The sequence below is a fragment of the Microbacterium sp. GCM10027623 genome (genome assembly GCF_042666935.1).
GTDB lineage: Bacteria > Actinomycetota > Actinomycetes > Actinomycetales > Microbacteriaceae > Microbacterium.
This window is the reverse complement of sequence record NZ_JBHTHE010000001.1, coordinates 340,814-456,156: the sequence shown is the minus strand read 5'-3', so window position 1 is coordinate 456,156 and position 115,343 is coordinate 340,814. Positions and strand designations below refer to the sequence as shown.

Genomic DNA, 115,343 nt, shown 5'->3' with positions numbered 1-115,343 from the left:
CGCCCCAGCACCGGCCGGGTCAGTGTGAACGGCAAGGAGTACCGCCAGCTGACCGCACCGCTCACCGAAGTGGGCGTGCTGCTGGACGCCAAGGCCGTGCACACCGGGCGCTCGGCGCGCAATCACCTGCGCGCCATGGCTGCCACCCACGGCATCCCGGCATCCCGCGTCGACGAGGTCATCGACATCACCGGCATCGGCTCGGTCGCGCGAAAGCGCGCCGGCGGCTTCTCCCTCGGCATGGGGCAGCGCCTCGGCATCGCCGCGGCCCTGCTCGGCGACCCGCACACGCTCATCCTCGACGAGCCCGTGAACGGACTCGACCCCGAGGGCGTCCGCTGGGTTCGCCAGTTCGTGCGACACGCGGCATCCGAGGGGCGCACGATCCTGCTCTCCAGCCACCTCATGAGCGAGATGGCGCAGACCGCCGACCACGTCATCGTGCTCGGCCGCGGCAAGGTGCTCGCCGATGCCGCACTGCCCGACCTCGTCCGCGCCTGGACCACCGAGCGCGTGCACGTGCGCAGCCCGCGCGCCGCAGAACTGGCATCCGCCGTCTCCGGCCGCGACGTCGAGGTCGTCACCTCCAGCCCCGACACCCTTGACATCTCGGGCCTGCCGGCGTCGCGCATCGGCGACCTCGCCTTCGAGCGCGGCATCCCGATCCACGAGCTCACCCCCACCAGCGGGTCGCTCGAAGACGCCTACCTCGCCCTCACAGGCGAGTCCGTCGAGTACCGCACCCGCGCCGTCCCGCAGGAGGGCGCACAGTTCGAGGAGGCACACGCATGACCGCCATCCAGGCCAGGGCCACCCACATCCCGACGACCACCTCGCGCCCGACCTTCGTCCGCCAGCTGCGCAGCGAACTCATCAAGCTGATGACCGTCCGCGGCACCTGGTGGTCGGTCGGCATCGTCGCCGCGCTCACGATCGGCATCGCGTTCATCGCCACCTCGGCGATCTCGCCACCGATCGACAACGTGATCATGGTCGTCGTCTCGCCGGTGCAGCTGACGATGATGCTGGCGGGTGTGCTCGGCGTGATCTCGGTCACCGGCGAGTACTCGACCGGCATGGTCCGCTCGACCTTCACCGCCAACCCGGTACGCGGCGCAGTCGTCGCGGCCAAGGCGGTCGTGCTGGCGGCGTTCATGTTCGTCGTCTCGCTGGCGCTCTTCCTCATCGCCGCGCTCGCCGTCTCACCGCTCGCCGCTTCGAAGGACATGGCGCTGGAATGGGCCGACCCGGCGGCGGTGATCCTGCCGATCCTGGCCGCTTCCGCCGCGATGGCGCTGTTCGCCCTGCTGGGGGTCGGCCTCGGCTTCGTGCTCCGATCGGGGGCGGGCGCGATCGCCGTCACCGTCGGCATCCTGTTCGTGCTGCCGGTGATCATCAGCCTCCTGGGCGTGCTCGCGCAGGACGTGCAGTGGATCGGCGAGCTCGGCAACTACCTGCCCTCCTCGGCGGCACCGCTCGCCATCCTGCCGCAGGACGGCGGCGCCATCAGCACCCCGGTCGCCTGGGTCACCCTCGTCGCATGGCCCGCCGCCGCCCTCCTGGGCGCCTGGGCCGTGGTGCGCGGGCGGGACGTCTGACCCCTCGACGGGCTCAGCGACCCACGCCGTAGAGTCATCAGCGTGTCCAGATCGCGCAGCCGCAGCTCTGTCGTCCTCCCCGACGACGAGCTGCGGCTGCCGCGTCCACCCGGCATCATCCGGCAGTTCTGGGCACGGCATCCGCGCTTCGCCGACATCCTGATCGCCCTGATCTGCCTGCTGCTGTCCGCGGGCGCGAGTGCCTCACCCGGCACCGACGCGGGCCCGGTCCCGCCATGGGGCGCGGTCGTCATCGGCGTCGCGCTGGTCGCCACCGCCGTGCTGATGGTCTGGCGTCGGCGCTGGCCCGTCGCTGTGCTGGCCGCCGCCGTGCTCGTCGACGTGTTGCTGCTGATCTTCACGCGCTCGTCGGGCGGACCCCCCTTCGCGGTCGCCGTGTACACGCTCGCCGTCCACCGCTCCACCCGGTCCACCTGGATCGGTTTCGGGGTGGGCGCGGCGATCACCGGAGGCCTGGCCTTCGCCTGGTGGGGCTTCGGAGGGCTGAGCCTGCAGGCAGCGATCAACTCGCTGCTCTCCGTCGGCATCCCGGGGCTCATCGGTGCGCTGATCGGCATCAACATCGGCAACCGGAAACGCTACATCGAGGCCGTCATCGACCGCTCCAGGCAGTTGCTGGTCGAGCGCGATCAGCAGGCCCAGCTCGCGGCCGCCGCCGAGCGCGACCGCATCGCACGGGAGATGCACGACATCGTCTCGCACTCCCTGACGGTCGTCGTGGCCCTCTCGGAGGGTGCCGCGGCGACCTCGGATCGGGACCGGGCGCGCGATGCGTCGATGGCCGCCGCTCAGACCGCCCGTGACGCGCTCGCCGAGATGCGGTCCATGCTGGGCGTGCTGCGAGACGGCGATGCGGATGCTCCGCTCGCTCCACTGGATGCGGTGAGTCCCGCAGACACGGTCGCGACGGCTCAGCGCGCCGGCTTCCCCGTCTCCCTCTCCACGCGTGGCGAGGCGGATGCCGCCCCGGCACTACGCTTCGCGATCGGACGCATCGTGCAGGAGGGCGTCACCAATGCCATCCGGCACGCGCCCACGGCCAGCACGATCGACGTGCGCATCGATCACGATGCGGAGCCGGTCGTCATCGAGATCGTGAACGACGGCGCATCGGGGTCGGTGTCCGACGCCGGCTTCGGTCTGCGCGGCCTCGCCGAGCGCGCTGCGCTGCTCGGGGGTGTCGTCGTCTCGGCCCCGACGGGGGAGGGGTGGTGGATGCTGCGCGCCGAGCTGCCGGATCCGACCGGCACTTCCGCGCATGCCGACGCCGACTCCATCCCGGCAACGGATGCAGAGACCCAGGAGAGCGACCGATGACCGACGCCCCCATCCGCGTGCTGCTGGTCGATAACCAGTCACTCATCCGCATCGGGTTCCGGCTGGTGCTCGAGGCCGAGACGGACATCGAGATCGTCGGCGAGGCCGGAGACGGTGCCGATGCGATCGCGCAGACGGCGGCGCTGGCCCCCGACGTGGTGCTCATGGACGTGCGGATGCCGGGCATCGACGGCATCGCCGCCACTGAGCGGATCGTGCGTCAGCATCCGCACGTCCGGGTGCTGGTGCTGACGACGTTCGACCTGGACGAGTACGCGTTCGGTGCGATCCGGGCCGGGGCGAGCGGATTCCTGCTGAAGGACGCACAGCGCTACGAACTGGTCGCCGCCGTGCGCGCGGTGCACCGCGGCGACGGGGCGCTCGCGCCGCGAGCCACGCGTGCCCTGCTCGACCATCTCGCGGCGCAGCCGGCAACGGACCCGCCGCAGTCCGCATCGCCGGCATCCGATCCTCTCGCCGAGCTGACGGACCGCGAGCGCGATGTGTTCCGGGCGATCGCGCGAGGCCTGAGCAACAGCGAGATCGCGGGAAGCTTCTTCCTCAGCGAGTCGACGGTGAAGACGCACGTGGGACGCGTGCTCGCCAAGCTCGGCGCGCGCGACCGTGTGCACCTCGTGATCCTCGCGTACCAGTGGGGGCTCGCCGACGCGGACTGAGCCGGGTCCTTCCCGGGGGGTGTGTCCCCTCCCCGGGCCGTGTCTCCTCCCCGGGCCGTGCCTCCTCCCCGCACCGTGTCTCCTCCCCGGGCCGTGTCTCACAAATGGCGGGTGCAGCCGGTCCGGACCCGCCACTACTGGAACACGGCCCGTACCCAGGTGCAGAAGTGGAGGGTGCGGATGCCGGGGACCCGCCATTTGTGGGACATGCCGCGGCGGGGAACACGCGGGGAAGAGGCGGGGAAGAGGCGGGGAAGGGGCGGGAGGTACGGGACCGGAAGGGAAACGTGCGGGAAAGCGGGTCTCGGCCCTGCCGATCAGTCCCGCGCGGGCAGGATCAGCGAGAACGTGGTGGTCTCGTCACCCTCGAGCAGCAGGTGCCCGCCGAGGGATTCGGCCAGCTCGGCCGACAGCGCCAGCCCGATGCCCTCGCCCGTTCCCGACCCTCCGCCCGATCCCGATCCCGATCCCGAGTCGGCCCCGGACGCCGAGACCGTTCCCGCTCCCGTGGCGCCGGACACCGAGTCACCGGCCGCGCGGGGGCGGCGCTGGAACACCGCATTCCCCTGCGGGCGGGGTCCCTCGTCGGAGACGTGCACGGTGACGTAGTCCCGGCGCCGTGCGCCGCTGATGGTCACGGTGCCCTGCCCGTGAGTGAGCGCGTTGTGGATCAGCACGTCCATGATCTGGGAGGCCGCCGTCGCCGCCGACCCCAGATCCGCGTCGACGTTCTCCACCCGGATGGCCCTGCCCGCCGACGCGGCCTGGGCGCCCCAGCGCTCGGCGGCGGAGTGGATCGCGGCATCGAGCGGTTCGGATGCTCCGCCGCCGGGCGCCTCCCCGCGAGCCAGCTGCAGCAGTTGGGTGATGGCATCAGCCAGCCGGTCGATCTCGGTCAGCGCGTGTCCGAGCTGCTCCCCGACCTTCGGCGGCGTCTCGGGCCAGAGCGACAGGTCCTCCAGCTCCAGACGCAGCGCCGTGATCGGCGTGCGCAGCTGGTGTGATGCATTGGCCGCGAACTCGTGCTCACGACGGATGCGGCGCTCGAGGGTGTCCGCGCTCTCGCGCAGCGCCTCGTCGATGGCGCGGGCCTCCGGGATCCTCATCCGGTCGCGCTCCGGTCGCAGGCTGCCGCGCCCCAGCTCACGGGCGATCTCGACCAGGCGCACGAACGGCCGGGACAGGGCGCGCGCCAGCAGGATCGCGGCGATCACCGAAGCCACCAGCAGGGCGGCGCCGATGAGGATCACCGGCATGATCGCCGTGGCGATGCGCTCTGAGAGCGCCGTGCCGGACTTGGTGATGGTGACGCTGCCCCCGCCGGCGACCTGCGCGGTGGCGCTCACCCCGTCCTCGTCGGGCACGCCGATGGACAGCTCCTGCCCGTCGGCGGTGACGTAGGTCGCGCTCTCGCCGTGGCCGAGCAGCGGCTCGAGGTACTCCTCGGTGACCGGTCCCGATTGCCCCCGTTCGGCGACGACGGCGGCGAGCAGATCCGCGAGCCGGTCGGCCTGCTGGGTCTGCGAGGTCTGCACCATCTCCGCCACCATGAACGCCCGCGGGATGCCATACAGCGCGATGATGGTCACGGCGAGGGCGACGAAGGCGAGGATCAGTCGCTCACGCATCCGGGGTCGTCTCGTCGAGTCGGAATCCCACGCCCCGCAGCGTGGTGATCCGCACCTCCGTACCGGATTCCTCGAGCTTCTGGCGCAGTCGGGCGATCGTGACATCCAATGTCTTGGTGGAGCCGAACCAGTTCTCGTCCCAGACCTCGTCCATCAACCGCTCCCGGGTGACGACCGCGCCGCGGCGCAGATCCAGCTGGGCGAGCAGGTCGAACTCCTTGGTGCTCAGGGGCAGCTCACGCCCACCGACGAGCGCACGCCGCGCGTCCACGTCGACCACGAGGGCACGCTCTGCCGTCGACGTCGGGGAGGACGCGGACGGGTCCTCGACCGGCGAGGCCGGGGCCGCACTCGCGCTTCGGCGCAGCAGCGCCCGGAGCCGGGCGAGCAGCTCGGCCAGGGCGAACGGTTTGGCGATGTAGTCGTCTGCGCCGACGTCGAGCCCGACCACGCGGTCCAGCTCGCCGTCACGGGCGGTGAGGATGATGATGCCCCCGGCGAAGTCCTGCTCGCGCAGGCGGCGGCACACGTCCAGGCCGTCCATGTCGGGCAGGCCGAGATCGAGGACGACGAGATCGATGTCTTCACCGGCGCGATCGAGCGCGGCCGCGCCCTCCGCGACTCGTTCCACGACGTACCCCTCGCGGTCGAGGGTGCGCAGCAGCGGCACCGCGATGCCGTCGTCGTCCTCCACGACCAGGATTCGTCGTCCCACGTGGTCGAGGCTATCAACGTCCGACTCATTCGATATATCGGGCCGTGTCATCAGAACTCCCTGTCCAGTGCACCCGATTCGGAGACGGGGGCGGTCGAGCATGGGGCGCCCGAGAGGTCGGTGGCCGATCCGGACGGCGACCAGACCATGGTGCCGGTCGCCGTCACCGTGCGCAGGGTGCCGCTGTTGGTCGGCGCTCCGACCGTGACGGTGACCACCGTCACGGCTGTGCCGTTGACCATCGCCGTCGTCGCGACCATCGTCACGGTGGCGGTCGACGTCTTGCCGGACTTGATGTAATCGCCGCGCAGGTTCACCGATCCGAGGGGCACCGCCGTGCTGCCCACCAGCAGGTCGAGTGTGTCGCCGGCGCTGCCGGTGCCCAGCAGAGCGCCGTCGCGCAGCCGCAGCGTGGCGGCGGTGGCGGCGCCATTCCACCCGGGCAGGATGCTGGCGGGCGACATCGCCTTGCTGTAGGTGAAGGTGATGCGGTCCCCGGTGTCGAGCCGACCGGCGATGCCGGTGGTGTTCGCCGTCTGCACGTCGAGCCCGCGCACCGGCGTGTTGTCGACGCGGCGTCCGCCCAAGACGGTCGAGACGGTCTGCTTGCCTGTGCCGTCGATGAGCAGCGCTCGCAGGTCGTAGAGTCCGTCGGCGACGGCCTGGGTGTTCCAGGCGCAGGTGTAGGGAGTGCCTGTCAGCACGCAGATCGGCGCCCAGCCCGTGGTGCCCGCCGGTGCGTACTGGACCGTCACCGAGGTCACTCCCGCGGTGGAGTTCGCGTTCACCGAAAGCGAGGTGGTCCCGGCGAGGTGGGCGCCGGGATCCTCGAGTGATATGGAGGAGATCGTGTTGTCGATCATCCGGTTGGCCACGATCGCCGAGGTGGTGACGTTGCCGGCGAAGTCTGTCGCGACCGCACGGAACGAGTACGCCCCGCGGGGGGCGACCATGGTGTTGAAGCGGCAGGAGTACGGCGCCTGAGTGGGCGTGCAGATCGTCGTCCAGGTCGACGTGCCGTTGGGCGCGTACTGGATCGCCACGGCGGAGATGCCGGAACCGCCGTCGGACGCCGTGGCCGCCAGGGTCACCGTTCCGCTGAGCGGCGTGCTCGGGTCGAGCATGGTCACGGCCGGGGCGGTGTTGTCGACGAGGACGTCGGTGAGCACAGGAGAGTAAGTCGTCGTGAGCAGCCGGGTCGCCGCGACGCGCAGATCGTACGATCCGTCGGCGACGCCGGTCGTGAGCCAGGAGCAGGAGAAGGGGGCGAGAATGTTCAGGCAGAGCGGCACGCTCTTCCAGTTGTCGCTGCCGGCCACCGCGTACTCGAAGCGGACGCTGTACAGGCCCAGCGGGCTGGCGTTCAGGAGGGTCGCCGTGAGTGCGACGCTGCCACGCAGGATCTCGCCCGGATCGCCGAGGGTCACACCGAAGGCGTTGCTCACCGTGGTGCGCACCTTCGCGGAGGTCGTGGCGTAGCCTGCGCGGTCGGTCGCGATGGCGCGCAGGTCGTAGGGGCCGTCGGCGATGGCCGCGGTGTTCCACGTGCAGCGGTAGGGGGCGCTGGTGCTGGTGCACAGCGTCGTCCACGTCGACGCGCCGGGTGTCTGCACCTGGAGCACGACGTTCGCGACGCCGGTCTCGCCGTCGGCCGCGTTCGCCGTGATCGTCACGGAGTCCTTCAGACCCGTGCCCGGATCGACCACGTCGACCGTCGGAGGCGTCCAGTCCACGGCGGCGGATGCCGAGCTCGGGGCGTTCGAGGACTGGGCCGTGTACATGGCGGAGGAGAAGCGCGCTCCGCCGAGGACGGGGACCGCGATGAGGATGCACGCCAGAACGACCAGCGCCGTGCTGCGCAGTGCCGTGCTGATCATCGCTATTCCTCTCTTCGGGGGGTGTACTCATGACGCTACGAGGAGGCGGGCTACAGCCGGATTACAGCAGCACATCAACAGGGCCACAGTTCCTGCCCCTCGCAGGAACTGTGGCCCGGCCGCAGGTCCTGCCCCTCGCAGAAGCTGCGGCAGCCGGCCCGATGCACGTGCCGGTGGTCAGAGGGTGATGGTGGTGGTCGAGACGGCGACCGGTGAGCCGGTGGCGACCCGGGCAGCAGGCGCTTGCGCGGGACGCAGGGCTCGGACGAGGTCGCGCAGATACATCAGCGCGATCAGCGCCGCCGGGATGCCGATCGCCGGCATCCGCACGATGGGCATCGACAGGCCGATGAAGATCCAGCCGAGCGTCGGGACCCATCCCTCCACGCGCGGCTGAGTAGCCGCGGCGAGGGTGAACGTCCACGGGTCGGCCGCGGCGTTCGCATCCCCCTTGGTCTGAAAGACGAGCCCGCTCGGCGCGGAGGCATCCTCGGTGACCGACAGGATGCGGTGCGTGACCAGCTCGGTGACGCCGGAATCGGCGGGAGGCAGATAGGTGATGACGTCACCCGCCTTCAAGTCGGTCACCGGGACTTCGCGTTCGAAGACGAGGGATCCGCGCTCGAACGTGCCCGACATCGATCCGCCCGTGATGACGTAGCGGTCGTAGCCGAGAAGCGCAGGGACGAGCATGAGCGCGACGATGAGCACTCCCACGATCGATGCGATCGTGAGGAGGCCGGTGCCGATTCGCCGGCTGGTGCGGGTGGCGCTCATGTTCGTCCTCGTCTGCGCTCGGGCCTTACTGGGCGATCGTGTCCGCAGCGGTCTGCGTGGAGTTCCAGGTGTACTTCGCCGTGGCGCTCTTGCCCTGCTCGACGTTGGTCGCCGACTGCGAGAGCGTGGTGCTGAACGCGTACTCGCGGGCCTCCCCGGCGGCGAAGGTGCCGAGGCTGAGTGGGCCGGCGGCGGTCAGGTCGCCGAAGGTACCCGACCAGACGGGGGTGGTGGCCTGCCCTGTGCGGGTGATCACGAGTGTGAGGTTCGACTTGGTGGCGAAGCCGTTCAGCGCCTCCTCGGTGAGGGTGAAGTCCGCGGGCAGGCTGCCGGAGTTCGTGATGGTCACCGTGCCGTTCAGCGTGTCGCCCGGCTTGAGGTTCGCAGCGGTGAAGATCGCGCTGCCTGACTTGGAGTTGCTCTGCGTGAGTGTGCCGGTGCTGAAGGCGTTTGCGGCGTTGACGGAGTTGGCGACGAAGTCCGCGCCCGAGCCGACGGTGATGGCGGCGGCGACCAGCAGGCCGGCGAGCGGCACGATGAGGCGCTTGCGCGAGCGGGTGGGGGTCTGGGCGGCGGTGTTCTCGTTCATGGTTCCTTCTCGGGATGAGGTCTGGTCGGGGAATGCCCCGTTGATAAGAAGCTATTCAGCCCCGGGTAACGGACGATCCACCGCCGGGCAACACGACGGCCATGCTTCGGCTACAGCTCTGCGGGCGGGCAACAGCACCGTTACGCTGAAGACGTGCTTCTCAGCGACCGCGACATCAAGGCAGAAATCGCATCGGGCCGGATCGGACTCAGCCCGTTCGACGGCGAGATGGTCCAGCCGTCCAGCGTCGACGTGCGCCTGGACCGGTACTTCCGGCTGTTCGACAACCACAAGTACCCCTTCATCGACCCGTCCGTGGAGCAGCCCGAGCTCACCCGGCTGATCGAGGTGGCGCCCGACGAGCCGTTCATCCTGCACCCTGGCGAGTTCGCCCTCGGGTCGACCTTCGAACAGGTGACCCTGCCCGACGACGTCGCTGCACGGCTGGAGGGCAAGTCGTCGCTGGGTCGGCTGGGCCTGATCACGCATTCGACCGCGGGGTTCGTCGACCCCGGTTTCAGCGGGCACGTCACCCTCGAGCTCGCGAACGTCGCCACCCTGCCCATCAAGCTGTGGCCGGGCATGAAGATCGGGCAGTTCTGCTTCTTCCGCCTGACCTCGCCGACCGAGAACGCCTACGGCACCGGCCCCTACGGCAACCGATACCAGGGACAGCGGGGACCCACGGCATCCCGCGCCTTCCAGAATTTCCACCGCACCGACGTGGGCACGACCGACGCAGGATCCATCGGAGGATGACATGGCCGACTCGAACCCGGAGCCCGGGAACCCGGATGAGGTGACGCCGGACGGCGTTCCGGATGCCGTGGGCCCGGATGCTGCTACCCCGGACGGCGTCCCGGATGCCGTGGGCCCGGATGCTGCTACCCCGGACGGCGTCCCGGATGCCGTGAGCCCGGATGCTGTGAACCGGGATGCCGTGGTGCCGCAGCTTCCCGGACTCGCCGATCTTCCGGCGATCCCCGAGCTGGCCGAACCGGACCTCACCATTCCCGCGCCGGAGATCCCCGACGCGGTGATCCCGCCCTCCCTGCTGGCGGAACCGGTCATCCCTCCCGCTCCGGGGGACACCTCGGCGAGACACGGGGACTCGCGTTCGACGTGGACTTCGGAGAGCGACGCTCCCGCCAGCATCCGCCCTCGGGCACGAGCTCGTGCTCGCCTGGCCGCAGCGCAGGCGGCTGCCACGCCCGTGGTGCCGGAACCTTCGCTCGCCCCCGAGGATGTCGTGCCGCCGGAGTCGGGTGCGTCATCGGGGAGCTATCGAGGTCTGACGATGGTGATCTTCGGCGTCCTGCTCGCTCTGCTGGTGGGCGCCATCGTGCTGATCGTGGTGCTGCTCAACGGCGGGTTCGCGCCGTCCGCGGATGCCGCGTCCATCGCAGGATTCGTCGGCGCGCACCCGCTGCCCGTCTAGCGCCGGACGAACGGTCGGATGCCGCGGACGTTGGGTCGGGTGCGGCATCCGTCTTCCGACCAGTCTGGAACCATGACCGCAACCGCACCTGTGCCGACCTCGACCGCGTCACCCCGCCGCATGCCCTATGCGGCGCTGCTGACGATGATGGCGATGAGCTTCCTTCTCGTCAGCGCCGAGTTCCTGCCCAACGGCGTGCTCACCGAGATCTCCGCGCAGCTGGGCGTCACCCCCGGTCAGGCCGGCCAGCTCGTCACGGTGACCGCGCTCGCCGGTCTCGTCGTCGCGCCGACGGTCGGACTCGCACTGCCTCGACTGGATCGACGGACACTGCTGGTGTGGATGGCGGTGCTCGCCGCGGTGTCGAACCTCGTGGTGGCGATCGCGCCGAGTCTGGTGCTCATGCTGCTGGCGCGCGTGCTGCTCGGCGCCGCCCTGTCGGGCTTCTGGACCATGTCGATCACGGTGGCCGCGCGCATCGCCGGACCGGAGCGGCTGGGCCGCGCGGTGATGTTCACCTCGGCGGGCACCTCGCTCGCGACCGTCGCGGGGGTCCCGGCTGGGGTGATGCTCAGCCAGCTGCTCGACTGGCGGGGGGTGTTCGGCATCGCCGCCGCGGTGACGGCCCTGCTCGCGGTGGCACTGTTCCTGCTGCTGCCGTCGGTGCCGGCCGAGAACGTCGCGCGCATCGGCGTCCTGGTCGAGACGCTGCGGCGGCCCGGCATCGGCCTGGGCTTCATCGGGCACATCCTGGTCATCTTCGGTCACGCACTCGCGTACACGTACATCCGTCTGGCTCTCGAGCGCGTGCAGGTGGCGGACGCTCTCATCGATGAGGGAACGGTCGTCGTGCTGCTGGCGGTGTTCGGCATCGGCGGCTTCATCGGCAACATCGTGATCGGCGCCGCCATCGACCGCACGTACCGGCTGCTGGCGGTGATCACGCCGCTGGTGATCGCCGTCGCGCTGATGGCCGTCATCCTGGGCGCGGGCTCGCTGTGGACGGTGGGAGCCGTCGCGTTCGTGTGGGGCTTCTTCTTCGCCTCGTGGCTGCTGATCGTCAACACCTGGGTCGGCCACCGGATGCCCGACCGCCTGGAGGCCGGCGGCAGCCTGGTCGTCGTCGGATTCCAGGCGGCGATCATGCTGGCGGCAGGAGTCGGCGGGATGCTCGTCGACGGGCTCGGCATCGAACTGGCCTACACGGCGGGGGCGGGCACGCTCGCTGTGGGTGCCGTCCTGTTCGGCCTGTCGGACCGCCGCGGGCGCTGACGCGGGCCGGCGGGGGAGGGGCGTTCTCGATCCCCGTCGTCGCGCGCGGATGGAGAACGTCGGTGGGAGGGCTCTGGAACCCGCCCTTTCCATCCGCAAGGCTGACGCACGGATGCAGAACGTCGGTGGGAGGGGCCGGGAACCCGCCGGTTCCATCTCATGGCCGCGCCCGGCAGGCCGCGTCCGGGCGTCAGACGGATGCCAGGGAACCCCGACTGCGCCAGGCCGACGGTGTCATGCCGGTGTGACGGCGGAAGGCGCGACTGAAGCCCTCGTCGGAGCCGTAGCCCAGCTCTCGGGACACGTCGCTGACGGCGCGGCCTTCGATGAGCAGGGCGCGGGCAGCGCGCATCCGGACCTCGGCGACGTGCTGTGCGGGAGAGCGACCGTATGCGGCACGGAACCGCTCGGCGAACACCGAGCGCGACAGGGCGCTCAGCGCGGCCATGCTCTCGACGGTCCAATCCCGGCCGGGGTCGCGGCGCACGGCCTCGATGACCCGCTCGAGGAAAGGATCGTCGGTGGCGGAGGGCCACCCCTGCGGGGCGCACCCGAGCTTCGCCCAGGCGCGGATCACCGACTGCAGCAGCATCGTGGCCATCATTCGGCAGATCACGAGATCGCCACTGCTCGTGCGTCCCGGCTCGTCACCCCCGATGTGCTGTGCGAGGGCGGCTGCCGCGGGCTCGAGCTCGTCGAAGCGGCGCAGCCAGGCGGTGTCGGGCAGCAGGTCGGAGAGGTGGGCCGCGCTGTCGGTCCAGTCCAGGTGCGACACCAGCGCGCTCGCGCCCGTCGGCACCCGGATGGTCAGTGGACGGTGACCGGCGACGAGCAGCGCATCGCCGGCATCGAGGCGATCGGGCATGTTCGCGCCTGACGGGAGCTGCACCTCGCCGTCGAGGACGTAGAGGATCGACAGCCCGTCGGCGCCGAGCACCGTCGCCTGATCGGCGACGGGGCGGATGCGGTGCTGCGAGCGGATGCCGATCGCGACGTCTCCGAGCAGGCGCTCCAGTGCGTCGCTCTGCGGGATGGGCGCGACGAGGCTCATGTCTCAGCAGAACCTTCCGTCGCGTCCCGCTATTCCGAAACGGCCCGGCGGCTGATGCCGTCGGGCCGTGTCGGCTGCTGATGCTCAGCCGTGATGATGATGGAAGTGGATGTGCGCCGGGGCGCCTCGACGCGAGAAGCGGTGCCGGCCGAAGCCTTCGCCGCGCGGGGAGCGGTCGCCGGGACCGAAGCCCTCGCCGTGCGCGCAGTCCGCGCCGTGGCCGAAGCGATCGCCGGTGCGGAAGCCCTCATGGTGATCGAAACCCTCGCGGTTACCGAGGTGTCTGCCGTGTCTGCGGTGACCGCCGGGGTGCCGACCGCCGTGACGACGCCGGCTGCGAGGGAGACGGCGACCCTCGGCCCAGCCGAATTCCCGCGCGATCTTCTCGAGCGATGCCGTCATGGTCGCGTACTCCTCGGGAGAGACGGCACCGGCCACGCGTGCGCGGATCTCGTCCACGGCGACGCCGAGACGCTGTTTCGCCAGCGTGCCGGGCTCAGTCAGAGCCCAGCCCTCGTTTCTGTGCTCGACCCAGCCGAGCTCGAGGAGGCGGTGCAGCTTGTGCTCGCCGAGCGGACGGTCGGTTCGCGCCGACCCGGGAAAGGTGTCGTCGATGCGGTTCAGCATCCGCCAGTCGCGACGGGCGATGCCCTCGTCCTCGAAGACGGTGGCGAACTCGGCGCGCAGCAGGCGGTCGACCGCCGTGATCCAATAGCCGAAGGGGCGGTGATTCTTGTCGGTGTTGTCGTCATCGGTGTTCATGGTGATCCTTTACATGTCATAGTGCATATGCATGTAGTGTGACATGCGAGTATGGTGCATGTCAAACCACATGTAAAATCGGGGTATGACCGCAGAGCCCTTGGACGCCGCAGACATCATCGCGGCTGCGCTGTCGAGGCTGCGCGGCCGGCGTCCGCACCAGCATCCGCATGAACACGGACCGCACGAACACGGGCCGCATGGGATGCGTCCCCCCGGGCGTCGCGGGCCGTGGGGCGCCGACGGTGGCCTGCGCCACGGGGCGCCGGCACTCATCCGCATGATCGAGGCACTGTCTGCGGCATCCGACCCGCTCAGCGTCAGTGGACTGGCGGAGGCCATCGGTGTGGATCAGCCGCGTGCGTCTCGTCTCGTGCAGCAGGGCGTCGACCGCGGCTGGGTTCGGCGGGAGGCCGATCCCGACGATGCTCGACGCACACGGATCGCGCTGACGCCCGAAGGCGCGCGTCTGTTCCGCGGAGTGCGCGGGGAGCGGCGCGAGGCGCTCGCCCGGGCGCTCACCGCCTTCACGGACGAGGAGAGCGCGGAGCTCGCCCGCCTGCTCACCAAACTCGCCGACAACTGGAGCGCCTGAGCGCTCGGTCTGCGCGATCGCAGCGATGCTCTGCTGGGGTCTATCTGAACTGTGCCGCTAGAACAGCCAAGGGGTGGCTGCTTGAAGTTCCTTACGTAGTGCGGGCGCAAGGGTGCGGGCATAAGTTGCTGTCATGTGGTCGTCGTCGCGGTACACGAAGACGTTCCCTACAACGGCGTCACAGCGTGCTGGTGTACAGAATGCGTCAGACAGGTCGATGTGAGCCACTCCCGGTGGGGGATCTGCTGCGTAGAAGGGTGAGGTGTCAGCATAAGTATCATCTCGTGCTAGGCCGCAATCCGAGAGCTCTTCGGTTGGCGCACTCTCAGCGCACTCGGGGACACGGAACGGGAAGCGGGGGGTGTCCCGCACAGTGATTACGGGTATTCCCGCAGCGTCAAGTATCCGCCACGCACCCACTTGGCCCCCGGGGGTGTACTCGCGAGAAGCCTCGGGCGATGCCGTCTCGGTCCCGACTGTGAATATGGCGTCGGGTTTCAGATCGATCAGCTTCGGAAGGGCCTGCTCGTTCCAGGACTCACATGACTCCGATTGCTTCATACTCGCGTCGGGAACAGCCAGCCGACACCCATCCTTATCGATGACAACAACTGCCCAATTCTCCTGGTCGGCGATCGCGGCGACCGCCGGGTACCACTGTTGAACGTGAGAGCCTCCAGACATCACGATGGTCTTCTTCGGATGATTGATCTCGCTTTCACAAACAAGGACCTCATCCATCCCGGGATCGCTGCGATAGTTCTGGATGCAGCCCTTGCCGTAGATCGCCGGTAGATCCTCGAAAGCGATGGACGGATCCGGGAGAATTGGCGCCGCCGCATTTGGCTGGAGACCTTCTGTCAGGGCGCCGGCTCCGACGTGTTCAGTGGAAGGACTAGCGAGCATCGCCAATTGTTTGGCCCGCGCGGCCTCGGCATCGGCGACGGCCACCGTCGCCCCCACCGTGATCGTGAGCGTCGCCGCAAGTGAAACGAAAAACAGCTTGGGAACAGAGGCGTTCAAGCGAAGGCGAGCCACCGGATCCTCTACCAGGACTGTTGTCAGCCAAGCCAGCACCACCGAGATCACGAAGATGAAGCACGCGCCTACTAACCCCAGGCGGCTCCGATCTCGTAGCTGGAGATAGAAGACGAGAAGTGGCCAGTGCCAGAGATACAACGCGTACGAGATGCGCGCGAAGAACGCGAGCACCGCATTACCCAGCAGCCGAGCAGCGGGAGATGTCGGCCCCGTGCCGGATCCCAATATCACGAGCAGCGTTCCTGCTACCGGCCATAGCGTCCAGGGGCCAGGGAAGAGGCGGCCACCGTCGATGAAGAAGCCACATGACGAGACAAGCACGATGCCGGTCGAGATGAGGATCATCCTCACCCGGGCACCCAGCGTGATTCGATTAAGTGTCAGTCCTAGGATCGCCCCTAGGCCGAGCTCCCAGAAGCGGGCGAACGTGTGGAAATATGCGACCTCCTGATCGGTGGAGGTCAAGTACCAGGAGAAAATGGCAGATACGCCTGTGAGCACCATGGTTACGCAGAGCACAACCGGATAGGCGGACGCCCCGATTCTTCGTGCTATCCATACGAGAGCGACGACGAGGAACGGCCAAACGAGGAAGAACTGTCCTTGCATCGACAAGGACCAGAAGTGCTGCAGTGGGCTAGCATTCGGGCCCGCCGCACCATAGGAAAGTTGCGAACGAATCAGTTCCCAGTTCTCGAAGTAGAGGGCTGAAGCAAGGATCTCCTGCAGGTTCTGACGTTGCACAACAGGCGGCAGAAATAACAGCGTTGCGGCGCCGACCGCGGCCAATACGACCGCCGCGGACGGTACGAGACGTGCTCCTACGCCGCTGAAATGCTCTGCCAGCCGGGCGCCTTCCGGCCGCGATGCCTTTCGGAACATCGAGCGCGACAGCAGAAAGGCAGAGATGACGAGAAACACGTCCACACCGCCCGAAATGCGGCCGTTGCCGAACAGGTGGAACAACACCACGAGTGTCAGTGCGATGCCACGCAACCCCTCGATCTCGACGATTCTGGGAGAACGGGCAGCTGTGTGCGCTGACGGACCGCGCGAGAGGACGAGGGTCAAAGGCAGCCTTTGCGAGAACACGGCCCGAATGTCGCGGTCGTAGTGGAATATCGCCGCCAGATTACCATGACCAACCGTCCGTCAACGTTTCATCATGTATGAACTGAAAGCGGGGTCTTGTTGGCTAGTTACGTTGCGGTCCCACGCCTCAAGCCGCCGAGTCGCGCGGTTCGCGCGAGATCAGCCTTTCGTCAGGTACGCCTTCACTAGACCCGGCAGGATACTGGTATGAGGACTGATGACGCCGGACTTCGCCATGCCGACGCTGCAACGCGGCCCAAGAGGCGGCCGGACAAGGTGAAGGTCGCGTTCTTCATCGTGCTCGCCATCGTTCTCGGCGGCCTCGCGGCCGGCGGGGTCTACGCCTGGACGCTGTGGAACTCGTTCAACGAGAAGACCGTGCTCGACGAGGCGTTCCCCGATGACGTCGACCGTCCGGCCGCCGTCGAGGGAGCGCAGACGTTCCTCCTGCTGGGGTCGGACAGCCGCAGCGGCGCCGGCAGCGGAGATCTCGGGCGTGCCGACACCATCATGGTCGCGCATGTGCCCGCGGATCACGGGACGGTGCAGGTCATGTCGATCATGCGCGACAACTGGGTGCCGATCCCGGGTCACGGGGAGCGGAAGATCAACGCCGCGACGGCGTTGGGCGGCATCCCGCTGATGGTACAGACGGTCGAGAGCATTCTCGACACGCGCATCGACCACGTCGCGATCATCGACTTCGAGAGCTTCAAGGGTCTGACCTCTGCGGTGGGTGGAGTGACCGTTGACAACCCCAAGGCCTTCAAGACCGTCTCCGGGCAGCGGTTCGAGGCCGGCACGATCACCCTGGAGGGTGATGACGCGCTGGCCTTCGTCCGCGAGCGCAAGGCGTTCGCGAAGGGCGACTACCAGCGGGCAGCCAACCAGCAGCTGCTAGTGAAGGGTCTGATCTCCAAGGTGCTGAGCGCGGAGACTCTGACCAACCCCGGGCGACTCAGCGCGCTGGTGAGCGAGGTGTCACCGTTTCTGACCACGGATGCCGGACTCGATGCCGGTTACATCACCGGCTTCGCGGTGGCGCTGAAAGACATCCGCGCGAACGACGTGCGCTTCTTCACCTCGCCGACGCTCGGTACGGGAACCATCAAGGGTCAGTCGATCGTCAAGCCCGACTGGGATGGCCTCGCACAGATCAGCCAGGCCATCAAGGACGGCACACTCGGCGAGTACGAACCGAGCGGGAAGTAGTAATCCGGCCGTGACCGCGCGGGCCCTTCGTCAGGCCGGCTGCGGTGCGTTGGCGTGCTCGACGCGAACCGTGTAGCGGGCGGCCCTCTCAGAGAAATACTGTACCCACGCGCGTGCGGGAGAGGAGCCAACCCGCTGCGGCAGGCAAGATCAGTGCCATAAGGAACGACCATACCGACGGTTCAACCTGACAAAGGGCGAGGAGCCCCAGAACCAACGCATGGCCCAGGATGATGGGGAGGCCAAGTCGAGCGAGTTCTGTTGACACGGTGCGCAGTGCTCGAGGCCAATGAGGCTCGGTTGACCTCGCCACAAGGATTAATCCGCATGAGATGGCGCTGGCCGCGGCCATTGTCACAATAGGTTCGCCTAGGTCTGCCGCTTTCAGATTGAGCGAGGGCAGGATGTCGGCAACGGTCAGCACCAGAGGGACCGAGATGAAGATGAGACCGACGACAAGGGGACTCGCTATGTGCGCCTCCTGAGCCCTAAGAAAGCGACCAACGCACATGAAGAGGATCCCGACCGCGCCTTGGACGGCGGCGAGCGGTAGCGATCGGGCAGAGCTTGGTTCTGCGTAGCACCACGCGAGTGCCGCGGATCCGACGAACCAGGGCAAGATCGCCGAGTGACGATCAAGGAATCGCATTCCGATGCTGGCGACGAACAACGCACTGATAAACCAGAAGGCCGACCAGGGACGGGAGATGTGAGCGCCACCGATCAGGAGGTCGCTCCATGGCTCGGAGGACACGGATAGGCCCATCGCGGCTCGCACTGACAACCAGATCGCGGCCACGACAATGAACCAGGCCGCATAGGGAACAGCGAGCGTTCTGGCACGCTTCCGGAGTTCGGCCCCGATGGCACGATCAGGAGTCCACAGGTAGCCGCTGATGACGAAGAATACCGGTACGTGCCAGGAGAAGAACCAGTTGGAGACCCACGCGTCGTTGGGCCACGTGTGTCCCGCAACCACCGCCACGACACCGAGTGCTCGCACTCCGTCGATTGCCACCGATCGCTTTCGGATCGTGGCGACTGCCGTTGTCACCAGTGATCCTTAGCGGCGCGTCGGACACGTTCATCTATAGGGCGTTTCCTGGCTGCTTCCAGCATGGCAAGGAACACTCGCTCGCGGTTGCGTCCGTCACGAACAGGGAAAGTCGTCTCCATCCGCATCAGATACTCGCGGCCGAGTCGCGGCGAGAAGCTGTCAGAAATGCCCTTCACGGTCGAGTCCACCGTCTCCGTGACGGGTCCGAAGCCGTCGCGCGCGTAATCGAAGTACGCTGGCCGCTCCGTGTGATGCTGCAGGTATTCCTCCTTGTCGAATTGGAAGTACACCACTGGCACTCGCAGATATGCGGCGTTGAAGGCGATAGATGAATAGTCCGTTACAAGAGTCGACGCGTGAACGATCACGTCGCGTACGTCGGCTTCGTCATAGGAACGTACTTGCACGTGATCTGGGACGTCGAAATCGTGGAGGTACGGCTTCATATTGGGATGCGGCATGAAGAGGAGGCGCTTGCCGGCGGAACTCAGGATGCTGGCCAATGACTCGTCTCGCAGCAGTCGGCTCAACGTGCGTGCATACGTGGTGTCGCCGAAACCATCGATTCGCGGCCGGTCGTTCGAGGCGCCCTTCATGCGTCCCACCAGGTAGTCGCGCCACGTCGGCATCACGACTACGAGGTCACGTTCGGCTTCCGGAACCGCCGCGGCTCGCTCGAGGAGGCTATCAAAACGGGGCAGCCCGGTCAGGCGAACCTCCTTCGGGCCGAACTTGAAGGGCGAGTCACCGGACACGTAGTCGTACTCATCTTGGGTAGATGTGACGAAGACCTGAATCGACTTCGAGTTCAGCCATCCCGAGATGTCTCCCTTGATCACTCCGTGCTGCAGGAACGTGAACACATAGTCGGTCGGAACGTGCTTTCGTGGGACCGCGTCCGTGATGAAGCGGTCAGCGTGGCTGGAAGCCAGGTGCGATGCGTGATGCAGAAGAGCACCGAAATCGGGTGACCCATAGTCGACTAGGCGGGCTCCGCGGGAGGCCATCCGAGCCCAATCTCGCGTGCCCTTGCGCACCACGAACCAAGCATTGATCTCGGGGTGGTTCTCTCGCACCCACCAATACATGTCCTCGGCGCTGTCACCCGCATCGACATCGCGGTCGATGAACACCCATGCGTCGGCGAAGCGCGCGACCTTTCGGGGGTCCTTCATTGCGAGCTGACGGGCTATATTCATCGACCCAGTACGGGTGAAGCGCCGCTTCAACGCGGCCTGCACTCGCGACGGTGCGAATCCATGCGCGGTGGCTCGCTTCAGGGGAGGGAACGCTGGACGAACTACCGGAGCAAGGTCGAGGATCTGACGTGGCTCACCGTCGACCATGATGTTGATGTCAGATTCATCCGGCACCCAGAGGGTCAGTTGCCGGATGATCGGTCTTCCGACGTACTCGAGTCCCAGATCTTTGATGAAACGCGCTTCAGCCGGTGCGCCGTTGACGTGTAACTCATAGGACGGTAGCGAGCCTCGGTATCGCAGGTGGACGCTCCGTAGACCGCGCTTCTTGTCCCGCGCGCCCCAGTAGGCCGACACGCGACCGCTGCGCAATTTCACGACGAGCAGGGCCTCTCGCATCCAAGGGGCAACAGGCATGATGTCGAAGGAAAGAATCCGCTCAGCGTCTATAGAGTCAAGGAGTCGCGGGAGTAGTTCGTCCAATTCCTCGTACATCGACTCAGGAAACGTGTACTTGCGTATTGAGGCTCCTTGCGACGACCGAAGAATCCAGAACTGGTCGTACAGGAAGAGATTCTGGAGCCAGCGGGGTAGCCTCCGTCCCTCCGCGGCCAGAGAATCGATGATGGGCAGAAAACCGAGTCTGATGGTGTCGGTGTACTTACGTGGGTCGGCGCCGCTCGACTGTATCGTGGATGAACTGTCAGCCCGCTGGCGGTAGAAGTAGTCCATCCCGGCGCGGAAAGCGACCACAGGCCGGTCGAACTGGAGCAGGTAACGGACCGTGAAGCTGCCATCCTCGAACCGCAATCGCAACTCTGAGGGGAACCGCAGCCCGGTCTTGGCTACCACGTCGCGTTGCACGAATGCGCTCGTAATGTGCGGTTGGATCCACGATGGATGCTGATTCAGATCACGGTCGCTATCGCCCCCGCGGAACCGTCCGGTCAACGCATGGTTGTCTTCAACGCGTGCGTCCGCTTCGTACCACATCAGCAGTCGTGCGGAGATCATCGCCGGGGGTTCAGATGCAAACGCGGCTTCGTGCGCGATCCGGAAGTAGTCATCGCCCAGCATGTCGTCCGGATCCGGGAAGGTCAGCCAGGTTCCTGTGGCGTGGTCTATCCCGACATTGCGCGCTGATGCTTGGCCACCGTTCTCCTTCCTGATGACACGGACGTTGGGATGCCGGGCGGCGAACTCATCCGCGATTGCCGCGGTGTCGTCCGTGGAACCGTCGTCGACGAGGATCACCTCGATGCGGTCGAACCCGTACGTCTGCCTCTCCAACGATGCGAAGTACTCCGGCAGGTATCGCGAGACGTTGTACATCGGCGAGATGATCGTGAACTCAGGCTCCAATGTTCGAGCTTCCTTCCGAAGAAAATCGTGAATCCGTGTGGACGCGCGTGATCAGACTATGCGCAAGGAGTTCGGCGCCACTCCCTGCCACGATCACGTCCTCAGCCGGCATCCCGACCGCGGCCAGCCGGTCGATGGTCTCAGCTTCAGACGACAGCACCAAGTCGGGATTGAATCGTCGGACGGCGAGGGCTTCGGATGTGCTGATGCCACCGTCGGCTACCAGTACCCGCAAACCTCGCAACCGTGCGCGAGCCGAGGGCCGCGCGGTCGGTTCTACGGACACGAGCATTCGCGCACGTGCGCGAGCTACGCGATGCGCAAACGATCCGAAGCGAAGGGCCCCGGGGACGCGCGCCCCGTGCTTGGGGCTCGACTGCACCGAGGGTGCCAGACCCTGCAGTGCGGCGAAGAGCCGCGCTGACAGGTCTGCGCGCTCCGAGGAGTGCTCGACCAAAAATGCTCGGCCGGGCCTGAGCGCGCGGCCGATCATCGCGTCCTTCGACCAGACGCTGCGACGTCGGATCTCTTTGCGGATAGCGTGAGCATCGGTAGCCCATGGCCGGGTGCGCCGAACATACACGTCGCCCTCATCCGACGGGACCGACGGCCCGCGCTCGCCCGCCATCCACCGACGATGCCTGTCCTGGGTCTGGACAAACGACTCTCCGGGTCGCGGCCAGACGATGTCGTGTCCTGAGATCGTGCGAACTCGGGCGTCGGCACGCAGACGGTGCGCGACGAGAACGAGCTGACCGAAAATATCAGGTGACCAGGTGACAAGGTTCCGCATCGGAGCGTCCGCGGTGAACACGGTGTCCGGGTCGATGGAATAGGCGATGACGTCCACTGTGCGTCGCCACCTCCGCGGCGTAGTGCCGTAAGCCACCGCCCACTCCCAGAGCGGGCGGCCGGTGAGGGCCAGAGCGAGCAGTCGCGATTCGAGTGGCAGTGCACTCGCGTCATAGCGCAGCAGTCGGTCCTCGCTCACGTGCTGCAAGCAAGATCTCAATGCTTCGAGGGTCTCTGCCTTCTGCTCGTCGTTGAGATTCTCGGCGTATCGCTGCGGATCCATCTGCACGGGCAGCAGCCACTGCATCTCGTAGAGCAGGATCGACTGCAACCAGCTCGGAACGGGCCCCCGTTCGGCGGTGGCCTGGAGCAACGGCGCGTACCCGTCGCGGAATCGCACGATGTAGGTGCTCGGGTCGGACCGGTAGCGGTCGACGGCGGAGGTGCGTGCTGCGCGCTTTCGATAGCCGTACGTCGCCTCGGCGACGAAGCCGGCGCGAGGCGCGCGGCCGAGGCTCAGCAGGTACTCCACGACGAAGAGTGCATCCTCGGACGCATGTAGGGCCGTGCGGAACCGTGACCCGGACGCGCGGACTGCCTCGACGGGGAACACCACCGACGCCGCGTTCATCACGAAGACGTCGTCCTCGAGATTCGCCACCCGCGTGCCGCCGGCGAATCGAAAACGCAACGGGTGCTTGTCACGCATGATGCGGTCCGGGTCATGGAGACGCAACAGATTAGTAGCGACCAGATCGACGTCGGCGTGTGACGTGAGAAAGCTATCGAGTGCGGCGAAATAGCCGGGACCGAGCACATCATCGGGGTCGAGGAAAAGGACCCAGTCTCCGGTCACCGCATCCAGACCGGTGTTCCGCGCCGCGCTCACTCCGAGATTCGCCGTGCGGATCAGCCGGGCAGACGAATGACGCGAATCGATCCATCGCTGCACGAGTTCAGCGCTGGCATCCGTCGATCCGTCATCGATGAAGACGATGTCTGCTGGTAGTCGCTCACCCTGGGCATCGAGGCTCGACAAGAACGCCGGAAGGTACTCGCCCACATCGAACACGGGGATGATGACGCTGAGCGCGTCCGTCATGTGGGCCGTCACGAAATCACTGCGCTTTCGGAGCTTCCTCGACGCGAACCGCGACGATCTGCCCGGTCAGCCCGCTGTCGAGCACTTTCAGGCTCACCTCTGCGACCTGCACAGGGTCCAGCAGTGTGCCGACCGGCTCCTCGCCGAAGGCGTGTGCGCGCATCGGAGTGCGAGTGCGCTGCGGATTCACGCAGTTGATCCGCACACCGTCCGTAGCCCACTCCTCGGCTAGAGCCTGGGTCAGGTTGACGACAGCGGCCTTGCTGGCCGAGTAGATGCCGTAGTTCGCGCGTCCGCGGGTATGCGAGCTGGACGTGAAGAGCAGTACCTGACCGCCGGTCTCCTTCAGATACTTGTGCGCCGCGCGGGAGACGATCACCGGCGCAAGGAAGTTCGTTTCGATGCTCGCCTCGATGTGCTTGACCTTGGTTGCGGTCAACGGTCCCATCCGGAGCACTCCGGCTGACATGACGACCGCGTCAATGCGTCCGGATGCCTCGTGTGCCTGCTTGAGTGCCTTCTTCACTGCACCCCGGGACCGCACATCAGTGTCGGTGGTCGACCGGCTGAACTGGTGCACGGTGGCGCCCGCTTGCTCGGCGAGCGCGACGATACTCGCGCCGATGCCGTAACTGCCGCCGAACACGACGATCACCTTGCCTGTGAAGTCAGGAAGATCAGCATCCGCGGTCAGGCTCGCTGATTGCAACTGGAAGAGCTTGTCAGCGATGTGCACGTCGATAGGTTCGGTGACCTTCATATTCTCCGGCGTGCCATCGACGACGAAGATCGGCGTGTCAGGGAGGTACGTGAAGACGACGCCGCAGTCGTCCGTCGCGTGGAACATCTTGTCCCTGCTCGCGAGCTCGTACGCCGCGCGGATCGTGCCGAGACGGAACGCCTGCGGCGTCTGACCGCGTCGCAGCGTTGCACGATTGGGGATGCCGGTGATGTGCGACGCCGAGTCGACATGAATGATCGTGTCGGCAGACGGGATCGCCGTGTCGACCGCTTCGTAGTGATCCAGAGCCTCGACGCACTCCTCGAGGATCCGCTCGTTGACGAAAGGGCGGACAGCGTCGTGGAACAGCACCTTCGTGTTCGGGTCGTCGCCGAGGGCGGCGAGCGCGGCTTGAGTCGAATCGTTGCGGGTCTCTCCGCCGGGGATGATGCGCGTCAGCTTGGGAAAGCGCTCGTCATCCCAGAGCGATGCCAGCTGGTCGATGGCTCCCGCATTCATCACGATGAGAATCTCGTCGATCACCTTGCTGTTGCTCATCACTTCGAGCGTGTGCTCGACGATCGCTTTCCCCGCGATCTTGATCAGCTGCTTCGGAATCCCCAGCCCGACACGCACGCCGATACCACCCGCAAGGATGACGGCGACCGTGCGGGGCGTTGCAGGTGTGTCAATCACTGATGTCATTCCTCGTCGGATCCATGTTCCCACCGAGCACCACGCGTGCGAGGTGGCCAGACGCGGACACTTCCCCGATCTCCGTGATGAACTCTTCCTGCAACGCCGCCATCATCCCGGCGTCCGCTTCTCCGCGCCGCACCATCTCGGTCAGCTCCTCGATGCTGGAGGCCATGGGCAGACCCAGGTCGTCGGGATAGCGGATGTAGAAGTCGCGGCCCTGGGAGTACTCGTCCAGATCCGGCGCGAGCAGGTAGGAGGGCACTTCGGCGACGGCCGCCTCGAACACCGCCGACGAGTAGTCGGTGATAAAGATGTCGGCCACGAGCAGCAGGTCCTGCGTCGAGATGCCGGGGGCGGTTCGCAGGCCCCAATCGGTCGGCACCGGAACGAGGGGGTGCAGCTTCGTGATCAGCGTGTACCCGGCATCCGCCATGGCCTGGGTCAGCTCGAGCGGATCGATGGCCGCCCTGCGGCCCTCGGTGCGGAAGGTGGGCGCGAACAGCGCCACCTTCCTGCCCACCAGGTCGGGGTACAGGTACTCGAACCGTGCGCGCACCTTCGCCTTGTGCGCGGGATCGCGCAGCCTGTCCACCCGCGGCAGCGGCGCAACGACCACCTTCGACACGTCGACACCGAACGCCTCGGCGAAGGGCTGGCGGCAGCGCTCGGCGCTGGCGACCACGATGTCGTAGCCGGCGTGCATGCGCATGGCCTTCGCCAGCCGCGGGTCGCGGCCACCGCGCTGCCCGACGATGCTCAGGCCGAACTTCTTCAGGGATCCCAGTGCGTGCCACAGCTGCACGACGACCAGCCCGTCCGAGCGGGGAGTGGCCGACGCGATGATCGAGTAGCCGTCGACGACGAGCACACGAGACGTCGACGCGTGGTACATCTCCACGAGCAGGTGCAGCGCATAGCCGAACTTGCGGATGACCCCCGGAGGCACCATCTGGGCGATCAGCTGCACCTTCACCGTGGGATCGGCCTGGAGGATCGCATCGCGCAGCAGCAGGAAGTCCGACGGCGCCTTGTTGCTCTGCCTGGTCAGCAGCGTCACCTTGCGACGCCGCGGCAGCACCCGCATCACCAGGCTCACCAGCGTCAGTGCGAGACGAGCGGCGTACGCGGCGAGCACGTCCAGGCGCAGCCGCTGCGCCAGCACCATCACGAGGTCGGCTCCATGACGCGCATGCTCAGCAGCTCGTGCGCGATGCGCTCGCTGGAACCGCCGTCGAGAGCGTCCGCGAACTCGTCGAGGAACGCCTCGAGGCGCGCCTCGTCGACCTCCGCGGTGCGGATCGCAGCCGAGAGCTCGGACGCCTGCCGCACCACGGGTCCGATGGCATAGGCGTCGAAGGGCCGGTAGAACGAGCGCGCCGACTCGTACTCGTCCAGGTCGGGCACGAAGAAGACCACGGGCCGACGCAGGAGCGCGTACTCGAAGATCGACGACGAGTAGTCGGTGACGAGAACGTCCGTCGCCATCAGCAGCTCGTTCATGTCGAGGACGCCCGCGGCATCCACCACACCGTCGGGCAGCGGGCCGCGCTCGACGAAGGGATGCTGGCGGATGCCGATCCGCCACCCATCGCCGAGTGCCGCGGCGATACCGGCCCAGTCGGCCTCGGGAGCCGCGGTCGCGCTGCGTTGACCGTTGCCCCGGAACGTCGGCGCGTACACGACGAAGCGCTGGTCGTCTCCGATGCCCAGCTCACGCCGCACGCGCGCTCGGATGGCCGCAACGGCATCCTCATCGAAGAACACGTCGGAGCGGGGCATCCCCCACGGGTGCACGCGCTCGGCCGGGATGCCGAACGCCTCGGCGTAGTCGCCGACGATCCCCCCAGAGCTCACCACGGCATCAGTGTAGTTGCGATGGATCTCCGACCCGGGTGTCGGCCCGCCCGGCAGCCCGGCGCGGCTGTGCCCCACCTGCTTGAACGCTCCGGCCGCATGCCAGATCTGCACCAGACGCGCACCCCGGCGGATGCGGAACCGGTAGATCAGCGGGTAGAAGTCGTCCAGCACGATGACGGAGCTGGTGGCGATCAGATGCGACAGCCGCAGCGCGTCACGAAGCGCGCGGCGCGACGCGAGGCTCGGCTTGAAGACGCCGATGATCTCCACCGACGGGTCCGCCTGCAGCATCGCATCCCGCAGGAACCGCATGTTGCCCACGAAGCCGTCGTGAGAGTCGGACAGGAACAGCACCCGATTCGGCTTCACCCGTTTCAGGGTCGCCCAGGCCACGTAGGGGACGAGGTAGGGCAGGAAACGGATGCTGCGCAGCACCCGGCTCCCGCGAAGCAGTTGCCGCAAGAATCGTTCACCTGAAGTTCATGATCGAAATGGTCGATTCAGTATAAGAGCCGCACCTGCGCGCAAACCGGGTCAGGTGGCCTGTGCGTGCGGGGTCACGCCCCGACATCCTTCGGGAAGCGCACGAACAGCAGCATCACGAGGCCGATGAGCAGGATCAGGCCGATGCCCAGCACGCCGTAGACGATGCCGCCGAACCACAGGAGGAACAGCGACCAGGCCAACGGTGACAGGAACGAGGCGACGCGACCCGTCGTCGCGTACAGCCCGAAGATCTCGCCCTGCTGGCTCGGCGGGGTCAGACGCGTCAGCAGACTGCGGCTCGCTGCCTGGGTGGGACCGACGAATGCGCACAGCAGCAGTCCGCAGATCCAGAACACGATCGTGCCCAGGTCCTTGAGCGCGAACACCACGAACGCCATGGCGACGAGGCCGGTCAGGGTGATCAGGATGAGGCGGCGCGGTCCGATGAGGTCGTCGAGGCGCCCGGCGAGCAGTGTCGAGACGCCGGCGATGAGGTTTGCGGCGAGTCCGAAGACGATGACCTCGAGGAACGAGAATCCGAAGCCCTGAGCGGCGAGCACGGCGCCGAAGGCGAACACGCCGGCCAGTCCGTCGCGGTAGACGGCGGCGGCGAGCATGAACCAGAACGTCGGACGGTTCGTGCGGAACAGGTTCGCGACGTTCCTCGCGAGCACGACGTACGAGCGGAAGAACCCCACCCGCGCGGAGCCGTCGTACGCCGGCGACTCCGGCACGTTCCGGAACATCGGAATGGAGAACAGCAGCGTCCACACCGCGCAGATCACCGCCACGAGCTTGAACGACATCGGGTCGTCCTGCCCCACCAGGAACAGCACCGGGATGCAGACGATCAGCGCCACGACGCCGCCGATGTATCCGAGGCCCCACCCGAGCCCGGAGATGCGCCCCACGTTCTTCGGGGTCGAGACCTCGGACAGCATGGCGTAATAGCTGACGTTGCCGATCTCGCTGACCACGGCGGCCACGGCCACGGCGAACGCCCCGAACCAGAAGTAGACCGGGTCGGCGTTGACAAAGAACAGCGCGAACTGGAACAGGGCGACGCCGATCGTCGCCGCGATGACCCACTTCTTCTTGTTGCCGCGGGCGTCGGCCTGCTGGCCGAGCACTGGTGCGAGGACCAGGATCACGATGCCGGCGGCGAAGTTCGCCCAGCCCCACCACGCCGACAGATCGGTGAGCCCCTGACAGTACGCCGACCCGATGAACTCGTCCTTGTTGCAGTTCATGTAGCTGCCGTCGGCCAGCATCCCCGATTCGCGCACGGCCGGGTCGAGGAACAACCGCGATGTCAGGTACAGCGCGATCCAGACGAAGGTGAGGATGACGGTGTTGAACGGCTGCATCGCCCAGTCCCACATCGCCCACGAGACCACCTGCTTGCGTGTGACCGCGGTGGGCGGCGTGTGGTCGCGCCCGAAGGCGGTCATCGCGGCGGTGGTGATCGGCGTCTTCGCCGCGGAGCCCGGCTGGTCTTCGCTCATGCTCGCAGTCTGGCCGGGACCGGTGAACGGGCGGTGACGGCGCGCCGGTCCACCTGCCCTCACCCGGACGCGAGCCTCTCGTCCGCGCGTGGCCGACAGCGGTTTCCTGTCTTCGACCCGGCCTCGCGCGGGTCGTTACGCGTTCGTGACCTGACGGATGCCGTCTCGCGCTCGTACATACGTTCGAATGTCGGTGGCCCCTCGGATACTGGAACCATGAACGCAATGGCTGCCGCGACGGATGAGCAGGTGTCGATGCTCGACTCCCTCGTGTCGTCGTTGCAGAGTGTGGAACAGACCCTTGCCGGTGTGCTCGCCGCGCGAGACGGGCTGCTCGCGCTCGCCGGAAAGCTCGCCCTGTCCATGGCCGAGGACGGCGACGGCATCGACGCGTCCGATCTGACCATCAGAACCGTGGCCGCCGAGGTGGGGGCGGTGCTGAGACTCAGCGACCGCACCGTGCAGCGGCGGATGGGTGACGCGTCGATCACGGTCGAGGGCTTCCCGCTGGTCTGGGCGGCGCAGGGCACCGGACGCATCAGCGCCGGCCACGCCCGCGTGATCGTGGACGCGGGCCTCCACCTCGACGACGCCGAGGCTCGCAACGCCTACTCGGCCCGAGTGCTGGAATTCGCCGAAGAGGAGTCACCGAATCGACTGCGTCCGATCGCCGCGCGGATCGCGGAGCAGTACCAGCCGAGGTCGTTGGAAGAGCGCCACGCGGATGCCCGAGAGAAGCGCACCCTCTGGGTGAAGGACGCCGCGGACGGGATGGCCGAGCTCGGCATCCTCGGTCCGGCGGTGCTGGTGCACGCGGCGTTCGACAGGCTCACCAGCATGGCGAAGGCGGATTCCGGCTCCTCGGTGGAAGGGGAGGTCTCCGCCGGCGGTGCGGGTGCGGCCTTCGGACTCGCCCTCACGTCGGAAGCCGCAGATCTGCGCACGCTGTCGCACAAGCGCAGTGATCTCGCGTTCGATCTGCTGCTGACCGGTGCCCCCGCGGGCCACGACACCCCGGACGGCATGCTCGCCGCGATCACCCCGCACGTCGGCGTGACAGTGCCCGTCACCACCCTCATGAACGCCGACGGCGTCGACACTCCGCCGGCAGAGCTGAACGGGCGCATCCCGATCGACATCGACTCCGCAAGAGTGCTCGCCGGTGCCGCATCCGGATGGGATCGCATCCTCACCCACCCGATCAGCGGCGACCTGCTGGCGGTCGACCGTTACCGGCCGAGTGCGCATCTGCGTCGTCAGCTGCAGGCGCGCGACCAGCGCTGCCGGTTCGTCGGATGCGGCATGCCCGCCGGCGACAGTGACCTCGACCACACCCTCGACGCAGCCCTCGGCGGACCCACCGAAGAGGACAATCTCGCCGACCTGTGTCGCCGGCATCACGTTCTCAAACACCATTCGCCCTGGCACGTCACCCAGCTCGGCGGTGGACTGCTGGAATGGCTCAGTCCCACCGGTCGCGTCTACATCGACAAGCCTCCGCCGCAGAACGCCGTCACCTTCTCGGAATCGCCGCCGATTCCGGGCTTCTCGGAGTCCCCGCCGATTCCGGGCTTCTCGCAGTCGCCGCCGGTTCCAGGCGACAGGATCGACCCGGCTCCAGGCGAGAGCCCAGACGTGGATTCGACCCAGAGCGCAGGCGTGGATTCAACCGAGGGCGCCGACAGGGGCTCGACCGAGAGCGCCGACGCGTGGGCATCCGCGCCCGAAGAGCTCCTCGCCCCCTTCTGACCGGACCGCCGTCGGCACCCTCATGCCCGCCGCACGATCGCACCTCCCGACCGGATATCAGCGGATGCAAGGACCGGATATCAGCGGACGCAGGGACCGGATATCAGCGGATGCAAGGGTTCGTTCCCCTAGCTTGGTGGCAGGCCACCCGAGGAGACCCATGTTCCGCAGTCCTGCACGTCTGTTCCGTGTGCTCGCGATCGCCGAGGCGATCACCTGGACCCTTCTGATCAGCGCGCTGATCGCGCGGGCGGTCGGGCAGTCCGCCCTGCTCGTGACGATCGCCGGGGGCATCCACGGCTTCGTGTTCCTCTCCTACGGCGCCACAGCGGTGCTGCTCGCGTTCAACCAGCGCTGGCACGTCGGCGTCGCCATCACGACCATCGCCAGCGCCATCGTGCCGTTCGCCACCATCCCGATGGAGATCTGGCTGTACCGCACCGGCCGGCTCGAAGGCGAATGGCGTCTCACCGAGACCGATGATCCGCGCGACCGCACCTGGTACGACCGCACCATGCGCTGGTTCCTGCAGCGACCCTGGGTGCTGTTCGTGCTGATCGCGGTGCTCATCGTCGCGCTCTACGTCATCCTGCTGCTGATCGGACCTCCCGGCGGGCGCTGAATCTCGGCTCCTCACGGGCCCTATTGCACGCTGAGCGGCTGAACGCAAGGGGTGCGGGCGACACTAGCCAGCATCGGTGTCGTGTGACAGGTTGGGCACATGCTCGGACGCGCCCCGATCGTCGATGTGCGCCCGCTGGTTCTCGGGGGTCCTCGCCCTGCGAAAGCGACGGCGGACGGGCCGCTGTCCGCGCGCTTCGGCGATGTCGCCCCCCTCGTGAGCGTGAGGAGTCAGAATGACCGCTGAGCCCGCCCCCTACACCGCCTCGATCCCCGTCCTCACGCAGGAGCCCTTCCCGGACACGCCGGGCAGCGCCACCCCGGACTGGTTCAAGACGGCGGTGTTCTACGAGGTGCTCGTGCGCTCGTTCAACGACAGCGACGGCGACGGTGTCGGCGACTTCCGCGGGCTCATCGACAAGCTCGACTACCTGCAGTGGCTGGGCGTCGACTGCCTATGGGTGCCGCCGTTCTTCCCCTCGCCGCTGCGCGACGGCGGATACGACGTCTCCGACTACACCGGCGTGCAATCGGACCTGGGCACCACCGCCGACTTCCAGGAGTTCCTCGATGCCGCCCACGCGCGCGACATCAGGGTGATCATCGACTTCGTCATGAATCACACCAGCGACGAGCATCCGTGGTTCCAAGCCAGCCGCAACGACCCCGACGGACCGTACGGCGACTTCTACGTCTGGAGCGACACCGACGAGCTGTACGAGGACGCCCGGGTGATCTTCGTCGACACCGAACCCAGCAACTGGACGTGGGACCCGGTGCGCAAGCAGTACTTCTGGCATCGCTTCTTCTCGCACCAGCCGGACCTGAACTTCGACAACCCCCGCGTCCATGAGGCGATGCTCGACGCCATGCGGTTCTGGCTCGACATGGGCCTCGACGGCTTCCGCCTCGACGCGGTCCCCTACCTGTACGAGCGGCCCGGCACCAATGGCGAGAACCTGCCGGAGACCCACGAGTTCCTGCGCAAGGTGCGCCGCTTCGTCGACGAGAACTATCCCGGGCGGGTGCTGCTGGCCGAGGCCAACCAGTGGCCGGCCGACGTCGTCGACTACTTCGGCGACCCCGAGGTCGGCGGCGACGAATGCCACATGTGCTTCCACTTCCCGGTGATGCCGCGCATCTTCATGGCGGTCAGACGCGAGTCGCGCTATCCCATCAGCGAGATCCTCGCCGACACGCCGCCCATCCCCTCCGGATGCCAGTGGGGCATCTTCCTGCGCAACCACGACGAGCTCACGCTCGAGATGGTCACCGCCGAGGACCGCGACTACATGTGGGACGAGTACGCCCAGGACCCGCGGATGAAAGCGAACATCGGCATCCGTCGCCGACTCGCACCGCTGCTCGAGAACGACATCGACCGCATCGAGCTGTTCACCGCGCTGCTGCTGTCGCTCCCCGGCTCACCGGTGCTCTACTACGGCGACGAGATCGGCATGGGCGACAACATCTGGCTCGGCGACCGCGATGGCGTGCGCACGCCCATGCAGTGGACCTCCGACCGCAACGCGGGCTTCTCCAGCGCCAACCCCGGCAAGCTCAGCAAGCCCGTGGTGCAGGACCCCGTCTACGGCTACCTCGCGGTGAACGTCGAGGCGCAGCAGGAGGACCGCTCATCGCTCCTGCACTGGACGCGGCAGATGATCCAGGCCCGCAAGCGGCATCCGGCCTTCGGCCTCGGCAGCTTCAACGATCTCGGCGGCTCGAACCCGTCGGTGCTGTCGTACTCGCGCGAGCACACCAACGCCGACGGAACCGCCGACGTCATCATCTGCGTGAACAACCTGTCGCAGTTCCCCCAGCCGGTGGAACTGGACCTGCGGCGCTTCGAAGGGATGGTTCCCGTCGAGCTGGTCGGCGGGGTGCCGTTCCCGCGCATCGGTGAGCTGCCCTACCTGCTGACCCTCGGCGGTCACGGGTTCTTCTGGTTCCAGTTGCACGCGCCGGCGGAGGACGTGGAGGAGGTGGGGTTGCTGTGAACACGATCGATCACGCCCTTCTGGAGGGCTACATGGTGCGCACGCGCTGGTTCGGCGGCAAGGGACGCCCCTTCCACGTCGCGCAGGCGCGCGTGCTCGCCGAGCTGCACGGAGGAGAAGACGGCCCCGACGTCAGCGTCTGGCTCGTGAGCGTCGACTACGACGACGAGGAGAGCGGCACCGACCTGTACCAGGTGCCACTGGCCGGTTACGAGGAGATCGACGACCGCCACGGGTACGCGTATATCGGCCCCGTGGAGGTGGACGGACGCGAGCACCACCTGTACGACGCGGTGCACGACCGCGACGCGATGGCACTGTGGCTGCAGGCGTTCATCGCCGCCGAAGCCCACGGGACGGCCGAGGCCGGAGGCCTGCGCTTCCACCGCGTCTCGGGAGGACCGGCGCTGGACCCCGACTGGCGCTCCTCGCCCCTCACCGGCGAGCAGTCGAACTCGTCGCTGCGCTTCGATGACAGTGCCATCATGAAGCTGTTCCGCAAGGTGAGCCCTGGCATCAACCCCGACATCGAGATCCACGAGGAGCTGACCAGGGCAGGGTCCGAGCACATCGCTGAGCTCTACGGCTGGGTCGAGGCCGAACTCGACGGCGAGGTGATCCACCTGGCGATGCTGCAGGAGTTCCTGCGCACCGGTGCCGACGGGTTCGAGCTCGCCACCGGAAGCGTGCGCGCCGCGCTCGTCGATCCCGAGCTCAGCGTGCCCGAATCCGGCGGGGACTTCTCCGGCGAGGCCACGCGGCTCGGCGAGGCGCTCGCCGAGGTGCACGCCGCCCTCCGTGACCGCTTCCCCACCCAGAGGTGCGGTCCCGACACCACGGCCGAACTGGCGCGTGCCATGACCGAACGACTGGACAGGGCGCTGCGCGTCGTGCCCGAGATCGCACCCTGCGCCGAGCGGCTGCGCGCCATGTACCGCGACGTCGGGGCACTGGACGGTCTGGACGTGCAGCGCGTGCACGGCGATCTGCACCTCGGCCAGACCCTGCGCACCGCGCACGGCTGGCGCATCGTCGATTTCGAGGGCGAACCCGGCCGGCCATTCCGCGAGCGCGCGCTGCCGGACTCGCCGTGGCGCGACGTGGCGGGGATGCTGCGCTCCTTCGACTACGCGCCCGGCGTCGTGGAGATGTCCCTGGCGGGCTACGCCGGCGAGGACGAGGAGATGGCGCTGCGCGCCGCACGGGCACAGGAGTGGGCGCAGATCGCTCGCAGCCACTTCCTCGATGCCTATGTGGCCACCCTGAACGCCCCGGCCGCCGACGGAGCGGAATCGCCCGCTGACGCCGCCTCCCTGGACGGGCGGCTGCGCATACTGCTCGACTCCTATGAAGCCGACAAGGCCGTGTACGAGGCGGTCTACGAGAAGCGCAACCGGCCGCTGTGGATCTCGATCCCGCTGGCCGCGCTCGCCCGGATCGGCGGCGTGTGAGCGCGCCGCGGATCCTGCCCGTCGACGGCGCCGTGCTGGAGGCTCTGGCCTCCGGGCGCCATCCCGACCCGCACGCGGTGCTCGGCGCGCATGCTCACGACGGGGGCATCACCGTGCGCGTGCTGCGACCGCTCGCGGCATTCGTCACCGTGCACCTGCGCAGTGAGCCGTCGCGGCGATCTCCCGACGGCTGGCACCCGGTTCCGCTGAGGCATGAGCGCGACGGGATCTGGGTCGGCGCGCTGCCGAAGGGGGTGGTTACCGGCGACGCACCCGTATACCGCGTCGAGACCGGCTACGGGGAAGGCGAGGAGCGCAGCAATGATGTCGGCGAGGACCCGTACCGGTTCCTGCCGACGGTGGGTGAGCTGGACCTGCACCTGATCGGCGAGGGTCGACATGAGCAGCTGTGGAGAGTGCTCGGCGCGCACGTGCACCGGTACGAGGGCTGGGGCGACGCCCCCGACGTCACCGGGGTCGCGTTCGCCGTCTGGGCGCCACGCGCACAGGCCGTACGGGTGAAGGCGGACTTCAACGACTGGGACGGCCGCCGGCATCCGATGCGCAGACTCGGCTCCTCGGGCGTCTGGGAGCTGTTCATACCGGATGCCGCTGAAGGCAGCCGCTACAAGTACGAGATTCTGGGCGTCGACGGCGAGTGGCGCGAGAAGGCCGATCCGATGGCCGCGTACGCCGAGCAGCCGCCCCTGACCGCGTCGATCGTCCACGAGTCCTCGTACCAGTGGGGCGACGACCGGTGGATGCGGCAGCGGACCGCGCATGCCGCCCGCGGCCAGGTCGACCGCCCGATGTCGATCTACGAGATGCATCTCGCCTCCTGGCGGCGGGATCGCAGCTGGGAGCAGCTCGCCGACGAACTGGTGGATTACCTGCGCGACCTGGGCTTCACGCACGTCGAGTTCATGCCGGTGATGCAGCATCCGTTCGGCGGGTCCTGGGGATATCACGTCACCTCGTACTACGCGCCCGACAGCCGCTTCGGCGACCCGGACGGACTGCGGCTGCTCATCGACCGGCTGCATCGGGCCGACATCGGAGTGATCCTCGACTGGGTACCCGGCCACTTCGCCACCGACGAGTGGGCGCTGGCGCGCTTCGACGGCGCCCCCCTCTACGAAGACCCCAATCCCCAGCGCGGCTGGCACAAGGAATGGGGATCGCACATCTTCGACTTCGGTCACCGCGAGGTGCGCAACTTCCTCTACGCCAACGCCGTGTACTGGCTGGAGGAGTTCCACGCGGACGGCCTCCGCGTCGACGGCGTCGCCTCCATGCTTTACCTGGACTACGGACGCCAGCCGGGGGAGTGGACGCCGAACCGCAACGGCGGGCATGAGAATCTCGAGGCCGTGCAGTTCCTGCAGGAGATGAACGCCACCGTGTACCGCCGGGTGCCCGGCGTCGTCACGATCGCCGAGGAGTCCACCTCCTGGCCCGGTGTCACCCGTCCCACCTCGACCGGCGGGCTCGGTTTCGGATTCAAATGGAACATGGGCTGGATGCACGACACGCTCGACTACATCGGGCGCGACCCCGTGCACCGGGTGCACCACCACCACGACATGACCTTCGCACTGTCCTACGCGTGGAGCGAGAACTACGTGCTGCCGCTCTCGCACGACGAAGTCGTGCACGGCAAGGGCTCTCTGCTGCGCAAGGTTCCGGGCGACCGCTGGCGTCAGCGGGCGACTCTGCGCGCATACCTCGCGTTCATGTGGGCTCACCCCGGCAAGCAGCTGCTCTTCATGGGCGGCGAATTCGCTCAGGAGGCGGAGTGGGCCGAGTCCCGCGAACTGGAGTGGTGGCTGCTCGACCAGCCCGATCATCAGGGCGTGCAGCAGACGGTGCGCGACCTGAACGCGCGGTACCGGGAGACGCCGGCGCTGTGGAAGCTCGATGCCGAGCCCGCCGGATTCGACTGGCTCGTCGCCGACGACGCCGGCGGGAACGTGCTCGCCTTCACGCGTCGAGATGCCCCCTCCGATGCAGAAGCCGGCTCACTGCTCGTCTGCGTCAGCAACTTCTCGGCGACCCCGCACCACGGCTATGGCCTGCCGTTCCCTCATCCGGGGCGGTGGGACGAGATCCTCAACACCGACGCCGCGCACTACGGCGGTTCCGGAGTCGGCAACCTCGGCCGCATCGACGTGCCGGAGGACGGCCGCGCGGAAGTGACGCTGCCGCCGCTCGGCACGGTGTGGTTCCGGCACCACCCCTAGAAGTTGAGTCGCTTCGTATCAAGTTTCTTGACAGCATCCGCTCCGGCGCATACACTTGAGTCATCGCGACTCAGGTTTCTGGATCGCATCGGACTTCCTCACAGTCTTCGACAACTCAGCGCTCTGCACCAACACGGCGCTCTTAGAACAAGGAGAATCACATGGCACGTGCTGTCGGTATCGACCTCGGAACCACCAACTCCGTGGTCAGCGTCCTCGAGGGTGGCGAGCCCAAGGTCATCGCCAACGCCGAGGGCTTCCGCACCACCCCTTCGGTGGTGGCCTTCACCAAGGACGGCGAGGTGCTGGTCGGTGAGACCGCCAAGCGCCAGGCCGTCACCAACGTCGACCGCACCATCTCGTCGGTCAAGCGCCACATGGGCACCGACTGGTCCTTCGACGTCGACGGCAAGAAGTGGACGCCGCAGGAGATCTCCGCGCGCATCCTCATGAAGCTCAAGCGCGACGCCGAGTCGTACCTCGGTGACACGGTCACGGATGCCGTCATCACCGTCCCCGCGTACTTCAACGACGCCGAGCGCCAGGCCACCAAGGAGGCCGGTGAGGTCGCGGGCCTGAACGTGCTGCGCATCATCAACGAGCCGACCGCGGCCGCGCTCGCCTACGGCCTGGACAAGGGCAAGGAGGACGAGCTCATCCTCGTCTTCGACCTCGGTGGCGGAACCTTCGACGTCTCCCTCCTCGAGGTGGGCAAGGACGACGACTTCTCCACCATCCAGGTGCGCGCCACCTCCGGCGACAACCGCCTCGGCGGCGACGACTGGGACCAGCGCGTCGTGGACTACCTCATCAAGCAGTTCAAGGACACCTCCGGCGTCGACGTCTCGGGCGACAAGATCGCCCTGCAGCGTCTGAAGGAGGCAGCGGAGCAGGCCAAGAAGGAGCTGTCCTCCTCGACGAGCACCAGCATCAACCTGCCCTACCTCTCCCTGACGGACTCCGGTCCTGTCTCGCTGTCCGAGACGCTCACCCGCGCGAAGTTCGAGGACCTCACCAAGGACCTGCTCGACCGCACCAAGAAGCCGTTCGCCGACGTCATCCGTGAGGCGAGCGTCAAGGTCGGCGACATCGATCACATCGTGCTGGTCGGCGGATCGACCCGCATGCCGGCGGTCGCCGATCTCGTCAAGGCCGAGACGGGGAAGGAAGCCAACAAGGGCGTCAACCCGGACGAGGTCGTCGCCGTTGGCGCCGCGCTGCAGGCCGGTGTCCTTAAGGGTGAGCGCAAGGACGTGCTGCTCATCGACGTCACCCCGCTGAGCCTCGGCATCGAGACCAAGGGCGGCCGGATGACCAAGCTCATCGAGCGCAACACGGCCATCCCGACCAAGCGCAGTGAGACCTTCACCACCGCCGACGACAACCAGCCGTCGGTCGCGATCCAGGTGTTCCAGGGCGAGCGCGAGTTCACGCGCGACAACAAGCCGCTGGGCACCTTCGAGCTCACCGGAATCGCTCCGGCGCCGCGCGGCATCCCGCAGATCGAGGTCACCTTCGACATCGACGCCAACGGCATCGTGCACGTGTCGGCCAAGGACAAGGGCACCGGCAAGGAGCAGTCGATGACCATCACCGGCGGCTCGTCGCTGTCGAAGGAGGACATCGAGCGCATGGTGCGCGAGGCGGAGGAGAACGCCGCCGACGACAAGAAGCGCGCCGAAGCTCTGGAGCAGCGCAACCAGGCCGAGTCGCTCGCCTACTCGATCGACAAGCTCATCAAGGAGAACGAGGACAAGCTGCCGGAGGACGTCAAGTCCGCGGTGCAGGCCGACGTCGACGCTCTGAAGACGGCACTCGCCGGCGAGGACGACGACGCGGTGAAGACCGCGTTCGACAAGCTGAGCGAATCGCAGGGCAAGCTGGGAGAGGCCATCTACGCCCAGTCCCAGGCGGACACCGCGGCCGGCCCCGCCGATGAGGGCGCCTCGACCGACACCGCGTCCGACGAGGATGTGGTCGACGCCGAGGTCATCGACGACGAGGATGAGAGCAAGTAACCATGACGGACAAGAACTTCGACGAAGTTCCCGAGAACGAGGGGTCGGATGCTGCAGCATCCGGCCCCGCGCCGGATTCGGGAATCATTCCTGAGCAGGACTCCACCGAGGCGGCGGCTGCGGAGGGCTCCGACGAGACCCCGGCCGAGGCCGACGACGAACTGACGATCGACGACATCCTGAACGCCGTGCAGACCGAGGAGGCCTCCTCGGAGGACGGCTCGGATGCCGGGATCCAGGATGCCGAGCACGCCCTGCTCACCGATCTCAAGCGGCTGACCGCCGAGTACGCCAACTACCGTCGGCGCACCGAGGAGCAGCGGCACGTCGAGGTCGCGCGTGCCAAGGGCGAGGCGGCCAAGGGCCTGCTGCCCGTACTCGACGACCTGGACCGGGCCCAGCAGCACGGCGACCTCGTCGAGGGCTCGGCCTTCTTCGTCATCGCCGAGAAGGTGCGTGCCGTGGTCGAGCGCCTCGGCGTCGTCGCGTACGGCGCGGAGGGCGACGAGTTCGATCCCCAGCACCACGAGGCGATCTTCCAGCAGCCCGTCCCGGGCGCGACCTCCTCGACCATCCTCGAGGTGATCGAGGTCGGCTACCGGCTGGGTGATGTCGAACTGCGTCCGGCGAAGGTCGTCGTCGCCGTCCCCGCTGACCCTTCGGCAGGCTCAGGGCCCTCAACAGGCTCAGGGACCGACTAGGCAGGTGATCGGTGGCTAGTCAGGACTGGTTCGACAAGGACTTCTACAAGACGCTCGGCGTCTCGAAGGACATCTCCGACGCGGAGCTGAAGAAGGCGTACCGCAAGCTCGCCCGCAAGTATCACCCCGACTCCAATCAGGGCGATGCCAAGGCCGAGGCGAAGTTCAAGGAGATCAGCGAGGCGTACAGCGTGCTCAGCGACGCCGAGCAGCGCCGCGAGTACGACGAGATCCGCGCGATGGGCTCGGGAGCGCGCTTCACCGCGCCCGGCGGCAGCGCGGGCGGCTTCGAGGACGTGTTCAACCGGTTCGGGCAGGGCGGTCGCCAGGCTGACTTCGACGACATCTTCTCGATGTTCAACCAGGGCGGCGGCTCGTTCGGCTCCGGTCGGTTCGGGCAGACCTCAGGCGGCTACCGTGGCTTCGGCGGCCCTCAGAAGGGCGCCGATGTCACGGCCCGCACGACGATCGATTTCGTCACTGCCGCCCAGGGAGAGACGATCACCCTGCAGGCCGAGGACGGCAAGCCGTTCAAGGTCAAGCTGCCGGCCGGCGTCGCGGACGGTCAGAAGATTCGCCTGCGCGGACGCGGCCGCCCCTCCCCGGACGGCGGGGAGCCTGGCGACATCGTCGTGCAGGTGAAGGTGCGTCCGCATCCGGTGTTCAGCCGGGAAGGGCTGAACCTGCGTCTGACCGTGCCCGTCACCTTCACGGAGGCGACGCTCGGCGCGACGATCGAGGTGCCGACGCTGGGCGGCGACACTGTCAAGCTGCGGGTCGCACCGGGCACCCCGTCCGGCCGGGTGCTGCGGGTGAAGGGTCGCGGGATCAGCTCGTCCAAGGGCACAGGCGACCTGCTCGCCGAGCTGCAGGTGGTCGTGCCATCGCACCTGGATGACGCGGCACGCGAAGCGCTGCTCGCCTTCCAGGCGGTGGAGCCGAAGGAGAACCCGCGCGGCGAGATGATGGCGAAGGCCCGAGGATAGTCCGATGGACGCCGAATCCCCCGTCTTCTCGATCGCCGTCGCGGCAGAGCTGGCCGGCATGCACCCGCAGACGCTGCGGCAGTACGACCGCATCGGACTGGTCGTGCCCGGCCGCACGCGCGGCGGTTCGCGGCGCTACTCGATGCACGACATCGAGCAGCTCCGCGAGGTCGCACAGCTCTCCAGTGAGGGCGTCAGCCTGCCGGCCATCGCCCGGCTGCTGGACATGGAGGACGAGGTGCGGATGCTGCGCCATCGGGTCACCGAACTCGAGCGCGAACTGCGCCACGAGCGTGAGAACCGGCCGGGGGTGCGCGTGTTCGCGGCCGGCCCCACCGGCCAGGTCTTCACGGTCGGATCCGGCCGCCGCATCCGCCGCTCCACCGAAGTGGTGCTGTGGCACCCGCGCTCCGCGGGACCGGCCCCACCGGCCGAGGACGACGACTGAGCGACTCTTCGCAGGCGACGCTGCACCGGGTCAGCTCGCGACGGCCTCGACAGCCTCGACGGTCTGCGGCAGCGTTTCGGACTTCTCCCACGGACCGGGGACCGGGAACATGCGCTCCAGGGCGTCGTGCAGGGCCCGGGCACGCAGGTGCTCGGGCACGTCGGTCTCCGAGCCGTCATTGAAGCACAGCATGTCGACGTCGCCGCGGGCGGCCAGCCGGTCGATCCGCTGCAGAGCGCCCGCGGTGGTGGTGTGCACGTATCGCACCCGGGGTTCGGTGGTCGGCGCTGCGCGCCCGGTGAGCATGGCGTAGTAGTGGTACAGGCTGTTGGTGACCGAGATGTCCGTCATCGACCGGAACGTCGCCGCCGCGGTGCGGGCGAACTCCTCCGGGAACGTCTCCTCCAGCTCGAACAAGATGCTGCGACGCAGGGGTGTGGCGCAGTGTGCGAGGTCGCGCAGGATCGTGCGCCCGAAGTGCTCGCGCAGCAGAGCCCGGTTCACCCGCAGCCCGTTGTCGTGCCCGCTGCGGTGCGCCTCGGGTGCGCCGACGCCGATGCGCACCTCGCTCTCGACGAAGCGAGTGTGCCCGGCGGGGCTGAAGAACATCTCCGGATCGACGCTCCGACCGAAGAACATGTCATCGTTGGAGTACAGGAAATGCTCGGACAGGCCCGGGATGCGGTGCAGCTGCGACTCCACCGCGTGCGAGTTGTACGTGGGAAGCACGCTCGGGTCGGCGAAGAACTCCTCGCCGCGCACGACCGTCACCCTGGGATGCTGGCCCAGCCAGCTCGGCACGGGAGAGTCCGTCGCGATGAAGATGTGCCTGATCCAGGGGGCGTACATGTGCACGCTGCGCAACGCATAGCGCAGCTCATCCACGTGGCGGTAGCGGGCCGCGCTGTCGTCGCCCTCGCCGACGACATGGGTCCTGAGTCGAGCGGCCTGCTCCCTCTGGAACTGGGCCGATGAGCCGTCGACCCAGGAGAAGACGATGTCCACCGGCTCGAGGAACTCTTCCGGGTGCGGGTCGAACATGCCCTCGATCGTGCGCCAGCGACGGCCGTACTTCTCGACCTCGTCGAACGTCACATCCGCTGCCGGTGTCACGCGCCGCATGAGGAGGTTGTCATCGGGCGCCTCGACGAATTCCGTGCCGAAGCGCCAGAACTCCACGCGGGGCGCGTGTCGGCCGTCGTGGGGGAGCGCGCGCGTCGGTGTGATGCGGGGCCGGAAGATGCGCACCGCCCTGGGCGCGCCGCCGGCGAGCGCGGCGTCCTCGAGCGGGACGACAGCGGTGCCCTTCGTCTTGACGTAGAACGGGTCTGCCGGGAGGTGCTCGCGCAGGGTCCGGAAGATCTCCTCCCGCTGGTCGATGTCCACCACGAGGGCCGGTGTGGACCGGTCACGGCGGATGAGAAGCAGCGGGATGCCGCCGGCTTCCAGTGCCTCCGCGATGGCGAGCAGATCGTCCAGGCGTGCGTCGGCGGGCGTGACGTCGTGGTGCTCCATGTGCAGCAGCCCGCGTTCGAGCACGAGGTCGTGCCTCCACGAGATGGCGCGGCGCGGGGTTCCCGGCAAGGCGGAAAGTGCCGTCATGTATTCGGTTCTCCTTCACGTACGACTGAGTCGCCGGCGTCGGGTTCTTCAGCGGGTCGCTGAAGAGCCTGTGGCGGTCGTCGACTGCCGGCCGACTCAGAGAGCGGTGTCGAGGGCGCCGGCCCGCTTCGGCCGGATGCGATGGGTCGATCCGGCGGAGATGCGGAATGCGGCTGCGCGCTGTAGCAGAAGCGCGTCGATACAGGATACCGCGCACAGATGTGGGAACGCCGTGCGTCAGACCTCTCACAGATGCTGCCCCTGACCGGTCTTAACCGATGAGGGTGGGTGCCGGCCTGCGGCCGGGCCCACCGCAGGCCGACCGATCAGGAGGCGACATGAAGGCTCTCACGACATCCGCAGGGGTTCAGGACCACGGCGGGCGGGCGACGCCGCTGTGGGAGGCCGTCTGGGAATGGGTGGCCCGACCGAGCCACTACGCAGGAGTCCGCCGGCTGCGAACGCTTGCCCAGGCGCAGGATCAGGCCGCGCTCGTGGCCGCGCTGCATCCAGACGTGACCGTGGCTGTGACCACGACGCAGGACGGGCAGGAGAGCACCGTCGTGGCGCGCGGGCCGCGCGACGCCGCCCCCGTGCTCCTGTACGGGTTCCGGGGCGGCCACGGAGTCCAGGTCGCAGAGCGCACCGTGAACGGCCAGGCGGGCCTGGCGATGACCAGAGGCGACGAGCTCACGGCGCTGATCACCGTGGATTTCACGGGACGCCTGGTCAGTCTCGTCTGGGTGCGGATGCGTCCGGACCACGCGCACCGCGGGCGCTCCTATTGGTGTGCAGCGTCCTGATAGGCCGCGGGTGGGGCCGCAGCCGGGTGCCGGGCCGCGGTCAGATGCCCAGCACGGCCTTGGCGATCAGGAAGTAGATGATCAGCCCGGTGGCATCGACGAAGGTCGTGATGAACGGGTTGGAGAACACCGCCGGGTCGACCCGGATGGCGCGGGCGGCGAGCGGCATGATCCCGCCGATGGAGGCGGCCACCGTGCATACGGCCAGGAGTGTGAGCCCGATGACCAGACCGATGTGCCACTCGTAGATCAGGCCGGTCAGCACGAAGCCCAGCGTGCCGAGCAGGAGCCCGAGGAAGAACCCCACCCGGATCTCCCGCGAGAGCACGCGGAACAGGTCGCGCGGAGTCACCTCGCCGAGCGCGAGGGACCGGGTGACCGTGGTCGCCGCCTGGTTGCCGGTGTTGCCGCCGGTGCCGATCAGCAGCGGCACGAACAGCGCGAGCACGGTCAGCTGGGCGAGCGTCGTCTCGAACGCGTCGAGCACCTGCACCGTCAGCGTCGCGCCGACCGCCAGCACCAGCAGCCACACCACGCGAGAGCGCACCAGGCGCCGGATGGGCGTGGACAGGTAGGAGCGGCGCAGCGGCTCCACGCCACCCTGCCGGGCGGCATCCTCGCTCTCCTCCTGCTTGAGGATGCGCGCGGCGTCGTCGATGGTGAGGATGCCGACCAGGCGATGCTCGCTGTCGACGATCGGGAGGGCGAGCAGGGCGTAGTCGGTGGCGCGGCGGGCAGCGTTCTCGGCCTTCTCCGTCACCTCGGCGACGTGCGCGTCGCTCATCAGCTCGCTGATCAGAGCATCCTCGTCGGCGCCCATCAGGTCACGCAGGCTGACGACGCCGACGACGGTGCGGCCGCGGTCGGTCACCGGAAGCGTGTAGATGGTCTCGGCGCTGTCCAGAGCGCCCCGAACACGCGCCAGGGTCTGTGCGACGGTGAGGTGCGGATGGGCCGTGACGAACTCCGGGCTCATCCGCCGGCCGATCGAGTCCTGCGGGTAGCCGAGCATCCCCGAGGTGAGGTCGCGCTCCTGGCGGGTCAGCCCGCGCAGCAGCTGCGGGGCCACGGACGCCGGCAGCTCGTCGAGCAGCCAGACCCGGTCATCCGGGTCCATCTCGGCGAACAGCATCGTGACCTCGGCGTTGCGCAGCGCCCGCACCAGGTCGCCGCGCGCACCGGGGGAGAGCGCCTCGAAGACCTCGAGGGCGCGCGGCTTGGCGAGCAGGCGGTAGACGATGGCGGCGTCCTCGATGCCGAGCCGGTCGACGAGCTCGACGACCTCCGGAACCGAGAGCGGGGTCAATGCCGCCGAGGCGCCGGCCAGGTCCCCCTGCGAGATGAGCCGGTGGATGTCATCGGCTGCCTCGGAGATGGTCTGAAGCTGGGTGGGAGTCATGGGCGTGTGCCTTCAGAAGGGCACCGCGCGTGGCGAGAGCGCCAGGCGTCGAGGGGCGTGCGTCGCAGCGGACGCCCCTCGGGCTCAGTCGAGCGGTGCGGAAGCGGGGAGGAGAACGTGTCTGCGACTATGACTGTCACCGGACATGAGATACCACCTCACTTCCTGGGGGCTCGAGGGACTTTCCTCGATGAGTCTAGTCCCCGCCCGCGGGATGTAACCTGTCAACAGTCAACAACGGGCCAGGTCAATGAAGGCCGCGGCCGACAAGGGGAGTCACGTGCCGGACACAGTCAGACGAGGCGATTCGCTGGGTGCGCAGATCGCGAACGTCCTGCGCCAGCGGATCGTCCGCGGCGAGATCGCGCCCGGAGAGCGCATCACCGAGGAAGCACTCGCCGACGAGTTCGCGGTCAGCCGCGGACCTGTGCGCGACGCGCTCACCCAGCTCAGCTTCGAGAAGCTCGTGCGCATCCAGCGCCCCCGCGGGGTCTTCGTCGTCGGACTCACGCACGACGACGTCGACCAGCTGTACAGCCTGCGCGGAGCCCTCGAGCAGCTCGCCCTGTCTCGAGCGATCCGCGTCGAAGACGACGCGCGCTGGCGGATGATGGCCGACGCTGTGCGGCGCATGGCGGAGGCAGCCGACTCCGGCGACCACGCGGCATTCGTGGAGGCCGACCTGGAGTTCCACTCCCAGATCTACGCGCTTGCGGACCACCCCCGCCTCGAGGGCGCCTGGCGACAGTATCTGCCCACCTTCACAGCACTGCTGGAGGTCACCATCAACCACGACGAGGACCTGCACGACTCGGCTGCCGATCACGTGACGCTGATGGAGGTCATGCGCAGCGGGGCGGCGGAGAAGGCGGCCGGCGTTCTCACCGCACATCTGGACGGCGCGCGGAGCCGGATGCTCAGCGAACTCGCTCGGCAGAAGGGCTGACGAGCTCGGGTGAGATCACGGTCAGCGTAGCAGTGTTGACTGTTAACAGTCAACACTGCTACGCTCGTCGACATCGACAACCCGGTCGATCAGCACCGAGGAGCAAAGATGCCCCGCATCCGCATGTCCCGAGCGGCCGCAGCCATCGCCGCCATCGCCGCAACCGCGCTCGTCCTGGCCGGCTGCACCAAGGTCGATGAAGGAGGTGCCGAGTCGGCCTTCCCCGAGAAGGACATCCGCCTGATCATCCAGGCGAACCCCGGCGGCGGCTCCGACCTGTCATCGCGCGCACTCGCCAGTGAACTCGAGAAGATCCTCGACGTCAGCGTCATCCCCGAGAACATGCCCGGCGCCGCCGGCGCTCTCGCGATGGAGTACGTCGGCAGCCAGAAGGCCGATGGGTACGTCATCGGGTTCGCGCCCGTCGAGATCGCGATGCTCAACACCACACAGGGCGCCGACGTCCTGCCCGAGAACTACGACCTGCTCGGTCAGATCATGCTCGCTCCGGGAGTGATCACGGTCGGAGCCAACAGCGGGATCGACTCGCTCGAGGCGCTCGTCGACAAGGCGAGCACCGGCGCCGTGACGGTCGCGAACTCCGGCGCGGGCTCCATCTGGGAGGCCGCCACCCTCGGACTGGCCGAGGCCAGCGGCGCGCAGTTCACGCCGGTCCCGTACGACGGCGGTGCCACCGCTGTCGGCGCGGCGGCATCCGGTGAGACGGTCGCCGCGGTCTCCGGACTCGGCGAGGCGCTCGCACAGGGCGAGGCCGTGAAGATCCTCGCGGTGATGCACGACGAGCGCCACCCGGACGCCGCGGACGTTCCGACGGTCGAGGAGGCCATCGGCGAGAAGGTCGAGTTCGGCGGCTGGGGCGGCATCTACGCCGCCAAGGGTCTGCCCGACGACGTGCACAAGACGCTCGAGGATGCGGTCAAGAAGGCTGTGGACTCCGACGACTACCAGAAGTTCCAGAAGGACGCCGGCAACCTGGTCGTCTACCGCGACGCAGCCGAGTGGACGTCGTTCGTCGGCGAGCAGTTCACGCTCTTCAAGGAGCTGCTGGGCTGAGAGCATTCGGGGGGCAGGATCGAGTGATCCGCCCCCCGACCTCTTGAGAGGACAACATGTCGAGCATCGAGACCCCCGACGCCTCCGTCGACGAGTACGAGGCCGCGACGCCGTCGCGCCGGCTCGAGATCGTCTTCGCGTTCGTCGCGATCGCCTTCACCGCCGGCTTCCTGCTGCTCGCCATGCAGATCCCGCTTCGCCGCGAGGCCGCTCCCGGCCAGATGGATGCCAGATTCTGGCCCACGCTGCTCGGGGTCGCGGCGGTCACGCTGTCGATCCTGCTGCTCGTCATCGCGATCACCCGGCCGGCGCCGACCCGCGAAGACGTCGAGCGCATCCAGCAGCGCGGCGTGATGCGCATGGTCGTGACCCTCGCCATCGCCTGCACCTTCATCGCGCTGTGGTCGCTCGGTGCCGTGGTGCTGTTCGGCTACCGCATCGAGGTCTTCCCGATCGCGGCGGGCCTGCTGATGGCATCCCTGATGCTCGTCTACGGGCACCGCCGGTGGCTCAGCCTGATCATCTACTCCGTCGCGGTCACGGCGTTCGTCTACGTCGTGTTCGGCATGCTGCTGAGGATTCCGCTGTGAACGCTTTCACCGAGGGCCTGAACGCCCTGCTCGACGTCTCCATCCTGCTCAACATGGGCGTCGGCCTCGTGCTCGGCTTCATGGTCGGCGCCTTCCCGGGCATCACCGCGACCATGGCCGTCGCCCTCGCCGCCGGCTTCACGATGACTCTCGAGCCCGTGCAGGGCCTGGCCGTCATGCTCACGATCTACGTCGCCGCGAACTTCGGCGACCGGGTCCCCTCCATCCTCATCAACACCCCGGGCACCCCGGCGTCCATCGCCACCACCCTCGACGGCTATCCGATGGCCAAGCAGGGCAGGGCGGGCCTGGCGCTGACCGTCTCCGCGATCGTGTCGGCCGTCGGCATCCTCGCCTCGCTGGTGCTGTTCTCCGTCGCCGCCGTGCCGATCGCCAGTTTCGCGCGCGACTACTTCCGCTCGCCCGAGCTGTTCGCGCTCGTGATCTTCGGCATCGCGATCATGATCGGCATCTCGTCGAAGTCGATGGTCAAGGGCATCCTCGCCGGCCTGTTCGGTCTCATGCTGGGCACCGTCGGCACCTACGCCGCGACCGCTGATCAGCGCTTCACCTTCGGCGTGCTGGAGCTGGTCGAGGGCGTCAACTTCATCGCCGTGATCATCGGGCTCTTCGGCATCGCCGAACTGTTCGACCAGCTGCTCACGCATCGCAAGAACAAGGTGCGTCCCATCTCCAGCCTCGGCCGCTGGTGGCCGACCTGGGGCGAGCTGAAGCAGACAGGTCGCGCCACGGCCATCTCGGGATCCGTCGGGCTCGGAGTCGGCCTGATCCCCGCGGCCGGCGGCGACATCGCCGGTCTCATCGGCTGGGAGCAGGCGCGCCGCGCGTCCAAGAACCCGGAGAAGTTCGGCAAGGGGGCGATCGAGGGCGTTGCGGCATCCGACACCGCATCCAGCGCGACGCTCGGCGGGTCCCTCACCACCACCATGGCGCTGGGCATCCCCGGCGACTCGGTGATGGCGGTGATGATCGGCTCGATGATCATCTGGGGCATCACCCCCGGACCCACGCTGTTCACCAACCGCCCCGACCTCGTGGTCTCCATCGTCGGCATCATGCTGGTCGCCACGCTGCTGTCTCTGGCGCTGAGCCTGGTGCGCATGAAAGGCATGGTGAAGCTGCTGGATGTGCCGCAGCAGTACCTGTGGAGCGGCATCCTGATCTTCTGCATCATCGGCACCTACGCCACCTCGAACAGTCTCTCCACCGTCATCACCATGCTGGTCTTCGGTGTCGTGGGCGTGCTGCTCAAGCGGATGCAGGTGCCGGCCGGGCCTGTCGTGCTCGGGCTGCTGCTCGGCCCGCTCGCCGAGGAGAACCTCGCCCGCACGATGGCGATCCTGCCGACCAAGCCGTTCTTCGAGGTCGTCAGCCCCATCGCCATCGCGCTGCTCGCGCTCGCGGTGCTCTCCATCGCCCTGCCCGCGATCCGCGCCGCGCGCAAGCCCCGCGAGAAGCGTGCATCGCTGGAGGAGTCGGTGCTGCCGACCGCCAGCATCCGGCAGATCGCGGACGCTCGCGACGAACTCGCCCAGGACCACGACCTGCTCACGTCGACCGTGCGCAACATCGAGAAGAAGACCGACAAGAAGAGTGCGCGCCGTGCGCGTCGCACCCAGAAGGAGAACGAGAAGTGACCCGTTACGACATCCTCACCGCGATTCCCACCGCCTTCGGGCGCGACGGGTCGCTCGATCTGGAGGGGTCCCGCGCGATCTTCCGCTACGTCGCCGCATCCGGCAATGAGGGCGCGTTCGTTCTCGGGACGACCGGCGAGTTCCCCTCCGTGGACGTCGAGGAGTTCACCGCGCTCGTCGAAGCGGCGCTCGACGAACTGAAGGAGCGGATGCGGGTGGTCGTGCACGTCGGTCGCTCCAGCGCCCACGAGGCCGTGCGCCTCACCAGCATCGCCCGGGAGCTCGGCGCGACCGAGTTCGCCGCGCTCACGCCGTACTACCTGCGCTCCTCGGATGACGCGGTGTTCGACTACTTCCGGCAGGTGTCCGATGCCGTCGGCGACGGCCGCCTGTACGTGTACGTCTACCCCGCGCGCAGCGGCAACCCGGTCTCCCCCGAGCTGCTGGTGCGGCTGGCGGAGCTGCCGAACGTCGTCGGCGCCAAGGTCAGCGAGCTCTCGCTGGACGAGCTCGCAGCCTATCGGGCGGTGGTGCCCGCCGACTTCGAGCTCTACACCGGCGCGGACCGCGACCTCATCGCCGCCGTGCGGACCGGGGCTCAGGGGGTGGTGTCCGGAGTCTCGTCGGTCACGCCCAAGCCCTTCCGCGCGCTGGCGGACGCCGGCCGCGCCGGGGACCCCGCGGCGATCGCCGACGCCCAGGCGGCCGTCGACGAGGTCGTCTCGCTGATCGGAGGCGACATGGCGCGCATGAAGGAGGGGTACCGTGTCCTCGGCGTCGCGGACTCCTACTGCCGGATGGCGCTGGACGAGCCGACGGATGCCGAGCGCGAAGCCGTTGCCAGGGTGGTCGGGCAGTACGCCTGATCGGGCGCTGCAGGGCGCGACCGGCGATGCGGCGGACGGGCCGTCAGTCGCCCGGGGACGGTTCAGACGAAGCGGACCCAGTTCGCGCCGCGACCGGTCTCGGCCTGCTGCAGAAGCTCCAGACGGTCGTCGTGCACGGCGTACAGGGACACCGTGGTCGACCTCTCGCCGGCTGCGACCAGGTGGGCTCCGTCTGAGCTGACGGCGAATCCGCGCGGCTGCGGCTCCGTGACGGTGAAGTGCCCCGGCGCCGAGACCGAGCCGTCCTCCGCGACCGTGACCGCGCCCAGAGTGCTCTCCGTGCGCTCCGAGGCCCAGAGCAGGCGGCCGCCGGCGCCGAAATGCAGGTCGGCCCCCCAGATGTAATGATTCTGCAGCGGGTCCGCGCCGAAGACGCTGCGCCCGAGATCCTTCGTGGTGTCGTAGGCCGTGGCGGCGCCACGCGGAGTCAGCGCGCCGGTGGCCGTGTCGCGGCCGTAGTGCAGCACCTCACCCGAGAACTCCGTGAGCACGTACACGGCGTCCTCCGCCGCGTTCAGCACGAGATGCCGCGGACCGCTGCCGGTCGGCGCGGAGACGGTCTCCGGCTCGAGTGCGACGAGCTGCAGATCGTCGGCGAGCGCATACTGGGCGATAAGGTCCGCGCCCAGTGACACGAAATAGGCGAACTCGCCGTTCGCGCTCGGCAGGACGGAGTGCAGATTCGGGAACGCGATCCGCGATATCGGCTCGCCGACGACGCCGTCCACGATCGGACAGCTGATTCCGTAGCCGCCGCTGTACGAGGCGCCGAGAAGGCCGGTGCCATCGCGCGTGAGAGCGAGGTAGTTCATCCCGCCGTCCGGCAGGTCCAGACGCGACTTCGCGACGAGTCGTCCGCTCTCGCGGTCCAGGCCAAGGGTCAGGATGCCGGCGGGTTCGCCCTTCACGGCGGCGTGGACGAGACTGCGGTCCGGGTCGACGGCGAAGGTCGAGCATCCTGTGACGCCCTCGGTGACGGCGATGCGTTCGAGCCGCCCGTCGTCGAGGTGGAAGGTGCTGATGGTGCCGTCGCCGGCGTTGGCGACCAGGACGAGAGTGGAATCGGTCATGTCTCGATCGTAGGTCGCTGAGGTCAGTGCAGCCTGCTCGGCAGCGGGGCTGACACGGGTGTCGTCACCCTTGGCGACGAGCCCGCTCTGCCAAGGCATCGAGTGCGTGCAACACGTCATGCGCGGCCCACGTGCGATTGCGACGACCGGTTCCGACCTGCTCGAGGATGCCGTCTTCGACGAGACGGTCGATGGCGAGGAGGGCGTTGGGTGCGGTGACGCCGAGGTACGACACCGCGGTGCGGGAGTTGATCGCCGGGTGTGCCTCGAGCAGCCCGAGAAGGCGCCGCGCAGCGGAGCCTCGCCTTGCCGTGAGGCGCGTCTCCCAGGAGTCGTACACCGCCTCCAGGTCCTCCATGAGCATCCGCGAGGTGTCGACAGCCGTGTGCGCAGCTCGGGACATCATGTCGATGATCCCCGAGACGTGTCCGGCGCGGTATTGCGTGAGCGCGTCGAAATAGCGCGCCGTGTCCTGGAGGATGCCGGCCGACAGCGGCAGCACGGCTGATTGCGTCACGTCGGAGCGCCGGAGAAGGGTCTGAAGGAGCGCCCGGCCGGTGCGTCCGTTGACCTCCAGGAACGGGTGGATGGTCTCATACTGTGCGTGAGCGATGGCGATCTGGGGAAGCGGTGGGATGTCTTTCCTCCTCATGAACGCGACGAGATCCGACATCAGCTCCGGAACACGCGACTCATGCGGCGGAACGAAGGAAGCGCGCTGGGGGCCGCGTGATCCCCCGCCGATCCACACCTGTTGGCTGCGCCATCGGCCACGCCGGTCAGGGCGCGACGAGGCCATGAGGGTTCTCTGGACGTGCACGATGCTGTCCTCGTCAAGAGGGCCCGGAGACGACAGGGCCACCTCATCGGCTCTGATATGCGCCACGATCTGCCTGGCGTGCGGCTCCAGAGACTCGTCGATCTCCGCCAGCACGACTGCCAGCGCCGGGGCGGATACCCGCTCGATCGCCGAGCTGGCGATGCACTCGGCGCGCAGGAGTGATGCGATCACCGCTCCGCCGTCGCGGCCCAACTCGGCATCCAGTCGGACGAGATCCGTGGTCGCGTCGTGGGCTCGGCTGAGCGATCCGGGGTCGAGTGACACATCGAGGTCGGCGATGAACGGCGGAACAGAAGCCTGATACGGGCCAGGCGCAGCCAGGTGAGGGCTCGAGGAATCACGAACGTCGGCGGCAGGATGCCACTGGCGTTCTTCGTAGCTCACCGCCTTCCAGGCGCCAGTACTCGGAGTCATGTGTCTCAGACTACTGTTCTGGATTCGCGCACAACCGATAACAACGTTGGGCAAGAAATCGATTTCATTGCATTCCGAGCCTGTGGAGCCGCTTGTGCCGTATTAGCCGCGCAAGCGCGCCTATCGCCTGTTGATCCGCGTGTCCGTCTCTTCCTAGAGTCGCCCCATCGGCCACCGGCGGTCGGTGAGGGAAGAGGAAACGATGACGAACTACTCCATGTGGATGTTGGAGTACTCACACTGTCTCGAACACCCGGTCGGATGCATCTTCTACGGCACGTGGGACGGCTCCACCCGCAAGTTCGCCTACTCGTACGTGTATCTCGAAGGCGAGGGCCACAAGATCCTCGTCGACGTCGGCCATGACGATCGCGGATCGAACCGCGCCTTCAGCGAAGCGAACGACATCGTGGACTTCCAGCCACCGGATGCCGTCCTGGCCAAGATCGGAGTCACTCCGGACGAGATCGACACGGTCATCCTCACACACGCGCACTACGACCACGCCGGCGCGGCCCGGTACTTTCCTAACGCCACCTTCTATCTGCAGCGCGTGGAGTTGGAGAGCTCTCGCTGGGCGCTGGACAACGCGCATCTGTACGCCTCGATCATCGGGGCGCTCGACCCCGAGGACGTGCGAATGCTGGAAGAACTGGCGGAGTCGGGCAGGCTCAGGCTCCTCGACGGTCCCGTGGAGAACCTGTATCCCGGTCTGCACATCCGCACCGCCCTGGACACGCACACCATGGGCGGTCAGTACGTCGTCGTCGAGGACGGCAGCGACAACTGGGTCATCACCGGCGATGCGCTCTACTCCTACGAGAATGCAGAGGGAATCGGCGGATCCGGTGTGCCCGTGAACATCGGCTTCGGTGGGGGCAGCGGCTGGCGCGGACTCCAGATCATCGATGAGATGTCCCGCACCGCCGGCGACACTTCGCGGCTCGTCATCGTGCACGAGTACGACACCTTCCGGCGGCACCCCTCTCGGACCTACGGCGACCGACTCTCAGTCGCCGAGCTTCTCCTCGCCCACGGCGAGATCTCCCGAATCGGCTGACGCGCCCGAGCGACAGCCATCACCTATCAAGAAAGCAGAAACCCATGTGGAAGAACAGAGTGGTTCTCGCGGCGGCGGCATTGTGCGCTGCCACCATCGCGTTGTCCGGCTGCAGCGTGCCCGACAGCTCCGAAGCCGGCACCGGCGACTCCTCGCCGTCGACGAGCACGCTTCTCGGCATCGTCACGATCAGCGCCACCGATGCGAACAACGCCCGAGTCATCCAAGGTGCGACAAAGGCGGCGGAGGAAGCGGGGTGGACGGTCGAGGTCGTGGACGCCGCGGGTAATGCCGATCAGGCGAACACGGCGATCCAGAACTTCGTCAACAAGGACGCCGGGATGATCTTCAACCTCGTCTTCCCCGCGACATCCCTGGGCGCCGGCCTGAACGCCGCTTCCCAGGCGAAGGTGCCGGTGGCCACCTGGGGTGGTGGGCCCGGCACGGGAATCGCCGTGGTCGCCGGCGACGGCGCCCCCTTCGCCGAGCCGGCCACACAGGCGATGATCGACGCGCTCGCCGGCCAGGGGGACGTCCTCGCGCTGACGTATCGCACGGGCCAGGTGTGCCGCGACCGCGAGGCGCTCTTCGACGAGATGATGGCCGCCCAGGCGCCGGAAGTCTCGGTCACGAAGAACGAGGTGAACATCCCCGGTTTCCTGCAGGACGGAGCCCGGTACGCCAACGCCTGGCTCGCGGCTCACCCCGCCGGCAGCGGCAACCTTGCCATCTGGGGCTGCTGGGAGGACCCGACCCTGGGTGCCATCTCGTCGCTCAAGCAACAGGGACGCACGGACGTGCTCACCTATGGCATCAACGGATCCAGCACCGCGATTCAGGCGGTGAAGGACGGGACCCTCACAGCGACCGTGTTCGAGGACGCCTTCGCTGAAGGGCAGAAGATGTTCGAGGAGACCGTCGCGGCTATCGAATCGGGCGACTTCACCTCCCGCACTGTCGACGTCCCCGGAATCTTGGTCTCCTCGGACAACATCGAGGCCTTCCTCGCGGAGCATCCCGAGGCGTTGGACTGATGCATGTCGGCCAGGTGCGTTCCGAGAGATCGGCGATGAACGCGCTCAGCAACGAGGTCGAGCCGCTCATCGAGATCCGGGGAGTGAGCAAATCCTTCGGTGGCGTGCATGCGCTCCGCGATGTGAGCTTCGACATCCGGCCCGGCGTCGTGCACGGCCTGGTCGGGGCCAACGGCGCCGGAAAGTCGACGCTGATCAAGTGCCTTGCCGGCATCGAGACGCCGGACGAGGGAGAGATCGTCGTCGACGGCTCCGCCGTGCGGCTCTCGGAGCCGAGCGATGCGACGAAGCTCGGTATGGCGTTCATCCATCAGGAGATGAGCTTGATCCCCGGCTGGAGCGTGCTGCGGAACATGCTTCTCGGTCAGCAGCCGCCGACGCGCGTCGGCATCATCGACTGGAGACCGGCTCGAGTGCGTGCGCGAGAAGTCGCCACCCGTCTGGGCATGAGGTTCGGGCTCAACACGAACGTCGACGACCTCGGTCCAGCGGATCAATGGCTCGTACTCATCGGCAGGGCACTCATGCGCGATGCCCGCCTCATCGCCATGGACGAGCCGACGGCGTCGCTCTCTTCAGAGGAGGCCGGGCGTCTGCACACGATCATCCGCGAACTGGCAGCGTCCGGCACCGCAGTCATCTTCGTCTCGCACCGTCTCGACGAAGTCAGCGAGCTGTGCGCGGATGTCACGGTCTTCAAGGACGGGGCCGTCGTGGATCGTCGTCTGGATGAGAAGGTGCACAAGTCCGAGCTCGTGCGCGCCATCGTCGGCAGAGACCTGCAGATCGCCGAGCAGGGCAACGAGCCTCGCGGCCACGGAGATCCGGTGCTCACCGTGGACGGGATACGCGATGGCAGTCGGGTGCACGGCGTCTCGCTGACCGTGCATTCCGGAGAGGTGCTCGGCATCGGCGGCCTGGTCGGCGCAGGTCGCACCGAGCTGGCGGGGCTGATCTACGGAGTCCGATCGAGAACAGCGGGAACCGTGGACCTGGACGGCAGACCGGTGCGCTTCCGCGAACCCGCGGATGCCGTTCGGGCCGGCATCGGACTCGTCCCCGAGGAACGACGCAGCGAAGGACTGTTCCTGGAGCGCTCCATCGACTTCAACATCAACATCGCGTCGCTCACGAGCCTGCGCAGATCCCGCCTGTGGCCGATGCTGAAGCTGCGCGAGGGCCGACGTCGGGCCCGGACGCTGGCGGACACCGTGACGGTGAAGGCTCGAGACATGTCCGACCCGGTCGGTTCGCTCTCCGGCGGAAATCAGCAGAAGGTGGCCATCGCGCGCTGGCTGGCCCATCGACCGCGGGTTCTGATTCTGGACGAGCCCTCCCGCGGAGTCGATGTCGGCGCCCGAGCCGAAGTGCACCGCGTCATCCGGGAGCTGGCGGCCGAGGGCACCGCCGTGCTGGCCATCTCCTCCGACAGCGAGGAACTCGTCGGTCTCTGCGACCGCGTCATCGTGATGGCTGAAGGACGCGTCACCGGTGAGCTCACCGGCACCCAGATCACCGAAGACCAGATCATCTCCCTCAGCTTCGAGCGAGATTCACGAGAGGAACAATCATGATGCCGTCCCTTGCCGAGCCCGCAGGTCAGGCTGCAGGCGCGACCGAGGCCGCGATCCGACCACAGGGCCGCGTCGGCAATGCCGCCCTCCTCATCGTCTCCAAGTACGGCACATTGATCGCCATGGCGATCATGATCGCATTCTTCGCCGTCGTCGTGCCGAACGGGGCGTTCTTCACGACCAACAACCTGCTCAGCATCGTCAATCAGTCGGCTCTCACCGCGATCGTCGCGTTCGGCCTGACCATGGTTCTGGTCGTCGGCGAGTTCGATCTGTCCATCGGGTATGCAGCGAGCCTTGCCGGAGTGCTCGTCACCGGCTTCATCGCGAAGCAGGGCCTGCCGATCATCGTGGCGGTCGTCGTGACGGTTCTGCTCGGCGGCGGCATCGGCGCGGCCAACGGGGTGCTCGTAACCAAGGCACGCGTGAACGCGGTCGTGGCCACGCTCGGAGTGGGCACGATACTCGTCGGGCTCGCGTTCGGCTACACAGCCGGCTCGCCCATCACCCAGCTCCCCGAAGAGTTCACGTGGATCACTCTGGCTCGGTTCCTGGGCGTCCAGAACCCGATCTGGTTCATGCTGATCGTCGGAGTCGTTCTGTGGGTGCTGCTCAATCGCACGCCGATGGGGCAGCGCATCCAGGCGGTCGGAGCAAACCCGAAGGCGGCTCAGCTCGCGGGAATCCGCGTGGACCGGGCCAAGATCACTGCCTTCATGATGGCCGGCGCCTGTGCGGCACTCACCGGAGTGCTCCTGGCGTCGATCCTCGGCAGCGGAACCGTCAGCGCAGCCGACGGCTATCTGATGGACTCGTTCGCCGCGGTCTTTCTGGGATCAGCCACGCTTCGCGACGGCGAGTTCCACATCCTCGGCACGCTGGTCGGGGTGCTCGTCGTGAGCGTCGGCTTCAACGGGCTCGCTCTCATGGGCACGCCCACATTCTGGCAATACGTGTTCAAGGGCGGAATCCTCGTGTTCGCCGTGGCGCTCTCGACGATCGCCCGACGATACAGCAGGCGCTAGTCGGACGGCGATACTCTGACGGCCATGGCAACCATCTACGACGTCGCGAAGCTCGCAGGAGTGTCGCCGGCGACGGTATCGCGCGTGTTCAACGGCACCAGCGTCTCGACCGCGAAGGTCGCGGCGGTGCGGCGGGCCGCCGAGCAGCTGAACTTCACCCCCAACCGCGCTGCCCGCTCGCTGCGTCGGCAGAGCTCGGAGGTGATCGCCCTGATCATCCCCGACATCGAGAACCCGTACTTCACCGAGATGGCGCGCGGTGTCGAGGACGTCGCCAGCGAGGCGGGGTATTCGGTGGTGCTGTGCAACTCCGATTCCCAGATCGAGAAGGAATCGACGTACCTGCGCATCGCGATCGCGGAGAACATGTCGGGGGTGATCCTGGCGGCAGCATCCGATCGCACGGACCTCGCCGAGATCCTCGCGACCGGACGACCGGTGGTCGCGGTGGACCGCAGCACCGAGCATGGGATCGACGGCGTGATGATGGCGAACCGGGAAGCCGGACGCGTGGCCACCGAGCACCTGCTGGCATCGCATCGGCGCGTCGCCTACATCGGCGGGCCCGCGCACATCGAGACCGCCTCCGATCGTGCCGCGGGCTGGGAGCTCGCCCACCGCAGTGCCGGGATGGAAGCGCCGCTGGATCTGCTGCGCTTCTCCTCGTTCCGCGTCGACGGCGGTCGAGATGCCATGGAGGAGCTGCTCGACCTGCCCGAGCCCCCGGATGCCGTCGTCGCCGGAAACAACCTCATCGGCGTGGGAGCGATCCAGGTGCTCACCGAACGTGGTCTGACGCCGCCGAAGGTCGGTGTCGCGGTGATCGGGTCGCTGCCGTTCACCACGTTGTCTCCGAGCGCCGTCACCGTGGTGCGTCTTCCCGCCCGCGACATGGGCGTCACGGCCGCGCGGATGCTGCTGGAGCGCATCCGCGGCGACAATCAGCCGGCGCGCACCATCGTGCTGCCCAACGAGATGCAGGCGGCATCCGCACTCGTCTGACGGGGGAGCCGCAGGCGGGACCTCCGCGCGCTCTAGCGTATGAAATCGATTTCGTTTAGGCTGGTCACGCGCGGCAGAGCGCAGCATCGGCACGGAGGAAGACATGCGCTGCACCATCGGGGTCGACGTCGGCACGTCGAGCACGAAGGGCGTCCTCGTCGCCGACGACGGCTCGATCCTCGCCACGGTGACCCGTGCGCACGAGGTCGACCGGCCGCGCTCGGGCTGGGTCGAGATGGACGCCCGCGTCTGGTGGGAGGAGTTCGTCTCCATCACGCGTTACCTGCTGACCTCACAGCCCGACGCCGAGATCGTCGGTGTGGGTGTGAGCGGCATGGGGCCGTGCGTCCTGCTCGCCGACGAGGACGACGAGCCCGTGCGCCCGGCGATCCTCTACGGCGTCGACACCCGCTCCGGCGACCAGATCGCGCGCCTGACCCAGGAGCTCGGCGAGGAGGAGATCACACGCGTCGGCGGATCGACCCTCACCTCGCAGGCCGCCGGAGCCAAGATCGTCTGGATCGCCGACGAGGAGCCGGTCGCCTTCGCCCGCGCGCGGCGGCTCTTCATGCCCGCATCGTGGCTGGCGCGCAAGCTCACCGGCGCCTATGTGCTCGACCACCAGTCCGCCAGCCAGACCTCGCCGTTCTACGACATCGAGAACGAGCGCTGGCACGAACCGTGGTGGCGTCAGTACGCCGGCGCGTTGGAGCTCCCCGCGCTCACGTGGGCGGGAGACGTCGCCGGTACGGTCTCCGCCACGGCATCCGAGACCACCGGCATCCCCGCGGGGACCCCCGTCATCACCGGAACCATCGACGCCTGGAGCGAAGCGGTCAGCGTCGGTGCGCACAGCGTCGGCGACCTGATGCTCATGTACGGCACGACGATGTTCCTCCTCGCCACGGGGGAGGAGACCCTCCGCACCCCGTCGATGTGGACCACCGCGGGTGCCTTCCCCGGCACCCGCAACCTCGCCGGCGGCATGGCCACCTCCGGGGCTGTCACCGCCTGGCTGAAGGACCTCACCGACGCCGACTATCCGCAGCTGCTCGCTGAATCCGCCGCGTCCGGCGTCGGCGCGCGAGGACTGCTGATGCTGCCGTACTTCGCCGGGGAGCGCACCCCCATCCAGGATGCGGACGCCCGCGGCGTGATCGCCGGGCTCACCCTGCGGCACGGTCGCGGCGACCTGTACCGTGCCGCGCTCGAGGCGACGGCCCTGGGAGTGCGCCACAACGTCGAGACCATGCGAGCGGCCGGTGCCGACATCCGACGCATCGTCGCCGTGGGTGGAGGCACCCAGGGCAGGCTGTGGCTGCAGATCGTGTCGGACGCCACCGGTCTCGTCCAGGAGGTTCCCGCGATCACGATCGGGGCGAGCTACGGCGCGGCCTTCCTGGCAGCATCCGCCGTCGCGCCGGAAGGGGCGGATCCGCGCATCCAGGACTGGAACCCCATCGTCGCCCGCATCGAACCCGACCCCGTGAACCGCAGCGCCTACGACGCGCTGTTCGACCGCTACCTGCGGCTCTACGAGCACACCGCGGATGTCGTGCACGAACTCGCCGCGCTGCAGCGCGCCCTCTGACCCCCCACCCAACGGAGAACACCATGAGCTACACACTTCCCGCCCCGGTCTCCCGGCCGAAGGCCGCCCCGAAGACCGCCTACCTGATCACATCGGGCGATCTGCGGGAGTCGGCGAACGTCGCGGGCTGGCCCACCCAGGTCGCACTGGAGGCCGGAGTCACCGGCGTGCTCGAGGGCCTCGGTTGGAGCGTCATCCGCCCCTTCGGCGTCGACCCGGCCACCGGGCACGGCTTCATCTCCAGCCAGCGCATGGGCATGGAGATCTTCAAGAGCATCCCCGTCGAGGCGCCGCTGGTCGTCGCGATCGCGAACTGGCAGTACTCGCACCACGTGCTCGCCGGGCTCCGCACCCACCAGGGCCCCATCCTCACGGTCGCGAACTTCGCCGGTGACTGGCCCGGCCTCGTGGGCCTGCTCGGACTGAACGCCGGCCTCACCAAGATGGGCCGCGATTACGCCACCACCTGGTCGGTCGACTTCACCGACGCCTGGTTCACCGACGGCATCCGCGAGTGGACCGAGACCGGCCGCATCGTGCACGACGCCTCGCACGTGCGCGACCTCCCGGAACTGCCCGAGAGCGCGGAGAAGCAGCTGGGCCAGGCGCTCGCCGCCGAACTGCTCGCCGACAAGGCCATCATCGGCGTGTTCGACGAAGGCTGCATGGGCATGTACAACGCCATCTTCGACGACGAGCTGCTCAACACCATCGGCATCTACAAGGAGCGCCTCTCGCAGTCGGCGCTGTACGCCGAGATGCTCGAGGTGGCGGATGCCGAGGCCGATGCCGCGTACGACTGGCTGGTCGACCACGGCATGACGTTCCGGTTCGGGGAGGACGGCGTCACCGAGCTCACCCGCGAGCAGGTGCAGTGGCAGATGAAGATGTACATCGCCGCCCTGCGCATCGCCGACGACTTCGGGCTGGATGCCGTCGGCATCCAGTACCAGCAGGGTCTGAAGGACCTCGTGCCGGCATCCGACCTCGCCGAGGGCATGCTCAACTCCACCGAGCGCCCGCCGGTGACCAGCCGCGACGGCTCTCGGGTGCTGCACGAGGGGCGCGCGTTCCCGCACTTCAACGAGGCCGACGAGGGTGTCGCCGTCGACGCGCTCATCACCGACCGCGTGTGGCGCGCGATGGGCTTGCTGCCCGACAACACCCTGCACGACGTGCGCTGGGGAGAAGAGTACGACGGCGACTTCGTCTGGGCCTACGAGATCTCGGGTTCCGTGCCCGCCTCGCACCTCGGCGGCTGGGACAAGGCGGAGGGCTGGCGTCAGGGACACGTGTTCTTCCCGGCCGGCGGGGCAACGCTGAACGGCGTCTCCCAGCCCGGCGAGGTCGTGCTCTCGCGCGTGTTCATCGCCGACGGCATCCTGCAGGCGGACATCTTCCGGGCATCCGTCATCGAGCTTCCCGAGGAGGAGACGCAGCGGCGCAAGGCCGCCACGAACGAGGAATGGCCGATCGCGCATGTGGTGCTGCACGGCCAGACCCGCGACCAGTTCATGGCCCGGCACAAGGCCAACCACGCCCAGCTGGTCTACGCGCCCGACGCCGAGACCGCCGACAAGGCGCTGATCGCGAAGGCCGCCATGTTCGACGGCCTGGGCATCAAGGTCAACCTCGTGGGCGACGTCATGATCTGAGTCACTCGTCCCCCATTCCGCGCATCCACCCACGCGAGAATTGCCTTGCCGCTCGAGAATCGCGCTACCAGCACAATTCTCACGCGGTAAGGCAATTCTCGCGTGACGGGGCAGGGCGGCGGGGCCGCGCGTGACGGGAGACTCAGGCCGGCGGCAGCCGCAGCACGTTCGACTCGCCGCCGGTCAGATCATCGGCGATGCGGATGCTGCGCGCGAGCGCATCCAGCGCGGGCTCGAGGGTGCCGAAGCGCTCCCGGTCGCTGCAGACCGCCGTCAGCGTGATGAGGTGCGAGCCCGTGTCCCAGGTGTAGGTCGCCGTCGCCGGGGCCTCTGGCCGCGGCGGCAGCGGCATCAGCAGCTTCTCGCCGACACCGAGCGGCGTCGGGAAGTCCTCGGTGTCGTCGTACTCCATCGGCATCATCGCCCGCGCGGTGCGCAGCTGAGAGGTCAGCTCCTGCGCGGTCGCCATCGCGACGACGAGCTCGGGCTGCGCCTTCCACGTCCACGCCAGCACCCGGCCGTCGGCCCTGCGCATCGCCAGCGGGATGGCCTGGCTGGCCAGCCAGCTGCCGAATCGTGCACCGGGCAGCGATCCCGCCCCCGCGCTCGCCATCAGCATCCGCACCGCGGCCTTGCGGTGGCGGCGTCCTCGCAGTCCGAGGGAGCCGGTGACGGGGATCCACTGGGACGGATCGGCGGAGGAGACCAGGCGCATGACTCCACGCTACGGGAGCCCGCGGAGGATGCGCTGAGAGCGCTCGGCCTACCGGGTCAGCCGGCTCTGCTCGGGTAGAGTTGCCAGCGCCCAGCAGGGTCGGCTCACGATACCGCGACCTCAGAGCTACAGATAGGCAGCATCTTTCCGTGACCTCCGGACGTCCCCTGAAGATCCTCATCGGCTGCGACACCTTCGCGCCCGACATCAACGGCGCAGCGCGCTTCGCCGAGCGCCTCGCCGCCGGCCTCGTGCAACGCGGCCACGAGGTGCACGTCATCGCCCCGAACTCGGCCTACCGGCGCTCCGCGACCCACACCGAGATCATCGAGGGCGAGCCGCTGATCATGCACCGCCTGCCCGCGGTGCGCTGGCTGCCGCACGACTGGCTGCGCTTCGTCTGGCCGTGGCGCTCCAAGCACTACGCCCGCACGGTGCTCGACGAGGTGCAGCCGGATGTCGTGCACATCCAGTCGCACATCATCATCGGCCGCGGCCTCACCCGCATCGCCCGCCAGCGCGGCATCCCGATCATCGCGACCAACCACGTGATGCCGGAGAACATCCTCGACCACACCTCGATGCCGGACTTCATCAACCTCCCCGTGCTGAAGTGGGCCTGGTCCGACGCCAAGCGCACCTTCGACATGACCCGTGCGGTCACCACCCCCACGCGCAATGCCGCCGACTTCCTCGAGCACACCATCGACATCACGGGCGTCATCCCGGTCTCCTGCGGCATCGACCGCAGCCATTACACCCCCGTCATCGCACCGCGCGAGAAGAACCGCATCCTCTTCGTCGGACGCCTCACCGGTGAGAAGCAGGTCGACGTCGTGCTGCACGCGATGGCCCAGCTGGAACCGGCACTGGACGTGCACTTCGACATCGCCGGCGGCGGCGACCAGCGCAAGGCGCTCGAGGCGCTGGCCGCCCACCTCGGACTGGCCGACCGGGTCACCTTCCACGGCCGGGTGACCGACGAGGAGCTCCGCGAGCTCTACTCGCGTGCGTCGGTCTTCGCGATCGCCTCGATCGCGGAGCTCCAATCGATCGTGACGATGGAGGCCATGGCATCCGCCCTGCCCGTCGTCGGAGCGGACGCGGTCGCCCTGCCGCATCTGGTCCACGACGGCGAGAACGGCTACCTGTTCGAGCCCGGGAACGTCGCCGACCTCGCGGAGAAGCTCACTCGCGTGCTCACGGCGGCGCCGGAAGAGTACGAGCGGATGCAGCGCGCGTCGCTCGACGGCGTGGCCGTGCACGACATCAACCGCACCCTGGACACGTTCGAGGCCCTGTACCGGGACGAGCCGCTGCCGGAGTAGCGGCTCGTCCCGGTACAGACCCCGTCCCGTGACCCCGGCCCGCCCCGGCGCTCAGGCCGTGCGCACGACGTCACGGCGGGGGTAGTCGGTGTATCCCTCAGCGGTGCCGCCGTACGCCTTGGACAGATCCGGAGTCGCGAGCTCGGCACCCTCGGCGAGCCGCTCGACCAGGTCGGGATTGGCGATGAAGAGCCGGGCGAAGGAGACCAGGTCGGCCACCCCGTCGTCGATGAGCTGCAGGCGCTCCCGGTGGGTGCCGATGTCCGCAGCCGAGGCGTTCAGGATCAGGGCGCCGCTCCACGCCGCGCGCAGGCGCGGCGTCAGACCGGGATCACCGGCATCGACCAGGTGCAGGTACGCGAGGCCGAGCTCGTCCAGCTCGCTGACCAGCAGCGGATACACCGTCGTGTAGTCGTCCTCCACGGTGTCGCCGAGCCCGTTGTTCGGGGAGATCCGGATGCCGGTGCGGCCCGCCCCGACGGCCTGGGCCACGGCCCGGGTGACCTCCAGGACGAAGCGGATGCGGTTGTGCGCGCTCCCGCCCCACGCGTCGGTGCGCACGTTGGCGTTCGTGGAGAGGAACTGATGCAGCAGGTAGCCGTTGGCCGCATGCACCTCGACGCCGTCGAACCCCGCAGCGATGGCGTTCTGCGCCGCGGACACGAAGTCCTCGACGGTCCGGCGGATGCCGTCGTCCGTCAGCGCGGTGGGAACCGCATGGCTCTGCCGGCCGGTCGGGGTGAAGATCGTTCCCGCCGCCTGCACCGCCGACGGAGCGACCGGTGTCAGCGGCCCGTTGCCGGCCGCCTCCGCGTTGCTCGGGTGGGAGATGCGCCCGACGTGCATGAGCTGGGCGACGATCGTCCCCCCGTTCGCGTGCACGGCCTCGGTCACCGCACGCCAGGACTCGACCTGCTCGGGAGAGTGCAGTCCGGGAGTCGCCGGGTAGCCCTGTCCGACTGCGCTGGGCTGGGTGCCCTCGGTGATGATGAGGCCCGCGCCGGCGCGCTGGGCGTAATACGTCGCCATGTCGTCGGTCGCGTGCGTGGTGGATGCTCGACTGCGGGTCATCGGGGCCATCACGATGCGGTTGCGCAGCCGCAGGCTGCCGGCGACGGTGGGCTCGAACGCGATGGATGCGGTGAGCTGCTGGGTCATGGGATTCTCCTGTTCGGGCGGGCGTCTCCTGTCCTGGTTGCTCGAACAAGCTTTTGGCGCGCGCTATTCCTTGTTCGAGCAAGAGAATCTTCGGCGGGTGGCGGCTCAGGACTCGGCCGGCGGAGGAGCGGTCGCCGCAAGCCGCGCCTCGAGTTCCCTCAGTGCGCCGAGCAGCTCCGCCTGGCGCTGCTCCGACGCTGAGCCGGCCGTGAGGTGCTCCAGGCGCGCCCATGCCGCGTCGACCTGGGGGCGGAGGGGCAGGCTCTTCTCCGTGGCCTGCACGATCACGACCCGGCCATCGTGAGGCGAGCGACTGCGCGCGACCAGCCCGGCTCGTTCCAGGCGTGCGATGCTGCGCGTCATCGTCGGTGCGTCGGAGTCGAGCGTCTGCACCAGGTCGACCAGACGCTGCGGACCCGCGTCCCACAGGGTCATCAGGACCAGTTCCTGGCCGGGCCGCAGGCCGGTGTCGCGCAGCAGCTGAGCGGCCACGCTCTTGTGCAGGCGGGCCAGCCGGAAGACCGCCTGGCTCAGCGGAGCCGAGGCGAAGGGCGCTGCGCCGTCGGGAGATGCCGGGTGCTCCCTCATGTCAGATCACGCCCCACTGGCCGGGGCGGGCCAGCACGTGCGAGCGCGCCGCAGCGGTATCGCGTGACACCTCGGCAGTGCAGAACAGCAAGGACATGGTCGGATACCCGTGCGGATTGTTGTCGCGGATGATCGCTCGGTCATCATCCGGTGAGAGGGTCGCGCTCTCGCCGAGCACGTCGATCCAGCGCTCCGCCCACCCGTCGTCGTCCGGGCGGCTCCCGGCGAACAGCGGCAGCCAGGCTTCGATGCGTGCTGTGCGTGGATCATCGAGGTCGTCGTGCGCGATCATGTGCACGCCCGGTGGCACCGGGGTCTCCCGCAGTTCCACGCCGTCCCAGGACAGCACGCGAGAAGCCTCCGGCGTGGCCTCGAGAAGGTTGAAGCCGTGCATGGGGAGAGTCGAGCCCTCGGGTGAGCGCCCGGCGACCGACTCCAGGGCGAGCGAGCCGCGCGAGAGCACCGCGCTCGCCGGCAGATCGAGCACGTCCGCGCGGTTCAGCAGCACGGCCAGGCGTCGCGCCTCGGGGTCGAGAGCCAGCCAGGCCCCGCCCGCCCTGCGATCGTGGATGCCGATCACCCCGGGATGGGTCTGCGGCCACCACTCGCCCAGGTCGTCCCAGGGGCGCTGCGGATCCTCGTCGCGCACGGCCAGCATCCGCGCTCCGGCATCAGTCACATCGATCACCACGGTGCACACGAGCACGAGTCTAGGGTCGCGCACGGCGCCGGAGGGTGGCCGACAGTTCGCCACACCGAGCGAGACGGGGGTCGATCCCGTTCCATCCCATTTCCTATAGCATGGGCCGAGCCGCGGCGACCCGGCGTCGCACGGAACGGCATACCGCAGCAGAGGGGTGATCAGGCATGCCGATCCGCAATGACGTGTGGAAGGGTGCAGCGATGAACGACGATGACGTGTTCATGAAGCTGAACTCGACGATCGAACGGCGCGGCCTGCGCGATCGGGTGTACGACCGCGTGCTCGTGCTGCTGCTCAGCGATGAGATTCCTCCGGGCGCGAGGCTGTCCATCGAGACCATCGCGCGGCAGCTGAGTGTGTCTCCGACGCCCGTGCGGGAGGCCCTGGTCCAGCTCGAGCGCACGGGCCTCGTCACGCGCGAGGCGCTGAAGGGCTACCGCGTCGCACCCCCGCTCACCGTCGACCAGCTGCATCAGCTCACCACCGCACGTGTGATGCTCGAGACCACTGCCACCCGCCTCGCCACTCCGGCCGACGGGACGCTTCTGCGTGAGCTCGGCGAGGCGTTCGATGCGCACTGGACGGCAGGTGAGCATCTTCTCCGGGTGACGGCGGCGGGCGAGAGCGAGCTCTCGGACACGACGGAGTACTTCGCGCGGGACGTCGCGTTCCACCGCGTCATCTTCCGGCACTGCAACAACGCGTATCTGCAGCACATGTCCGAGAACCTCGGAGGTCAGCTGCATCGCATGCGCCAGTCCGCGCTGTACGGAGACATCGATGTGACCGACGCTCTCGAGGAGCACGCCGCCATCCTGGCCGCGTTCCGGACGGATGACCCGGAGGCGCCGGCGCGCGCGATGAGGCACCACATCCAGCAGGTGGGGAAGCGCTCGCTCGAGACGCAGACTCGCGCCTGAGGCACACGACGACGACCCACCGGCGCAACGCGCCGCGGCATCAGCTCGCGCGTCTCGTCGCCGTGGCGAGCCGTCTGCACGGCGCCCGCTCGCCTGCCGAGCGCGCAGAGAGGCTAAATTGTTTTTTAAGTGAGACTGGACTATTCCTGAAATGTCTATAGGATCTTTGATCAACGCCTGTTTTAGGAACCCGATCCTATAGGACTGGCGTCACAGCCCATCGTCAGCAGGTCCAGTCGTCACGTCGGAGCGCTTGTCGGTCTTCGTCGCTCAGTGAGGAGAGATTGATGCATTACACGGATATCCACGTGATCTCCGAGCGAGTCCGCTCCGGTCACGTCTCTCCCGTGGAGCTGTGCGAGCACCTTCTCGCGCGCATCGAGGAGCTCGATGCCGAGCTTCAGAGCTATGTCGCCGTCGACGCGGAGGGTGCGCGCGCGGCAGCGCGGATCGCCGAGGAGGAGATCGCCGGCGGTCTGTGGCGCGGACCCCTGCACGGCGTGCCGATCGCGATCAAGGATCTGTACTCGCTGGGAGACGCGCCCACCGCATTCGGCTCCGTGCACCTGGGCGAGCACCGCCTGCACCGTGAGGCCGAGGCCGTGCGCCGTCTGCGACAGGGTGGCGCCGTGATCCTGGGACGGCTCCGGATGTCCGAGGCGGCCCTCACCGACCACGGACCGGGCCTGCCCACTCCCGTGAATCCCTGGGGTGCGGAGATCTGGTCGGGAACCTCCTCCAGCGGCTGCGCGTCGGCGACCGCGGCGGGCCTGTGCTACGGATCCCTCGGATCCGACACCGGTGGATCCGTCCGCGGCCCGGCGACCGCCGCCGGACTCTCCGGGCTCAAGCCCACGCGCGGTGCCATCCCCTCCGACGGCGCCATCCCGCTCTCCCGCACCCTCGACACGGTCGGACCCTTCGCACGCTCCGCGCGCGACTGCCGCATCCTCTTCGAGGTTCTCACCGGCGCATCCGATGCGACGCAGGACCGCATCATCCCGGCACTGCCCGCCTCGCTGCGGATCGGCATCGACCGCGCGCTGCTGGAGCAGGTCGACCCCCAGATCCGCGACATGATCGAGGCCACCGCGGCTTCCTTCGCCGAGCTCGGCGCCGAGATCGTCTCCGTGACCGTTCCCGACGGAGGCCCGCTGGCATCCCGCTGGGTCTCCTTCGTCGGGTTCGAAGCCGTCGAGGACATCGCCGCGCTGTATCCCGAGGAGCAGCGCGACCTCTACGGACCCGAGATCGCCTACGTCCTGGCGCAGGGTCGCGCGACGAGCCGGGCGGAGTACGAGCAGATCCAGGCAGAGGCACAGGCCTTCACGGCTGAGTTGGATGCCGTCCTCGGCGGACTCGACGCCCTCCTGCTGCCGACGATCGGGACACCGGCGCCGACCAACGCGCAGATCGCGCAGATGCGCAGTGACTACGCCACCTGGAACCACCAGGTCATGCGGCTGACCAGCCCATACAACTTCTCCGGCCACCCGGCGATGACCTTCCCCACCGGGCGAACCCCACAGGGGATGCCGTTGGGCGCGCAGCTGGTCGGCGCGCACCACGCCGAACCACTGCTGCTCACCCTGACCGAGCACTACCAGCGCATCACCGACCATCACCTCGCGAGGCCTGCGCAGTACTCCTGAGTCGCCGCAGAACCGCCGGCGCACCCCGGGCGGTCGGAGAACCTCCGACGCTCGAGGCGATTCGCCGCACCCATTGTGCCCGGCATGCCGGGACGTCACCCGAGTAAGAAGCACCACCACACAGAGAAGAGATGACATGAAAACCCGAAGGCTCGCTGCCGCCGTTGCCGGCGGCATCGCATCCGTCATGGTCCTGAGCGCCTGTGGCGCGTCGGCAGATCCGGGAGGCTCCGGCGACGGAGGCACCGACGGCGTCACCATCGACGTCCTCGCCGTGAACCTGCCCGCCCAGGAGGACCTGGTGAAGCTCACAGAGGAGCACTTCACCAAGAAGACCGGCATCAAGGTCAACTTCACCCTCCTGCCGGAGAACGACGTCCGGGCGAAGATCACCCAGGAGTTCTCGTCGCAGGCGGGCGTCTACGACATCGCGACGCTCTCCAACTACGAGATCCCCTTCTACGCCGACAACGGCTGGGTCACCTCGCTGGACAAGTACCTGAAGGAGGATGCGGAGCTCATCGAGGCCGATGACCTGCTTCCGTCGATGATGGACTCGATGACCGGCCCCGGCGACGAGGTGTACGGTCTGCCGTTCGAGGGTCAGTCCTCCTTCACCATGTACCGCAAGAGCGTCTTCGACGAGCTCGGCCTGGTCATGCCGGACAACCCGACCTGGGACGAGATTGCCGACCTGGCCGCTCAGATCGACGAGAAGAGCTCGATGAAGGGGATCTGCCTGCGCGGGCTTCCCGGCTGGGGTCAGCAGCTGGCGCCGCTGAACACCGTCATCAACACCTTCGGCGGCACCTGGTTCGACATGGACTGGAACGCGCAGCTCACGGCTCCCGAGACCGTCGAGGCCGTCAACTTCTACGTCGACCTGATCCAGAAGCACGGCGAGCCCGGCGCCGCACAGGCCGGCTTCACCGAGTGCCTCAACTACTTCCAGCAGGGTGAGGTCGCGATGTGGGTGGACGCCACGAACGCGGGTGGACCGGTGGAGTCCTCGTCGTCTCCGATCGCCGGTGACATCGGCTACGCGCAGTCGCCGGTGAACAAGACCGACGCCTCCGGATGGCTCTGGACCTGGGCGTGGGGCATCGAGGAGGCGTCCGACCAGAAGGACGCCGCCTGGAAGTTCATCTCGTGGGCGAGCTCGCGTGAGTACGAGGAGCTCGTGGCCGAGGAGTTCGGCTGGGCCAGCGTGCCGTACGGCAAGCGCCAGTCGACCTTCGACAACCCCGCCTTCCAGGAGGGTGCTCCGTTCTACGAGGCCGCACGCACCGCGATCTCGAGCGTGGACGCCACCAACCCCGGCCTGCAGCCCCGTCCGTACGCCGGCGTCCAGTTCGTCGGAGTGCCGGAGTTCATCTCCCTCGGCACCACCGTCTCCGAGGAGATCGCCGGAGCCATCGCGGGCACGACCACGGTCGAGGCCGCGCTGGAGAAGGCGCAGAAGCTCGCTCAGGACGTCGGAGACAAGTACAAGAAGTAATACCGCACGCAGCAGCTGACCGAGTGCGCGGTGGCACCTCCCAGGGGCCACCGCGCACTCCCACTGCGAAGAGCATTGGAGATCTGAGATGGCGACCATGTCGCGACCCCGTGCCGATGAGACAGGGCACGGTGCAAAACAAAGCCCGGCGACGAAACCGGCACCGCGCGTGAAGGTGCGCCGGCGCGAGGTCTGGAGCAGACGGGCGCCGCTGCTGCCCGCGCTGATCTTCACCATCGTGCTCACGCAGTTGCCGTTCCTCGGCACGGTGATCGTGTCGTTCATGAACTGGAACACGCTGTTCCCGCGCGATACCGGCTTCGCCGGCCTGGGCAACTATGTGGCGGTGTTCACCGACCCGCAGCTTCGGGATGCGGTGGGATTCACCATCCTTCTCACGGCGCTGGTCGTGTTCGTCAGCATCGTGATCGGCTTCGGGATCGCCCTGCTGGTGAATGAGAAGTTCCTCGGCCGTGGAGTTGTGCGGACGCTGCTCATCCTGCCTTTCCTGATCGTCCCGGTCGCCGGGGCGCTGTTCTGGAAGCACTCCATGCTGAACCCGTCCTACGGACTGATCAACGGTGTGCTCACCTGGGTGTGGCGTCTGTTCGGCAGCGACTCCCCGCCGCAGCTGGACATCCTGACCAACTCGCCGCTCCTCGGGATCTCGATGTTCCTGGTGTGGCGCTGGACGCCGTTCATGGTGCTCATCCTGCTGGCGGGGCTGCAGTCCCGGAAGCAGGACGTCATGGAAGCGGCTTCCGTGGACGGTGCAGGCACCTGGATGACCTTCAGGTACATGACCCTCCCGCACATGCGCCCCTACCTCGAGCTGGCCGCGCTGTTCGGCAGCATCTATCTCGTTCAGGAGTTCGATGCGATCTTCATGATGACCGCGGGCGGACTGGGCACCACCAACCTCCCGTACGCCGTCTACAAGACGTTCTACATGGCGAACGACTACGGGCTCGCATCCGCGCTCGGCGTCATCGTCGTCATCGGCACGATCATCATCGCGTCGTTCACCCTGCGCGTGCTGCTCTCGCTGTTCCGCGAGAACGAACGATGAACCGGATGGAGACCCGAGAAATGACGACTGCAACTGCGACCCTCGTATCCCGCCGGGCATCCGCCGGGCCGTCGCCCCGCCGCAACCGCGGGCGCGCCGTGCGAACGGGTATTCGCGGCATGGCCGCCTGGATCGTCGCGCTGATCATGATCACGCCGATCCTGTGGATGCTGCTGACGTCGCTGCATGCCGAGGAGGACGCCGCGACGAACCCGCCCTCGCTGTTCGCGCCGCTCACGCTGGACGGCTACATCGAGTTCTTCTCCGGCTCCGGGATGAATCCCTGGCCGCCCCTGATGAACTCGCTGACGGCATCCGTGCTGTCTGTGATCCTCGTGCTGCTCTTCGCCTTCCCCGCCGCGTTCGCACTGTCGATCCGGCCGGTGGAGAAGTGGAGTCAGGTGATGTTCTTCTTCCTGACGACGAAGATGCTTCCGCTGGTGGCAGCACTGCTGCCGCTGTATCTGTTCGCCAAGCAGATCGGCGCGCTGGACAACATCTTCCTGCTGGTCATCTTCTACACGGCGATGAACCTGCCGATCGCCGTGTGGATGATGCGCTCCTTCCTCGCCGAGGTGCCGGTGGAGCTCATGGAGGCGGCGCAGATCGACGGGGCCGGACTGCCGATGATCCTGCGTGCGGTGATCTTCCCGGTGGCGACGCCGGGGATCGCGGCGACGGCGCTGATCTGCTTCATCTTCAGCTGGAACGACCTGCTGTTCGCGCGCGTGCTCACCGGCACGGGGGCTCAGACGGCGCCCGTGTTCCTGACGGGCTTCGTGTCGAGCCAGGGACTGTTCCTCGCGACCGTCTCCGCAGGCGCGCTGGCGGTGTCGCTGCCGGTGATGCTGGTGGGCATGGCCGCCCAGGACCGCCTGGTGCAGGGCCTCACGTTCGGTGCGGTGAAGTAGCGCGGACGACCGTTCGCGACGGGGCGGTGGAGGCTTTCGGGCCGCCACCGCCCCGTCTGTCGTGCCGCCGGGGCGCGGTGTCGTGGTGCCGCCCAGGGCGCGGGTGTCACGCCGCCCGGCGCGCGGGTGTCACGCCGCCCGGCGCGCGGGTGTCACGCCGGTGACGGGACCCCGAGGCGGGCGAACAGGGCGTCGAGATCCGCGGCGGTGGACTCCGCGAGGTCGATGCCGGACTCGTTCGCGCGCAGCTGGGTCATCTCCGGATCTCCCGGCGCCAGGGTGTCCGCGCCGGTCGCGCGCACGCGCGACTGCAGGGTGCGGACGCGATCACGGGTGTGGTCGAGGCCCATGAAGTGCTCGGGGTCGATGGCGATCACCAGATGTCCGGCGTTCATCCGGCTGGCCGGCTGCGACCAGATGTCGACGGTCTCGAAGGCGTAGTGCGCGCCGGTCAGCGCGGCGCTGAGCGCTTCGAGCAGCACCGACACCGCTGATCCCTTGTGCCCTCCGAACGCCAGGAGGGCTCCCGACAGCGCCGTGGCGGGGTCCGTCGTCGCCGCTCCGTCCGGGCCCACGGCCCAGCCGTCCGGGAGGCGCTCGCCGGCGTTCTTCGCTGCGAGCACCTTGCCGTACGCCCCCGCACTGGTGGCCATATCGGCCGTGAGCGAGTGCTCACCGCTGCTGGGGAAGGCGATGGTCAGCGGATTGGTCCCGAGCGTCGCCGCGCTGCCCCCGTACGGTGCGACGGCGGGGCCGGTCGTGGAGGTGACGATGCCGACCAGGCCGGCAGCCGTCAGCAGGTCGCTCCAGTAGTTGCCGGCGCCGTAGTGGGTGGAGTTCTCCACCGTGACGATGCCGATGCCGTAGGTGCGCGCGAGGTCGATGACGCGGGTGGTGGCGGCGCCCATGGCGACCTGGCCCAGGGCCCCGTCGGCGTTCAGCACGGCGGTGGCGCCGCTCTCGCGGGTCCAGGTCAGATCGGGTGCGGCATTCATGCCGCCCGCCTCCAGCGCGGCGACGTACAGCGGCAGGCGAATGAGGCCGTGCGAGTAGATGCCACGGCGATCGGCGGTGATGAGGGCGTCGGCGACCAGTTCCGCGTCCACGCGGGGAACGCGAACCGCCTCAAGGGCGGCCGTGGCGGCTGCGACGATCGCGTCCAGGGAATATCTGCGGGACTGCACCGTTCCGTCTCCTTCTTCTTGCCTGTCCGCGAATCCTACAGGAAACACGATTCAGAAGCGGAGGCCGGGCGCCCGTCCGACGGGATGCTGAGGCAGAATCGAATCGTGAACATCGTCGTCGGAGTCACGGGCGGTATCGCCGCGTACAAGGCGGTGCACCTGGTGCGCCTGCTCATCAAGGCCGGGCACGAGGTCACGGTGATCCCCACCGAGGATGCGCTGCGCTTCGTCGGCCTGCCCACCTGGGAGGCGATCAGCCGCAGGCCGGTCACCACCAGCGTGCACGAGGATGTCGCCCGGGTGCGGCATGTCGCCCTCGGCCAGGCCGCCGACCTCGTCATCGTCGCCCCCGCGACCGCGAACACGATCGCGAAGATGACCGCAGGCCTCGCCGACGACCTGCTCGGCACGACCCTGCTCGCCACCACCGCACCGGTCGCGGTCGCTCCGGCCATGCACACCGAGATGTGGCGGCATCCGGCGACTCGGGCCAACATCGCCGTCCTCCGTGAGCGCGGGGTCGCGATCCTGGGGCCAGGAGAGGGAGAGCTCACCGGGGGTGATTCGGGACCCGGACGGATGTGGGAGCCCGAACAGATCGTGGACGCCGCCCTCGCGCTCCTCGATGGCGCCGGGCAGGGCGACCTGGATGAGCGCGACCTCGACGGATTGCAGGTCGCCGTCTCCGCCGGCGGAACCCGCGAGCCGCTCGACCCCGTGCGCTTCCTCGGGAACCGCTCCAGCGGGCGGCAGGGAGTCGCGCTCGCGCTCGCCGCCGCCGATCGCGGCGCCCAGGTCGTGCTGGTCGCCGCGAACATCGACGACGGCGTGCTGGAAACCGCTGCGCAGCATCCGCTCATCCGCATCGAGCGCGCCGGAACGGCGGCCGAACTGGGTGACGCGATGCGCGCGGCGGCCGAGGACGCCGCGGTGATCGTGATGGCGGCGGCCGTGGCGGACTACCGGCCGGCGGAGGTCGCCGAGGGAAAACTCACCAAGGAGTCCGGCACGCTGGAGCGCATCGACCTCGTGCAGAACGAAGACATCGTGGCGTCACTTGCCGCGCGTCGGCATCCGGGCCAGGTCGTCGTGGCCTTCGCGGCTGAGACGCCACAGGATGCCGAGGAGATGCTCGCCCGCGCGCGACGCAAGCGCGAGCGCAAGGGTGTGGACCTGCTCGTCGTCAACGAGGTCGGCTGGGAGCGCGGCTTCGAGGCCGAGGACAACACCGTCCAGGTGGTCGGCGAGCAGGGGGCGGTGCTGGCCAGGGCCTCCGGCTCGAAACGCGCCGTCGCGGACGACATCTGGGATGTGATCGCCGCCAACCTGGGGTGACGCGTTCCGGGTGGTTCTGATAAAGTTGAGTCATCCAAACTCAACTTTGAAGGAGTCTCCTCAGGAGGATCGGATGACCAACCCCGCACAGAGCAGCGAAGAGCAGCAGAGCGCCCTCGAGCAGTTCGGCATCAATCTCACCGATCGTGCGCGCCAGGGCAAGCTCGACCCGGTGATCGGACGGGACAGTGAGATCCGCCGCGTCAGCCAGGTGCTCACGCGCCGCACCAAGAACAACCCGGTGCTCATCGGCGAGCCCGGCGTCGGCAAGACGGCCGTGGTCGAGGGACTCGCACAGCGCATCGTCGCCGGGGACGTCGCCGAATCGCTGAAGGACAAGGAGCTCATCACCCTCGACATCTCCGCCCTGGTCGCCGGCGCCATGTACCGCGGCCAGTTCGAGGAGCGCCTGAAGAGCGTGCTGAAGGAGATCACCGAATCCGACGGCAAGGTCATCACGTTCATCGACGAACTGCACGTGCTCATGGGCGCCGGCGGCGGAGAGGGATCGGTGGCGGCCTCCAACATGCTCAAGCCCATGCTCGCCCGCGGCGAGCTGCGCATGATCGGCGCGACCACACTCAACGAGTACCGGGAGTTCATCGAGAAGGATGCCGCGCTGGAGCGCCGCTTCCAGCAGGTCTACGTCGGGGAGCCGTCCGTCGAGGACACCATCGCCATCCTCCGCGGCCTCAAGGGCCGCTACGAGGCGCACCACGGGGTCACGATCTCCGACAGCGCGCTCGTGGCATCCGCCGCCCTCTCCAACCGCTACCTGCCGAGCCGGCAGCTGCCGGACAAGGCCATCGACCTGATCGACGAGGCCATGTCGCGCCTGAAGATGGAGATCGACTCCTCTCCGGTCGAGATCGACGAACTCAAGCGGCAGGTCGACCGGATGAAGCTCGAGGAGCTCGCCCTCAAGCGAGAGAAGGACGATGCCTCCAAGGAGCGGCTGGCCACACTGCGCGAGCAGCTGGTCGACCTGGAACACGAGCTCGCCGGGCTGGAGGAGCGCTGGGCGCGCGAGCGCCAGGGACTGAACCGCGTGGGCGAGCTGAAGAAGAAGCTCGACGACGCCATCACCCAGCGCGACCTCGCCATGCGCGAGGCGGATTACACCCGGGCGTCCAAGCTCGAATATGAGACGATCAAGCGTCTGCAGGCCGAGATCACCGAGGCCGAGCATGCCGAAGCCGCCCTCTCCAGCGAGGGCCGGATGGTCAACGAGCAGGTCACCGACGAGGACATCGCCGCCGTGATCGCCGCATGGACCGGCATCCCCGTCGGCCGCCTGCTGCAGGGCGAGAGCGAGAAGCTGCTGCACCTGGAGAACGAGCTCGGCAGGCGACTGATCGGTCAGAGGGAGGCCGTCAAGGCGGTGTCGGATGCCGTGCGCCGCTCCCGCGCGGGAATCAGCGACCCCGGACGCCCGACCGGTTCGTTCCTGTTCCTCGGACCGACGGGTGTCGGCAAGACCGAGCTCGCGAAGGCGCTCGCCGAGTTCCTCTTCGACGACGAGCATGCCATGGTGCGCATCGACATGAGCGAGTACGGCGAGAAGCACACCGTCTCGCGCCTGGTCGGCGCCCCTCCTGGCTACATCGGCTACGAGCAGGGCGGTCAGCTCACCGAGGCCGTGCGCCGGCGCCCGTACAGCGTGGTGCTGCTCGACGAGGTCGAGAAGGCGCATCCCGAGGTCTTCGACGTGCTGCTGCAGGTGCTCGACGACGGCCGTCTCACCGACGGCCAGGGCCGCACGGTCGACTTCTCGAACGTCATCCTGATCCTCACGAGCAACATCGGCTCGCCGATCCTGATCGACCCGGTGATGTCCGCCGACGACAAGCGGGACGCCGTGATGACACTCGTGCGGCAGGCCTTCCGTCCGGAGTTCCTCAACCGGCTCGACGACATCGTGATGTTCTCGGCCCTCAGCCAGGACGACCTCGCGCAGATCGTGGAGCTCGCCGTCGACCAGCTGCAGCGCCGACTGCACGACCGTCGGCTCACGCTCGCCGTCACCCCGGATGCCCGGTCGTGGCTGGCCGAGCGCGGCTACGACCCGATGTTCGGTGCCCGTCCGCTGCGGAGGCTCATTCAGACCGAGATCCAGAACCGCCTTGCCACTGCGCTGCTCTCGGGCGGCGTGCGCGATGGCGACACCGTGCGGGTGGACGTCGCGGCCGACGGCTCGGGGCTGGTGCTCACCAGTCAGAGCTGATCCCGGCGACGGGCGGCCTCACGCGTCCTTGGTGGTCGCCCAGTCCGCCGGCCCCGTCGACCCGGCGACGTACTCGTCCATCGGCACGTCGCCGCGTGCCCAGGCATCGCGGACCGGCTGGATGATGCGCCAGCACTGCTCGGCAGCATCCGACCGGACCGACAGGGTCATGTCCCCGTCGAGGATCTCGCTGAGCACCTCGGTATAGGCCAGCAGAGTGCCCTTGCCGAGATTGCTGGAGAGCACGTCGCGCCGCAGCGCGAAGGGGTCGTCTCCGCCGTTGACGTTCAGCACGAGGTCGATCTGGTCGGGCCCGAGCACGAACCGCAGGATGCCGCCGTCGGTGGGCTGCCCGGTCAGCCCGTCGGGGATGTGGCGGACCGGCTTGAACGTCACGACGATCTCGGCGCAGCGCTCCGTCATCGCCTTGCCGCTGCGCAGCGTGAACGGCACCCCTGACCAGCGGGCGGTGTGCACCTCGCAGGTGATCTCGGCCAGCGTCTCCGTGTCGCGGTCGGGGTCCACGCCCTCCTCGTGCACATAGGAGGGGACGTCGCGCGGCTCCTGTCTCGTGTGCACGTCGTCCTTCACCGCGAGCCGGCCCGCCGTGTACCGGCCGCGGCGCGATGATCGCACCGGGTTGTCGTCCCAGATCCGGGTGGCGCGCAGCGCCGCCGCCATGGCGTCGCGCAGATCGAGTTCGTCCAGGTCGTGCGGCTGCTCCATGGCCAGCACCGCGAGCACCTGCAGCAGATGGCTCTGGATCATGTCGATCATCGCGCCGGCCTTGTCGTAGTAGCGCGCGCGGTTCTCCAGTGCCAGCGCCTCGTCGTACCGGACCAGCACGGACTGCACGTGATCTGCCGACCACACCGGTTCGATCAGACGATTCGCGAAGCGCACGCCCAGCACGTTCAGGAGCGTCGACCGGCCGAGGAAGTGATCGACGCGAAAGATGCGCTCCTCCGGGACGAGCTTCTGCACCAGCTCGTTCAGCGCGTGCGCACTGCGCTCGTCGGAGCCGAACGGCTTCTCCAGCGCGAGTACCGTGTTCTCGGGGAGGGTGACGTCGCGCAGCACCTCGCAGGCCGCCTCGGTCACCGCGGGCGGAAGGGCGAAATAGATCACCAGTCGGCCCTGAGTGCCCTCCACGAGCGCCGCGAGCGCATCACGATCGGTGACATCGGCCTGCGTGTACGTGGTGCCGGAGACGCGGTCGAACTGGTCTTCGGCATCCGATGCGGCGAACGACGTCCGCACGCAGTCGCGCCAGTGCTTCTCGCTCCAGTGATCCGAGCCCGCCCCCCGCAGTGTGAGCTGCCGCTCCGGTTCACGCGAGAGCAGCTGCCCGATCGCGGGCAGCAGCAGCCGGGAGGTCAGGTCGCCGGAGGCGCCGAGGATGAGGAGGGTCGTCGTCGACATGATGTCGACGCTAGTCGCTCGGAACGACGAAGCAAGGGGGTGGATGCGACGAGCACCAGGTGCAAGACTGCGCAGCGTGGCCATGCGGATCGAGGACTATGCCCTTCTGAGCAACTGCCGGACGGCGGCGCTCGTATCCCGCGAAGGAGCCGTCGACTGGCTCTGTCTGCCTCGGCTGGATTCGGCGAGCACGTTCGGCGCCCTGCTCGGGGACGAGTCCCACGGACGGTGGGCGCTGCGCCCCGCGGATGCCGACGCCACCGTCACCCGCCGCTACGATCGCGACACCTTCGTGCTGATCACCCGGTGGCAGAGCGCGGATGCCGTGGCCGAGGTGCACGACTTCATGCCCATCGACCCCGATCCCCGCGTCGACGTCCGCCGCACCGACCTCATCCGGCGGGTGGTCGGGGTCGAGGGGACCATGAGGTTCGAACAGCGGCTCAGCATCCGCTTCGACTACGCCCGGGCGATGCCGTGGGTGCGGCAGACCGGCACGGCGCAGCATCCCCGTCTGGTGGCGATGGCCGGACCGGATGCCGTCGCGCTCCGCGGTGCTGCGCTGAAGCCCGTCGATCACGAGCACAGGGGGGATCTCTCGGTCACCGCCGGTGAGGTGCGCGACCTGCAGCTGACCTGGTTCCCATCGCACATGGACGTGCCGGAGCCGCTCGACGTCGACCACGAGCTGAGGCGCACCAAGAACTGGTGGCAGGGCTGGGCCGACCGGATCGAGCATCACGGACCGCACCACGAGATCGTCGTGCGGTCGCTGCTGATCCTGCGCGCTCTCACCAACCATGAGACCGGTGGCATCGCGGCGGCGGCGACGATGGCGCTGCCCGAGGACTTCGGAGGGGAGCGCAACTGGGACTACCGCTATGTCTGGCTGCGCGATGCGGCGCTCACACTGGAGGCGCTGCTCGATCACGGCTTCCTCGCGCTGGCGGAACGCTGGCGGGAATGGCTGCTGCGCGCCGTCGCCGGCGACCCGGCGGACCTGCAGATCATGTACGGGCTGGCCGGCGAGCGCGACCTGCAGGAGCGCGAGCTGGACTCACTGCCCGGCTTCGCGGCTTCGGCGCCCGTGCGCATCGGCAACGGTGCCGCCTCCCAGTATCAGGCCGACGTGGTGGGCGAGGTGCTGGTGACACTGTCGGCTGCTCGTGCCGCGGGCCTGCAGCAGTCGAAGTTCTCCTGGCCGCTGGAGCGGCAGCTCCTGAAGTTCGCCGCCGGCCACCTCGATCGCGCCGACCAGGGGATGTGGGAGATCCGCGGCGATCCCCACCAGTTCACGCATTCCCGCGTGATGATGTGGGCGGCCTTCGACCGCGGCGTGCGCGCGGTGGAGGAGTACGGTCTGGACGGACCGGTGCAGCACTGGCGCGAGCTGCGGCACCGGATGCGCATCGAGATCGATCAGCACGGCGTCAGTGACGGGCACTTCATCCAGTACTACGGCACGACCGAGGTGGATGCCTCGCTCCTGCTGCTTCCCCAGGTGGGCTACTGCGCCCCTGACGACCCCCGGATGCTGGCGACGGTAGACCGGATCGAGCAGACCCTCATGCACGAGGGGCTGCTGCACCGGTACCGCACCGGCAGCGGGGTGGACGGGCTGGCCGGGGACGAGAGTCCGTTCCTGGCCTGCTCCTTCTGGCTCGTCGAGCAGTACGCGTCCACCGGCCGCGAGCGCGAGGCGCGCGCCCTCATGCACCGGCTCTGCGAACTCGCGAACGACGTCGGGATGCTGTCGGAGGAGTACGACCCGGTGCAGGGCCGCCAGGTCGGCAACACCCCGCAGGCGTTCTCGCATCTGGCGCTCGTGAGAGCGGCCGATGCGCTGTCGAGGACAGGGCACCGGCCGCGCTAGGCGTCGACGGCGATCAGGCGCTCAGCACCACCGTCTCGTGGATCGGGCGGCGGACGCGGGGAGCGACCTCACGCTGCTGCAGGGGCTCGGGAAGTGCGGAGACGTCGCCCAGGTGACCCATCGCGATGACCGTCATCGGCACGAACCGCGGGTCCAGTCCGGCGATCTCGCGGATCGGCTCCGGGTCGAACCCGCTCATCTGATGCACGACCAGTCCGTCGTGATGCGCCTGCACGGACAGGTGCGCGATCGACTGCCCCAGATCGTAGGCGGCGTGGGTGATCGGGGTGCCATCGGCAGTGGCGGTCTCGGCGACGGCGACGATGAGCACGCCGGAGTTACCCGCCCATGCCTGGTTGAAGCCCATCAGCGTCGAATGGATGCCGCGATGCAGCTCGGTGCCGCGCCGCGCGACGATGAGGCGCCAGGGCTGCGAGTTGCTCGCGCTCGGCGACCAGCGGGCCGCCTCCAGAGCGCGCGACAGCTCGGCCTCGTCGATCGGCGCCTCCGGGTCGAAAGCACGGGGGCTCCATCGGTTGGCGAGAACATCGAGCAGGTCGTGCTCGGTGGGGGCGGTGCGATCGATGACAGCAGTGCTCATGGCGATGAGTCCCTTCAGGAGTGAATCCGGTGGACCCCATCGTCCGGAGAGCGCAACACACGTATGCGCGCGCATATTCCGTTCAGCCGCGCAGTGCTTCGCCGAGCTTGACGCGCGCCCCCATCCGCAGCAACGAGTTCTCGTAGATCTTCGCGCCGATCAGGATCGCTCCGATGCAGCTGGCGAGCAGGATGATCAAGGACAGCAGCGGCTCCCACCACTGCGCCTCGCCGACGAACAGGCGCACCGGCATCCCCACGGGCGCCGAGAACGGCACATACGACAGGATCGTCATGATCACCGGGTTGTCGTTGAAGAAGATCACCAGGAAGTACGGTGCCATCACCAGGATCATCAGCGGCATCGTCGTCGAGCCGATGTCCTCCTGCCGCGAGACCATCGCCGCCGCGGCGGAGTACAGCGAAGCCAGCAGGATGAAGCCGAACAGGAAGAACACGGCGAACCACAGCACCGGCGCGCCCAGGCCGGCGAGCACCTCGTTCTGACCCGTGACGATCAGGCCGACAACGGCGATGGCCGCGAGCAGCAGGATCTGCGCCATCGCGAGCACCGTGTTGCCGATCACCTTGCCCGCCAGCAGCACGCGGGACGGGATCGCCGAGATCAGCAGCTCGACCACGCGGGTCTGCTTCTCCTCCACCACGCTCTGCGCGATGGTGCTGCCGAACGTCGAGGCCGCCATCAGGAACACCACCCCGAAGCCGATGGCCACCAGGTAGCGCAGCAGCGGGTTGGTCTCGGCCGGCTGGAGGATGTCGACCTGAGGCGACTGCGACAGGCCCATCACCAGGCTGGTAGGCGCGTTCTCCTTGGCCAAGATCACCAGCCCGGTGGGGTCGCCCTCGGCGGGCAGCACGGCCGCCTTGACCTCGTCGTCGAGCACGAGCCGCTCGGCTTCGGCGCGATCGGCCACCTCGGTCACCGTCACATCCGGCAGCGCGCTCACGATGGAGGCGGACTGCGGTGTCGCGGCGATCGCATCGGGTGTGGACGACTTGCTGGCGAACCCGCCGATCAGCACCCCGGCGAGAGCCACCAGCAGCAGGATGCCGGTGGAGATCATGAACGCCTTGCTGCGCAGCTTGGAACCGATCTCGCGCTCGGCGACGAGCCAGACGGCGGATGGGGTGTTCACAGGATGACCTCCTTGAAGATCTGGGCGAGGGACGGATGCTGCGGGGTGAAGTTCGTGACGGCGCCGCGGTCGACCGCACCCCGCAGTACGCGCTGCGCGGTCGCGGGGGTGTCGACCTCGAACACGGCTGAACCGCCTTCGAAATCGATCACGGTCACGCCGGGTTCGCTGCGCAGCCAGCCGGCATCGGCGGAGGAGTCCAGCTGGTATCGCAGTGTGGAGTGCCGGGCGCGCAGTTCGTCGCGGGAGCCGGCCGCGCGGATCGTGCCGCCGGCGATGATGATCAGGTCGTCGCAGAGTCGTTCCACGACGTCCAGCTGGTGCGACGAGAACAGGATCGAGCATCCCATGCCGGCGCGGCGCTGGAGCACGTCGGCGACGACGTCGACGGCCAGCGGGTCCAGACCCGAGAACGGTTCGTCGAGGATGAGCACGTCGGGGTCGTGTACGAGGGCGGCGGCGATCTGGGCGCGCTGCTGGTTGCCCAGCGAGAGCGATTCGATGGTGTCTTCCAGACGCTCTCCGAGGCCGAGCTCCTCGAGCAGCGCGGTGGCGCGCGCCGTGGCATCCGTCTTGCCGAAGCCGTGCAGCCGTGCCAGGTACACGACCTGCTCGAGCACCTTCATCTTCGGGTACAGGCCGCGTTCCTCGGGCATGTAGCCGAAGCGCCGCCGGTCGGCGGATGTGACAGGGGAGCCGTCGAGGGTGACCGTGCCGGCATCGCCGGCGAGGACGCCGAGGATGATGCGCATGGTCGTGGTCTTGCCCGCGCCATTACCGCCGACGAAGCCGGTGAGCCGGCCCGGGGTGACGTCGAAGCGGATGTCGTCGAGCACGGTGCGCGAGCCGTAGCTCTTGGTGACGCCGTCGAGATGCAGTCTGCCTGTCATGCCTCCACGCTACGGAGCGGGGGAGGCTGTGGCATCCCCCGCGCGGCGGACCGAGGTGCTCCCTCGTCGGGGGGAGTCAGGCGTCTCTTATATTCATCGGAATACAGTTGAAGGCCGGCGGGTTGTATCCGCCATACCCGTTCCCTGATGACAAGGATCCCCATGACCCGCAGAATCGGTTACATCGTCGGCAGCATCTCGAGCACGTCCATCAACCGCCGCCTCTCGCGCGTCCTCGTGAACCTGGCGCCCGAGGGCACCGAGCTCGTCGAGATCGAGATCAAGGACCTCCCCTTCTACAGCCCCGACTACGACGGAGACTTCCCGCAGGTCGCGCGCGACTTCAAGCAGGCCATCGCCGATGTCGACGGCGTGATCATCATCACTCCCGAGTACAGCCGCTCGATCCCCGGCGTGTTGAAGAACGCCCTGGACTGGTCGACCCGTCCGTACGGCGAGATGTCGTTCTACGGCAAGCCCGTCGCCGTGATCGGCACGTCGGGCAGCGGCGTCGCCACCGCTGCCGCGCAGCAGCACCTGCGCGCGATCCTCGGTCACTTCAGCGCGGTCACCATGGGGCAGCCCGAGGGCTTCATCCAGGACCGCCCTGGCCTGTTCACCGACGACGGCCAGGTCACCGACGAGAGCACCGCGGGCTTCCTGGTCGGCTACCTCGAGGCGTTCAACGGACTGATCTCCCGGGTCGAGCACGCCTCCACGCTCGCCACGGTCTGAGCAGACGGGGCCTCCGCCGGATGCGGAGGCCCCGTTGCGCTCAGTGATCGATCAAGCAGACATCGCCCGGTTGCGTCGCACGATGTACAACGTCACCCCGCCGGCCAGCAGCAGTGCCGCTGCAACACCGCCCAGCGCCCAGGGCGGCGCCGATCCCGTATCGGCCAGGTCGCCGTCCGGAACGTTCCCGCCCGGAGCGCCACCTCCCGGAGCCGGCGGTGAGACCGGTTCCTCCCCCGGGTCTTCGTCACGAGCCATCGTCGGAGTGGATACCGACGCCTCCGGAGAAGTCACCTTCGCCCCGCCCGGGGTCGTCCCGGCGCCCGTTGCGACGTTGACGATCTTCCGGCGGTCCACATCGGATGCGGTGACCGTGTAGGGGTCCGCGGTGAAGGTCGCCGACTCCGATGGAGCCAGGGTCGCCACCGAGCTCGGAGTGAGGCCGGCGACCATCGGGTCGATCGCCGCCACCCCTGTCAGCGGCAAGTCGCCCGTGTTGGTGAGCACGATCTCGTATTGAATCCGCTCGCCCTCGTCCGCGACGCCGTTGCCGTTGGTGTCGTCGAGCGTCGCGGTCTTGACAGCGACCAGCGCTCCCACCGGTGCAGGGATATCGGGGAAGTGCGCAGAGTGCATGGCCATCGACGCCTGCATCCCCTCCATGTAGAACGCGCTGTTGTGGCCACCGTCGCGGAGCTCGAACTCGACATTCGCGCCGATACGGTTCAGGTAGTCCGCCGCCCGCTGAGACACCGCCGGGTTCACCAGTTGGTCATCGTTGCCGTGGTCGATGTAGAAGTCGAGGCTCGGCAGGATGTCGGACTCGAGAATATCGGAGTAGTTCGCCTCGAGGTCGGGGATGGCTCCCATGTGCGACGCGAACGATGTGTAGAGGTCGGTGTGCGCCATGCCGATCTTGAACACGCCGCCTCCGCCCATCGATATGCCCGTCAGTCCACGGGACTCCGCATCGGCGATCGTCCGGTAGTGCGAATCGATCTGATCGAGGATGTCGACATAGATGTGGCTCGCCCACGGACCCTGCGTGTCGCTCGGGCCGCCCGGAGTGTCGGCGTAGCCACTGTTCTTTCCGGAGTTCGGCATGACGACGATCATCTCGTCGACCGATCCGTCCGCGATCCACTCGTTCATCCGGTCCTCGATGCGGTCGACGTTGACGAACGAATCGCCTGTGCTGTTGATGCCGTGGAGCAGATAGACGACGGGATAGTCGCGGTCGGGTTCGGTGTAGTACGAAGGTGGCAGGTAGATGTTGTATCGCAGGGTGTTCCCGTTCATGCCCGGAAGCGTGGATACGTAGTCGACCGCGTACGTGTGGTTCAGGTTTCCGCGTTCGAGTGTCTTGCCATCGCGGTCGAGGAAGTACTGCAGGTGCAGCGCATCCACGTCGATTTGGACCCTCTGGCCCCCGCTGACCCCGGAGATCACCCGTTCAGCGGAGTACACGGGCGCACCGCGGTACTGGTAGTAGCCGGCGGCGGTGTCCGTCACGGAGAGGTCTTCATAAGAGTCGAACATCGATTTCAGGATGGCCAACTGCTCCGACTTGTCGATCTCATTCTGGTGGTACGCCTCGTCGAGGGTGGCGGCATAGGCATCAAGGTCCTCGGACTCGATCGCGGCGACCTGCGCATCGACGATGGCACGGTAGGGCGCATCGTCGGTCATTCGCTCAGTCGGCATGTCCTTCAGCGAGCGCACGGCGACATCCGAGTTGACGAGCGCGATATCACGGTCGTAGAACCCGCCGTAGGAGTTGTTGTTGTAGACCCGGATGCTGATCTCGTTCGTTCCCTCATGCAGCAGAGAGCTGTCCACCTCGTACTCGCGGGGGACCTCCCAGTAGGACTTCTCGAATCTGAAGTCGCCGCTCTGATCGAACCCGCCGTGGTCGGGGACGTTCGTGGCGGGGGCCGGTGCGCCGTCGGCGCCGAGGAACCCACTGGCCGCGACCGGTGTGCCATTGATGTACACGACGTCCATGTCGTCGATGATGCCGAGCATCAGCGTCACATGGTCGCTGTCGTCGAGGAAGCCGCCGGGGATCTCGACGGTGCGAGCGAACCAGCCCTCCGACCAGTTCGGGAACAGGTCGGCTTCGCTGAGCTCATTGCGTGAGCCGCCTTGGGTATACCCCGGACGCACCATCTGCATCAGGCCGCCGGTCGAGTAGTCGGCAGCGGGAACCGTGACGGTCTCCCATTGAGTGAACTGCCCGGCGTCCGGCAGCTCGGCATCGTCTAGGTCTTCCCAGGTGACATTCACCCGACCCAGCGGCAGGTACTGGAACATGTTGCTGTACTTGCGATAGACGGCGAAATGCCAGTCGCCGCGCAGGTCGACGATGTCATCGGAGTAGTCGCCAACGGAGTTCGTGGACGAGGAGAGCAGACGATCAACAGCGGTGTCGACGTCGGAAGGAAGCTCGGCAGCCATCGTCGGCGCCGAGAGGGTGAGCGCGCAGAGCGCGGCCACCGACAGGGTAAGTGTTGTTTTACCAACATTCAATGTTGTTATTCGCACATCTGCATGGTACTATGATCGCGTCGTGCTTGGCCAGCCTCTTCTTCGACCGAGCGAACGAGGATGCAGTGACGCCGTGACGGCCGTCTACGTGAGGCCGTGGCGGTGCGCGAGCACGATGGCCTGCACGCGGTCGCGGGCGCCGAGCTTCTGCAGCACGCGTGAGACGTGCGTCTTCACGGTCGCCTCCCCGATGAACAGCTCTTTCGCGATCTCGGCGTTGCTGCGAGCGTCGGCCATCAGGGTCAGCACCTCGGCCTCGCGCTCGGTCAGCGGCTCGGCGAGCACCCGCTCATCCCTCGCCGCACCGCGCGCGGTCGCAGGAGAGGAGGGCGGGGCGGATGCCGTGAAGCGGGCCAGCACGCGACGTGTGACCTCGGGGGCGAGGACCCCGTCACCGACGGCCAGAGCCCGCACGGCGGTGATGAGCTCTTCGGGGCCGGCGTTCTTCAGCAGGAATCCGCCCGCGCCGGCATCCAGCGCCTGGAACAGGTACTCGTCGCGATCGAACGTGGTGATGATGGCCACGGATGCCGTGATCGCGGCATCCGCGACGATGCGCCGCGTCGCCTCGATGCCGTCCATGTCGGGCATCTGCACGTCCATCGTGATCACGTCGGGCTGCAGTCGCGCAGCCAGCTCGACGCCCTCCGCGCCGGTCGCGGCCTCGCCGACCACCTCGATGTCCGGCTGCGTGCCGAGGATGGTGCGGAAACCCGCGCGCAACATGGCGTGATCGTCGACGATCAGCACGCGGATCATCCGACCACCCCGTCGGCGGGGCGGGAGATCGGGATGCTCGCCCGCACGCGGAATCCTCCTTGAGGCCGGGGGAGCAGGTCGATCGAGCCGCCGGACGCCAGCGCGCGCTCCCGCATACCGATCTGGCCGAGGCCCGGTCGCTGCGCGCCCACGGAGCGTCCGGTGTTCACGACCTCCAGCTCGACGGCATCCGGTGCGTACCGCACCCGTACGTCCGCCGTGGCGCCGACTCCTGCGTGCCGTCTGGCGTTGGTCAGCGCCTCCTGCGCGATCCGGTACAGATTCACGCCGACCGTGCTCGGCACCGGGGACGGATCACCGATGACCGTGTACTCCGTGGGCAGCCCCGCGTCCCGAGACGACTGCGCGAGGTCCTCGATGTCGTCGAGCCCGAACGCCGAGGACGGCCCGTCCTCCCCCTCGCCGTCGCCCGGCGCGCGCAGCGTCTCCAGCAGCTGACGGAAGTCGCTGATCGCCTCGCGGGAGGCATCCTCGACACCGGCCAGCATCCGCTTCGCCTCGGCCGGGTCCTGCTCGATCACCAGCCGGGCGGCGCCGGCCTGAACGCCCATCACCGAGACGTGGTGGGCGACCACGTCATGCAGCTCGCGCGCGATGCGCACCCGGTCCAGCGCCACCGCCTGCGCGGCGGTGACCTCCCGTTCGGCCTCCAGCTCACGCGTGCGCTCCTCCAGAGAGTGCCGCTGCACGGCGGCGTTCCAGGAGCGCTCGCCGAAGTAGTAGGCGCCACCGAAGTAGAGCCCGTTGAGCAGCAGCTGGATCATCATGAACGCGACGTAGGGAGAGAACAGTCCGGCCGCCATGTCGGCCTTGCCCGCCTCGGCGATCGCGTCGCGGTACATCACGATGATCAGCCAGACGAACATGCCGACGATGATGCCGACGCGCACGAGCATCGCCGCCCGCCGATCGTTCATCCAGGCGCCCACCGTGTAGAGCGCGATGAACATCGTGATGTTCAGCACGTACACCTCGGGGACCCGCACGGTCACGCTGGTGAAGAACACCAGCGCGACCACGATGGCGACGGCGGCGGGCCAGCGCCGGCGCACCGCGAGCGGAGCCGCGACCCCGGCCACGGTGAGCAGCGCCGACCACATGGGCGCCTGCGCATCGCCGTACAGCCCGGCGACGGTCGACAGGCCGGCGCTGATGATCCCGCCGACGAGCATCACACCCGCCAGCAGCAGATCCTGACGCCCGTCGCGCGGGGTCGGCGTGCGCGTGAACGCGAAGGACTCGGGCATTCCTCCACCGTAGGACGCAGCATGCCGCCGGGCATCCCCCGCGAGGCGGATGCGGCTGCCGGGCCGACGACTACTTGCTATTGACAAGCATGGTTGCTTTTTGCAAGCATGGGCACCAGTCCGACGAAGCGTCGGCGGACACAATCGACAAGGGAGTCATCGTGACCAAGATCTTCGTGAACCTGCCCACCTCCGACCTGGAGCGCGCCAAGGCGTTCTACACGGCGCTGGGCTGCGACATCAATCCGGAGTTCACCGACGACAACGCCGCCTGCATCGTCTGGAGCGAGGACATCTTCTTCATGGTGCTCACGCGCGAGTTCTTCGCGACCTTCACTGACAAGCCGATCGTCGATCCGACCCAGTCGCTGCAGGTCTCGTCGGCGTTCAGCTGCGATTCCCGCGAAGAGGTCGACGAGATCATGGCGAAGGGCCTGGCAGCAGGTGGCTCCGAGCCCAAGCCCGCGCAGGACTACGGCTTCATGTACTCGCGCGACCTGGACGACCCGGACGGCAACTCGCTGGGCTTCCTGTACATGGTCCCCGAGGCGGCCGAGAACGGGCCCGACGCGTACATGGCGGAGCACGGCGGCGCAGCCTGACGTGGCGGCACGGAGCTACGGCCAGTACTGCGGAGTCACGACCGCCGTCGAACTGATCGGCGAGCGGTGGGCGCTGCTCATCGTGCGCGATCTGCTCGTCGGGCCCCGGCGCTACACCGACCTCAAGCAGGGGCTGCCGCGCATCCCCACCAACATCCTCGCCACCCGGCTGAAGGAGTTGCAGGGCGGCGGCGTCGTGCGCCGGGTCTCGCTGAAGAACTGCGGTCTGGTGTACGAGCTCACCCCGTACGGGCGGGCGCTGGAGCCGATCGTGCTGGCCATCGGGCGCTGGGGATTCCAGGCGATGGGGGAGCCCGCGCCGGACGACGTCGTCACCCCCGATTCGCTCACCATGGCCCTGCGCACGTCGTTCCAGTCGTCGTGGGCCGGCCGACTCGACATCGAGCTGCACGTCGGTGACGTCGCCCTGCGCGTGCAGGCGGCCGACGGGGTGCTGCGGATCGCGCAGCTGGCGCCGCCCGCACCGCCCGTCGGCGGTGCGGTGCCGGCCGGGGAGCCGGATGCCGTGATCGTCGCCGGACCCGGCATCCGTCTGCTCATCGCCGGAACCGTGACCGGCGCGGAAGCCATCGAGAACGACATCGTCGCCGTGGTGCGCGGCGATGAGCGGATGCTGGACACCTTCGCCTCCGCCTTTCACATCGCACCTGTCACCGTGCACGAGCCGTCCGAACTGCAAGGGAGCGCATCATGACCGGACGCATCATCATCGACCTGTTCACCACCCTCGACGGGGTCGCCCAGGCCCCGGGCGGACCCGAGGAGGATCCCAGCGACGGCTTCCCCTTCGGCGGATGGCAGGCACCGCTGGCGAGTGAGGCCGTGGGCCGGAGCGTCGGCCAGGGCATGGAGACGCTGGACGCGCTCCTGCTCGGCCGGCGGACGTACGACATCTTCGCCGGGTACTGGCCCCACCACACGGACGGGCCGGAGGGCTTCATCGGGCAGCTGTTCGACCGGGTGCCGAAATACGTCGCCTCGCGGGACAGCGACATCGCCCTGGACTGGCAGAACTCTGTCCGGGTCGGCGACGACCTGGCATCCGAGATCGCGGGGCTGCGCGAGAAGCACCAGGACGTGCACGTGATCGGCAGCATCGACTTCGTGCAGACCCTGCTGCACGAGCAGCTCTACGACGAGCTCCAGCTCTGGGTGTACCCCCTCGTGCTCGGCCGGGGCAAGAAGGTCTTCCCGGAGGGTTCGACCCCCGCCAACCTGCGTCTCCTGCACGCCGAGAGCGGTGACGGCGGCACGCTGCTCTTGCGCTACGCGCCGGTCCCCGGCGAGGTCGAGACGGGCACGATGGGGTCCTGAATCGGACCGTCAGCCGGCCAGCATCCGCTCGATCGCCTGCGCCACGCCGTCCTCCGTGTTCGCGGCGGTGACCTCGTCGGCGACCTCCCGCACCACGTCGATCGCGTTCGCGACGGCGACGCCGTGACCCGCCCACTCCAGCATCTCGAGGTCGTTCAGCGCATCGCCGAAGGCGAGAACCTCGCTGCGGTCCACGCCCAGCCTCGCGCAGACCTGCGCGAGGCCGGTGGCCTTGGTGACGCCCTGCGCCATCACCTCGACGAACGGCGCCCCCGACATCGTCGCCTCGAATCCGGTCAGGCCGAGCGAGCGCAGTGCGCTGAAGATCTCGGAGATCGGCACGGACGGATGCCGGATGACGAGCTTCAGACTCGGCGCGCCCAGCACGTCCGCCAGTGGGACCCCGCCCATCGACTCCGGATGACGCTTGTGGTCGTTCAGATCCGCGATGGCGGCATAGCCGTCCTGGGCGACGAAGCCCTCGCCGGCATGCCGCACGCTGGCGAACAGCAGGTCCGGGATGACCTCGAGCAGCGCTTCGGCGAGTCCGCGCTGCACCTCGGCCGGGATCTCCTCGGCGAACAGGTGCTCGCCCGTGGTCAGATGCACCCCGTAGGCCCCGTTGCCGCAGAGCGCCCAGCCGTCGAATCCGGCCTGGGCGGCGATCGGACGCAGACCGATCGGCTGGCGGGCCGTGACGGGAACCGTCGGGATGCCGGCGTCGCGAGCGGCATCCAGCGCGGCACGTGTGCGCGGCGAGACGTTCCCCGCGTCGTCGAGCAGGGTGCCGTCGAGGTCCGTCGCGATCAGGCGGACGCGGCGCTCCGGTCCCTGAGCCCGTCGCGCCGGTCCCCGAGCCTGTCGCCCCGGTCCCTGAGCCTGTCGCAGGGTCACGCGAAGATCATCGGCAGGTCGTCATCCTCCTCGGCCGTGCCGAGGGAGAGGTCGACCACCACGGGAACGTGATCGCTCGGCTGCTCGCCCTTGCGCTCGTTGCGGTGGATGGACGCGCCGGTCACAGCATCCGCGAAGCTCTGCGAGCCCAGCACGAAGTCGATGCGGATGCCCTCGTTGCGGGGGAACTTCAGCCGCTGATAGTCCCAGTACGTGAATCCCTCGGGAATCAGCGGGCGCACGACATCGGTCAGTCCGGCGGATTCCAGGGCGAAGAACGCCGCGCGCTCCTCGGGGGAGACGTGCGTGGAGACACCCTCGACGATCGACGGGTCGCCGTTGTCCTTGTCGAAGGGGATGATGTTGAAGTCCCCGACCAGAGCGAGCGGTCGACTCGGGTTCGCCGCGATCTCCGCCGCCGTCGCGGCGCGCAGCGCCTCCAGCCAGTGCAGCTTGTAGGTCAGGTGCGGGTCGCCCAGCGACCGACCGTTCGGCACGTACAGGCTCCACACCCGCACGCCGTCGACCACCACGCCCAGCGCCCTCGCCTCCAGCGGAGCGTCGGGCCCCTCATGCCCCTTGGCGAAGCCGGGCTGCCCCTCGAACGAGGTGCGCACGTCGGTCATCGGCAGCCGGCTGGCGACGGCCACGCCGTTCCACTGGTTGAACCCGTGCACCTCGACGTGGTACCCGGCCTCTTCGAAAGGCGCGTACGGGAACTGCTCGGGTGTGCACTTGGTCTCCTGCAGGGCGAGCACGTCGATGTCCTCGCGCACGGCGAAGTCGACGGCGCGCGCCACGCGCGTGCGGATCGAGTTGATGTTCCAGGTGGCCAGACGCATGCATCCAGCCTATTCGGGACCGCGGACGTCGCCGGCCTCGTGGCGCTATCGCTCCGTCGGGTCGCCGGTGCGGGTCGCCGCGTCGGGTCGCGACGTCGGGTCGGGTCGCCGCGTCGGGTCGCGGCGTCGGGTCGCGACGGCCGTCGCCGGGCCGCCCCGAATCCGCTGTCCGGGTCGCGATGGATGCCGCTCCGGACGCGAGCCCGCTGTCCAGGTCGCGATGGATGCCGTTCCGGACGCGAATCCGCTGTCCAGGTCGCGATGGATGCCGCTCCGGAGCAGTTCAAACGACAACGATCGCGACCTGGACGGTCGCGATCGCCGGGCCGCGGGCGTGACCGTCAGCGCTCGGTCGGGTCGCCGGTGCCGATCAGGATGCCGCGGGCCAGCGTGTGGAAGTGGCGGTTGAAGCCGAGCACGCCGGGGGTCGCGCCGACCTCCAGGTCCAGACGGTCGACATCGAGCGCGTCGACCACGAAGAAGTAGCGGTGGATGCCTGTTCCCGCGGGCGGCGCGGCACCGATGTAGCGCTCGAGTCTGGCCTCGTTCGGCAGCACCGCGCTTCCGGCGGGCAGGCTCGTCGCGGTGCCGTCGCCGCTCTCCAGCCGGCGCGTGTCGGCGGGCAGGTTGTACGCCGCCCAGTGCCAGAACCCCGAGCCGGTCGGTGCATCCGGGTCGAAGCACGAGACGGCGAAGCTGAGCGTGCCGGCAGGCGGCTGGGACCATTCCAGCGTCGGATGCTGGTCCTCTCCGCCACGGCTCGACGACCAGGCGAAGCCGGGCAGTGGACCGCCGGCGGCGAAGTCGGGGCTGGTCAGCTCCAGCGGCGGGACGGGACGCAGTTCGGCGAGGGCGGCATAGGGATCGTACGAGAACATGGGGCCTCCTTGCCTCCACGCTAGGCCAGCCCGTGCCATCCGGGTAGCGGACGCGGCAGCGCGACCCGGACAGACCGGCCCATACACTGGATGCCGTGACCGATCTCGCCGCTGACCGCCAGGCCCTGCTCGACCTCATCACCGCCGAGGCGGTGTTCCACGGCGACTTCACGCTCTCCAGCGGCAAGAAGGCGACGTACTACGTCGACATGCGCAAACTGACCCTCGATCACCGCGCCGCGCCCGCGATCGGGCGCATCATGCTCGACCTCATCAAGGATCACGACATCTCCGCCGTCGGCGGGCTCACGCTCGGCGCCGACCCGATCGCCAATTCGGTGCTGCACGCGTCGGTGACCTCCGGCCGTCCGCTGGACGCCTTCGTCGTGCGCAAGGAGCCCAAGGACCATGGTCGCGGACGCCAGGTGGAGGGGGCGGATGTCGCGGGCAAGCGCGTCATCGTGGTGGAGGACACCTCCACCACCGGGCAGTCGGCACTGAAGGCCGTCGAGGTGCTGCGCCGTGAGGGCGCCGAGGTCATCGCCGTCGCGGTGATCGTCGACCGCAAGACCGGTGCGCAGGCCGCCATCGAGGCCGAAGGCCTGCAGTGGCTGGCCGCATTCGACCTGGACGACCTCGGGCTCGACCCGCAGTAGCGGCGGACGGCACAGCGGGTTCGGCGCAACTTCGCAGATCTGCACGATCTCGGAGCGATCTGCGCCGAACGTGCGGAGTTGTGCTGATCTCCGGAGTTGTGCTCCGCCGTGGCATTCGCGGTGCCTTGCCGGGCTAGCGTGGCGCGATGAGTGTGCCCTTTCCCAGATCGCGCCGCCGGGCTCTGGCGCAGCGCAACGTCAACTCCGGAGGGCGAGGCGGCAGTGTGGGTTCAGTGACGGTGGCCGACGAGTGCATCGGGAAGCTTGGCCGCCTCTAGCGGGCGGGGCGCGTCGGGTTCGTGTCCTGGTAGATATCGGGGGTGCCGTCGCCGTCTTCGTCGACGGTCTCTGCGCGTGCGATTGCCCTGTAGCGGCGGTTGCGGGCGACCAGGATGCTTGAGGCGAGGAGTGACGCGAGGAGCGAGGCGATCATGATCGCGATCTTGGCGTCGTCCCCGTGCAGGCTCTCTGCGTCGAAACTGAGTTCTGCGATCAGGAGCGACACGGTGAATCCGATTCCCGCAAGTAGCCCGAGACCGATGAGGTCGATCCACCGCAGGGCGGGGTCGAGCCGGACTTTCGTGACCCATGTGAGCAGGCGGACGGAGAGAACGATGCCAATGGGCTTGCCCAGGACGAGGCCCGCGACGACTCCGATGGTGACAGGATCCGTGGCGGCGCGCAGGATGCCGTCGACTCCACCGACGGATACTCCCGCAGCGAAGAACGCGAAGATCGGCACGGCGACGCCGGCGGAAAGAGGACGGAACCGGTGCTCGAACTCTTCGGCGAGACCCATACCGCGGGACGCACCCACATCTGCGCGCCTCGACCGCACGGGGATCGTGAACGCCAAGGCGACGCCGGCAATCGTCGCGTGAATGCCGGAGGCGTGCAGGAACGCCCACGCGGTGAATCCCAGAGGGAGCAAGATGAGCCAGGCCGCGAAGGCCTTCTCTCGGAAGAACGTCCGGTAGCGCTGAGCGAGGAGGCCATAAACGGCAACGACCGCAACCGCGATCACCAGCATGAGCACATCGATCTCGCTCGTGTAGAACACGGCAATGATGAGAATGGCGATGAGGTCGTCGACGACGGCAAGAGTCAGGAGGAACACCCGTAAGGGGCTGGGCAGGTGGGAGCCGACCAGCGCGAGCACCGCGACTGCGAAAGCAATGTCGGTTGCAGTGGGGATCGCCCACCCCTCACGCAGCGACTCCTGCTCCCACACGACCGCGGTGTAGATGAGAGCGGGGACGATCACCCCGCCGACGGCCGCGGTGATGGGCACGATGGCGGTGCCGAAGTGGCGGAGGTCACCCGCGACGACCTCCCGCTTGAGCTCAAGACCGACGAGGAAGAAGAACACCGCCAGCAGCCCGTCCGCTGCCCATGTGCCGAGCGTGAGGTTCAAATGCCACGGTTCGTAGCCGATCTGAAGATCTCGGAGTGCGAAGTAGGACTCGGATCCCGGCGAGTTCGCCCACACGATCGCGATCGCAGCGGCAACCACGAGGAGGATTCCTCCGACCGCTTCTTTCCGTAGCAGCGAACTGATTCGCCCGGCTTCGGCGGCTCCCGGCCAATGAGGAAAGCGGGACGCGGTGGACGGCGTGGTGTCGCGGGTCATGGGCAACTTCCCGGAAGTGGTCGACTGGTGAGGTGTCGACCAGACTTCCCGACGCGCCTCTCCCATCGTACCGTCAGGAGAAGATCTCCCGAGCCGCAGCAGCGATCGACTGACTGCTGATATCCGCCCAGTCCAGCACCACCACACCGTGAGTCTGCGACATGCTCTCGCCCCGCTCGACGATGCGGTCGGCCAACAGTTCCGGATTCGTGCACTCGCTGATGTCCAACGACGTGAACTCGATATCCCGCGCCATTCTCAGCTGAACAGCCGCATGCGTTCGTGTGAGAATCGACGACGCTGTCGCATCGACCCACGTCCTCGCTTGGTCTCCGCGGGCGATGGCCAGGAGCACGTGTCGCACTGCCGGTGCCGCATTGACACCCTCCATTGCGTCTTCGAGGGCCTGATGCATCCTGCGCTTTGCGTCGCGCCGTGACGCGGCTCCTCGGAGATCCACAGCGATGACGACACAACGAGGGCGGTCCGAACCGTGCATCTCGCGCATCAAAGGGACAAGTGAAGGCAGATCATCGCCCACCACACGGATTGCAACAGTCATTGGTCGACTCCGAGTCGAACGAAGCAGTCTCCAAGACTGCTGCCGACCAGACTTCCCGGCTCACCATGTCACGAAGACACATCATACTCAGATCGGTCTCACACGAATCGCGCACGTGCTGGACCCACCCTTGGCGCCCACCGCCGCGCAACGGGTCAGCTTCAAGCCTCAGGTGCGGTGCATCAGGTCGATCACTTCTAAGGCAGTGCGTTCGGGTGGGAGTGCGACGGTGATGCGGTCGCCCAGTAGAGCTTCCATCACCACGGTTGCTCCTATTATTTCGCCGCCGGCTTTGAGGAGGAGACGGGAGTCGCTCCCGGCCTCGGCTGCTTGCCCGGTGAGGTCATGGAGGATCGCGGCTCCCTCCGCGGTGAAAGTGATGTCAACGGCGCCCTGCTGCTGGCCTTCGCCTGCTGCGGCGTCAGCGACGGGGGCGCGCTCGAAAGTTGAGGGGCGCATCACATAGTTATCACCGACGGCGATGCACTGCGGATCGGACCCCTCTGTGCACGTCTCGGAGAGAGCCAGTTCCACATATCCTTCGGTTGCCGTCGGCGTGGTTCCGGGCACAGCTGCGGTGGCGCACCCGGAGAGAGCCAGCGCGAGAGCGCTGACGAGAGCGAGTCGGGACCTGCGAAAGGTCATTGATCTCCGTTCGCCAGGACGGGCAGCCCCGGTGTCGGGCCGGCATCAGGCTCCACGTTAGACACCACACTGGGTGCCCGCCACCCGACTTTGCACGTGATGCGACGCCGAGCCCCTGCCGCAGGGCGATCGCTCAGTCGGCGGGGTGCATGGGAGGGACGCTGTCCCGCGGGATTGCGTTGCCGTGTTGAGGCGGTTTCAGGGACCGTCTGTGACACGAGGAAGGTCGGGCGCGGTCAGACGTCGTCGCGGGCCCGGCGCGCTGGGTTGCACGACTCAGCTGGGAGTCATCCGTCGGGCCTGTCGGAGGCCGACGATCACGGCGGTGATGATCCGAGCGAGAGTCGGTCGGAGATCGATGACTGCGTGGCCCAGGCGGGGGTCGCTTCGGTAGATCCCCGCCAGCACCTCTCCGGGGGTCGACATCTGCCACATTGCGCCTGCGGTGGAGATCGTGGCGGAGATCACGTCGATCCCGTCCTGCTCGATCAGCTCGGGGAACACAGTGCGAAGCGCGCCGCTGATGCGATCGATCTCTTGGTGGGTGACGAGCTTGTAAGCCCGAACCGAGTCGATGGATACGTTTCGTTCCAGGGACAGGGGGACGTGGGCGAGCAGATCGCAGAAGAATGGACGGTCGGTCAACGATCGAGCGATCACGTCGCCCACCTGCTCCGCTTCGTGAAGCGGAGCGATTCCGAGGCTCACCTCGGGACCCCATTCCGCCCACTGGATCGCCGCCAGGCGCAGAAATATCTGTTCTCGCGTCTCGAAGTAACGCAACAACGCAGACTTGTGCATCCCGATCTCCTGCGCGATACCGGTCAAGGTGACCGACCGTATTCCGTCTCGGGATGCCAGTACCTGTGCAGCATCGAGGATCGCCCTGTCGCGCTGCTGCTTGGCCTCGGCACTTCGCGCACGCTGGAAACCGGACATGACCCCACCATAGCGCATCGAGGTTGCGTTATTAGTAAAACAGTGTTGTACTAAACCCATGGAACAAACATGGTTCATCACCGGATCCTCCCGCGGCATCGGAAACGCGATCGCCCGCGCCGCCCTGACTGCAGGTCATCGCGTCGCAGCCACCGCACGTACACCAGGACAGCTCGACGCCCTCGTCGCCGAGTTCGGCGAACGAGTGCTCCCTCTCGAGCTGAACGTCACCGATCCATCGCAGGTGGAGCAGGCACTCTCCGACACGGTCAGACGCTTCGGCCGCATCGACGTCCTCGTCAACAACGCCGGCTATGCCAACGTCGCACCCATCGAAACCGGCTCGGTCGAGGACTTCCGGGAGCAGTTCGAGACCAATTTCTGGGGCGTCTACCACGTCTCCCGTGCCGCCATCCCCATCTTCCGCACGCAGGGCACGGGGCTCATCCTCCAGATCTCCTCGATCGGCGGACGCGTCGGCGGCTCGGCCGGGATCGGAAGTTACCAGGCGGCGAAGTTCGCCATCGACGGTTTCAGCCGGGTTCTCCGCGAAGAGACCGAGCCGTTCGGCGTCCGCGTGCTCGTCGTCGAACCGAGCGGCTTCCGGACCGACTGGGCAGGCGCCTCGATGACGGTCCATGACGTGCCGTCGCACTACGCAGACACGGTCGGGGTCATGAACAGCTCCCTGCGGCAGGGGCCGGAGAGCAGCCCCGGCGAGCCCGAACGGGCAGGCGAGATCCTGGTGCAGATCGCTCAACGCGCCGACCTTCCGACCAACTTGACCCTCGGCGTCATCGCCTCCGAAATGGCGATCGCGCAGGACCGTCGACTCCTCGCCGATGACGAGAAGTGGGCCGATGTCAGCCGCTCCGCCGACAACGGGCAGCCCTACCCCGTCCCCTTCCCAACCCCGATCGCAAGCGGCTCTGAGAACTACGAGAGCGGACCTCTCATGACCACAGACTCCGGCCGCAGTTACACCGCCGCCCTCGACTACGCCGAGCAGATGCTCGGCGGCCGCCTTGAGCCGTTCCTCGTCGCAACCCCCGGAGAGCCGGCGAACGGCGCAGACTTCAAGCGCATCGCCACCATCCAGGCATTCGGCGACGCCTGGCCCCGCACAGAGAACCTCGACCACCGCGCCCGAGGCCTCGTCTCGGTCGCCATTGCGGCGACCCTCGGAACCCTGGAACCCCTCCGCGGCCAGATCCGCATCGCATTGAACAACGGCGCTACCCCCGAAGAGATCGTTGAGGTGTTCGTGCAGGTCGCAGCCTACGCCGGCGTCGCAAAGGCGTTCGAGGGATACGGAATCGCCGCGCAAGTCTTCGCAGAACGCTTCGCGAGGGACAACGCCGACGGCTCGGTCAGAGCGTGAGTGAAGCGCCCTGAGTCTCCAGCAGACTCAGGGCGCTTCACTGCGCCGGAACTGCACGGGCAACGAGCTCGGCAGGCTCCGGAACGACGTACGGGGCGTGAACAGTGAAGGCGCGACAATGAAGACTGGGTCGCCCATGCGGAGCGTCAGGGCCTCCGGCCCTCGGCGGCATCCGCGACGATCTTCGCGATCCGGGCCGCACGGGTCTCGGCGCGCTTCGCCGTGGCGATCAGCGTCAGGCCCTGCTTCTTGACCGACTTCGGGAAGTCGTCCCACGCCGCACGCGCGGCGGGCACGGCATCCAGGGCCGACGCGAAATCCTCGGGCTCCATGCCGGCTTCGGGGCCGTCCAGCATGCTCCACGAGCCGTCGGCTTTCGCCTCCTCGATGACCCGGATGCCGGCGGGCGCCAGCAGCCCGGCCGACTCGAGCTCGGCGAGACGCACCTTGTTGGTCGCCGCCCAGCCGCTGCCCCGCCTGCGCGGCGAGAACCACTGCCCGACGGACTTCTCGGCGAACGTGCGCACGGGGCCGTCGATCCAGCCGAAGCACAGCGCGTGGCGCACGGCATCCTCATATCCGACACCCTCGGCCGCGGCGCCGCGCACGTTCAGCAGCCAGACGCCGTTCGACGATTCGTGGTGGGCCTCCAGCCAGGCTCGCCAGCTGGCGGCATCCGCTGCCGTGATCCGGTCGCCGTCGTCCAGAGCACCCATCCGCACCTCCCCGTCGCGCGTCGCGCACCTCCGCGCCGTGCGCTCCGATCAGCATAGGCGCGGCGTCCGACCTGGACTTGACAACGTTTTCATGCGAATCTTCCCTGTGTGGCGAAGATGAACGACGAGAACGCCGACGCCGTGGGTCGGCCGACGATGAAGGACGTCGCCGCCCGTGCCGGCGTCGGCCTGTCGACGGTGTCGCGCGTCGTCTCCGAGAAGAGCGGCGTCAGCCGGAGCAAGCGCAAGGCGGTCGAGCGCGCGATCACGGAACTCGGCTACAGCCGGAACGACTTCGCACACACGCTGCGCACCGGCTCCGCCCGCACGATCGGCGTCGTCGTCACGCGCATCTCCGACCCGTTCTACGCCCAGCTCGTCAGCACCGTGGAGGAGCGGGCGCAGGAGCGCGACCTGCTCGTCCTCGTCGCGTCAGCCGGCGACGACCCGGTCGAGGGCGAGCGCGTGCTCCGACGCATGCTGAGCCGCCGCCTCGACGGGCTGATCGTCGTCGCGCACGAGGAAGCCGACGTCTCCTTCCTCGCCGCCGAGCGGGCCGCCGGTACCGAGATCGTCTTCGTCGACCGGCCTCCGAACGGCCTGGACGCCGACCTCGTCGTCGTCGACAACGAGCGCGGCGCAGCCGACGCGGTCCAGCATCTGGTGCAGGCGGGGCACCGCAGCATTGCCTGCATCGCGCACACCTCCGGGCGCTTCACCTCCGAGCGCAGGCAGGCCGGGTTCCGTCAGGGCGTAAGGGATGCCGGGCTCGAGACCCGTCCCGAGCTGATCGTGGCCGTCGACGACGACGTCGACCCCTGCGTCGAGGCGCTGCGCGAGATGTTCTCGCTGGCCGACCCGCCGACCGCCCTGTTCACCACCAACAGCCGCACCACCAAGGCCGTGCTCAAGGCGCTGCGGCTGCTGGACGCGCACCCGGCACTGGTGGGATTCGACGACTTCGAGCTGGCGGAGCTGATGACGCCGCCGGTGACGACCATCGCCCAGGACCCCTGGGCGATCGGCGACGCGGCGGCCGGACTGCTCTTCGACCGCATCGCCGGGCTGTCCGGTCCCGAGCGGCGCATCGTGCTCGGCACGCGGCTGGTCGAGCGCGGCTCGGGCGAGACGCCACCGTCCTGAAGCGCCTCCGACCCGGGCGTTACCGGGTTGTGACCGCCTCGCGGTTGCGTTTGGCAACGTTTTCATATTCCATGGCAGAAGGCCTGCGGAACGCAGGCTGTCATCATCCAACGGAGGATCACATGCGCAAGGCACTCGCCGCAGTAGCGGGTATCGCCATCACCGCGATCGCGCTCGCCGGCTGCTCCGGCAACGCCGACAGCGGAAACAAGGGTGGGTCGGACGACGACAGCCAGGTCGAGGTGTTCACGTGGTGGGCATCCGGATCCGAGAAGACCGGCCTCGACGCGCTCGTCACCGTGTTCGGCGAGCAGTTCCCCGACACGGAGTTCGTCAACGCGGCCGTCGCCGGTGGCGCCGGCTCGAACGCGAAGAACGCACTCGCGTCGCGTCTGAAGGCGAACAACCCGCCGGACTCGTTCCAGGCCCATGCCGGGGCCGAGCTCACCGACTACATCGAGGCCGACAAGATCGAGGACCTCAGCTCGTTCTACGAGGACAACGGCCTGAACGAGGTCTTCCCGTCCACGCTGCTGGACCGCCTGACGGTGGACGGAAAGATCTACTCGGTGCCCAGCAATATCCACCGCGCCAACGTGGTGTGGGTCAACACCGAGGTGCTGACCCAGGCAGGCATCGACCCGAAGGCCGCGCCGGCCGACATCGACGCCTGGCTCGCCGACATGCAGAAGCTGAAGGACGCCGGCATCGAGACGCCGCTCTCGGTGGCGACCGACTGGACCCAGGTGCAGCTGTTCGAGAACGTGCTGCTCGCCGACCTCGGCGCCGAGGGATACACCGGCCTGTGGGACGGCTCGACGAAGTTCGACGACGCGAAGGTCACCAAGGCGATCGAGGACTACACGAAGCTGCTGTCGTTCGCGAACACCGACGGCACGGGTCAGGACTGGCCCGTCGCGACGGACATGGTGATCGACGGCACCGCCGCCTACAACGTGATGGGCGACTGGGCGCTCGCCGAGTTCGACGCCAAGGGCAAGACCTACGGCACCGATTACACGACGTGGCCGACACCGGGCACCGACGGCACCTTCGACTTCCTCGCCGACTCGTTCACCCTTCCGGTGGGCGCACCGCACGCCGGGGGCGCGAAGAACTGGCTGAAGACCATCAGCTCCGCCGACGGGCAGAAGGCGTTCAACCTCGCCAAGGGCTCGATCCCGGCGCGCACCGACGCGGTCGCGACGGACTACCCCGAGTACCAGCAGGGTGCGATGGCCTCGTTCGCCAAGGACACCGTGGTCAGCTCGCTGGCCCACGGCGCCGCGGTGAAGGTCTCCTGGCTGAACGACATCACCTCGGCGATCGGGCAGTTCGTCTCGACCCAGGACGCCAAGACCTTGCAGGATGCGCTCGTCCAGGCGCAGACCAAGGGCCTCGGCAAGTAATCGAACAACCGCGTGCGCGGGGCGGCGTCACCACGTCGCCCCGCGCACATCCCCGTCCGAAGGAGGGCGTCCATGCGCAAGGGCATCCGCAACTGGGGGCCGCCGCTGCTGCTGATCTCGCCGACGATCGTGCTGCTGGGCATCTTCGTCTACGTGATGATCGGCCTGAACTTCTCCACGGCGATGACGAAGGACTCCGCGCTGAGCGCCTCCGAGTTCGTCGGCCTGCAGAACTTCACCGATCTGCTGACCGAGCCGCGCTTCCTGCATTCGCTGGCCAACCTCGGCGTCTTCACCGTGTTCTTCATGGTGGGCACGATGCTGTTCGGGTTCCTCTGGGCCTGGATGCTCGACAAGGGCGTGACCGCCGAGGGCGTGTTCCGCTCGATCTACCTCTTCCCGATGGCCGTCTCGTTCGTGGCATCCGGTGTCGTCTGGCGCTGGCTGCTCAGCTCCGCCCAGGGCGATCGCGCCTCGGGCCTGAACCGGCTGCTGGACTCCATCGGGCTCGGCAGTCTGCAGAACGACTGGTACAACCAGCCGCTGTGGGGCATGGCCGCGATGGCCATGCCGGCCATCTGGCAGCTCTCCGGTTACGTGATGGCACTGTTCCTGTCCGGCTTCCGCGGCATCCCCGAAGAGCTGCGCGAAGCGGCCCGCATGGATGGAGCGAGCGAGTGGAAGCTGTATCGCTACGTCGTCTTCCCTCAGCTGAGTCCGGTCGCGCTGTCGGCCCTCGTGATCGTCGCCCACATGTCCCTGAAGGTCTTCGACCTGATCATGGCCGTCACCGGCCCCGTCTACATCACCGAGGTCCCCGCGACGTACATGTGGACCGCCCTCACCGGCGGTGAGTACGGCAAGGCATCCGCGATCGCGACCGTCCTGCTGCTGCTGGTCTGCATCTTCATCGTGCCGTACCTGATCTCCACGGCCCGCGCCGAGAGGAGGGCACGCAAGTGACCGTCGCAACCGGAATCGAACGCCGCACCACCACCTCCGGGAACATCCCCACCGCGCACCGCACGCGGGCGCGCGTCGGCCGCACGACCAAGTACGTGCTGCTGCTGCTGTTCGTGGTCATCGTGCTGATGCCCGTCTACGTGCTCGTCGTCACCAGCCTCAAGCCGCCGTCCGACGTCAGCGCGGTCACGTCGTGGGCCTGGCCCGCGCGCTGGCCCTGGCAGACGGATGCCGACGGCAACACCGGCCTCGGCAACTGGGCGACCGCATGGGAGGCGCTGGCCGCCCCGCTCGGGCGCACGTTCCTGCTGGCGATCCCCGCCGCCGTCATCTCGGCGATGCTCGGTTCGATGAACGGCTTCGTGCTCTCGCGGTGGAAGTTCCCGTACGCCAACCTCGTGTTCACGCTGATCCTGTTCGGCATGTTCATCCCGTACCAGGCGATCATGGTGCCGCTGGTGCAGCTGAAGACATCGCTCGGACTGCCCAGCAACATCCTCACCCTGCTGCTCGTGCACATCATCTACGGTCTGCCGATCTGCACGCTGATCTTCCGCAACTACTACGAGGGCGTTCCGGAAGAGCTCATGGAGGCGTCGCGCGTGGACGGCGCGGGCATGCTCGCCTCGTACTGGCGCATCATCCTGCCGCTGTCACTGCCCGGGTTCGTCGTCACCATCATCTGGCAGTTCACCTCGGCGTGGAACGACTACCTGTTCGCGCTGTTCCTCTCGGACGCCAACCAGGGACCGGTGTCGCTGTCGTTGGTGAACCTGTCGCAGGGCGCGCAGCTGTCGAACTACGGTGCATCGATGGCGGGGGCGCTCATCGCGTCGATCCCCACGCTGGCGGTGTACATCCTGCTCGGCAAGTACTTCATCGGCGGCCTGATGAGCGGGTCGGTCAAGTCCTGACCCGGCGCGCAGCCGTCAGCCCCGGGGGCCTCTCGGACGATCCTCGTCGTCCCAGGGGCCCTCATACCATTCGCCGCGCTGATCGCGCCGGCGCGGTTTGAGCAGCTGGATCGTGACGAGCGTGAGCACGGTCAGGATGATGACGACCGCCACCACGAACAGCATGTCCTGTTGAGTCATCGGGATCCCTTCGCGTGAGCCCAGCCTAGGCGGAGTGCTCAGGGGATCGCAGGTGAAGATGCTCAGGCGGTGAGCCAGATGGCATCCGCGGCGCCCTCCGGCAGCGCTACCGGAGCCCCGCCGAGCATCGCCCCCGAGGCGGTCGCCGTCAGCTGTGCGCCGACCGTGATGCCCGCATCCTCCACCGCCTGGAGCAGCTCGGGGTCGCGGTCGCTCACCCGGAGCACGCGACCGGAATGGCCCTCGGCGGCCTCGGCGAGAAGCACGAACGGCTCGCGCTCGACGCGTCCGTCCTCGTCGGGGATGGCGTCGCCGTGCGGATCGAAGCGCGGACGGCCCAGACGCTCGTCGATGGCCTGCAGCAGGCGGTCGCTGATGGTGTGCTCGAGCACCTCGGCCTCGTCGTGCACCTCATGCCAGGCGTAGCCGAACTCGCGCACCAGCCAGGTCTCGATCAGCCGGTGCCGGCGCAGCATGTGCAGGGCGCGGTCTCGACCGGCATCCGTCAGCCGCACCGCGCCGTACGGCACGTGCGAGACGAGACCAGCGGCGGCCAGCTTCTTCACCATCTCGGTGACGCTGGACGGCGCGATGGCCAGCGCGGCGGCGAGCTGCGAGGGCGTGATCGGCGCATCCTGCCACTCGGTGTGCGAGTACACCGTCTTCAGGTAGTCGTCGAACGCGGGGGACGCCATCTCAACCGCCTCAGCCGCCCAGGGCGGCCAGCACCTTGAACGCCGCGTTACCGGCGAAGAAGAGGATCGCGAAGCCGGCGAGGGCCGCCAGCAGCGACAGCCGCCCGTCGTAGTCGTCCACGCCGCGGGATCCGATGGTGCGCGCGCGGAACGCGAAGAACAGCGTCATCGCGCCGAGGACGAGCTGCACCCAGGGGCCGCCTGCGGGCAGCAGGTACGGCCACGCGATGAGCACCACGCCCAGAGCCCCGGCGACGAGCGCGAACCAGGTGCTCAGCCTCATCGCGCGGCGCGCTTCGGAGTCGTCGCGATGCTTGTCGGCGGGGGCGGAGGGCATGCCTCGAGCCTACCCGGGCCCGGTGCGCGCCCCCGCGCAGGCGGGCGTCGTCCTCCCGACGGCTGGTCCGGCATCCGGATGTGAATCGTCTCAGAACACTTGACCCCGACGAGCGACGGGGGTAGCTTCGGCGGGGCGCGGAAAGCGCTATCCAACGGCCCCAGCCCAGAGGAGTTTCAATGTCGAATCCCAGATCCCGCCCGTTCCGGCTGTCCCTGGCGGTGGTGACCGCAGGCTGCATGCTCGCTGTCGGCACGCCGGCGGCGCTGGCATCCGCTTCCCCGGCGGGCGGCAAGCCGGTCTCCGGCGTCCCCCAGCTCGAGACCCTCGACCGCGGCCTCGTCGCCGTCTCGACCGACGACGGCGTCTTCCTCAGCTGGCGCCTGCTGGGCTCCGAGGCGACCGGTGCGACCTCGACCGGTCTCGCCGGCCCCGACTTCGCGGTCCATCGCGACGGCGAGCGCATCGCGGTCGTCACCGACAGCACGAACTACGCGGATGCCGACGGCTCCGCCGACTCGACCTACACGGTGGCCCCGATCGTGAACGGCGTCGAGCTGGCGGCGTCGGACGCCGTCACCGCCTGGTCGCAGGGCTTCCACGACCTGCCGCTGCAGAAGCCGGCGGACGGGGTCACCCCGGTGGGCGAGGCCTACACGTACTCCGCGAACGACGTCTCGGTCGGCGACGTCGACGGCGACGGACAGTACGAGTACGTCGTCAAGTGGGATCCCTCCAACTCGAAGGACGTCTCGCAGCGCGGCTACACCGGAAACGTCTACATCGACACGTACGAGCTCGACGGCACCCTGCTGAACCGCCTCGACCTCGGCGTGAACATCCGCGCGGGCGCGCACTACACGCAGTTCCTCACGTACGACTTCGACGGCGACGGCCGCGCGGAGACCATGCTGAAGACCGCGCCCGGCACCAAGTCGATCACCTACCGGCCCGACGGCTCCGTGGCATCCGAGAAGTACATCACGATCCCGGGATCCGACCGCAGGGCCGGGTACTCGAACGACGACGACTACCGCCTGAGCGCCGCCGACTACGAGCAGCACCTGGTGGACATGTTCCTCGGCTGGAGTGAGCGCCCCGAGGTCGTCTCCGGCCAGTGGCCGGCGACGCTCGAAGAGGCGTGGGGGATGCCCGTCACGCACGAGTACCCGCTGAGCCGGGCGGATGCCGAGGACCTGGCCGACACGTTCATCGACGTGTACGCGCCCAGCCGCAGCGACAAGAACCTGCTGCGCGAGTTCGAGGGCTTCATCCTCGACGGGCCGGAGTATCTGACCGTCTTCGACGGCGCCACCGGCAAGGAACTGAAGACCATCGCCTACCCGACCGACCGCGGGGACGACGGCCTGCTGTGGGGCGATTACGCGATGTCGCGCATCGAGCCGGGCAACCGCGTGGACCGCTTCCTCTCGGGCGTCGGATACCTCGACGGGCGGCACCCGTCGGCCGCGTTCGCACGCGGCTACTACACCCGCACCACCGTGACCACCTTCGACTGGGACGGCAGGAATCTCACCCAGCGCTGGCAGGTAGACAGCGGTCAGGTGCCTCTCACCAACCCGTTCAACGACTCACCGCACGGACGCGACGGCAGCGACCCGGTGTACGGCGGGATCACCACACAGGGCGATCACTCGCTGAGCTTCGCCGACGTCGACTCCGACGGCAGACAGGAGCTGGTCTACGGCTCGGTGACCTTCGACGACGACGGCAGCGTGCTGTACAGCTCGCACGACGTGCTGCCCGACGGCAGCGCCGACCCGGGCGCGGATGTGCGCCTCGGCCACGGCGATGCCATGCACGTCGCGGACATCGACCCGAACCGGGACGGTCTGGAGATCTGGACGGCGCATGAGGGCGGCGCGTACGCGCCGTACGGCTCGGCGCTGCGCGATGCCGCCACCGGCGAGGTGCAGTTCGGGGCGTACTCCGGCAAGGACACCGGCCGCGCGATGATCGGCGACGTGCGCGCCGACGTGCCCGGCATCGAGGTGTGGTCGAGCATGCCCGGCGGCACGGATGCCAGTGGGCTGCTCAGTGCGAAGGGCGAGATCCTGTCCGCGAGCACGCCCGGCACGAACATGTCGATCCGCTGGGCGGGCGACCTGACCACTCAGATCGTGAACGGCAGCGGCGAGGCGACGCCGACGATCGACGACTGGACGCGCGGCACGATGCTCACCGCGACGGGTACCCGCACGAACAACGGCACCAAGGGCAACCCGTCCCTGGTCGCCGACGTGCTGGGCGACTGGCGCGAGGAGCTGCTGGTGCGCACGGCCGATTCGAGCGCGCTGCGCTTCTACACGTCGACCGAGGTGACCTCGCACAAGCTGACCACGCTCATGCACGACCTGCAGTACCGCGCCGAGACGGCTCGTCAGCAGACGACCTACAACCAGCCCGCATACACCTCGTTCTACCTGGCGAGCGACATCGACTGGGCGGACGTGCCGATCCTGACCCGCGCGGTGACCCCGCCCGCGCCGAAGTTCAAGGACCGCCCCGGCACGGCTCACGACGAGGTGCAGGTGCCCAAGCGGGTGGACGGCATCACCTACTACGTGAACGGCGAGGAGGTCACCGCGGCGAACGCGAAGGTGCGGGTCACGGGCGAGGCGACGGTGGTCGCGGTTCCCGAGGCCTGGTACCGCGTCGCCGACGGCGCAGCCTCGCAGTGGACGGAGGAGTTCAGCACCCGTTGACCACCACCGCCCCGGTGAGCACCAGCCACAGCAGCACGCCGTTCAGGGCGATCAGCAGGACGGCGAACAGGATGCCGAGGACCGTCGTGATGCGCCTGTTCACGTGCTCGCCGAGCGTGCGGCGCTGCGCCGTGAGAGCGACCAGCGGGACGAGGGCGAAGGGGATGCCGAAGGACAGCACGACCTGGCTCAGCACCAGTGCGAGGGTGGGATCGAAGCCGATCCCGAGGATGACGAGCGCAGGGATGAGGGTGACCAGCCGCCGGGCGAGCAGCGGGACGCGGATGGTGAGCAGCCCGTGCATGATCTCGGCGCCGGCGTACGCCCCGACCGACGTCGATGCGAGACCGGATGCCAGCAGTCCGACCGCGAAGAGCGTGCCGATCAGCCCGCCCAGATTGGCGCTGATGGCGGCATGCGCGCCCTCGAGCGAGTCGGTGCCCTCGACGCCGGGCAGATTCGCCGCAGCCAGCAGCAGGATCGCGAGGTTCACGGAGCCGGCGATCACCATGGCGATGGTGACGTCCCAGCGGGTGGCGGTGAGCAGAGTGCGGATCGAGGGCTTCGTTGCGGTGCGGGCGGGATCCTCGAAGGAGGGGAAGCGGTCGCGCGCCAGCGCGCTGTGCGCGTAGATGGCGTGGGGCATGATCGTCGCGCCGAGGATGGATGCGGCCAGCAGCACCGATCCGCTGTCGGCGAAGCGCGGCAGCATCCCGCCGACGATACCCGCCGGATCGGGCGGCGCCACGAAGAGCCCGGCGACGAATCCGATCGTGATCACCGCCATGAGTCCGATGATCACGAACTCGAAGTGCCGCGGTCCGCGACGGGAATGCACCGCGAGCAGCGCGATCGACACCGCGCCCGTGATGATGCCGCCGTAGACGAGCGGGATGCCGAAGAGCAGATTGAGTGCGACCGCGCCGCCGAGGACCTCGGCGATGTCGGTGGCCATCGCGACGAGCTCGGCCTGCAGCCAGAACGCGCGGCGTGCCCAGCGGTTGCGGATCCGGCGGCCGAGCACCTCGGGGAGGCTGAGACCGGTGACCAGACCGAGCTTGGCGGAGAGGTACTGGATGAGCCACGCCATGACATTGCCCGCGATCACCACCCACACCAGCAGGTACCCGTATCGGGCGCCGGCCGTCATGTTGCTGGCGACGTTGCCGGGGTCGAGGTAGGCGACACCGGCCACGAGGGCCGGCCCGAGCAGCCAGAGTCCGCGCATCCTCGGCGCGGGGGACTGCCCGGTCTCGGGCATCACGACAGTTTTAGGCATGCCGAAATCATAGCGACTTTTCGGTGTACCTAAAAGTCATCCGAGAGCCGCCTGCGCACCGCGACTACGCTGGAGGGAATGGACGAGCAGGCCTCCGACGGCACCCCCGAGCGCAGCACCCATGGTGTCGGTCCCTGGCAGGGCGAACCGCCCACCGAGGAGCACTTCGACCCGGAGCTGCTCGCACACGGCGACACCCGCAACGTCATCGATCGCTATCGCTACTGGCGGATGGACGCCATCGTCGCCGACCTCGACCTGCAACGGCATCCGTTCCATGTCGCCATCGAGAACTGGCAGCACGACATGAACATCGGCTCGATCGTGCGCAGTGCCAATGCTTTCCTCGCCGACACGGTGCACATCATCGGGCGTCGCCGCTGGAACAAGCGCGGGGCGATGGTCACCGATCGCTACCAGCACGTCGTGCACCACCCCGATGTGGAGGCCTTCGCCGAGTGGGCGACGGAGGCCGGCCTGCCCATCGTCGCCGTCGACAACGTCGGCGAGGCGGTTCCGGTCGATCGCGCCGAGCTGCCCGAGCGCTGCGTGCTGCTGTTCGGTCAGGAGGGGCCGGGACTGTCGCCGGAGGCGCTCGCGGCGGCATCCGGCCACGTCGAGATCACTCAGTACGGGTCGACCCGGTCGATCAATGCGAGCGCTGCGGCTGCCGTCGTGATGTACGAATGGTGTCGCCGGTACGCCTGAGCGCCTCGAGGGGTGACACGACACGGGTGACGTGACACGCAGTCTCGCGTACACTGAACCGGAGTCCCATCTGCGACATCTCGGAATGGAGTGCACCGTGGCATCCGAATACATCCCCCCGGTCTCGGACTACGCCTTCCTGTTCGGCGAGGCGTTCGGACTTGATCTCGTCGCGCGCGGCACCGGCGGTGCCTTCAGTGCGGACGACGCCACCGAGATCCTCGCCGGGGCCGGCGAGTTCGCGGCATCCGTCCTCGCCCCGCTCGAGGCGATCGGCGACCGGGAGGGCGCGCGCCTGGACGGCGACCAGGTGCGCCTGCCGGCAGGATTCGCCGACGCCTACCGGGCATTCGTCGAGGCCGGCTGGATCACCGCCGAGGCTCCCGAATCCGCCGGCGGGGACGGGCTCCCCGGCTCGATCCGCGCGGGCCTCGGAGAGATCTGGAACGGATCGAACGCGGCATTCGCGCTGTGCTGGCTGCTGACGGCCGGACAGATCCACGCGCTGGATGCGGCCGCATCCGACGACATCCGCGAGACGTACCTGACCAAGCTCGTCTCGGGCGAGTGGACCGGCACGATGAATCTCACCGAGCCGGAGGCCGGCACCGATCTGGGCGCGATCCGCACCGTCGCGACGCCGCGCGGCGACGGATCGTGGGGGGTCAGCGGTCAGAAGATCTTCATCACCTGGGGCGACCACGACATCGCCGAGAACATCGTGCACCTCGTGCTCGCGCGAACCCCGGATGCTCCCGCGGGTGCCAAGGGGCTCTCGCTCTTCGTGGTGCCGAAGTTCCTGCCCGACGACGCCGGCGCTCCCGGTGAGCGCAACGCCGTGACGACCGTCGCGATCGAGCACAAGCTCGGCATCCACGGCAGCCCGACCTGCGTGCTCGCATACGAGGATGCCACCGGCTACCTCGTCGGCGAGGTCGGCGGGGGACTGGCAGGCATGTTCGTGATGATGAACTCCGCCCGCGCGGGGATGGGCTTCCAGGCCACCGGCATCTCGGAACGCGCGTACCAGCAGGCCGTCGCGTACGCGGGCGGGCGTCTCCAGGGCGCGGTCCTGGACCGCCCGGCCGGCACCCCCATCGCCGAGCATCCGGATGTGCGCCGTCTGCTGCTGTCGATGCAGAGCCGCATCTTCGCGATGCGGGCGCTCGGCGTGTATCTCGGCGACCTGTTCGACCGAGCCGAGGCGGACGGGACAGGCGCCCTCGCAGACTTCCTCGTCCCCGTGCTGAAGGGCTGGACGACCGAGGACGCGGTCGCGCTCACCAGCGACGCGATCCAGGTGCACGGGGGAATGGGCTTCATCGAGGAGACCGGCATCGCTCAGCACTACCGGGATGCCAGGATCATGCCGATCTACGAGGGCACCACCGCGATCCAGGCGAACGACCTCATCGGCCGCAAGGTGATCCGTGACGGTGGCGTCACCGCCGAGAGCCTGTTCGCCTCGATGGAGGAGACGGTCCAGGCTCTCCGCGAACGGGCCGACGCCGTGGCCGCGCGCACCGCCGATCGGCTGGAGCGGGCGATCGCCGCAGGGCGCACGGCCACCGCATCCGTCATCCGCTTCGGCCCGACCCGCGACGCCTACGGCGTGAGCGTGCCGTATCTGATGCTGCTCGGCACGCTCGCCGGCGGATGGATGCACGCGCTCGCCGTCGTCGCCGTGCTCGCGCACGAGACGCAGGACGAGTCGGATGCTGCGCGTCTGGTGTCCGCCGACTTCTACGGCGCCCACCACCTGCCCCGCGTGCACATGCTCGCCGAGACGGTGGCCGCCGGCGAGGTGGCCTGACCCTCAGGCAGCCACTCTCGTCCATCGGTCGGTGCGCACTCGCCAGCCGAGCGTGCCGAGTCGGGCGAGCAGGTAGACGCCGAAGAACGCGACGGCGAGCAACAGCAGACCCGCGGTGCCGTCGACGCCCGTGGCGGAGATGATCCACAGCACGGGCAGGAACGGCATGAGGTTGAGGAGACCGGCGATCGCGAGGTAACGGGCGTCGTTCGCGCCCATCAGCACGCCGTCGAGCACGAAGACGACCCCGGCGACCGGCTGGGCGACGGCCAGCACGAGCAGCGCGGGCTGCACCAGGGCGGCCACGGCGGCGTCACCGGTGAAGACGATGCCGAGCACGCCCGACAGCGCCGCGATGACCGTTCCGACGAGCACGCCGAACCACACGCCCCAGGCGACCGTGCGGCGCAGCACCCGGTGCACCTGGGCCAGATCGCCGGAGCCCAGGCCCTTGCCGATCAGCGCCTGGGCGGCGATCGCGAGCGCGTCCAGGGCGAAGGCGGCCGTGGAGAAGATCGTGAACGCGATCTGCCAGCCGGCGAGCTCGTGCGTGCCGATTCCGGTCGCGACGCCGACCGTGATGAGCAGCGCGGCGCGCAGGCTGACGGTGCGCAGGAACAGCCAGCCGCCCGAGCGGGCGGTGCCGCGCATGCCGGCGCGCTGCGCCTTCATGGAGGCGCCGTGCCGCAGGGCGAGGCGGCGGATGACGACCACGTACGCGGCGACCATGCCCCACTGCGCGGTTACGGTGCCGAACGCGGATCCGGCGATGCCCCAGCCGAGGCCGTAGATGAACAGCCAGTTCAGCAGGGCGTTGGCACCGAAGCCGAGACCGGCGATCCAGAGGGGTGTGACGGTGTCCTGCATCCCGCGCAGCAAGCCCGTCGCAGCGAAGACGATGAGCATCGCGGGCAGGCCCCACATCGAGATGGCCAGATACGTGCGGGCCTCGGTGGCGACGGCATCCGTGGGTCCGAACAGTGCGACCAGCCAGGGAGTGGAGACGGCGCCGATGATGGCGAGCACCGCGCCGAGTCCGAGCGCGAACCACATCCCGTCGATGCCGATTGAGACCGCGTCGCCCGGCTTGCCCGCGCCGAAGCGGCGGGCGACGGCGGGAGTGGTGGAGTAGGCGAGGAAGATCATCAGTCCGACGATCGTCTGCAGCACGGCGCTGGCGATGCCGAGTCCGGCGAGCGGGACGGTGCCGAGGTGGCCGACCATCGCCGCATCGAGGATGAGGAACAGCGGCTCCGCGACCAGCGCGCCCAGCGCGGGCACGGCGAGGTGCAGGATCTCGCGGTTCAGCGACGCAGGAGCGGATGCGGGGGATGCCACCTCATGAGCCTAGGGCGTGGTGCCGACGGCGGGACGTGTCAGCGCAACGCCCTGCCCGCCGATCCCAGTTCTTCCGCGGCTCGCACCACCCGGGCCGCCATGGCGGCCTCGGCGGGCGTGCCCCAGCTGCGCGGATCGTACGCCTTCTTGTCGCCGTAGCCGCCGTCGACCTTGAGCACCCTGTTCCAGTTGGACATCATGTGGCCGGCGATCGAGCTCGTGAACGCGTACTGGGTGTCGGTGTCGATATTCATCTTCACGACGCCGTGCGAGATGGCATCCGAGATCTCCTCGGGGCTCGACCCGGACCCGCCGTGGAAGACCAGGTCGAACGGCCGGTCGCGTCCGGTCTCCGCACCGATCGCGGACTGGATCTCGCCGAGCAGCTCGGGACGCAGATGCACGGAGGCAGGGCTGTAGACCCCGTGCACGTTCCCGAACGTCAGCGCGGTCAGGTACCGGCCGCGTTCGCCGGTGCCCAGGGCGGCCACGGTCGCACGGGCGTCCTCGACGGTGGAGTACAGGTCGTCGTTGATGTCGTGCGAGATGCCGTCCTCCTCGCCACCCACCACGCCGACCTCGATCTCGAGGATCGTCTGCGCCCGCTCGCTGAGCTGCAGCAGTTCGTCGGCGATCCGCAGGTTCTCGGTCAGCGGCACGGCCGAGCCGTCCCACATGTGCGATTGGAACAGGGGATCGAGCCCGCGGGTGCGGCGCGCGATCGCATCGTCCAGCAACGGGCGCACCCAGTCGTCCAGATGCTGCGCGGGGCAGTGATCCGTGTGCAGCGCCACGGTCACGCCGTACCGCTGCGCCACCTCGTGCGCGTACGCCGCGAGGGCCTTGGAGCCGATCGCCCTGGCCTGCACCTGCGCACCCGAGAGGTAGAGCGCGGTGCCGAGGGAGACCTGGATGATGCCGTCGCTCTCGGCCTCGGCGAACCCTTGCAGGGCGGCGTTGAGGGTCTGCGAACTCGTCACGTTGATCGCCGGCAGGGCGAAACCCCGGTCTTTGGCGTTGTCGATCATGGCCGCGTACGTCTCGGGCGTGGCGATGGGCATGGGGTCCTCTCGGTCAGGGCGGGGGCGACGGTCAGGCGCAGCCGCACGAGGTGCGCCGGCGGAATGCGGTGTCGACGATGCGGTGCTCGAACGGCGAGGCGTCGCCCTCGATCCGACGGATCAGCAGATCGACGGCCTCCCGGCCCATGCGTTCGACGTTCTGGGCGATGGCGGTCAGACCGGGACTGAACAGGTCGCTCCACTCGAAGTCGTCGTAGCACGCCAGGGCGATGTCCTCGGGGATGCGCAGGCCGAACTCCGAGATGGCCCGCATCGCGCCGATGGTCATGGCGTTGTTCAGGGTCAGAAAAGCCGTGGGCGGGTCGTCCAGGCTGAGCAGCTGCTCGACGGCGGCGCGCGAATGGTCCTGGTTCGACTCACCGGCGATGATCAGGCGGGGGTCGGGATCGATGCCGTGGGCCGTCAGCGCGTCCAGGTATCCGGCCCGGCGCTCGGCACTGGAGTCCAGTCCGGCGAGACCGACGATCGCGCCGATGCGGCGGTGACCGTGCTCGATCAGGTGCGAGGTGAGCTTCGCGGTGGAGGCGCGGTTCTCGGGCGTGACCTGGTCGCAGCCGATGTCGAGCGCGCGGTCGATCAGCACCATCGGCGTGTTGCCGGCGGTGACCGCGTCCGCCGCCTGGTCGGCGAAGCCGGCGGAGGGCGCCACGATCAGGCCGTCCACACTGCGCCCGAGGAACGAGTCGATCACGAGTCGCTCGCGGGTGGCCTCGTCGTGGCTGTCGCCGAGCAGAAGAATGTATCCCTCGGCGGAGATGCGGCGCTCGATCGCGTGCAGCAGCGGGCCGAAGTACTGGTTCGTGAGACCGGAGATCACGACTCCGATGGCGTGGGAGCGACCCCCGGCGAGCGTCCGCGCCGCGTCGTTGCGCCGGTAGCCGAGTTCGCGCAGCGCCTTCTCGACGCGCTCACGGGTGCTGTCGTTGACCGGCCTGGTCTTGTTCAGCACGTGCGACACCGTGCTCAGAGAGACTCCGGCATGCGTCGCCACCTCACTCATGGTCACCACGTCGGGTCGCCCTTCTTACGGATGCTGTCAACGACACGCTCACGCTAACACTTCGGCACGGAATCGCGAAAGCGCTTGCGCAAGCGCTTTCGTCTTTGTATCGTGACCGTGGGTGCAGTAGCCCGGCCAAGAGGAGATCGAAGGAGTTCTCATGAATCGCAGGTTTTCCAAGCGGATGCTGGTGATCGCGACGGCGTTCGCGGCGACCGCGGTGCTGATGGGCACCACAGCATGCAGTTCCGGTGCCACCGACGAGCCCGCATCGGGCGGGTCGGGCGACACCGTCAAGATCGGACTGGTCACGAAGACCGACTCGAACCCGTTCTTCGTCAAGATGCGCGAATCGGCCAAGGAGTCGGCCGAGGAGAACGGCGCCGAGCTGATCGCGCTCGCCGGTGCGTTCGACGGCGACAACGAGGGTCAGGTCTCCGCGATCGAGAACCTGATCAGCCAGGGCGTGCAGGGCATCATGATCACGCCCAACTCGTCCTCCGGCATCCTCGCGGCGATCAAGCAGGCGCGCGACCAGGGCATCCTCGTCGTCGCGCTGGACACGGCCACCGACCCCGAGGACGCCGTCGACGCGACCTTCGCGACCGACAACCTCGCCGCAGGCGTGGCGCAGGGCTCCTGGGTCAAGGCGGCGCTCGGCGACGAGGCTCCGAAGCTCCTGATGCTCGACGGCACTCCCGGCGGCACCGTCGACACCTTCCGGCACGACGGATTCCTGAAGGGCATGGGACTGACGGAGAAGTCGCCCGAGGTGCTCGGCATGGAGAACACCAACGGCGACCAGACCAAGGCCCAGACCGCGATGGAGAACCTGCTCCAGCGGGTGCCCGACGCCAACTCGGTGTACACGATCAACGAGCCCGCTGCGGCCGGCGGCTACGCCGCGATCAAGGCGGCAGGCAAGCAGGATCAGATCGTGATCGGCTCGATCGACGGTTCGTGCACCGGGGTCGAGAACGTGAAGAACGGCGTCATCGGGGCGACCGTGATGCAGTTCCCCACGAAGATGGCCGACGAGGGCGTCAAGGCGATCGTCGCGTTCGCCAAGGACGGCACCAAGCCCAAGGCCGGGTTCAACGACACCGGCTCGGTGCTGATCACCGACAAGCCGATGGACGGCCTGGAATCCAAGGACACCGCCTGGGGTGCCGAGAACTGCTGGGGCTGAGCGACCCTCCCCGATCGATCCGGGTGGGGCGGGCGCTCTGCCCGCTCCGCCCGCCGAGCAGATGAGAGAA

The 115,343-nt window shown here is 68.1% G+C and carries 100 protein-coding genes (1 of these 100 cut by a window edge); 54 read left to right on the top strand and 46 right to left on the bottom strand.

The window, feature by feature from the left end:
* The 4 genes in view from ACFQY2_RS02020 to ACFQY2_RS02005 are tightly spaced (at most 42 nt apart) and all read left to right on the top strand, a layout consistent with a single transcriptional unit that may run on beyond the window.
* Positions 1-792 carry the 3' portion of an ABC transporter ATP-binding protein gene (locus tag ACFQY2_RS02020; protein WP_378743942.1) on the top strand. 153 nt of this gene lie to the left of the window's left edge, so only the last 792 of its 945 coding nucleotides appear in the window; its start codon lies beyond the left edge, outside the window; it ends in the stop codon at positions 790-792.
* Entirely contained in the window at positions 789-1,598 is an 810-nt protein-coding gene (locus ACFQY2_RS02015; protein ID WP_378743941.1) for an ABC transporter permease, read from the top strand. Before ACFQY2_RS02020 ends, ACFQY2_RS02015 begins: the two co-directional genes overlap by 4 nt.
* A gap of 42 nt (positions 1,599-1,640) precedes the next feature.
* On the top strand, positions 1,641-2,936 hold the full coding sequence (locus ACFQY2_RS02010) for a sensor histidine kinase (protein ID WP_378743939.1): 1,296 nt from the start codon (positions 1,641-1,643) through the stop codon (positions 2,934-2,936).
* Positions 2,933-3,613, top strand: a complete 681-nt coding sequence (locus ACFQY2_RS02005) for a response regulator (protein WP_378743938.1) — start codon at positions 2,933-2,935, stop codon at positions 3,611-3,613. The genes ACFQY2_RS02010 and ACFQY2_RS02005 overlap by 4 nt, the downstream gene beginning before the upstream one ends.
* Before the next feature lie 317 nt (positions 3,614-3,930).
* Here the strand turns inward: ACFQY2_RS02005 and ACFQY2_RS02000 are convergent, their stop codons facing one another.
* The 5 genes from ACFQY2_RS02000 to ACFQY2_RS01980 all read right to left on the bottom strand — a co-directional run bounded on the left by ACFQY2_RS02000 (position 3,931) and on the right by ACFQY2_RS01980 (position 9,199).
* Positions 3,931-5,241 carry a histidine kinase dimerization/phospho-acceptor domain-containing protein gene (locus tag ACFQY2_RS02000; protein WP_378743937.1) on the bottom strand — a complete coding sequence of 437 codons (1,311 nt, stop codon included), beginning with the start codon at positions 5,239-5,241 and terminating at the stop codon, positions 3,931-3,933.
* Entirely contained in the window at positions 5,234-5,956 is a 723-nt protein-coding gene (locus ACFQY2_RS01995) for a response regulator transcription factor (protein WP_378743936.1), read from the bottom strand. Before ACFQY2_RS01995 ends, ACFQY2_RS02000 begins: the two co-directional genes overlap by 8 nt.
* A 50-nt stretch (positions 5,957-6,006) precedes the next feature.
* A complete protein-coding gene (locus ACFQY2_RS01990; RefSeq protein ID WP_378743935.1) occupies positions 6,007-7,833 on the bottom strand; it encodes an Ig-like domain-containing protein in 1,827 nt (608 codons plus the stop codon).
* 177 nt (positions 7,834-8,010) lie between these two features.
* Positions 8,011-8,610, bottom strand: coding sequence for a signal peptidase I (locus tag ACFQY2_RS01985; protein ID WP_378743934.1), 600 nt, complete (start codon positions 8,608-8,610; stop codon positions 8,011-8,013).
* Between the two features lie 25 nt (positions 8,611-8,635).
* A complete protein-coding gene (locus tag ACFQY2_RS01980) occupies positions 8,636-9,199 on the bottom strand; it encodes a TasA family protein (protein ID WP_378743933.1) in 564 nt (187 codons plus the stop codon).
* A gap of 153 nt (positions 9,200-9,352) precedes the next feature.
* Between ACFQY2_RS01980 and dcd the strand changes: the two genes are divergently transcribed.
* From dcd to ACFQY2_RS01965, 3 genes are all read left to right on the top strand, one after another.
* Positions 9,353-9,958: a dCTP deaminase gene (dcd, locus tag ACFQY2_RS01975; protein WP_378743932.1), complete on the top strand. Its 606-nt coding sequence runs from the start codon at positions 9,353-9,355 to the stop codon at positions 9,956-9,958.
* 1 nt (position 9,959) lies between these two features.
* Positions 9,960-10,637 carry a hypothetical protein gene (locus ACFQY2_RS01970; RefSeq protein WP_378743931.1) on the top strand — a complete coding sequence of 226 codons (678 nt, stop codon included), beginning with the start codon at positions 9,960-9,962 and terminating at the stop codon, positions 10,635-10,637.
* Positions 10,638-10,709: 72 nt separating this feature from the next.
* Positions 10,710-11,909: an MFS transporter gene (locus ACFQY2_RS01965; protein WP_378743930.1), complete on the top strand. Its 1,200-nt coding sequence runs from the start codon at positions 10,710-10,712 to the stop codon at positions 11,907-11,909.
* A 190-nt stretch (positions 11,910-12,099) separates the two neighbouring features.
* Here the strand turns inward: ACFQY2_RS01965 and ACFQY2_RS01960 are convergent, their stop codons facing one another.
* Together ACFQY2_RS01960 and ACFQY2_RS01955 are read right to left on the bottom strand one after the other, a co-directional pair.
* Positions 12,100-12,960, bottom strand: coding sequence for a helix-turn-helix domain-containing protein (locus tag ACFQY2_RS01960; RefSeq protein WP_378743929.1), 861 nt, complete (start codon positions 12,958-12,960; stop codon positions 12,100-12,102).
* An 84-nt stretch (positions 12,961-13,044) separates the two neighbouring features.
* Complete coding sequence (locus tag ACFQY2_RS01955; RefSeq protein ID WP_378743928.1) at positions 13,045-13,722, bottom strand: hypothetical protein; 678 nt, start codon at positions 13,720-13,722, stop codon at positions 13,045-13,047.
* A gap of 85 nt (positions 13,723-13,807) precedes the next feature.
* Between ACFQY2_RS01955 and ACFQY2_RS01950 the strand changes: the two genes are divergently transcribed.
* Positions 13,808-14,317: a MarR family winged helix-turn-helix transcriptional regulator gene (locus ACFQY2_RS01950; protein WP_378743927.1), complete on the top strand. Its 510-nt coding sequence runs from the start codon at positions 13,808-13,810 to the stop codon at positions 14,315-14,317.
* Between the two features lie 57 nt (positions 14,318-14,374).
* Here ACFQY2_RS01950 and ACFQY2_RS01945 read toward each other — a convergent pair whose 3' ends face one another.
* On the bottom strand, positions 14,375-16,429 hold the full coding sequence (locus ACFQY2_RS01945; RefSeq protein WP_378743926.1) for an acyltransferase family protein: 2,055 nt from the start codon (positions 16,427-16,429) through the stop codon (positions 14,375-14,377).
* A gap of 228 nt (positions 16,430-16,657) precedes the next feature.
* On the opposite strand from ACFQY2_RS01945, the gene ACFQY2_RS01940 reads away from it, so the two are divergent.
* Complete coding sequence (locus tag ACFQY2_RS01940) at positions 16,658-17,662, top strand: LCP family protein (RefSeq protein WP_378743925.1); 1,005 nt, start codon at positions 16,658-16,660, stop codon at positions 17,660-17,662.
* Positions 17,663-17,750: 88 nt separating this feature from the next.
* Here the strand turns inward: ACFQY2_RS01940 and ACFQY2_RS01935 are convergent, their stop codons facing one another.
* From ACFQY2_RS01935 to ACFQY2_RS01905, 7 genes are all read right to left on the bottom strand, one after another.
* Positions 17,751-18,716 (bottom strand): acyltransferase family protein, encoded by a 966-nt coding sequence (locus tag ACFQY2_RS01935; RefSeq protein ID WP_378743924.1) that lies wholly within the window; start codon positions 18,714-18,716, stop codon positions 17,751-17,753.
* A complete protein-coding gene (locus tag ACFQY2_RS01930; RefSeq protein WP_378743923.1) occupies positions 18,713-21,280 on the bottom strand; it encodes a CDP-glycerol glycerophosphotransferase family protein in 2,568 nt (855 codons plus the stop codon). The genes ACFQY2_RS01935 and ACFQY2_RS01930 overlap by 4 nt, the downstream gene beginning before the upstream one ends.
* Positions 21,270-23,174: a glycosyltransferase family 2 protein gene (locus ACFQY2_RS01925; RefSeq protein WP_378743922.1), complete on the bottom strand. Its 1,905-nt coding sequence runs from the start codon at positions 23,172-23,174 to the stop codon at positions 21,270-21,272. The genes ACFQY2_RS01930 and ACFQY2_RS01925 overlap by 11 nt, the downstream gene beginning before the upstream one ends.
* Positions 23,175-23,190: 16 nt before the next feature.
* Entirely contained in the window at positions 23,191-24,600 is a 1,410-nt protein-coding gene (locus tag ACFQY2_RS01920; protein ID WP_378743921.1) for an SDR family NAD(P)-dependent oxidoreductase, read from the bottom strand.
* Positions 24,584-25,759, bottom strand: coding sequence for a CDP-glycerol glycerophosphotransferase family protein (locus ACFQY2_RS01915; RefSeq protein ID WP_378743920.1), 1,176 nt, complete (start codon positions 25,757-25,759; stop codon positions 24,584-24,586). The genes ACFQY2_RS01920 and ACFQY2_RS01915 overlap by 17 nt, the downstream gene beginning before the upstream one ends.
* Complete coding sequence (locus tag ACFQY2_RS01910; protein ID WP_378743919.1) at positions 25,759-26,913, bottom strand: CDP-glycerol glycerophosphotransferase family protein; 1,155 nt, start codon at positions 26,911-26,913, stop codon at positions 25,759-25,761. Before ACFQY2_RS01910 ends, ACFQY2_RS01915 begins: the two co-directional genes overlap by 1 nt.
* A gap of 95 nt (positions 26,914-27,008) precedes the next feature.
* Positions 27,009-28,442, bottom strand: coding sequence for an MFS transporter (locus ACFQY2_RS01905; RefSeq protein ID WP_378743917.1), 1,434 nt, complete (start codon positions 28,440-28,442; stop codon positions 27,009-27,011).
* A 216-nt stretch (positions 28,443-28,658) separates the two neighbouring features.
* On the opposite strand from ACFQY2_RS01905, the gene ACFQY2_RS01900 reads away from it, so the two are divergent.
* From ACFQY2_RS01900 to ACFQY2_RS01860, 9 genes are all read left to right on the top strand, one after another.
* A complete protein-coding gene (locus tag ACFQY2_RS01900; RefSeq protein ID WP_378743916.1) occupies positions 28,659-30,191 on the top strand; it encodes a DUF222 domain-containing protein in 1,533 nt (510 codons plus the stop codon).
* A gap of 160 nt (positions 30,192-30,351) precedes the next feature.
* Entirely contained in the window at positions 30,352-30,813 is a 462-nt protein-coding gene (locus ACFQY2_RS01895; protein WP_378743915.1) for a DUF3817 domain-containing protein, read from the top strand.
* 235 nt (positions 30,814-31,048) lie between these two features.
* Positions 31,049-32,812: a maltose alpha-D-glucosyltransferase gene (gene treS, locus ACFQY2_RS01890; protein WP_378743914.1), complete on the top strand. Its 1,764-nt coding sequence runs from the start codon at positions 31,049-31,051 to the stop codon at positions 32,810-32,812.
* The gene (locus tag ACFQY2_RS01885) at positions 32,809-34,263 is read left to right on the top strand and encodes a phosphotransferase (protein ID WP_378743913.1); all 1,455 of its coding nucleotides are present in this window, start codon (positions 32,809-32,811) and stop codon (positions 34,261-34,263) included. Before treS ends, ACFQY2_RS01885 begins: the two co-directional genes overlap by 4 nt.
* Positions 34,260-36,503: a 1,4-alpha-glucan branching protein GlgB gene (glgB, locus tag ACFQY2_RS01880; RefSeq protein WP_378743912.1), complete on the top strand. Its 2,244-nt coding sequence runs from the start codon at positions 34,260-34,262 to the stop codon at positions 36,501-36,503. The genes ACFQY2_RS01885 and glgB overlap by 4 nt, the downstream gene beginning before the upstream one ends.
* Before the next feature lie 161 nt (positions 36,504-36,664).
* On the top strand, positions 36,665-38,521 hold the full coding sequence (gene dnaK / locus ACFQY2_RS01875; RefSeq protein WP_378743911.1) for a molecular chaperone DnaK: 1,857 nt from the start codon (positions 36,665-36,667) through the stop codon (positions 38,519-38,521).
* Between the two features lie 2 nt (positions 38,522-38,523).
* The gene (locus tag ACFQY2_RS01870) at positions 38,524-39,222 is read left to right on the top strand and encodes a nucleotide exchange factor GrpE (protein WP_378743910.1); all 699 of its coding nucleotides are present in this window, start codon (positions 38,524-38,526) and stop codon (positions 39,220-39,222) included.
* Positions 39,223-39,233: 11 nt separating this feature from the next.
* Positions 39,234-40,208 carry a DnaJ C-terminal domain-containing protein gene (locus ACFQY2_RS01865; RefSeq protein WP_378743909.1) on the top strand — a complete coding sequence of 325 codons (975 nt, stop codon included), beginning with the start codon at positions 39,234-39,236 and terminating at the stop codon, positions 40,206-40,208.
* A gap of 4 nt (positions 40,209-40,212) precedes the next feature.
* Positions 40,213-40,656 carry a heat shock protein transcriptional repressor HspR gene (locus tag ACFQY2_RS01860; protein WP_378743908.1) on the top strand — a complete coding sequence of 148 codons (444 nt, stop codon included), beginning with the start codon at positions 40,213-40,215 and terminating at the stop codon, positions 40,654-40,656.
* A gap of 30 nt (positions 40,657-40,686) precedes the next feature.
* Here ACFQY2_RS01860 and ACFQY2_RS01855 read toward each other — a convergent pair whose 3' ends face one another.
* Positions 40,687-42,258 (bottom strand): stealth conserved region 3 domain-containing protein, encoded by a 1,572-nt coding sequence (locus tag ACFQY2_RS01855; protein ID WP_378743907.1) that lies wholly within the window; start codon positions 42,256-42,258, stop codon positions 40,687-40,689.
* A gap of 338 nt (positions 42,259-42,596) precedes the next feature.
* On the opposite strand from ACFQY2_RS01855, the gene ACFQY2_RS01850 reads away from it, so the two are divergent.
* Positions 42,597-43,061, top strand: a complete 465-nt coding sequence (locus tag ACFQY2_RS01850) for a hypothetical protein (protein ID WP_378743906.1) — start codon at positions 42,597-42,599, stop codon at positions 43,059-43,061.
* 40 nt (positions 43,062-43,101) lie between these two features.
* Here the strand turns inward: ACFQY2_RS01850 and mgtE are convergent, their stop codons facing one another.
* Positions 43,102-44,460 carry a magnesium transporter gene (gene mgtE / locus ACFQY2_RS01845; RefSeq protein ID WP_378743905.1) on the bottom strand — a complete coding sequence of 453 codons (1,359 nt, stop codon included), beginning with the start codon at positions 44,458-44,460 and terminating at the stop codon, positions 43,102-43,104.
* A gap of 280 nt (positions 44,461-44,740) precedes the next feature.
* Here mgtE and ACFQY2_RS01840 point away from each other — a divergent pair, with 280 nt between their 5' ends.
* From ACFQY2_RS01840 to ACFQY2_RS01820, 5 genes are all read left to right on the top strand, one after another.
* Complete coding sequence (locus ACFQY2_RS01840; protein WP_378743904.1) at positions 44,741-45,406, top strand: GntR family transcriptional regulator; 666 nt, start codon at positions 44,741-44,743, stop codon at positions 45,404-45,406.
* A gap of 108 nt (positions 45,407-45,514) precedes the next feature.
* Positions 45,515-46,480: a tripartite tricarboxylate transporter substrate binding protein gene (locus tag ACFQY2_RS01835; RefSeq protein WP_378743903.1), complete on the top strand. Its 966-nt coding sequence runs from the start codon at positions 45,515-45,517 to the stop codon at positions 46,478-46,480.
* Positions 46,481-46,536: 56 nt separating this feature from the next.
* Positions 46,537-47,070, top strand: a complete 534-nt coding sequence (locus tag ACFQY2_RS01830; RefSeq protein ID WP_378743902.1) for a tripartite tricarboxylate transporter TctB family protein — start codon at positions 46,537-46,539, stop codon at positions 47,068-47,070.
* A complete protein-coding gene (locus ACFQY2_RS01825; protein WP_378743901.1) occupies positions 47,067-48,728 on the top strand; it encodes a tripartite tricarboxylate transporter permease in 1,662 nt (553 codons plus the stop codon). The genes ACFQY2_RS01830 and ACFQY2_RS01825 overlap by 4 nt, the downstream gene beginning before the upstream one ends.
* Positions 48,725-49,594, top strand: coding sequence for a dihydrodipicolinate synthase family protein (locus tag ACFQY2_RS01820; RefSeq protein ID WP_378743900.1), 870 nt, complete (start codon positions 48,725-48,727; stop codon positions 49,592-49,594). The genes ACFQY2_RS01825 and ACFQY2_RS01820 overlap by 4 nt, the downstream gene beginning before the upstream one ends.
* Positions 49,595-49,656: 62 nt before the next feature.
* Here the strand turns inward: ACFQY2_RS01820 and ACFQY2_RS01815 are convergent, their stop codons facing one another.
* Together ACFQY2_RS01815 and ACFQY2_RS01810 are read right to left on the bottom strand one after the other, a co-directional pair.
* Positions 49,657-50,685 (bottom strand): lactonase family protein, encoded by a 1,029-nt coding sequence (locus tag ACFQY2_RS01815; RefSeq protein ID WP_378743899.1) that lies wholly within the window; start codon positions 50,683-50,685, stop codon positions 49,657-49,659.
* 64 nt (positions 50,686-50,749) lie between these two features.
* The gene (locus tag ACFQY2_RS01810) at positions 50,750-51,940 is read right to left on the bottom strand and encodes a Fic family protein (RefSeq protein WP_378743898.1); all 1,191 of its coding nucleotides are present in this window, start codon (positions 51,938-51,940) and stop codon (positions 50,750-50,752) included.
* Between the two features lie 202 nt (positions 51,941-52,142).
* Between ACFQY2_RS01810 and ACFQY2_RS01805 the strand changes: the two genes are divergently transcribed.
* The 7 genes from ACFQY2_RS01805 (at position 52,143) to ACFQY2_RS01775 (ending at position 60,881) form a co-directional block, all read left to right on the top strand.
* On the top strand, positions 52,143-53,000 hold the full coding sequence (locus tag ACFQY2_RS01805; RefSeq protein ID WP_378743897.1) for an MBL fold metallo-hydrolase: 858 nt from the start codon (positions 52,143-52,145) through the stop codon (positions 52,998-53,000).
* Between the two features lie 44 nt (positions 53,001-53,044).
* A complete protein-coding gene (locus ACFQY2_RS01800; RefSeq protein WP_378743896.1) occupies positions 53,045-54,034 on the top strand; it encodes a sugar ABC transporter substrate-binding protein in 990 nt (329 codons plus the stop codon).
* A 35-nt stretch (positions 54,035-54,069) separates the two neighbouring features.
* Positions 54,070-55,608 (top strand): sugar ABC transporter ATP-binding protein, encoded by a 1,539-nt coding sequence (locus tag ACFQY2_RS01795; protein ID WP_378743895.1) that lies wholly within the window; start codon positions 54,070-54,072, stop codon positions 55,606-55,608.
* Entirely contained in the window at positions 55,605-56,633 is a 1,029-nt protein-coding gene (locus ACFQY2_RS01790) for an ABC transporter permease (RefSeq protein WP_378743894.1), read from the top strand. The genes ACFQY2_RS01795 and ACFQY2_RS01790 overlap by 4 nt, the downstream gene beginning before the upstream one ends.
* 24 nt (positions 56,634-56,657) lie before the next feature.
* A complete protein-coding gene (locus ACFQY2_RS01785) occupies positions 56,658-57,635 on the top strand; it encodes a LacI family DNA-binding transcriptional regulator (RefSeq protein ID WP_378743893.1) in 978 nt (325 codons plus the stop codon).
* Between the two features lie 103 nt (positions 57,636-57,738).
* Positions 57,739-59,226: an FGGY-family carbohydrate kinase gene (locus ACFQY2_RS01780; RefSeq protein ID WP_378743891.1), complete on the top strand. Its 1,488-nt coding sequence runs from the start codon at positions 57,739-57,741 to the stop codon at positions 59,224-59,226.
* A 23-nt stretch (positions 59,227-59,249) separates the two neighbouring features.
* Positions 59,250-60,881, top strand: coding sequence for a fucose isomerase (locus ACFQY2_RS01775; protein WP_378743890.1), 1,632 nt, complete (start codon positions 59,250-59,252; stop codon positions 60,879-60,881).
* Between the two features lie 142 nt (positions 60,882-61,023).
* Here ACFQY2_RS01775 and ACFQY2_RS01770 read toward each other — a convergent pair whose 3' ends face one another.
* Positions 61,024-61,596, bottom strand: a complete 573-nt coding sequence (locus ACFQY2_RS01770; RefSeq protein ID WP_378743889.1) for a hypothetical protein — start codon at positions 61,594-61,596, stop codon at positions 61,024-61,026.
* Positions 61,597-61,745: 149 nt separating this feature from the next.
* Between ACFQY2_RS01770 and ACFQY2_RS01765 the strand changes: the two genes are divergently transcribed.
* Positions 61,746-62,924 (top strand): glycosyltransferase, encoded by a 1,179-nt coding sequence (locus ACFQY2_RS01765; RefSeq protein ID WP_378743888.1) that lies wholly within the window; start codon positions 61,746-61,748, stop codon positions 62,922-62,924.
* A gap of 51 nt (positions 62,925-62,975) precedes the next feature.
* Here the strand turns inward: ACFQY2_RS01765 and ACFQY2_RS01760 are convergent, their stop codons facing one another.
* The 3 genes from ACFQY2_RS01760 to ACFQY2_RS01750 form a co-directional block, all read right to left on the bottom strand.
* Positions 62,976-64,082, bottom strand: coding sequence for an alkene reductase (locus tag ACFQY2_RS01760; protein WP_378743887.1), 1,107 nt, complete (start codon positions 64,080-64,082; stop codon positions 62,976-62,978).
* A gap of 105 nt (positions 64,083-64,187) precedes the next feature.
* Positions 64,188-64,670 (bottom strand): MarR family winged helix-turn-helix transcriptional regulator, encoded by a 483-nt coding sequence (locus tag ACFQY2_RS01755; protein WP_378743886.1) that lies wholly within the window; start codon positions 64,668-64,670, stop codon positions 64,188-64,190.
* A gap of 1 nt (position 64,671) precedes the next feature.
* Positions 64,672-65,370, bottom strand: coding sequence for an NRDE family protein (locus ACFQY2_RS01750; protein WP_378743885.1), 699 nt, complete (start codon positions 65,368-65,370; stop codon positions 64,672-64,674).
* Positions 65,371-65,573: 203 nt separating this feature from the next.
* Between ACFQY2_RS01750 and ACFQY2_RS01745 the strand changes: the two genes are divergently transcribed.
* From ACFQY2_RS01745 to ACFQY2_RS01725, 5 genes are all read left to right on the top strand, one after another.
* The gene (locus tag ACFQY2_RS01745) at positions 65,574-66,293 is read left to right on the top strand and encodes a GntR family transcriptional regulator (RefSeq protein WP_378743884.1); all 720 of its coding nucleotides are present in this window, start codon (positions 65,574-65,576) and stop codon (positions 66,291-66,293) included.
* Positions 66,294-66,580: 287 nt separating this feature from the next.
* The gene (locus tag ACFQY2_RS01740) at positions 66,581-67,945 is read left to right on the top strand and encodes an amidase (protein ID WP_378743883.1); all 1,365 of its coding nucleotides are present in this window, start codon (positions 66,581-66,583) and stop codon (positions 67,943-67,945) included.
* Between the two features lie 136 nt (positions 67,946-68,081).
* Complete coding sequence (locus tag ACFQY2_RS01735; protein ID WP_378743882.1) at positions 68,082-69,443, top strand: ABC transporter substrate-binding protein; 1,362 nt, start codon at positions 68,082-68,084, stop codon at positions 69,441-69,443.
* Positions 69,444-69,540: 97 nt separating this feature from the next.
* Positions 69,541-70,512, top strand: a complete 972-nt coding sequence (locus ACFQY2_RS01730; RefSeq protein WP_378743881.1) for a carbohydrate ABC transporter permease — start codon at positions 69,541-69,543, stop codon at positions 70,510-70,512.
* A gap of 20 nt (positions 70,513-70,532) precedes the next feature.
* Positions 70,533-71,423 (top strand): carbohydrate ABC transporter permease, encoded by an 891-nt coding sequence (locus ACFQY2_RS01725; RefSeq protein WP_378743880.1) that lies wholly within the window; start codon positions 70,533-70,535, stop codon positions 71,421-71,423.
* A gap of 152 nt (positions 71,424-71,575) precedes the next feature.
* On the opposite strand, the gene ACFQY2_RS01720 is transcribed toward ACFQY2_RS01725, so the two are convergent.
* Positions 71,576-72,607, bottom strand: coding sequence for an Ldh family oxidoreductase (locus ACFQY2_RS01720; RefSeq protein WP_378743879.1), 1,032 nt, complete (start codon positions 72,605-72,607; stop codon positions 71,576-71,578).
* 105 nt (positions 72,608-72,712) lie between these two features.
* On the opposite strand from ACFQY2_RS01720, the gene coaBC reads away from it, so the two are divergent.
* Both coaBC and ACFQY2_RS01710 read left to right on the top strand, forming a co-directional pair.
* Positions 72,713-73,942, top strand: a complete 1,230-nt coding sequence (gene coaBC, locus ACFQY2_RS01715) for a bifunctional phosphopantothenoylcysteine decarboxylase/phosphopantothenate--cysteine ligase CoaBC (RefSeq protein ID WP_378743878.1) — start codon at positions 72,713-72,715, stop codon at positions 73,940-73,942.
* 73 nt (positions 73,943-74,015) lie between these two features.
* Positions 74,016-76,166, top strand: a complete 2,151-nt coding sequence (locus tag ACFQY2_RS01710; RefSeq protein ID WP_378743877.1) for an ATP-dependent Clp protease ATP-binding subunit — start codon at positions 74,016-74,018, stop codon at positions 76,164-76,166.
* Between the two features lie 18 nt (positions 76,167-76,184).
* On the opposite strand, the gene ACFQY2_RS01705 is transcribed toward ACFQY2_RS01710, so the two are convergent.
* A complete protein-coding gene (locus ACFQY2_RS01705; protein WP_378745006.1) occupies positions 76,185-77,591 on the bottom strand; it encodes a glucose-6-phosphate dehydrogenase in 1,407 nt (468 codons plus the stop codon).
* Between the two features lie 79 nt (positions 77,592-77,670).
* On the opposite strand from ACFQY2_RS01705, the gene ACFQY2_RS01700 reads away from it, so the two are divergent.
* Positions 77,671-79,461: a glycoside hydrolase family 15 protein gene (locus tag ACFQY2_RS01700; RefSeq protein ID WP_378745005.1), complete on the top strand. Its 1,791-nt coding sequence runs from the start codon at positions 77,671-77,673 to the stop codon at positions 79,459-79,461.
* A gap of 13 nt (positions 79,462-79,474) precedes the next feature.
* On the opposite strand, the gene ACFQY2_RS01695 is transcribed toward ACFQY2_RS01700, so the two are convergent.
* The 3 genes from ACFQY2_RS01695 to ACFQY2_RS01685 form a co-directional block, all read right to left on the bottom strand.
* Entirely contained in the window at positions 79,475-80,062 is a 588-nt protein-coding gene (locus ACFQY2_RS01695) for a nitroreductase family protein (protein ID WP_378743876.1), read from the bottom strand.
* Between the two features lie 82 nt (positions 80,063-80,144).
* On the bottom strand, positions 80,145-81,218 hold the full coding sequence (locus ACFQY2_RS01690; RefSeq protein ID WP_378743874.1) for an ABC transporter permease: 1,074 nt from the start codon (positions 81,216-81,218) through the stop codon (positions 80,145-80,147).
* Positions 81,215-82,108, bottom strand: a complete 894-nt coding sequence (locus ACFQY2_RS01685) for an ABC transporter ATP-binding protein (RefSeq protein WP_378743873.1) — start codon at positions 82,106-82,108, stop codon at positions 81,215-81,217. The genes ACFQY2_RS01690 and ACFQY2_RS01685 overlap by 4 nt, the downstream gene beginning before the upstream one ends.
* A 162-nt stretch (positions 82,109-82,270) precedes the next feature.
* Here ACFQY2_RS01685 and ACFQY2_RS01680 point away from each other — a divergent pair, with 162 nt between their 5' ends.
* Positions 82,271-82,843 carry an NADPH-dependent FMN reductase gene (locus ACFQY2_RS01680; protein ID WP_378743872.1) on the top strand — a complete coding sequence of 191 codons (573 nt, stop codon included), beginning with the start codon at positions 82,271-82,273 and terminating at the stop codon, positions 82,841-82,843.
* 51 nt (positions 82,844-82,894) lie between these two features.
* On the opposite strand, the gene ACFQY2_RS01675 is transcribed toward ACFQY2_RS01680, so the two are convergent.
* The 3 genes from ACFQY2_RS01675 to ACFQY2_RS01665 form a co-directional block, all read right to left on the bottom strand.
* Positions 82,895-85,300 carry an alpha/beta hydrolase-fold protein gene (locus ACFQY2_RS01675; protein ID WP_378743871.1) on the bottom strand — a complete coding sequence of 802 codons (2,406 nt, stop codon included), beginning with the start codon at positions 85,298-85,300 and terminating at the stop codon, positions 82,895-82,897.
* A 174-nt stretch (positions 85,301-85,474) separates the two neighbouring features.
* Positions 85,475-86,149 (bottom strand): response regulator, encoded by a 675-nt coding sequence (locus ACFQY2_RS01670; protein WP_378743870.1) that lies wholly within the window; start codon positions 86,147-86,149, stop codon positions 85,475-85,477.
* Positions 86,146-87,417, bottom strand: coding sequence for a sensor histidine kinase (locus ACFQY2_RS01665; protein ID WP_378743869.1), 1,272 nt, complete (start codon positions 87,415-87,417; stop codon positions 86,146-86,148). The genes ACFQY2_RS01670 and ACFQY2_RS01665 overlap by 4 nt, the downstream gene beginning before the upstream one ends.
* Positions 87,418-87,575: 158 nt before the next feature.
* Here ACFQY2_RS01665 and ACFQY2_RS01660 point away from each other — a divergent pair, with 158 nt between their 5' ends.
* From ACFQY2_RS01660 to ACFQY2_RS01650, 3 genes are read left to right on the top strand one after another with little or no spacing between them, the layout of a single operon-like run.
* Positions 87,576-88,019: a VOC family protein gene (locus ACFQY2_RS01660; RefSeq protein ID WP_378745004.1), complete on the top strand. Its 444-nt coding sequence runs from the start codon at positions 87,576-87,578 to the stop codon at positions 88,017-88,019.
* A gap of 1 nt (position 88,020) precedes the next feature.
* Positions 88,021-88,734: a winged helix-turn-helix transcriptional regulator gene (locus ACFQY2_RS01655; protein ID WP_378743868.1), complete on the top strand. Its 714-nt coding sequence runs from the start codon at positions 88,021-88,023 to the stop codon at positions 88,732-88,734.
* Positions 88,731-89,354, top strand: coding sequence for a dihydrofolate reductase family protein (locus tag ACFQY2_RS01650; RefSeq protein WP_378743867.1), 624 nt, complete (start codon positions 88,731-88,733; stop codon positions 89,352-89,354). The genes ACFQY2_RS01655 and ACFQY2_RS01650 overlap by 4 nt, the downstream gene beginning before the upstream one ends.
* Before the next feature lie 9 nt (positions 89,355-89,363).
* Here the strand turns inward: ACFQY2_RS01650 and ACFQY2_RS01645 are convergent, their stop codons facing one another.
* The 3 genes from ACFQY2_RS01645 to ACFQY2_RS01635 form a co-directional block, all read right to left on the bottom strand.
* Positions 89,364-90,248, bottom strand: a complete 885-nt coding sequence (locus ACFQY2_RS01645; protein ID WP_378743866.1) for a Cof-type HAD-IIB family hydrolase — start codon at positions 90,246-90,248, stop codon at positions 89,364-89,366.
* Entirely contained in the window at positions 90,245-91,090 is an 846-nt protein-coding gene (locus ACFQY2_RS01640; protein ID WP_378743865.1) for an exodeoxyribonuclease III, read from the bottom strand. Before ACFQY2_RS01640 ends, ACFQY2_RS01645 begins: the two co-directional genes overlap by 4 nt.
* 341 nt (positions 91,091-91,431) lie before the next feature.
* Complete coding sequence (locus tag ACFQY2_RS01635; protein WP_378743864.1) at positions 91,432-91,968, bottom strand: YbhB/YbcL family Raf kinase inhibitor-like protein; 537 nt, start codon at positions 91,966-91,968, stop codon at positions 91,432-91,434.
* 95 nt (positions 91,969-92,063) lie between these two features.
* On the opposite strand from ACFQY2_RS01635, the gene pyrE reads away from it, so the two are divergent.
* Positions 92,064-92,624: an orotate phosphoribosyltransferase gene (pyrE, locus tag ACFQY2_RS01630; protein WP_378743863.1), complete on the top strand. Its 561-nt coding sequence runs from the start codon at positions 92,064-92,066 to the stop codon at positions 92,622-92,624.
* A gap of 274 nt (positions 92,625-92,898) precedes the next feature.
* Here pyrE and nhaA read toward each other — a convergent pair whose 3' ends face one another.
* The 4 genes from nhaA to ACFQY2_RS01610 all read right to left on the bottom strand — a co-directional run bounded on the left by nhaA (position 92,899) and on the right by ACFQY2_RS01610 (position 96,478).
* Complete coding sequence (gene nhaA / locus ACFQY2_RS01625; protein WP_378743862.1) at positions 92,899-94,254, bottom strand: Na+/H+ antiporter NhaA; 1,356 nt, start codon at positions 94,252-94,254, stop codon at positions 92,899-92,901.
* A gap of 73 nt (positions 94,255-94,327) precedes the next feature.
* A complete protein-coding gene (locus tag ACFQY2_RS01620; RefSeq protein ID WP_378743861.1) occupies positions 94,328-94,816 on the bottom strand; it encodes a hypothetical protein in 489 nt (162 codons plus the stop codon).
* Positions 94,817-94,984: 168 nt separating this feature from the next.
* Positions 94,985-95,350 (bottom strand): hypothetical protein, encoded by a 366-nt coding sequence (locus ACFQY2_RS01615; RefSeq protein ID WP_378743860.1) that lies wholly within the window; start codon positions 95,348-95,350, stop codon positions 94,985-94,987.
* 387 nt (positions 95,351-95,737) lie between these two features.
* Positions 95,738-96,478 (bottom strand): TetR family transcriptional regulator, encoded by a 741-nt coding sequence (locus tag ACFQY2_RS01610; protein WP_378745002.1) that lies wholly within the window; start codon positions 96,476-96,478, stop codon positions 95,738-95,740.
* Here ACFQY2_RS01610 and ACFQY2_RS01605 point away from each other — a divergent pair.
* Positions 96,459-97,781, top strand: coding sequence for an SDR family NAD(P)-dependent oxidoreductase (locus tag ACFQY2_RS01605; protein ID WP_378743859.1), 1,323 nt, complete (start codon positions 96,459-96,461; stop codon positions 97,779-97,781). The genes ACFQY2_RS01610 and ACFQY2_RS01605 overlap by 20 nt on opposite strands.
* 146 nt (positions 97,782-97,927) lie before the next feature.
* Here ACFQY2_RS01605 and ACFQY2_RS01600 read toward each other — a convergent pair whose 3' ends face one another.
* Positions 97,928-98,497, bottom strand: a complete 570-nt coding sequence (locus tag ACFQY2_RS01600) for a YdeI family protein (protein WP_378743858.1) — start codon at positions 98,495-98,497, stop codon at positions 97,928-97,930.
* Between the two features lie 117 nt (positions 98,498-98,614).
* On the opposite strand from ACFQY2_RS01600, the gene ACFQY2_RS01595 reads away from it, so the two are divergent.
* From ACFQY2_RS01595 to ACFQY2_RS01580, 4 genes are all read left to right on the top strand, one after another.
* Positions 98,615-99,640, top strand: a complete 1,026-nt coding sequence (locus ACFQY2_RS01595; protein ID WP_378745001.1) for a LacI family DNA-binding transcriptional regulator — start codon at positions 98,615-98,617, stop codon at positions 99,638-99,640.
* 122 nt (positions 99,641-99,762) lie between these two features.
* On the top strand, positions 99,763-101,049 hold the full coding sequence (locus ACFQY2_RS01590) for an ABC transporter substrate-binding protein (protein WP_378743857.1): 1,287 nt from the start codon (positions 99,763-99,765) through the stop codon (positions 101,047-101,049).
* Positions 101,050-101,121: 72 nt separating this feature from the next.
* Entirely contained in the window at positions 101,122-102,012 is an 891-nt protein-coding gene (locus ACFQY2_RS01585) for a carbohydrate ABC transporter permease (RefSeq protein WP_378743856.1), read from the top strand.
* Positions 102,009-102,926, top strand: a complete 918-nt coding sequence (locus ACFQY2_RS01580; RefSeq protein WP_378743855.1) for a carbohydrate ABC transporter permease — start codon at positions 102,009-102,011, stop codon at positions 102,924-102,926. The genes ACFQY2_RS01585 and ACFQY2_RS01580 overlap by 4 nt, the downstream gene beginning before the upstream one ends.
* Before the next feature lie 15 nt (positions 102,927-102,941).
* Here ACFQY2_RS01580 and ACFQY2_RS01575 read toward each other — a convergent pair whose 3' ends face one another.
* From ACFQY2_RS01575 to ACFQY2_RS01565, 3 genes are all read right to left on the bottom strand, one after another.
* Complete coding sequence (locus tag ACFQY2_RS01575) at positions 102,942-103,106, bottom strand: hypothetical protein (RefSeq protein ID WP_378743853.1); 165 nt, start codon at positions 103,104-103,106, stop codon at positions 102,942-102,944.
* Between the two features lie 62 nt (positions 103,107-103,168).
* Positions 103,169-103,801 (bottom strand): metal-dependent transcriptional regulator, encoded by a 633-nt coding sequence (locus tag ACFQY2_RS01570; protein ID WP_378743852.1) that lies wholly within the window; start codon positions 103,799-103,801, stop codon positions 103,169-103,171.
* 10 nt (positions 103,802-103,811) lie between these two features.
* A complete protein-coding gene (locus ACFQY2_RS01565) occupies positions 103,812-104,138 on the bottom strand; it encodes a hypothetical protein (RefSeq protein ID WP_378743851.1) in 327 nt (108 codons plus the stop codon).
* A gap of 179 nt (positions 104,139-104,317) precedes the next feature.
* On the opposite strand from ACFQY2_RS01565, the gene ACFQY2_RS01560 reads away from it, so the two are divergent.
* Positions 104,318-106,864, top strand: a complete 2,547-nt coding sequence (locus ACFQY2_RS01560) for a rhamnogalacturonan lyase (RefSeq protein WP_378743850.1) — start codon at positions 104,318-104,320, stop codon at positions 106,862-106,864.
* Here ACFQY2_RS01560 and ACFQY2_RS01555 read toward each other — a convergent pair.
* Positions 106,851-108,143 carry an Nramp family divalent metal transporter gene (locus ACFQY2_RS01555; protein ID WP_378743849.1) on the bottom strand — a complete coding sequence of 431 codons (1,293 nt, stop codon included), beginning with the start codon at positions 108,141-108,143 and terminating at the stop codon, positions 106,851-106,853. The two genes, ACFQY2_RS01560 and ACFQY2_RS01555, sit on opposite strands and share 14 nt — an antisense overlap.
* 78 nt (positions 108,144-108,221) lie before the next feature.
* Between ACFQY2_RS01555 and ACFQY2_RS01550 the strand changes: the two genes are divergently transcribed.
* Both ACFQY2_RS01550 and ACFQY2_RS01545 read left to right on the top strand, forming a co-directional pair.
* Entirely contained in the window at positions 108,222-108,851 is a 630-nt protein-coding gene (locus ACFQY2_RS01550; protein ID WP_378743848.1) for a TrmH family RNA methyltransferase, read from the top strand.
* Positions 108,852-108,948: 97 nt separating this feature from the next.
* Positions 108,949-110,664 carry an acyl-CoA dehydrogenase gene (locus ACFQY2_RS01545; RefSeq protein ID WP_378743846.1) on the top strand — a complete coding sequence of 572 codons (1,716 nt, stop codon included), beginning with the start codon at positions 108,949-108,951 and terminating at the stop codon, positions 110,662-110,664.
* Between the two features lie 3 nt (positions 110,665-110,667).
* Here ACFQY2_RS01545 and ACFQY2_RS01540 read toward each other — a convergent pair whose 3' ends face one another.
* Genes ACFQY2_RS01540 through ACFQY2_RS01530 form a run of 3 tightly spaced genes read right to left on the bottom strand, consistent with a single transcriptional unit; the run spans position 110,668 to position 114,084 of the window.
* Positions 110,668-112,002 (bottom strand): MATE family efflux transporter, encoded by a 1,335-nt coding sequence (locus ACFQY2_RS01540; protein WP_378743845.1) that lies wholly within the window; start codon positions 112,000-112,002, stop codon positions 110,668-110,670.
* A 38-nt stretch (positions 112,003-112,040) separates the two neighbouring features.
* Entirely contained in the window at positions 112,041-113,063 is a 1,023-nt protein-coding gene (fbaA, locus tag ACFQY2_RS01535) for a class II fructose-bisphosphate aldolase (RefSeq protein ID WP_378743844.1), read from the bottom strand.
* 31 nt (positions 113,064-113,094) lie between these two features.
* Entirely contained in the window at positions 113,095-114,084 is a 990-nt protein-coding gene (locus ACFQY2_RS01530; RefSeq protein WP_378745000.1) for a LacI family DNA-binding transcriptional regulator, read from the bottom strand.
* 160 nt (positions 114,085-114,244) lie between these two features.
* Between ACFQY2_RS01530 and ACFQY2_RS01525 the strand changes: the two genes are divergently transcribed.
* On the top strand, positions 114,245-115,273 hold the full coding sequence (locus ACFQY2_RS01525; RefSeq protein WP_378743843.1) for a substrate-binding domain-containing protein: 1,029 nt from the start codon (positions 114,245-114,247) through the stop codon (positions 115,271-115,273).
* The last annotated feature ends 70 nt before the right edge of the window (positions 115,274-115,343 follow it).

Bases quoted from the DNA above. Each gene is read 5' to 3' on its own strand.
- ACFQY2_RS02015 (WP_378743941.1), top strand. From the start codon at position 789: ATGACCGCCATCCAGGCCAGGGCCACCCACATCCCGACGACCACCTCG.
- ACFQY2_RS02005 (WP_378743938.1), top strand. From the start codon at position 2,933: ATGACCGACGCCCCCATCCGCGTGCTGCTGGTCGATAACCAGTCACTC.
- ACFQY2_RS02000 (WP_378743937.1), bottom strand. From the start codon at position 5,241: ATGCGTGAGCGACTGATCCTCGCCTTCGTCGCCCTCGCCGTGACCATC.
- ACFQY2_RS01990 (WP_378743935.1), bottom strand. From the start codon at position 7,833: ATGATCAGCACGGCACTGCGCAGCACGGCGCTGGTCGTTCTGGCGTGC.
- ACFQY2_RS01985 (WP_378743934.1), bottom strand. From the start codon at position 8,610: ATGAGCGCCACCCGCACCAGCCGGCGAATCGGCACCGGCCTCCTCACG.
- ACFQY2_RS01980 (WP_378743933.1), bottom strand. From the start codon at position 9,199: ATGAACGAGAACACCGCCGCCCAGACCCCCACCCGCTCGCGCAAGCGC.
- ACFQY2_RS01970 (WP_378743931.1), top strand. From the start codon at position 9,960: ATGGCCGACTCGAACCCGGAGCCCGGGAACCCGGATGAGGTGACGCCG.
- ACFQY2_RS01965 (WP_378743930.1), top strand. From the start codon at position 10,710: ATGACCGCAACCGCACCTGTGCCGACCTCGACCGCGTCACCCCGCCGC.
- ACFQY2_RS01960 (WP_378743929.1), bottom strand. From the start codon at position 12,960: ATGAGCCTCGTCGCGCCCATCCCGCAGAGCGACGCACTGGAGCGCCTG.
- ACFQY2_RS01955 (WP_378743928.1), bottom strand. From the start codon at position 13,722: ATGAACACCGATGACGACAACACCGACAAGAATCACCGCCCCTTCGGC.
- ACFQY2_RS01950 (WP_378743927.1), top strand. From the start codon at position 13,808: ATGACCGCAGAGCCCTTGGACGCCGCAGACATCATCGCGGCTGCGCTG.
- ACFQY2_RS01940 (WP_378743925.1), top strand. From the start codon at position 16,658: ATGAGGACTGATGACGCCGGACTTCGCCATGCCGACGCTGCAACGCGG.
- ACFQY2_RS01925 (WP_378743922.1), bottom strand. From the start codon at position 23,174: ATGACGGACGCGCTCAGCGTCATCATCCCCGTGTTCGATGTGGGCGAG.
- ACFQY2_RS01920 (WP_378743921.1), bottom strand. From the start codon at position 24,600: ATGACATCAGTGATTGACACACCTGCAACGCCCCGCACGGTCGCCGTC.
- ACFQY2_RS01915 (WP_378743920.1), bottom strand. From the start codon at position 25,759: ATGGTGCTGGCGCAGCGGCTGCGCCTGGACGTGCTCGCCGCGTACGCC.
- ACFQY2_RS01905 (WP_378743917.1), bottom strand. From the start codon at position 28,442: ATGAGCGAAGACCAGCCGGGCTCCGCGGCGAAGACGCCGATCACCACC.
- ACFQY2_RS01900 (WP_378743916.1), top strand. From the start codon at position 28,659: ATGAACGCAATGGCTGCCGCGACGGATGAGCAGGTGTCGATGCTCGAC.
- ACFQY2_RS01895 (WP_378743915.1), top strand. From the start codon at position 30,352: ATGTTCCGCAGTCCTGCACGTCTGTTCCGTGTGCTCGCGATCGCCGAG.
- treS (WP_378743914.1), top strand. From the start codon at position 31,049: ATGACCGCTGAGCCCGCCCCCTACACCGCCTCGATCCCCGTCCTCACG.
- dnaK (WP_378743911.1), top strand. From the start codon at position 36,665: ATGGCACGTGCTGTCGGTATCGACCTCGGAACCACCAACTCCGTGGTC.
- ACFQY2_RS01870 (WP_378743910.1), top strand. From the start codon at position 38,524: ATGACGGACAAGAACTTCGACGAAGTTCCCGAGAACGAGGGGTCGGAT.
- ACFQY2_RS01860 (WP_378743908.1), top strand. From the start codon at position 40,213: ATGGACGCCGAATCCCCCGTCTTCTCGATCGCCGTCGCGGCAGAGCTG.
- ACFQY2_RS01855 (WP_378743907.1), bottom strand. From the start codon at position 42,258: ATGACGGCACTTTCCGCCTTGCCGGGAACCCCGCGCCGCGCCATCTCG.
- ACFQY2_RS01850 (WP_378743906.1), top strand. From the start codon at position 42,597: ATGAAGGCTCTCACGACATCCGCAGGGGTTCAGGACCACGGCGGGCGG.
- mgtE (WP_378743905.1), bottom strand. From the start codon at position 44,460: ATGACTCCCACCCAGCTTCAGACCATCTCCGAGGCAGCCGATGACATC.
- ACFQY2_RS01835 (WP_378743903.1), top strand. From the start codon at position 45,515: ATGCCCCGCATCCGCATGTCCCGAGCGGCCGCAGCCATCGCCGCCATC.
- ACFQY2_RS01830 (WP_378743902.1), top strand. From the start codon at position 46,537: ATGTCGAGCATCGAGACCCCCGACGCCTCCGTCGACGAGTACGAGGCC.
- ACFQY2_RS01815 (WP_378743899.1), bottom strand. From the start codon at position 50,685: ATGACCGATTCCACTCTCGTCCTGGTCGCCAACGCCGGCGACGGCACC.
- ACFQY2_RS01810 (WP_378743898.1), bottom strand. From the start codon at position 51,940: ATGACTCCGAGTACTGGCGCCTGGAAGGCGGTGAGCTACGAAGAACGC.
- ACFQY2_RS01805 (WP_378743897.1), top strand. From the start codon at position 52,143: ATGACGAACTACTCCATGTGGATGTTGGAGTACTCACACTGTCTCGAA.
- ACFQY2_RS01800 (WP_378743896.1), top strand. From the start codon at position 53,045: ATGTGGAAGAACAGAGTGGTTCTCGCGGCGGCGGCATTGTGCGCTGCC.
- ACFQY2_RS01795 (WP_378743895.1), top strand. From the start codon at position 54,070: ATGAACGCGCTCAGCAACGAGGTCGAGCCGCTCATCGAGATCCGGGGA.
- ACFQY2_RS01790 (WP_378743894.1), top strand. From the start codon at position 55,605: ATGATGCCGTCCCTTGCCGAGCCCGCAGGTCAGGCTGCAGGCGCGACC.
- ACFQY2_RS01785 (WP_378743893.1), top strand. From the start codon at position 56,658: ATGGCAACCATCTACGACGTCGCGAAGCTCGCAGGAGTGTCGCCGGCG.
- ACFQY2_RS01780 (WP_378743891.1), top strand. From the start codon at position 57,739: ATGCGCTGCACCATCGGGGTCGACGTCGGCACGTCGAGCACGAAGGGC.
- ACFQY2_RS01775 (WP_378743890.1), top strand. From the start codon at position 59,250: ATGAGCTACACACTTCCCGCCCCGGTCTCCCGGCCGAAGGCCGCCCCG.
- ACFQY2_RS01770 (WP_378743889.1), bottom strand. From the start codon at position 61,596: ATGCGCCTGGTCTCCTCCGCCGATCCGTCCCAGTGGATCCCCGTCACC.
- ACFQY2_RS01760 (WP_378743887.1), bottom strand. From the start codon at position 64,082: ATGACCCAGCAGCTCACCGCATCCATCGCGTTCGAGCCCACCGTCGCC.
- ACFQY2_RS01755 (WP_378743886.1), bottom strand. From the start codon at position 64,670: ATGAGGGAGCACCCGGCATCTCCCGACGGCGCAGCGCCCTTCGCCTCG.
- ACFQY2_RS01745 (WP_378743884.1), top strand. From the start codon at position 65,574: ATGAACGACGATGACGTGTTCATGAAGCTGAACTCGACGATCGAACGG.
- ACFQY2_RS01740 (WP_378743883.1), top strand. From the start codon at position 66,581: ATGCATTACACGGATATCCACGTGATCTCCGAGCGAGTCCGCTCCGGT.
- ACFQY2_RS01735 (WP_378743882.1), top strand. From the start codon at position 68,082: ATGAAAACCCGAAGGCTCGCTGCCGCCGTTGCCGGCGGCATCGCATCC.
- ACFQY2_RS01730 (WP_378743881.1), top strand. From the start codon at position 69,541: ATGTCGCGACCCCGTGCCGATGAGACAGGGCACGGTGCAAAACAAAGC.
- ACFQY2_RS01725 (WP_378743880.1), top strand. From the start codon at position 70,533: ATGACGACTGCAACTGCGACCCTCGTATCCCGCCGGGCATCCGCCGGG.
- ACFQY2_RS01710 (WP_378743877.1), top strand. From the start codon at position 74,016: ATGACCAACCCCGCACAGAGCAGCGAAGAGCAGCAGAGCGCCCTCGAG.
- ACFQY2_RS01700 (WP_378745005.1), top strand. From the start codon at position 77,671: ATGCGGATCGAGGACTATGCCCTTCTGAGCAACTGCCGGACGGCGGCG.
- ACFQY2_RS01695 (WP_378743876.1), bottom strand. From the start codon at position 80,062: ATGAGCACTGCTGTCATCGATCGCACCGCCCCCACCGAGCACGACCTG.
- ACFQY2_RS01685 (WP_378743873.1), bottom strand. From the start codon at position 82,108: ATGACAGGCAGACTGCATCTCGACGGCGTCACCAAGAGCTACGGCTCG.
- ACFQY2_RS01680 (WP_378743872.1), top strand. From the start codon at position 82,271: ATGACCCGCAGAATCGGTTACATCGTCGGCAGCATCTCGAGCACGTCC.
- ACFQY2_RS01675 (WP_378743871.1), bottom strand. From the start codon at position 85,300: ATGGCTGCCGAGCTTCCTTCCGACGTCGACACCGCTGTTGATCGTCTG.
- ACFQY2_RS01670 (WP_378743870.1), bottom strand. From the start codon at position 86,149: ATGATCCGCGTGCTGATCGTCGACGATCACGCCATGTTGCGCGCGGGT.
- ACFQY2_RS01665 (WP_378743869.1), bottom strand. From the start codon at position 87,417: ATGCCCGAGTCCTTCGCGTTCACGCGCACGCCGACCCCGCGCGACGGG.
- ACFQY2_RS01650 (WP_378743867.1), top strand. From the start codon at position 88,731: ATGACCGGACGCATCATCATCGACCTGTTCACCACCCTCGACGGGGTC.
- ACFQY2_RS01640 (WP_378743865.1), bottom strand. From the start codon at position 91,090: ATGCGTCTGGCCACCTGGAACATCAACTCGATCCGCACGCGCGTGGCG.
- ACFQY2_RS01635 (WP_378743864.1), bottom strand. From the start codon at position 91,968: ATGTTCTCGTACGATCCCTATGCCGCCCTCGCCGAACTGCGTCCCGTC.
- nhaA (WP_378743862.1), bottom strand. From the start codon at position 94,254: ATGACCCGCGACACCACGCCGTCCACCGCGTCCCGCTTTCCTCATTGG.
- ACFQY2_RS01620 (WP_378743861.1), bottom strand. From the start codon at position 94,816: ATGACTGTTGCAATCCGTGTGGTGGGCGATGATCTGCCTTCACTTGTC.
- ACFQY2_RS01605 (WP_378743859.1), top strand. From the start codon at position 96,459: ATGGAACAAACATGGTTCATCACCGGATCCTCCCGCGGCATCGGAAAC.
- ACFQY2_RS01610 (WP_378745002.1), bottom strand. From the start codon at position 96,478: ATGAACCATGTTTGTTCCATGGGTTTAGTACAACACTGTTTTACTAAT.
- ACFQY2_RS01600 (WP_378743858.1), bottom strand. From the start codon at position 98,497: ATGGGTGCTCTGGACGACGGCGACCGGATCACGGCAGCGGATGCCGCC.
- ACFQY2_RS01595 (WP_378745001.1), top strand. From the start codon at position 98,615: ATGAACGACGAGAACGCCGACGCCGTGGGTCGGCCGACGATGAAGGAC.
- ACFQY2_RS01590 (WP_378743857.1), top strand. From the start codon at position 99,763: ATGCGCAAGGCACTCGCCGCAGTAGCGGGTATCGCCATCACCGCGATC.
- ACFQY2_RS01585 (WP_378743856.1), top strand. From the start codon at position 101,122: ATGCGCAAGGGCATCCGCAACTGGGGGCCGCCGCTGCTGCTGATCTCG.
- ACFQY2_RS01575 (WP_378743853.1), bottom strand. From the start codon at position 103,106: ATGACTCAACAGGACATGCTGTTCGTGGTGGCGGTCGTCATCATCCTG.
- ACFQY2_RS01570 (WP_378743852.1), bottom strand. From the start codon at position 103,801: ATGGCGTCCCCCGCGTTCGACGACTACCTGAAGACGGTGTACTCGCAC.
- ACFQY2_RS01565 (WP_378743851.1), bottom strand. From the start codon at position 104,138: ATGCCCTCCGCCCCCGCCGACAAGCATCGCGACGACTCCGAAGCGCGC.
- ACFQY2_RS01560 (WP_378743850.1), top strand. From the start codon at position 104,318: ATGTCGAATCCCAGATCCCGCCCGTTCCGGCTGTCCCTGGCGGTGGTG.
- ACFQY2_RS01555 (WP_378743849.1), bottom strand. From the start codon at position 108,143: ATGCCTAAAACTGTCGTGATGCCCGAGACCGGGCAGTCCCCCGCGCCG.
- ACFQY2_RS01550 (WP_378743848.1), top strand. From the start codon at position 108,222: ATGGACGAGCAGGCCTCCGACGGCACCCCCGAGCGCAGCACCCATGGT.
- fbaA (WP_378743844.1), bottom strand. From the start codon at position 113,063: ATGCCCATCGCCACGCCCGAGACGTACGCGGCCATGATCGACAACGCC.
- ACFQY2_RS01530 (WP_378745000.1), bottom strand. From the start codon at position 114,084: ATGAGTGAGGTGGCGACGCATGCCGGAGTCTCTCTGAGCACGGTGTCG.
- ACFQY2_RS01525 (WP_378743843.1), top strand. From the start codon at position 114,245: ATGAATCGCAGGTTTTCCAAGCGGATGCTGGTGATCGCGACGGCGTTC.